The organism is Paracoccus sp. (in: a-proteobacteria) (assembly GCF_030538655.1).
Taxonomy (GTDB): domain Bacteria; phylum Pseudomonadota; class Alphaproteobacteria; order Rhodobacterales; family Rhodobacteraceae; genus Paracoccus.
In genome coordinates this window covers 1-115,343 of record NZ_JAUNTO010000008.1, presented here as the reverse complement: position 1 = coordinate 115,343, position 115,343 = coordinate 1, and the positions used below count along the sequence as shown (strand labels likewise).

At 63.0% G+C, this 115,343-nt stretch carries 99 protein-coding genes, 1 tRNA gene and 1 pseudogene; 48 read left to right on the top strand and 53 right to left on the bottom strand.

Annotated elements, in window-relative coordinates:
- Window positions 1-53: 53 nt before the first annotated feature.
- The 8 genes and pseudogenes from Q4G22_RS07600 to Q4G22_RS07565 all read left to right on the top strand — a co-directional run bounded on the left by Q4G22_RS07600 (window position 54) and on the right by Q4G22_RS07565 (window position 9,667).
- Window positions 54-830, top strand: coding sequence for an enoyl-CoA hydratase (locus tag Q4G22_RS07600; RefSeq protein ID WP_303385299.1), 777 nt, complete (start codon window positions 54-56; stop codon window positions 828-830).
- Window positions 831-982: 152 nt separating this feature from the next.
- Window positions 983-1,252, top strand: a complete 270-nt coding sequence (gene rpsT, locus Q4G22_RS07595; RefSeq protein ID WP_303385298.1) for a 30S ribosomal protein S20 — start codon at window positions 983-985, stop codon at window positions 1,250-1,252.
- A gap of 531 nt (window positions 1,253-1,783) precedes the next feature.
- On the top strand, window positions 1,784-3,136 hold the full coding sequence (gene dnaA, locus Q4G22_RS07590) for a chromosomal replication initiator protein DnaA (RefSeq protein WP_303385297.1): 1,353 nt from the start codon (window positions 1,784-1,786) through the stop codon (window positions 3,134-3,136).
- 82 nt (window positions 3,137-3,218) lie between these two features.
- On the top strand, window positions 3,219-4,337 hold the full coding sequence (gene dnaN, locus Q4G22_RS07585) for a DNA polymerase III subunit beta (protein ID WP_303385296.1): 1,119 nt from the start codon (window positions 3,219-3,221) through the stop codon (window positions 4,335-4,337).
- Window positions 4,334-5,401: a DNA replication/repair protein RecF gene (gene recF / locus Q4G22_RS07580; RefSeq protein WP_303385295.1), complete on the top strand. Its 1,068-nt coding sequence runs from the start codon at window positions 4,334-4,336 to the stop codon at window positions 5,399-5,401. The genes dnaN and recF overlap by 4 nt, the downstream gene beginning before the upstream one ends.
- Window positions 5,398-6,195, top strand: a pseudogene (locus Q4G22_RS07575) (nucleotidyltransferase domain-containing protein). Before recF ends, Q4G22_RS07575 begins: the two are co-directional and overlap by 4 nt.
- Window positions 6,196-6,336: 141 nt before the next feature.
- Window positions 6,337-8,775, top strand: a complete 2,439-nt coding sequence (gyrB, locus tag Q4G22_RS07570; protein ID WP_303385294.1) for a DNA topoisomerase (ATP-hydrolyzing) subunit B — start codon at window positions 6,337-6,339, stop codon at window positions 8,773-8,775.
- Window positions 8,776-8,908: 133 nt separating this feature from the next.
- A complete protein-coding gene (locus Q4G22_RS07565) occupies window positions 8,909-9,667 on the top strand; it encodes an outer membrane protein (RefSeq protein ID WP_303385293.1) in 759 nt (252 codons plus the stop codon).
- On the opposite strand, the gene Q4G22_RS07560 is transcribed toward Q4G22_RS07565, so the two are convergent.
- Window positions 9,658-10,407 carry a YafY family protein gene (locus Q4G22_RS07560; RefSeq protein WP_303385292.1) on the bottom strand — a complete coding sequence of 250 codons (750 nt, stop codon included), beginning with the start codon at window positions 10,405-10,407 and terminating at the stop codon, window positions 9,658-9,660. The two genes, Q4G22_RS07565 and Q4G22_RS07560, sit on opposite strands and share 10 nt — an antisense overlap.
- Window positions 10,408-10,470: 63 nt before the next feature.
- Here Q4G22_RS07560 and Q4G22_RS07555 point away from each other — a divergent pair, with 63 nt between their 5' ends.
- The 6 genes from Q4G22_RS07555 to Q4G22_RS07530 all read left to right on the top strand — a co-directional run bounded on the left by Q4G22_RS07555 (window position 10,471) and on the right by Q4G22_RS07530 (window position 19,347).
- Complete coding sequence (locus Q4G22_RS07555; RefSeq protein WP_303385291.1) at window positions 10,471-11,064, top strand: glutathione S-transferase family protein; 594 nt, start codon at window positions 10,471-10,473, stop codon at window positions 11,062-11,064.
- A gap of 900 nt (window positions 11,065-11,964) precedes the next feature.
- A complete protein-coding gene (locus tag Q4G22_RS07550) occupies window positions 11,965-15,495 on the top strand; it encodes an SdrD B-like domain-containing protein (RefSeq protein ID WP_303385290.1) in 3,531 nt (1,176 codons plus the stop codon).
- Between the two features lie 150 nt (window positions 15,496-15,645).
- Window positions 15,646-15,849: a hypothetical protein gene (locus tag Q4G22_RS07545; protein ID WP_303361008.1), complete on the top strand. Its 204-nt coding sequence runs from the start codon at window positions 15,646-15,648 to the stop codon at window positions 15,847-15,849.
- A 74-nt stretch (window positions 15,850-15,923) separates the two neighbouring features.
- Complete coding sequence (gene xrtE, locus Q4G22_RS07540; RefSeq protein ID WP_303385289.1) at window positions 15,924-17,561, top strand: exosortase E/protease, VPEID-CTERM system; 1,638 nt, start codon at window positions 15,924-15,926, stop codon at window positions 17,559-17,561.
- A gap of 53 nt (window positions 17,562-17,614) precedes the next feature.
- On the top strand, window positions 17,615-18,544 hold the full coding sequence (locus tag Q4G22_RS07535) for a diacylglycerol kinase family protein (protein ID WP_303385288.1): 930 nt from the start codon (window positions 17,615-17,617) through the stop codon (window positions 18,542-18,544).
- Window positions 18,541-19,347 (top strand): metallophosphoesterase, encoded by an 807-nt coding sequence (locus tag Q4G22_RS07530; RefSeq protein ID WP_303385287.1) that lies wholly within the window; start codon window positions 18,541-18,543, stop codon window positions 19,345-19,347. The genes Q4G22_RS07535 and Q4G22_RS07530 overlap by 4 nt, the downstream gene beginning before the upstream one ends.
- Here the strand turns inward: Q4G22_RS07530 and Q4G22_RS07525 are convergent.
- Window positions 19,320-20,939: an alpha-glucosidase gene (locus tag Q4G22_RS07525; RefSeq protein WP_303385286.1), complete on the bottom strand. Its 1,620-nt coding sequence runs from the start codon at window positions 20,937-20,939 to the stop codon at window positions 19,320-19,322. The genes Q4G22_RS07530 and Q4G22_RS07525 overlap by 28 nt on opposite strands.
- Window positions 20,940-21,049: 110 nt before the next feature.
- Here Q4G22_RS07525 and glgB point away from each other — a divergent pair, with 110 nt between their 5' ends.
- The 6 genes from glgB to Q4G22_RS07495 are packed head-to-tail and all read left to right on the top strand — an operon-like array spanning window position 21,050 to window position 32,372.
- Complete coding sequence (gene glgB, locus Q4G22_RS07520; protein ID WP_303385285.1) at window positions 21,050-23,257, top strand: 1,4-alpha-glucan branching protein GlgB; 2,208 nt, start codon at window positions 21,050-21,052, stop codon at window positions 23,255-23,257.
- 25 nt (window positions 23,258-23,282) lie between these two features.
- A complete protein-coding gene (gene glgC, locus Q4G22_RS07515; RefSeq protein ID WP_303385317.1) occupies window positions 23,283-24,509 on the top strand; it encodes a glucose-1-phosphate adenylyltransferase in 1,227 nt (408 codons plus the stop codon).
- The gene (gene glgA, locus Q4G22_RS07510; protein ID WP_303385316.1) at window positions 24,506-25,948 is read left to right on the top strand and encodes a glycogen synthase GlgA; all 1,443 of its coding nucleotides are present in this window, start codon (window positions 24,506-24,508) and stop codon (window positions 25,946-25,948) included. The genes glgC and glgA overlap by 4 nt, the downstream gene beginning before the upstream one ends.
- Complete coding sequence (gene glgX / locus Q4G22_RS07505; protein ID WP_303385284.1) at window positions 25,945-28,038, top strand: glycogen debranching protein GlgX; 2,094 nt, start codon at window positions 25,945-25,947, stop codon at window positions 28,036-28,038. The genes glgA and glgX overlap by 4 nt, the downstream gene beginning before the upstream one ends.
- Window positions 28,035-29,948, top strand: a complete 1,914-nt coding sequence (locus Q4G22_RS07500; protein WP_303385283.1) for an alpha-amylase family glycosyl hydrolase — start codon at window positions 28,035-28,037, stop codon at window positions 29,946-29,948. The genes glgX and Q4G22_RS07500 overlap by 4 nt, the downstream gene beginning before the upstream one ends.
- A 21-nt stretch (window positions 29,949-29,969) precedes the next feature.
- Window positions 29,970-32,372, top strand: a complete 2,403-nt coding sequence (locus tag Q4G22_RS07495; RefSeq protein ID WP_303385282.1) for a glycogen/starch/alpha-glucan phosphorylase — start codon at window positions 29,970-29,972, stop codon at window positions 32,370-32,372.
- A gap of 24 nt (window positions 32,373-32,396) precedes the next feature.
- Here Q4G22_RS07495 and Q4G22_RS07490 read toward each other — a convergent pair whose 3' ends face one another.
- The 3 genes from Q4G22_RS07490 to Q4G22_RS07480 are packed head-to-tail and all read right to left on the bottom strand — an operon-like array spanning window position 32,397 to window position 41,512.
- Entirely contained in the window at window positions 32,397-34,238 is a 1,842-nt protein-coding gene (locus tag Q4G22_RS07490; RefSeq protein ID WP_303385281.1) for a serine/threonine-protein kinase, read from the bottom strand.
- Window positions 34,235-35,008, bottom strand: coding sequence for a PP2C family serine/threonine-protein phosphatase (locus tag Q4G22_RS07485; protein ID WP_303385280.1), 774 nt, complete (start codon window positions 35,006-35,008; stop codon window positions 34,235-34,237). The genes Q4G22_RS07490 and Q4G22_RS07485 overlap by 4 nt, the downstream gene beginning before the upstream one ends.
- A gap of 60 nt (window positions 35,009-35,068) precedes the next feature.
- Complete coding sequence (locus Q4G22_RS07480) at window positions 35,069-41,512, bottom strand: hypothetical protein (protein ID WP_303385279.1); 6,444 nt, start codon at window positions 41,510-41,512, stop codon at window positions 35,069-35,071.
- 297 nt (window positions 41,513-41,809) lie between these two features.
- Here Q4G22_RS07480 and Q4G22_RS07475 point away from each other — a divergent pair, with 297 nt between their 5' ends.
- Both Q4G22_RS07475 and tagH read left to right on the top strand, forming a co-directional pair.
- Window positions 41,810-42,388 carry a hypothetical protein gene (locus Q4G22_RS07475; RefSeq protein ID WP_303385278.1) on the top strand — a complete coding sequence of 193 codons (579 nt, stop codon included), beginning with the start codon at window positions 41,810-41,812 and terminating at the stop codon, window positions 42,386-42,388.
- 15 nt (window positions 42,389-42,403) lie between these two features.
- On the top strand, window positions 42,404-43,471 hold the full coding sequence (tagH, locus tag Q4G22_RS07470) for a type VI secretion system-associated FHA domain protein TagH (protein ID WP_303385277.1): 1,068 nt from the start codon (window positions 42,404-42,406) through the stop codon (window positions 43,469-43,471).
- 148 nt (window positions 43,472-43,619) lie between these two features.
- On the opposite strand, the gene Q4G22_RS07465 is transcribed toward tagH, so the two are convergent.
- From Q4G22_RS07465 to Q4G22_RS07435, 7 genes are all read right to left on the bottom strand, one after another.
- Window positions 43,620-44,654: a hypothetical protein gene (locus Q4G22_RS07465; RefSeq protein ID WP_303385276.1), complete on the bottom strand. Its 1,035-nt coding sequence runs from the start codon at window positions 44,652-44,654 to the stop codon at window positions 43,620-43,622.
- A complete protein-coding gene (locus Q4G22_RS07460) occupies window positions 44,651-45,061 on the bottom strand; it encodes a biopolymer transporter ExbD (protein WP_303385275.1) in 411 nt (136 codons plus the stop codon). The genes Q4G22_RS07465 and Q4G22_RS07460 overlap by 4 nt, the downstream gene beginning before the upstream one ends.
- Window positions 45,058-45,525, bottom strand: a complete 468-nt coding sequence (locus Q4G22_RS07455; RefSeq protein WP_303385274.1) for a biopolymer transporter ExbD — start codon at window positions 45,523-45,525, stop codon at window positions 45,058-45,060. Before Q4G22_RS07455 ends, Q4G22_RS07460 begins: the two co-directional genes overlap by 4 nt.
- A gap of 6 nt (window positions 45,526-45,531) precedes the next feature.
- Complete coding sequence (locus tag Q4G22_RS07450) at window positions 45,532-46,170, bottom strand: MotA/TolQ/ExbB proton channel family protein (protein WP_303385273.1); 639 nt, start codon at window positions 46,168-46,170, stop codon at window positions 45,532-45,534.
- A 10-nt stretch (window positions 46,171-46,180) separates the two neighbouring features.
- Window positions 46,181-46,633, bottom strand: a complete 453-nt coding sequence (locus tag Q4G22_RS07445; RefSeq protein ID WP_303385272.1) for a hypothetical protein — start codon at window positions 46,631-46,633, stop codon at window positions 46,181-46,183.
- A gap of 112 nt (window positions 46,634-46,745) precedes the next feature.
- Entirely contained in the window at window positions 46,746-47,831 is a 1,086-nt protein-coding gene (locus Q4G22_RS07440) for an ABC transporter ATP-binding protein (RefSeq protein WP_303385315.1), read from the bottom strand.
- Between the two features lie 94 nt (window positions 47,832-47,925).
- Window positions 47,926-48,705 (bottom strand): SDR family oxidoreductase, encoded by a 780-nt coding sequence (locus Q4G22_RS07435; RefSeq protein WP_303385314.1) that lies wholly within the window; start codon window positions 48,703-48,705, stop codon window positions 47,926-47,928.
- A gap of 507 nt (window positions 48,706-49,212) precedes the next feature.
- Between Q4G22_RS07435 and Q4G22_RS07430 the strand changes: the two genes are divergently transcribed.
- The 4 genes from Q4G22_RS07430 to cysW are packed head-to-tail and all read left to right on the top strand — an operon-like array spanning window position 49,213 to window position 52,985.
- A complete protein-coding gene (locus tag Q4G22_RS07430; RefSeq protein WP_303385271.1) occupies window positions 49,213-50,313 on the top strand; it encodes a sulfate/molybdate ABC transporter ATP-binding protein in 1,101 nt (366 codons plus the stop codon).
- Entirely contained in the window at window positions 50,310-51,314 is a 1,005-nt protein-coding gene (locus Q4G22_RS07425; RefSeq protein ID WP_303385270.1) for a sulfate ABC transporter substrate-binding protein, read from the top strand. The genes Q4G22_RS07430 and Q4G22_RS07425 overlap by 4 nt, the downstream gene beginning before the upstream one ends.
- Window positions 51,311-52,159, top strand: coding sequence for a sulfate ABC transporter permease subunit CysT (cysT, locus tag Q4G22_RS07420; protein ID WP_303385269.1), 849 nt, complete (start codon window positions 51,311-51,313; stop codon window positions 52,157-52,159). Before Q4G22_RS07425 ends, cysT begins: the two co-directional genes overlap by 4 nt.
- Before the next feature lies 1 nt (window position 52,160).
- Window positions 52,161-52,985 carry a sulfate ABC transporter permease subunit CysW gene (gene cysW / locus Q4G22_RS07415; protein WP_303385268.1) on the top strand — a complete coding sequence of 275 codons (825 nt, stop codon included), beginning with the start codon at window positions 52,161-52,163 and terminating at the stop codon, window positions 52,983-52,985.
- A gap of 19 nt (window positions 52,986-53,004) precedes the next feature.
- Here the strand turns inward: cysW and Q4G22_RS15720 are convergent, their stop codons facing one another.
- The 9 genes from Q4G22_RS15720 to dapF all read right to left on the bottom strand — a co-directional run bounded on the left by Q4G22_RS15720 (window position 53,005) and on the right by dapF (window position 60,804).
- Window positions 53,005-53,313: a DUF2335 domain-containing protein gene (locus tag Q4G22_RS15720; protein WP_368661467.1), complete on the bottom strand. Its 309-nt coding sequence runs from the start codon at window positions 53,311-53,313 to the stop codon at window positions 53,005-53,007.
- Between the two features lie 94 nt (window positions 53,314-53,407).
- The gene (locus tag Q4G22_RS07410) at window positions 53,408-53,635 is read right to left on the bottom strand and encodes a hypothetical protein (RefSeq protein WP_303385267.1); all 228 of its coding nucleotides are present in this window, start codon (window positions 53,633-53,635) and stop codon (window positions 53,408-53,410) included.
- A gap of 83 nt (window positions 53,636-53,718) precedes the next feature.
- Window positions 53,719-55,644: a 1-deoxy-D-xylulose-5-phosphate synthase gene (dxs, locus tag Q4G22_RS07405; protein ID WP_303385266.1), complete on the bottom strand. Its 1,926-nt coding sequence runs from the start codon at window positions 55,642-55,644 to the stop codon at window positions 53,719-53,721.
- 24 nt (window positions 55,645-55,668) lie between these two features.
- Window positions 55,669-56,532 (bottom strand): polyprenyl synthetase family protein, encoded by an 864-nt coding sequence (locus Q4G22_RS07400; RefSeq protein WP_303385265.1) that lies wholly within the window; start codon window positions 56,530-56,532, stop codon window positions 55,669-55,671.
- On the bottom strand, window positions 56,532-56,768 hold the full coding sequence (locus Q4G22_RS07395) for an exodeoxyribonuclease VII small subunit (RefSeq protein ID WP_303385264.1): 237 nt from the start codon (window positions 56,766-56,768) through the stop codon (window positions 56,532-56,534). Before Q4G22_RS07395 ends, Q4G22_RS07400 begins: the two co-directional genes overlap by 1 nt.
- Complete coding sequence (locus Q4G22_RS07390; RefSeq protein WP_303385263.1) at window positions 56,765-57,685, bottom strand: histone deacetylase family protein; 921 nt, start codon at window positions 57,683-57,685, stop codon at window positions 56,765-56,767. The genes Q4G22_RS07395 and Q4G22_RS07390 overlap by 4 nt, the downstream gene beginning before the upstream one ends.
- A complete protein-coding gene (locus tag Q4G22_RS07385; RefSeq protein ID WP_303385262.1) occupies window positions 57,682-58,617 on the bottom strand; it encodes a carbon-nitrogen hydrolase family protein in 936 nt (311 codons plus the stop codon). Before Q4G22_RS07385 ends, Q4G22_RS07390 begins: the two co-directional genes overlap by 4 nt.
- A gap of 101 nt (window positions 58,618-58,718) precedes the next feature.
- Window positions 58,719-59,972 carry a tRNA (N(6)-L-threonylcarbamoyladenosine(37)-C(2))-methylthiotransferase MtaB gene (gene mtaB / locus Q4G22_RS07380; RefSeq protein ID WP_303385261.1) on the bottom strand — a complete coding sequence of 418 codons (1,254 nt, stop codon included), beginning with the start codon at window positions 59,970-59,972 and terminating at the stop codon, window positions 58,719-58,721.
- Window positions 59,965-60,804 (bottom strand): diaminopimelate epimerase, encoded by an 840-nt coding sequence (gene dapF / locus Q4G22_RS07375; RefSeq protein WP_303385260.1) that lies wholly within the window; start codon window positions 60,802-60,804, stop codon window positions 59,965-59,967. The genes mtaB and dapF overlap by 8 nt, the downstream gene beginning before the upstream one ends.
- A gap of 95 nt (window positions 60,805-60,899) precedes the next feature.
- Here dapF and Q4G22_RS07370 point away from each other — a divergent pair.
- Window positions 60,900-60,975 (top strand) — tRNA-Lys (locus Q4G22_RS07370).
- Between the two features lie 96 nt (window positions 60,976-61,071).
- Here Q4G22_RS07370 and Q4G22_RS07365 read toward each other — a convergent pair.
- The 10 genes from Q4G22_RS07365 to Q4G22_RS07320 form a co-directional block, all read right to left on the bottom strand.
- Window positions 61,072-61,833, bottom strand: a complete 762-nt coding sequence (locus Q4G22_RS07365) for a hypothetical protein (protein ID WP_303385259.1) — start codon at window positions 61,831-61,833, stop codon at window positions 61,072-61,074.
- A 10-nt stretch (window positions 61,834-61,843) separates the two neighbouring features.
- The gene (locus Q4G22_RS07360; protein ID WP_303385258.1) at window positions 61,844-62,041 is read right to left on the bottom strand and encodes a hypothetical protein; all 198 of its coding nucleotides are present in this window, start codon (window positions 62,039-62,041) and stop codon (window positions 61,844-61,846) included.
- A gap of 893 nt (window positions 62,042-62,934) precedes the next feature.
- A complete protein-coding gene (locus Q4G22_RS07355; RefSeq protein WP_303385257.1) occupies window positions 62,935-65,835 on the bottom strand; it encodes a TOPRIM and DUF927 domain-containing protein in 2,901 nt (966 codons plus the stop codon).
- A 238-nt stretch (window positions 65,836-66,073) separates the two neighbouring features.
- The gene (locus tag Q4G22_RS07350; RefSeq protein WP_303385256.1) at window positions 66,074-66,640 is read right to left on the bottom strand and encodes a hypothetical protein; all 567 of its coding nucleotides are present in this window, start codon (window positions 66,638-66,640) and stop codon (window positions 66,074-66,076) included.
- Between the two features lie 378 nt (window positions 66,641-67,018).
- A complete protein-coding gene (locus tag Q4G22_RS07345; RefSeq protein WP_303385255.1) occupies window positions 67,019-67,318 on the bottom strand; it encodes a hypothetical protein in 300 nt (99 codons plus the stop codon).
- Window positions 67,311-67,526, bottom strand: a complete 216-nt coding sequence (locus tag Q4G22_RS07340; protein WP_303385254.1) for a helix-turn-helix domain-containing protein — start codon at window positions 67,524-67,526, stop codon at window positions 67,311-67,313. The genes Q4G22_RS07345 and Q4G22_RS07340 overlap by 8 nt, the downstream gene beginning before the upstream one ends.
- Before the next feature lie 395 nt (window positions 67,527-67,921).
- A complete protein-coding gene (locus Q4G22_RS07335; protein WP_303385253.1) occupies window positions 67,922-68,332 on the bottom strand; it encodes a hypothetical protein in 411 nt (136 codons plus the stop codon).
- A complete protein-coding gene (locus tag Q4G22_RS07330) occupies window positions 68,332-69,594 on the bottom strand; it encodes a site-specific integrase (protein ID WP_303385252.1) in 1,263 nt (420 codons plus the stop codon). Before Q4G22_RS07330 ends, Q4G22_RS07335 begins: the two co-directional genes overlap by 1 nt.
- Before the next feature lie 210 nt (window positions 69,595-69,804).
- Entirely contained in the window at window positions 69,805-70,887 is a 1,083-nt protein-coding gene (locus Q4G22_RS07325; protein ID WP_303385251.1) for a tyrosine-type recombinase/integrase, read from the bottom strand.
- Window positions 70,888-71,071: 184 nt separating this feature from the next.
- Window positions 71,072-71,203, bottom strand: a complete 132-nt coding sequence (locus Q4G22_RS07320) for a hypothetical protein (RefSeq protein ID WP_303385250.1) — start codon at window positions 71,201-71,203, stop codon at window positions 71,072-71,074.
- Window positions 71,204-72,044: 841 nt separating this feature from the next.
- Between Q4G22_RS07320 and Q4G22_RS07315 the strand changes: the two genes are divergently transcribed.
- The gene (locus tag Q4G22_RS07315; RefSeq protein WP_303385249.1) at window positions 72,045-72,347 is read left to right on the top strand and encodes a helix-turn-helix transcriptional regulator; all 303 of its coding nucleotides are present in this window, start codon (window positions 72,045-72,047) and stop codon (window positions 72,345-72,347) included.
- Window positions 72,334-73,233 (top strand): reverse transcriptase family protein, encoded by a 900-nt coding sequence (locus Q4G22_RS07310; RefSeq protein ID WP_303385248.1) that lies wholly within the window; start codon window positions 72,334-72,336, stop codon window positions 73,231-73,233. Before Q4G22_RS07315 ends, Q4G22_RS07310 begins: the two co-directional genes overlap by 14 nt.
- 40 nt (window positions 73,234-73,273) lie before the next feature.
- On the opposite strand, the gene Q4G22_RS07305 is transcribed toward Q4G22_RS07310, so the two are convergent.
- Window positions 73,274-75,268: a plasmid recombination protein gene (locus Q4G22_RS07305; protein WP_303385247.1), complete on the bottom strand. Its 1,995-nt coding sequence runs from the start codon at window positions 75,266-75,268 to the stop codon at window positions 73,274-73,276.
- Window positions 75,269-75,747: 479 nt separating this feature from the next.
- Between Q4G22_RS07305 and Q4G22_RS07300 the strand changes: the two genes are divergently transcribed.
- The 3 genes from Q4G22_RS07300 to Q4G22_RS07290 are packed head-to-tail and all read left to right on the top strand — an operon-like array spanning window position 75,748 to window position 76,546.
- Window positions 75,748-75,999 carry a CopG family ribbon-helix-helix protein gene (locus tag Q4G22_RS07300; RefSeq protein ID WP_303385246.1) on the top strand — a complete coding sequence of 84 codons (252 nt, stop codon included), beginning with the start codon at window positions 75,748-75,750 and terminating at the stop codon, window positions 75,997-75,999.
- A complete protein-coding gene (locus Q4G22_RS07295) occupies window positions 75,996-76,322 on the top strand; it encodes a type II toxin-antitoxin system RelE/ParE family toxin (RefSeq protein WP_303385245.1) in 327 nt (108 codons plus the stop codon). Before Q4G22_RS07300 ends, Q4G22_RS07295 begins: the two co-directional genes overlap by 4 nt.
- Before the next feature lie 11 nt (window positions 76,323-76,333).
- Complete coding sequence (locus Q4G22_RS07290) at window positions 76,334-76,546, top strand: hypothetical protein (RefSeq protein WP_303385244.1); 213 nt, start codon at window positions 76,334-76,336, stop codon at window positions 76,544-76,546.
- Here the strand turns inward: Q4G22_RS07290 and Q4G22_RS07285 are convergent.
- The 10 genes from Q4G22_RS07285 to Q4G22_RS07240 form a co-directional block, all read right to left on the bottom strand.
- A complete protein-coding gene (locus tag Q4G22_RS07285; protein ID WP_303385243.1) occupies window positions 76,525-76,890 on the bottom strand; it encodes a hypothetical protein in 366 nt (121 codons plus the stop codon). The two genes, Q4G22_RS07290 and Q4G22_RS07285, sit on opposite strands and share 22 nt — an antisense overlap.
- Window positions 76,890-77,243, bottom strand: a complete 354-nt coding sequence (locus Q4G22_RS07280) for a hypothetical protein (protein ID WP_303385242.1) — start codon at window positions 77,241-77,243, stop codon at window positions 76,890-76,892. The genes Q4G22_RS07285 and Q4G22_RS07280 overlap by 1 nt, the downstream gene beginning before the upstream one ends.
- Window positions 77,240-78,697, bottom strand: coding sequence for a M23 family metallopeptidase (locus Q4G22_RS07275; RefSeq protein ID WP_303385241.1), 1,458 nt, complete (start codon window positions 78,695-78,697; stop codon window positions 77,240-77,242). Before Q4G22_RS07275 ends, Q4G22_RS07280 begins: the two co-directional genes overlap by 4 nt.
- A gap of 38 nt (window positions 78,698-78,735) precedes the next feature.
- Window positions 78,736-79,164, bottom strand: coding sequence for a hypothetical protein (locus Q4G22_RS07270; protein ID WP_303385240.1), 429 nt, complete (start codon window positions 79,162-79,164; stop codon window positions 78,736-78,738).
- A 4-nt stretch (window positions 79,165-79,168) separates the two neighbouring features.
- Complete coding sequence (locus tag Q4G22_RS07265) at window positions 79,169-79,693, bottom strand: hypothetical protein (RefSeq protein WP_303385239.1); 525 nt, start codon at window positions 79,691-79,693, stop codon at window positions 79,169-79,171.
- Window positions 79,694-79,705: 12 nt separating this feature from the next.
- Window positions 79,706-82,015 carry a DotA/TraY family protein gene (locus Q4G22_RS07260; protein ID WP_303385238.1) on the bottom strand — a complete coding sequence of 770 codons (2,310 nt, stop codon included), beginning with the start codon at window positions 82,013-82,015 and terminating at the stop codon, window positions 79,706-79,708.
- Entirely contained in the window at window positions 82,002-82,325 is a 324-nt protein-coding gene (locus Q4G22_RS07255) for a hypothetical protein (RefSeq protein ID WP_303385237.1), read from the bottom strand. Before Q4G22_RS07255 ends, Q4G22_RS07260 begins: the two co-directional genes overlap by 14 nt.
- A complete protein-coding gene (locus Q4G22_RS07250) occupies window positions 82,325-82,618 on the bottom strand; it encodes a hypothetical protein (RefSeq protein ID WP_303385236.1) in 294 nt (97 codons plus the stop codon). The genes Q4G22_RS07255 and Q4G22_RS07250 overlap by 1 nt, the downstream gene beginning before the upstream one ends.
- A gap of 3 nt (window positions 82,619-82,621) precedes the next feature.
- Entirely contained in the window at window positions 82,622-83,710 is a 1,089-nt protein-coding gene (locus tag Q4G22_RS07245) for a helix-turn-helix domain-containing protein (RefSeq protein ID WP_303385235.1), read from the bottom strand.
- A gap of 841 nt (window positions 83,711-84,551) precedes the next feature.
- Entirely contained in the window at window positions 84,552-85,421 is an 870-nt protein-coding gene (locus Q4G22_RS07240; protein ID WP_303385234.1) for a LysR family transcriptional regulator, read from the bottom strand.
- Between the two features lie 108 nt (window positions 85,422-85,529).
- Between Q4G22_RS07240 and Q4G22_RS07235 the strand changes: the two genes are divergently transcribed.
- From Q4G22_RS07235 to Q4G22_RS07205, 7 genes are all read left to right on the top strand, one after another.
- Window positions 85,530-86,525 (top strand): hydroxyacid dehydrogenase, encoded by a 996-nt coding sequence (locus Q4G22_RS07235; protein ID WP_303385233.1) that lies wholly within the window; start codon window positions 85,530-85,532, stop codon window positions 86,523-86,525.
- Window positions 86,526-86,545: 20 nt separating this feature from the next.
- Window positions 86,546-87,229: an RraA family protein gene (locus Q4G22_RS07230; RefSeq protein WP_303385232.1), complete on the top strand. Its 684-nt coding sequence runs from the start codon at window positions 86,546-86,548 to the stop codon at window positions 87,227-87,229.
- 43 nt (window positions 87,230-87,272) lie between these two features.
- On the top strand, window positions 87,273-88,244 hold the full coding sequence (locus Q4G22_RS07225; RefSeq protein ID WP_303385231.1) for a tripartite tricarboxylate transporter substrate binding protein: 972 nt from the start codon (window positions 87,273-87,275) through the stop codon (window positions 88,242-88,244).
- Window positions 88,245-88,312: 68 nt separating this feature from the next.
- Complete coding sequence (locus tag Q4G22_RS07220; RefSeq protein WP_303385230.1) at window positions 88,313-88,771, top strand: tripartite tricarboxylate transporter TctB family protein; 459 nt, start codon at window positions 88,313-88,315, stop codon at window positions 88,769-88,771.
- Window positions 88,771-90,291, top strand: a complete 1,521-nt coding sequence (locus Q4G22_RS07215; RefSeq protein WP_303385229.1) for a tripartite tricarboxylate transporter permease — start codon at window positions 88,771-88,773, stop codon at window positions 90,289-90,291. Before Q4G22_RS07220 ends, Q4G22_RS07215 begins: the two co-directional genes overlap by 1 nt.
- A 209-nt stretch (window positions 90,292-90,500) precedes the next feature.
- Window positions 90,501-91,283: an amidohydrolase gene (locus tag Q4G22_RS07210; RefSeq protein ID WP_303385228.1), complete on the top strand. Its 783-nt coding sequence runs from the start codon at window positions 90,501-90,503 to the stop codon at window positions 91,281-91,283.
- A gap of 14 nt (window positions 91,284-91,297) precedes the next feature.
- A complete protein-coding gene (locus Q4G22_RS07205) occupies window positions 91,298-92,257 on the top strand; it encodes an amidohydrolase (RefSeq protein ID WP_303385227.1) in 960 nt (319 codons plus the stop codon).
- A gap of 183 nt (window positions 92,258-92,440) precedes the next feature.
- Here the strand turns inward: Q4G22_RS07205 and Q4G22_RS07200 are convergent, their stop codons facing one another.
- The 5 genes from Q4G22_RS07200 to Q4G22_RS07180 are packed head-to-tail and all read right to left on the bottom strand — an operon-like array spanning window position 92,441 to window position 97,873.
- A complete protein-coding gene (locus tag Q4G22_RS07200; protein ID WP_303385226.1) occupies window positions 92,441-94,381 on the bottom strand; it encodes an aconitase family protein in 1,941 nt (646 codons plus the stop codon).
- A complete protein-coding gene (locus Q4G22_RS07195; protein ID WP_303385225.1) occupies window positions 94,378-95,091 on the bottom strand; it encodes an RraA family protein in 714 nt (237 codons plus the stop codon). Before Q4G22_RS07195 ends, Q4G22_RS07200 begins: the two co-directional genes overlap by 4 nt.
- On the bottom strand, window positions 95,091-96,395 hold the full coding sequence (locus Q4G22_RS07190; RefSeq protein WP_303385224.1) for a TRAP transporter large permease: 1,305 nt from the start codon (window positions 96,393-96,395) through the stop codon (window positions 95,091-95,093). Before Q4G22_RS07190 ends, Q4G22_RS07195 begins: the two co-directional genes overlap by 1 nt.
- Window positions 96,396-96,398: 3 nt before the next feature.
- A complete protein-coding gene (locus Q4G22_RS07185) occupies window positions 96,399-96,869 on the bottom strand; it encodes a TRAP transporter small permease (protein ID WP_303385223.1) in 471 nt (156 codons plus the stop codon).
- Window positions 96,870-96,907: 38 nt separating this feature from the next.
- Entirely contained in the window at window positions 96,908-97,873 is a 966-nt protein-coding gene (locus Q4G22_RS07180) for a TRAP transporter substrate-binding protein (protein WP_303385222.1), read from the bottom strand.
- 114 nt (window positions 97,874-97,987) lie between these two features.
- Between Q4G22_RS07180 and Q4G22_RS07175 the strand changes: the two genes are divergently transcribed.
- Window positions 97,988-98,695 (top strand): FCD domain-containing protein, encoded by a 708-nt coding sequence (locus Q4G22_RS07175; RefSeq protein ID WP_303385221.1) that lies wholly within the window; start codon window positions 97,988-97,990, stop codon window positions 98,693-98,695.
- Window positions 98,696-98,961: 266 nt separating this feature from the next.
- Here Q4G22_RS07175 and Q4G22_RS07170 read toward each other — a convergent pair whose 3' ends face one another.
- Complete coding sequence (locus Q4G22_RS07170) at window positions 98,962-99,906, bottom strand: GlxA family transcriptional regulator (protein ID WP_303385220.1); 945 nt, start codon at window positions 99,904-99,906, stop codon at window positions 98,962-98,964.
- A gap of 75 nt (window positions 99,907-99,981) precedes the next feature.
- On the opposite strand from Q4G22_RS07170, the gene Q4G22_RS07165 reads away from it, so the two are divergent.
- The 7 genes from Q4G22_RS07165 to Q4G22_RS07135 are packed head-to-tail and all read left to right on the top strand — an operon-like array spanning window position 99,982 to window position 108,146.
- Complete coding sequence (locus tag Q4G22_RS07165; RefSeq protein ID WP_303385219.1) at window positions 99,982-100,869, top strand: 3-keto-5-aminohexanoate cleavage protein; 888 nt, start codon at window positions 99,982-99,984, stop codon at window positions 100,867-100,869.
- A 21-nt stretch (window positions 100,870-100,890) separates the two neighbouring features.
- Window positions 100,891-102,438, top strand: coding sequence for an ABC transporter substrate-binding protein (locus tag Q4G22_RS07160; RefSeq protein WP_303385218.1), 1,548 nt, complete (start codon window positions 100,891-100,893; stop codon window positions 102,436-102,438).
- On the top strand, window positions 102,435-103,886 hold the full coding sequence (locus Q4G22_RS07155) for a carnitine 3-dehydrogenase (RefSeq protein ID WP_303385217.1): 1,452 nt from the start codon (window positions 102,435-102,437) through the stop codon (window positions 103,884-103,886). Before Q4G22_RS07160 ends, Q4G22_RS07155 begins: the two co-directional genes overlap by 4 nt.
- Complete coding sequence (locus Q4G22_RS07150) at window positions 103,883-104,848, top strand: ABC transporter permease (RefSeq protein ID WP_303385216.1); 966 nt, start codon at window positions 103,883-103,885, stop codon at window positions 104,846-104,848. The genes Q4G22_RS07155 and Q4G22_RS07150 overlap by 4 nt, the downstream gene beginning before the upstream one ends.
- Before the next feature lie 4 nt (window positions 104,849-104,852).
- The gene (locus Q4G22_RS07145; RefSeq protein ID WP_303385215.1) at window positions 104,853-105,677 is read left to right on the top strand and encodes an ABC transporter permease; all 825 of its coding nucleotides are present in this window, start codon (window positions 104,853-104,855) and stop codon (window positions 105,675-105,677) included.
- A gap of 4 nt (window positions 105,678-105,681) precedes the next feature.
- Complete coding sequence (locus Q4G22_RS07140) at window positions 105,682-107,280, top strand: ABC transporter ATP-binding protein (RefSeq protein WP_303385214.1); 1,599 nt, start codon at window positions 105,682-105,684, stop codon at window positions 107,278-107,280.
- Window positions 107,277-108,146, top strand: a complete 870-nt coding sequence (locus Q4G22_RS07135) for an alpha/beta hydrolase (RefSeq protein ID WP_303385213.1) — start codon at window positions 107,277-107,279, stop codon at window positions 108,144-108,146. The genes Q4G22_RS07140 and Q4G22_RS07135 overlap by 4 nt, the downstream gene beginning before the upstream one ends.
- On the opposite strand, the gene Q4G22_RS07130 is transcribed toward Q4G22_RS07135, so the two are convergent.
- The 5 genes from Q4G22_RS07130 to Q4G22_RS07110 all read right to left on the bottom strand — a co-directional run bounded on the left by Q4G22_RS07130 (window position 108,104) and on the right by Q4G22_RS07110 (window position 113,089).
- Complete coding sequence (locus Q4G22_RS07130; protein WP_303385212.1) at window positions 108,104-108,412, bottom strand: hypothetical protein; 309 nt, start codon at window positions 108,410-108,412, stop codon at window positions 108,104-108,106. The genes Q4G22_RS07135 and Q4G22_RS07130 overlap by 43 nt on opposite strands.
- Before the next feature lie 921 nt (window positions 108,413-109,333).
- Window positions 109,334-110,125, bottom strand: coding sequence for a heme ABC transporter ATP-binding protein (locus tag Q4G22_RS07125; RefSeq protein ID WP_303385211.1), 792 nt, complete (start codon window positions 110,123-110,125; stop codon window positions 109,334-109,336).
- The gene (locus Q4G22_RS07120; RefSeq protein WP_303385210.1) at window positions 110,122-111,186 is read right to left on the bottom strand and encodes an iron ABC transporter permease; all 1,065 of its coding nucleotides are present in this window, start codon (window positions 111,184-111,186) and stop codon (window positions 110,122-110,124) included. The genes Q4G22_RS07125 and Q4G22_RS07120 overlap by 4 nt, the downstream gene beginning before the upstream one ends.
- Window positions 111,186-112,064 (bottom strand): hemin ABC transporter substrate-binding protein, encoded by an 879-nt coding sequence (locus Q4G22_RS07115; protein ID WP_368661466.1) that lies wholly within the window; start codon window positions 112,062-112,064, stop codon window positions 111,186-111,188. Before Q4G22_RS07115 ends, Q4G22_RS07120 begins: the two co-directional genes overlap by 1 nt.
- Window positions 112,061-113,089 (bottom strand): hemin-degrading factor, encoded by a 1,029-nt coding sequence (locus Q4G22_RS07110; RefSeq protein WP_303385209.1) that lies wholly within the window; start codon window positions 113,087-113,089, stop codon window positions 112,061-112,063. The genes Q4G22_RS07115 and Q4G22_RS07110 overlap by 4 nt, the downstream gene beginning before the upstream one ends.
- 141 nt (window positions 113,090-113,230) lie before the next feature.
- Between Q4G22_RS07110 and Q4G22_RS07105 the strand changes: the two genes are divergently transcribed.
- Complete coding sequence (locus tag Q4G22_RS07105; RefSeq protein WP_303385208.1) at window positions 113,231-115,243, top strand: TonB-dependent receptor; 2,013 nt, start codon at window positions 113,231-113,233, stop codon at window positions 115,241-115,243.
- Window positions 115,244-115,343: the final 100 nt, after the last annotated feature.

The following is a 115,343-nucleotide window of genomic DNA, read 5'->3' as shown; positions in this document are numbered from 1 at the left end:
GGGCATGGCGGCTGCTAGGACGGGACAAAGGTTAACCGAAAGGAAGATGACCGATGGCCTATGAGACGATCATCGTGGAAATCGAGGATGACGTGGCGCTGATCCGCCTGAACCGTCCCGAAGCTTTGAATGCGCTGAACGGCAAGTTGCTGGGCGAATTGGCGCAGGCGCTGACCGAGGCCGACCACAACGACAAGGTGCGCTGCATCGTGCTGACCGGCAGCGAAAAGGCCTTTGCCGCCGGTGCCGACATCAAGGAAATGTCGGAAAAATCCTTTGTGGATGTATTCACCGCCGATCTGTTCAGCGGCCCGACCGATGCCATTCAGCGTGTGCGCAAGCCGATCATCGCGGCTGTCAGCGGCTATGCCCTTGGTGGCGGCTGTGAACTGGCCATGGCCTGCGATTTCATCATCGCCGCCGATACCGCCAAATTTGGCCAGCCTGAAATTAATCTGGGCGTCGTCGCCGGTATCGGCGGCACACAGCGGCTGACCCGTTTCGTAGGCAAGTCCAAGTCGATGGATATGAACCTGACCGGCCGTTTCATGGATGCCGCCGAGGCCGAGCGTTCGGGCCTTGTCAGCCGCGTGGTGCCCGCCGCCAAGCTGATCCCCGAAGCAATGGCCGCCGCCGCCAAGATCGCCGCGAAATCGCAGATCGCGGTGAAGGTGGTCAAAGAGGCGGTCAACCGCAGCTATGAAACCACCCTGCGCGAAGGGCTGCTGTTCGAACGCCGCATTTTCCACGCGCTGTTCGCCACCGAAGACCAGAAAGAGGGCATGGCGGCCTTTCTTGAAAAGCGCGAGGCGCAATTCCGCGACCGCTGACAGGGGTTTTCTTTCCGGCGCAACTGCTGTAAAGGCCCAGACTTACATGCGTGTGGGCCCGCTTTGGCAAGAATCATGGCTGTTCCTGACAGGGACGCTGCCTTGGGTCTTTTGCGCAATCGAAATGCAACAGACCCGATAGGACAAGACCCATGGCCAACACGCCCCAGTCGAAAAAACGCGCCCGCCAGACCGAACGCCGCACCGAAGTGAACAAAGCCCGCCGTTCGCGCATCCGCACCTTCCTGCGCAAAGTCGAAGAAGCACTTGCCAGCGGCAATGCCGACGCCGCCCGCGCGGCGCTGCAAGCAGCGCAGCCCGAACTGATGCGCGGCGTCAGCAAAGGCGTTTACCACAAAAACACCGCCTCGCGGAAAATCTCGCGACTGGCATCGCGGGTCAAGGCGCTGGCCACCGCCTGAACTTGTTCCACAGCGGGCGAAAACTCGCCCGTTGTCAGCCGGATGGCTGATCTGGCGCGCCCGACCCGGCGCGCCTTTTGCATTTGGGGCGATTCGCCGCTCACGCCTTTTTCTTTGCATTTGCAGCCGTTTGGATGAAATTATCTTACCGATCAGAGGGATCGCAGATTCGTCTGGCTATCCAGGCTGTCAAGCGCAGAGTTCAGTTGCAGCGGCCCTTGCGGGGTTGCTAGTTTGACCGGGCGATTCACCTCGCACCTGGGGGACAGGCTGGCGAATCTGGTTGCGAAACCGGATCACCAAGCCGGGCAAATGGCGGAGCTTCCGTCCTGCCTTTGGGTCTGCAACCGTCGGCTGCCACCGGCCAGAGCAGGCTCGTGTCTGAAAGAGACGAGACGGCTGTGCGGCCATATCTGCGGCAATTTCGCCGCAGGGTTGCGTGTTGCCTGACTGTCCTGAACCAAGGCGTGGTGCAATCGGCCCGGCGGGATCAACCTGCGGGCGATCTGGGGACAACGGACGGGCAAGACGATGGAAGATCTTTGGGGGCGGGCCTGCGCAGGGCTGGAAAAAAGCGTTGGGGCGAACAACTTCAACCACTGGATCAAACCGCTGCGCTTGACGGGCATTGACGCCGGTGTGGCGGAATTTGCCGCGCCGACCCGCTTTCTGTCGGATTGGGTGAACCGCCATTATGCCCGGCAGATTTTGGATGAGCTGATGCGCAGCGGCGCAGCGGCAGACCGTCTGCGCATCTCGGTCACGGCGACGGCTGCCCCTGCCCGCCCCGCACAACCGCGCGCCGCCGCCCCAACCACGCCGCCCGCAGCTGCCGCGCCGGTCGATCTGGGTGCCCCGCTGGACGCGCGCTTTGTCTTTGACAATTTCGTCGTGGGCAAACCGAACGAACTGGCCCATGCCGCCGCCCGCCGCGTGGCCGAAGGCGGGCCGGTCAGCTTTAACCCGCTGTTTCTTTATGGCGGCGTCGGTCTGGGCAAGACCCACCTGATGCACGCCATCGCTCATGAATATCAGCGCAACAAACCCGCCGCGCGTGTGCTGTATCTGTCGGCGGAACAGTTCATGTATCGCTTTGTTCAGGCGCTGCGCGAACGTAACATCATGGATTTCAAGGAAATGTTCCGCGCCGTGGATATGCTGATGGTCGATGACGTTCAGTTCATCGCCGGCAAGGACTCGACGCAGGAAGAATTCTTTCACACGTTCAACGCGCTGGTGGATCAGGGCAAGCAGATCGTGATTTCCGCCGACCGCGCGCCGGGCGAAATCAAGGGGCTGGAAGAACGGATCAAATCGCGCCTGTCCTGCGGGCTGATCGTGGACCTGCACCCCACCACCTATGAACTGCGCCTTGGCATCCTGCAATCCAAGACCGAAGCGTTTCGCGCGCAATATCCCGGCCTGCAAATCGCCCCCGGCGTGCTGGAGTTTCTGGCCCACCGCATCACCTCGAACGTGCGCGTTCTGGAAGGCGCGATGCAGCGGCTGTTCGCCTTTGCCAGCCTCGTGGGTCGCGAAATCACGCTGGATCTGACGCAGGACTGCCTGGCTGACATCCTGCGCGCCAGCGACCGCAAGATCTCGATCGAGGAAATTCAGCGCAAGGTGGCGGAACATTACAACATCCGCCTGGCCGACATGATCGGCCCCAAACGGGTACGCACCGTGGCCCGCCCGCGTCAGGTGGCGATGTATCTGGCCAAGCAGATGACCAGCCGCAGCCTGCCCGAAATCGGCCGCCGATTCGGTGGGCGCGATCACACCACGATCATGCATGGCGTCCGCAAGATCGAGGAACTGACCCATCAGGATCAGGGTCTGGCCGAAGATATCGACATGCTGAAACGCCTGCTTGAGGTATAAGCGACGCCAGTGCGATGAAATCCTTGTGACCGGCCCGCCGGGCAGCTAAAACGCAGTCCACACATAGGGACGGGGAAAGGCGATGAAGTTTTCCATCGAACGCGCAGTGCTGGTCAAGGCGGTCAATCAGGCGCAATCCGTTGTCGAACGGCGCAACACCATCCCGATTCTGGCCAATATCCTGATCGAAGCGACATCTGATGGCGTCAGCCTGCGCGCCACCGATCTGGACACCGAAGTGGTGGACCGCGCCCCGGCCATGGTTGAACGCCCCGGCGGCACCACGGTCAGCGCGGCGCTGCTGAACGAAATCGCGCGCAAGCTGCCCGATGGCGCACTGGTCAACATCAGCGCCGATGAGACTGCGGGGCGGCTGAACGTGCAGGCCGGGCGTTCGAACTTCAGCCTTGCCACATTGCCGCGCGAAGATTTCCCGGTGATGGCCAGTTCCGAATACAGCGCGAATTTCAGCGCCCCGGCCCCGGTGCTGCGGCGGCTGTTCGACAAGTCGAAATTCGCCATCTCGACCGAGGAAACGCGCTATTATCTGAACGGCGTTTACCTGCATGTGACGCAGGCCGATGGCGCGACGGTTCTGCGCTGTGTGGCGACCGACGGGCACCGCCTGGCGCGCGTTGATGCACCTCTGCCGCCGGGGGCCGAGGATATGCCGGGCGTCATCGTGCCACGCAAGACCGTGAACGAATTACGCAAACTGCTGGAAGATGACGAAGCGGCCATCGCCGTTTCTGTCAGCGAAACCAAGGTGCGCTTTGCCACACCGACCCAGACCCTGACGTCCAAGGTCATCGACGGCACCTTCCCCGATTATTCGCGCGTCATCCCTACTGGCAACACCCGCAAGCTCGAGGTAGACGCCAATGATTTCGCCCGCGCAGTGGACCGGGTGGCCACCGTATCGTCGGAACGGTCGCGCGCGGTGAAACTGGCGCTGGATCAGGATCGGCTGGTGCTGTCGGTCAACGCCCCCGATTCGGGTGCCGCAGACGAGGAACTGATCGTCGCCTATGCCGACGAGCCGCTGGAAATCGGCTTTAACGCCAAATACCTGCAAGAAATCGCCGCGCAGGTGGATCGCGAAAACGCCGTGTTTCTGTTCAACGGCGCAGGCGATGCCGCCCTGATCCGCGAGGGCGGCGACACCAGCGCGGTGTATGTCGTCATGCCGATGCGGGTGTGATCCTTTCGACGATCAACCTTGCCCAGTTCCGCTCATGGCCACGCCTGACACTGGATTTCAGCGGCGCGCCGCTGGCGCTGCACGGGCCGAACGGATCAGGCAAGACCAATATTCTTGAGGCGCTGTCGATGCTGGCCCCCGGTCGCGGCTTGCGCGGCGTGGCAGCGCCTGAACAGGCGCGTCAGGGCGCGGCGGCGGGCTGGCGCATCCGGGCGCGCATCGGCGATCATGCCGTGGAAACCGGCGCGCCGCCGGATCAGAGCCGCTACGTCATCATCGACGACAAGCCCGCACCGCAGGTGGCGCTTGGGCGGCTGATCCGTGTCATCTGGCTGACCCCGGCGATGGACCGGCTGTGGACCGACACACCGGAAACCCGGCGCCGTTTTCTGGATCGCGTCACGCTGTCCTTTGCGCCCGCCCATGCCGAAGCGGCGCTGACCTATGACAAGGCGATGCGGGAACGCAACCGGCTGCTGCGCGATCAGATCAGCGATCCGCACTGGTATCGCGCGCTGGAAGCCCAGATGGCCGAGGCGGGGGCGCAGATCACCGCCAACCGCATCACGGCGCTGAAGCTGATCGCCGCGGCTCAGGCGCAGGGTGGCGATGCCTTTCCCGCCGCCCGCCTGACCCTGCTGCCCGGCGAGGGTTTCGCCGATGACCCCGACCCGTCCAGCATCGCCGCGCGACTGGCCGCCACCCGCCCCCGCGATCTGGCTGCCGGGCGTAGTCTGACCGGCCCACATCGCGCCGATCTGGGCGCGCATTGGGGGCCGCAGGATATGCCCGCCGCCCTGTCCTCGACCGGCGAGCAAAAGGCGCTGCTGCTGTCACTGATCCTCGCCAATGCCCGCGCCCTGGCCGATCAGCCGGTGCTGTTGCTGCTGGACGAAGTGGCCGCCCATCTGGACGCCAGCCGCCGCGCGCTGCTCTATGCCGAAATCGCTGCCCTGCCCGCGCAATCGGTGCTAACCGGCACAGGACCGGAGCTGTTCGACACGCTGCATGGCGAAGATCTGGCCGTGGGAAAAACCGACTGCACCTCAAGGATCGCCCCATGACCGCTGTTTCCCCCGACATGCACGCCGAACTCTGCGCCCGCTTGCATCAGATCGCCACAGAGGAAAGCGTTACCATCCTGCTGGCGGTCGAATCCGGGTCGCGCGCCTGGGGCTTTCATTCGCCCGACAGCGATTATGACGTGCGTTTCGTCTAAGCCCGCCCGCCAGAATGGCACCTGCGGCTGGAACCCAAGCGCGATGTGATCGAGCGGCCCATTTCCGGTGATCTCGACATCGCGGGCTGGGAACTGGCCAAGGCGCTGCGGCTGGCCATGAAATCGAACGCGGTGCTGGCCGAATGGCTGCAATCGCCGATTACCTATGCCGACAATCCGCAGGCACGCGCCGATCTGGCGGCATTCTGCGCGCAAACGCTGAACCGGCGTGCGGTTAGCTGGCATTATCTGTCGCTGGCACAACAGCAATTTGCCCGGCTGCGCGACCCGGCAGGGCAAGTGCGGCTAAAACGTTATTTCTATTGCCTGCGTCCGGCGTTGGCGCTGCGGCATATGCGGTTGCATGGCGCGGCGATGGTGCCGATGAACATGCAGATGCTGATGGCCGAAACCAACCTGCCTGCCGCCGTCACACTGTGGCTGAACGATCTGATCGCGGTCAAACAGGCCACCGGCGAAATGGGCGTGGCTAACAGCACCAACCCCGATTGCGATGCGCTGATGACCGCCGAAATGCAGGCCGCGCGTGACTGGCTGGCGGCCGCCCCCATGTCCCCGCCCCCGCTGGACTGGAGCGCCGCCAACGCTCTGCATCGCCGCTGGTCACAGCCGGACTGACCGCTTCTTGCTTGTGCAAGCGTATTCGCCGTCCGGCCAAGGGGGAAATACCCCCGCCAACCGCAAAATCTTGTGGCTTTGCCGTGACATTCCCCCGCCTTGCCCCTATAAGATGCGGGTCTAAGGCAGGATAAGAAACGCATGACCGAAGCCGCCCCGCAGTCCACCGAATATGGCGCCGATTCCATCAAAGTCCTCAAGGGGTTAGAGGCCGTCCGCAAACGGCCTGGCATGTATATCGGCGATACCGATGACGGGTCTGGCCTGCATCATATGGTTTACGAGGTCGTGGACAACGGCATCGACGAGGCGCTGGCCGGTCATGCCGACTATGTTCACGTCAAAATCCACGCCGACAGTTCGGTCAGCGTCCGCGACAACGGGCGCGGCATCCCGGTGGATATGCATCCCACCGAGGGCGTTTCCGCCGCCGAAGTCATCATGACCCAGTTGCACGCCGGCGGGAAATTCGATTCCAACAGCTACAAGGTCTCGGGCGGGTTGCACGGGGTTGGCGTGTCGGTGGTGAACGCGTTGTCCGACTGGCTGGAACTACGCGTCTGGCGCAATGGCAAAGAACATTACGCCAAATTCGCCCATGGCGAGACCGTCGAACATCTGCGCGTGGTCGGCGATGCCGCCCCCGGCGAAAAGGGCACCGAGGTGCGCTTTCTGGCCTCATCCAAGGCGGATGGCGGCGATGGCACCTTTTCCAACCTCGATTACAGCTTCAAGACGCTGGAAAACCGCCTGCGCGAACTGGCCTTTCTGAACAGCGGCGTGCGCATCATTCTGGAAGACGAACGCCACGCCGAAATGCTGCGCAGCGAATTGTTCTACGAAGGCGGCGTGCGCGAATTCGTGAAATTCCTTGACCGCAGCAAGACCCCGGTTCTGGACCAGCCGATCTTCATTTCTGGCGAGCGCGGCGGCATCGGGGTCGAGGTGGCGATGTGGTGGAACGACAGCTATCATGAAACCGTGCTGCCGTTCACCAACAACATCCCGCAGCGCGACGGCGGCACCCATTTGGCCGGTTTCCGCGCCGCGCTGACCCGCGTCATCAACAACTATGCCCAGTCCAGCGGTATCGCCAAAAAGGAAAAGGTCGATTTCACCGGCGATGACGCGCGCGAGGGGCTGACCTGCGTGCTGTCGGTCAAGGTTCCCGACCCTAAATTTTCCAGCCAGACCAAGGACAAGCTGGTCTCGTCCGAGGTGCGTCCGGCGGTGGAAAACCTGACCGGCGAAAAGCTGGCCGAATGGTTCGAGGAAAACCCCGGCCCGGCCAAGGCCATCGTCGGCAAGATCGTTGAAGCTGCGCTGGCGCGCGAGGCGGCACGCAAGGCCCGTGAATTGACCCGGCGCAAGACGGCGATGGATGTCGCCAGCCTGCCGGGCAAGCTGGCCGATTGTCAGGAAAAAGACCCCGCGCTGGCGGAACTGTTCATCGTCGAGGGTGACTCGGCAGGCGGGTCGGCCAAACAGGGACGCGACCGGAAAAATCAGGCCGTTCTGCCTCTGCGCGGGAAAATCCTGAATGTGGAGCGGGCGCGGTTCGACCGGATGCTGTCCTCGGATCAGATCGGCACGCTGATCACCGCGCTTGGCACCGGCATTGGCCGCGACGAATTCAATCTGGACAAGCTGCGTTACCACAAGATCGTCATCATGACCGATGCCGACGTGGACGGCGCGCATATCCGCACCCTGCTGCTGACCTTCTTCTTCCGCCAGATGCCGGAACTGATCGAGGCAGGCCATCTCTATATCGCGCAGCCGCCGCTGTATAAGGTGGGCCGTGGCCGGTCCGAGGTTTATCTGAAGAACGAGGCCGCGCTGGATGATTACCTGATTCAGCAGGGGATCGACGGTGCGATCCTGCGGCTTGGCTCGGGCGAGGAAATCTCCGGTGCCGATCTGGCCCGCGTGGTGGACGAAGCGCGTCTGGCCCGCCGCCTGCTGCGCGCCTATCCGACGCATTACCCGCCCCATATCACAGAACAGGCGGCGATTGCGGGTGCCTTGGTGCCGGGCCGGATCGACGCCGATGCGCAAGGCGTGGCCGACGCCATCGCCGCGCGGCTGGACCTTGTGGCCGAAGAATACGAACGCGGCTGGACCGGGCGGCCGACGCAAGACGCGGGTATTCGCCTGTCGCGGTTCTTGCGCGGGGTCGAGGAAACCCGCAATCTGGATGGCCAGATGCTGCGCAGCGCCGAAAGCCGCCGTCTGGCCGATCTGACCGCTACCTTACAAGAAATTTACGGCCAGCCCGCCCGGCTGATCCGCAAGGATCGCGAGGTTCCCATCTTTGGCCCGTTGGGGCTGTTGCAGGCCATCTTCCTCGAGGGTGAAAAGGGTCTGTCGCTGCAACGCTACAAGGGGTTGGGCGAAATGAACCCCGATCAGCTTTGGGAAACCACGTTGGACCCTGCGGCGCGCACCATGCTGCAAGTCAAGATCGAGGACGTGGCCGAGGCCGAGGATCTGTTCAGCAAACTGATGGGCGATGTCGTCGAACCCCGGCGCGAATTCATTCAGCAAAACGCACTGTCCGTTGAAAATCTGGATATCTGAACCAGACATTATGTGGTTTTCCTGCCGCGCGCCGGTTCTTTTCGACGGATGCGGTAACGGGATGTTTGCGCGATAGGCAGCCTGACGTTAAGGCAGGGGCAAATCCGTGTTATCTCTTGGATGGAGCCTTGTAATGATCCGCAATCTGCGCCTTGCCGCCTTTGCCACCGCTGCCCTGCCCGCCGCCGCGCTGGCTGGCGGCTATACCCCGCCCGTGGTCCAGGCGCCGATCGTCATCGCCCCGTCTGAACAGGTGGCCGCGCCGCTGTGGGCCGGCGCCTATGTCGGCGGTGCCTTGGGCTATGCCTTCAACGGCGATGACCGCGTGGGCATGGAAAACGTCACGGGCGGTGTTGCGGCTGGTTCGGTGACGCCTTCGGGGCACAGTCTGGATGTCAAAGGTCCGGCGGCATCCTTGGCGCTTGGCTATCGCTGGCAGCGTAACAATTGGGTTTACGGCCCAGAGCTGAGCGTTGATTTCGGCAAGGTCGAAGACGATTACGAAGCCGTCGCAGGCGGCAGCACCTTTACCGATGGCGGCAAGTCCGAGGTGAACCACATCATCTCGCTAAAGTTCAAAGGCGGCTCGCTGGTGAACGAACAAACGCTGGTCTATGGTCTGGCCGGTATCGCCTATGGCGACTTTACCTATACCCAGGGCACGGGCGAAGGCGCGCTGTCGGTTGATTACGATGCCACCCGCTATGTCATCGGTGCCGGTGTCGAGCGTAAGATCAATGACCGTCTGTCCCTGTTTGGCGAGTGGAACTATTATAACTTTGGCAAGACCGACGTGTTCTTCCCGGCCAGCGAAGGCAGTGACTCGGGCGTTCAGACCGTTGCCACGCCGGAACATCACCTGATCAAAATCGGTCTGAACTATCAGTTCTGACCTGGTTGATTGCATGAAACCGGGCCGGGGCCGCCATCTGCGCGCCCCGGCTTTTTCATGTCGCGCCGGGTGATGATGTAATCGCGCAGCAAGGCCACCCGCCGGGGGCGGAAACTGTCACCGGTCATGTGGGTATCGGCGATGCGGTTGACATGAAAGGTGCGGAAATCATCCCGCAATCGGCAATGCGCCAACAACATCAGCGCCCGCTCGGAATAGGACAGCGCCAGCGGCCAGATCACCCGCTGCGTTCGCGCGCCCTGCACATCGCAATAGTCAATCATCAGCGCCTGCTCATCCCAGCACGCCTGACGGATCAGCGCCAGCGGCACCTGCGGCGGATCGCGCGCGGGCAGCGGGACAAAGGTTTTCATGATTGCGTGCATCGCCTGTTGCGCCTGCCGTTCGGGCAGCGTTGCGATCATGCGCGACAGGGCGGTATGGGCCGCTTCGATCAGGTCGGGATCGCCGATGGCGGGCAGTGCCTCGACCGCCAGACGCAGCGCCTCGATTTCCAGCCGGGAAAAGGATTGCGGCGGCAGCGCCGGGTCTTCGGTCAGGGTGTAGCCGACACCGGCTTCGCCGTCGATCAGCGCCCCACCCGCGCGCAACGTGGCGATGTCGCGATACAATTGCCGCGGCGAAACCCCGGTTTCGCTGGCCAGCCGCGCCGCCGTGACCGGGGCAGGCAAGCGCCGCAGACGATCCATCAGCCGCATCAGCCGGTCAGATCGGGCCATGCTGTCACCTTCTGTCAGGGGCCATAGCGTAGATCATGCTCATCACACCGGAAGGAGCAAGACATGCTGACCCTCTATCACGCCCCCGCCAGCCGCTCGACCTCGGTCGTGCAATTGCTGCATGAAATGGCCGTCACCGATCAGGTGCGGATCGAACAGGTGACGATCCCGCGGCAGGATGGCTCGGGCCAGCGCGACGCTGCCAACCCGCACCCGGAAGGCAAGGTGCCCTATCTGACCGACGGCACCGACCATGTGCGCGAACGCGCGGCGATCATCCTGTATCTGACCGAACGCTTTGACAGCCCGCTGGGGCGTCCGGTCGGGCACCCGCAGCGCGGGGCCTATCTGTCGTGGCTGGTCTGGTATCAGGGGGTGTTCGAACCCGTCACAATCCTGATGTGGGCAAAGGTGAATCATCCCGCCATCACGAACAGCCTGCGCGATTACGACACCGCCCTTGCCCGACTGAACGAAGTTCTGACGCACCAGCCCTATCTGCTGGGCGATGATTACAGCGCCGCCGATCTGTTATGCGCGGAACTGTTCGCGTGGTTTGGCGATCAACTGCCCGCAACGCCAGCGGTGCGGGCCTGGGCCGCACGCTGTCAGGATCGCGACGCCGTGCGGTTGATGCGCACAATCGAGGGGCATTGAGCGCCAAAACCTACCTTTTGATAGGTCATGCCATTCCCACCAGCATAGCTATTGTCAGGGTCGGCTTTGGGCCGACCCACACCCCATTTCATGCGGCTGATGCGCACCCTATCCTGCGGCGCAGCTTTCAGCCCCGCCGTCGGTTCACGATCGTTGCGCCAGTCATCCCGACACATTGATGGCATCTCAGCAGCAGTCGGCGGGGTTATGTCCCGCTGCCAGAATTCATCGCAGGGCAGATTGTATGGCCGCACAGGCGATCACGGCATGAATGAAAAACTAAACTAAGTTTCAAAAATAAGGATAGCGGTAATAAAACACCCTAAGACGAGCAAAAGCCCGCCGATGCACATCTCCGACGAATCGCTCATTTAAAACCCAAAGCGGTGCAGAGCTACCGTAACATCGCCTCGATGCCGATACCGCACCGCAACGGCATATCCCGTCATATTGCTGATTTTAAATCATATTAATTTAAATCTGAACCAAAAATACAAATTTTTAACCCACACAGCGCCTGTCGGAAGACGCGCGAATCACCCCATGCAGATACTTTCGGCGGATTGGCGCCGGTCTACAGAAAATATTAAGCGGCTATACCATCTCAAGTTGTGGAAATGTGCGGACTTTATGCACCCTCGGCAGAGCACCCCCCTGACAAGAGGGAAAACTGAACCAAAATTATTAAATTTTCACATGAACTTTAACTGCCGTTAGGTTAGGTTGAATCCCGGTGGAACAGGGATCTGACAAAGGCTCTGCCGCACCCCGTTGCCGGGTGCGGCGGTCCGGGGATGGCCCGCTTCTTCTGTAGTTCAACATTGCTCGCCGGTCATTCCGGTGGGGTGGTTTACTTTTGCCTTACGGCAACAGGCAGTCCGATACTCAGGAGGGACAACAGTGACATATTACTATAGCACGACAAAAACCTATACATGGACAGCTTTCACCGAAGCCGACCTGTTGGCCAACGGCAAGAACGGCTCTGACTTTGGCCTGGGCGACACCTTCGTCATGCCGAAATCGGCAACCGTCACCATGTCCACCAAGGACAATGACGGCGCGCTGAGCGGCGGTTCCAAGAACTGGTGGACCGGGAAAACACAATCGACCGACCGCACGGGTCAGGACGCCACGATCAACGGCACCGGGACCGGCGGCAAGATGTATGCCGACAAATACCACGTGCTGAAGGGTTCGGACGGCAAGACCTATTACCTGATCGACATCATCGTCGAGGGCCACGATTCCCCCGGCGCGGGCAACGGCTATTTCACCTTCTACGGTGCTACCCCTCCGGCTGGTGTCAGTCTGTCGGTTGTGCAGACCTGTGCGGTTTCCGGTTCATGGGTCAACTATAATTGCCTGGGCGCCGGTTCGTCGGCCCCGCCGAACACCCCGCCGACCTTTACCAACGTCCCCAAGGACGGCGTGTTCTGCATTGATGAAAACAACACGCTGGTCATCAAGCTGAACGCCACCGACGCCGATGGCGACAAGCTGACCTTCAAGATCATCGGCGGCACCGATGCCGGTTCGTTCGTGATCGACGCCAAAACCGGCGAACTGAGCTTTGTGAAAGCGCCGGATTATGAAACCCCCGGTTCCAAGGCTGGCACCAACACCTATAAGGTGATCGTGGCCGTGGACGACGGCAAGGGCGGCGTCCAGAACAAAGAACTGACCGTTTGCGTCAAGGACGTGGACGAAGGCACCCCCGCCTGTCAGGTGATCGAAGCGGAATCCATGACGCTGTGTAACATGCGCGTCGGCTCGGTTTCGGGCGCGTCGGAAGGCAAGGTCATCGGCCTGACCGGCTATAGCGGCTATGCCTATACGACCTACAAGGGTCCGGCAGGCGAATTCGACATGACCATGCGCTATACCGACACGGCGGGCAGCGGTTCGATCCGGGTCTATGTCAACAACAAACTGGTTCAGACGGTCAGCCTTAACAAAGACAACAACCGCTGGAACGAGGTGACGATCGAGAATCTTAACCTGAAACCCGGCGATGTCATCAAGCTGAGCGCCGAAGGCAAGTATTGTGAATACGCCAAGATCGACAAGCTGACCCTGTGCCCCAGTGGCCCAAGCGTCGGCGCGCTGGAAGGTCGTGTGTTCATCGACCAGAACAAGGATGGTCTGGACAACAGCGAACCTGGTGTTCAGGGCGTGACCGTGCAGCTGCTGGATGCAAACGGTAATCTGGTCGCCACCACCACCACCGGGGCCGATGGTTCCTACCTGTTCGGCAACCTTCAGCCGGGGAACTATACCGTCGTGTTCCCGACCTCGGTCAATGGCCGCGTGCTGACCCACCAGAACGTCGGCGATGACGACACCATCGACAGCGACGCCAACGTTGTGACCGGCCGCACCGACGCTTATGCCGTCGTCGCGGGCGAAACCACCAGCAATGTCGATGCCGGTCTGAAAGACCCCGGCACCGCCTCGCTGGAAGGCCGCGCCTTCCTGGACAGCAACAAGGACGGGCTGGACAATAACGAGCCGGGCATTCCGGGCCAGACCGTGCAACTGCTGGATGCAAACGGCAATGTCGTTGCCGTGACCACCACTGGTGCCGATGGTTCCTACAAATTCGACGGGCTGGACGCGGGCACCTATACCGTGGTCTTCCCGACCGATGCCGATGGCCGTGTGCTGACCGCGCAGGACGTGGGTAACAACGACACCATCGACAGCGACGCCAACCCCTCGACCGGGCGGACCGGCAGCTATACCGTAAATATCGGCCAGAACGTCAAAGACGTGGACGCCGGTTACAAGGATCCGGGCACCGCATCGCTGGAAGGCCGCGCCTTTGTTGACGCCAACCGTGACGGCATCGACAACAACGAACCGGGAATTGCCGGTCAGACCGTGCAGCTGCTGAACGCCGCTGGCGTTGTGATCGCCACCACCACTACTGCGGCGGATGGATCGTATCGCTTCACCAATCTGGATGCGGGCAACTATTCGGTTCAGTTCCCGACCACGGCGAACGGTCGTGTGCTGACCCAGCAGGACGTCGGCAACGACGACACCGTTGACAGCGATGCCAGCCAGACCACCGGCCGCACCGGCAGCTACACCGTCAATGTCGGCGATAACGTGACCGATGTGGACGCCGGCTACAAAGATCCGGGCACCGCATCGCTGGGTGATTACGTCTGGGTGGACAGCAACCGCAACGGCATTCAGGACAATGGCGACACCGGCCGCGCCGGTGTGACCGTGACTCTGTATGACGCCGCGACCGGCGCCGTTGTGGCGACCACCACCACCGACGCGAACGGCAAATACCTGTTCACCGGCCTGCTGGCGGGCGATTATCAGGTCGGTTTTGCCCGCCCCGATGGTTACAGCTTCACCACCGCGAACGCTGGCAGCAACGACGCCATCGACAGTGACGCCGCTCAGGCCACTGGCCGCACCGGCACCATCTCGCTGGCGATTGGTGAAACCAACCTGACCGTCGATGCCGGTCTGGTGCGTGACAACCGTGCCCCGGTTGCCAACAACGACAGCGCCCACACCTGCGCCGACAAGGCCGTGACCGTGGACGTGCTGGCCAATGACACCGACGCGGACGGCGATGCGCTGAGCATCACCCATGTGGCGGGCCGGGCAATTGCCGATGGCCAGACGCTGACCCTGTCGGATGGCGTTCGCGTCACCCTGACCAGCGGCCAGCTTGTGTTCGACGCCTCGGGCACCGCCTACGAGGACCAGATCGTCGGCACCAGCACCACCGTCAGCTATGGCTATTCCATCAGCGACGGCATGGGCGGCACCGCCAGCGCGGCGGTTGACATGAAATGGTGCGGCGTCACCAACACGCTGGAAAGCATCAAGGCCAGCCTGCCCGACAGTGGCGTGCTGCGCGTGACGCTGGACAGGTCGTTTGACGGTGCCTTCTACACCGCCACCGTCACCGGCACCGGCGATGCCCGTCTGGACGGCAAGTCCTTCGACATCGCCTATTGTGTGTCGGCCTATGACAACCTGCCGCTGAACACCAACCTGCCGGTCAATATCTATCTGGCCGATGAGGACTCGTTGCCCAGCAACACACAAATCCCGCTGCCGCAGAATCTGGACAAGGTGAACTGGATCCTGAACCAGGACTTCGGCTCGCGCGATAATGGCGATGGCACCAACACCACTTATACCGAGGCCGAAATTCAGGGCGCCATCTGGGGTCTGACAGACGGCATCGTGTTCGTGCAGCCGGATTATAACTACGGCACCACGGCCAATGCGCAGGAAATCTATGACCTGGCCATGGCGCAGGGCAACGGGTTCGAACCGGGCGAAGGCGACATCATCGGCCTGATCCTGGAACCGACCGGAGCCAACGGCAACCACGAACAACCGTTCATCATCGGTGTGAATTGGAATGATCTCGCGCTGGATTGCCTGTGCTGAGTAAAGCGAAATCGCGGGACCGGGCCTGACTGGCCCCGCGTTGACATCCCGGTTGTCCATGGATCGGGATCAAGATCACTGTCCGGTGATCTTGTGTCGTGTGTGAACGAGACTCCTGGACGCTCGTTCGTTGTTACGGAGCTATGTAGCATGAAGAAGTTCGCATTTGGTGGCGTTGCCGCCGCTCTCTCCTCGATGATCGCCTCGACCGCTCAGGCGGCCGGTGGCTGCACTGGTCCGGGCTGCGACCCGACGCTGGTGCCGGAAATCAGCGCGCTGGAAGGCACTGCGGCAATCGCCGCTCTGGCCGCCGTCGTGCTGCTGACCTGGGAACGCCGCCGCCGCGCGGCCTGATCTCATTGAGGTCTGAAACATTGGCAGGTCCGCCCGCAAGGCGGGCCTGCCGCCATAAAGAGGAAGGGTTTACCATGTTTGCGACCGCACAGACCAATCCGCGCCCCCGCATCCGGCCGCTGATCTTTGCCGCCGCGCTGCTGGCCATGCAACTGCTGGCCATCGGGCTGGTGTTCAAACATGGCATCAATTTTTACTGTCTCGATTACTGGCCCGCCGCGGCCTGTGGCGGGGCCAGCCGGGCGTTAGCCGGGATTTACTGCGCCGCCGCCGCACTTGGCCTGTTCGCGCTGCTGCGCCGTGACCTGTTTACCGATTTGCTGTCCGATCCGGGTCGAGACCTGCGCCCGCTGGCGCTGAACGCGGTTGGCTTTGCGCTGACCTTTGTGCCCGTGCTGTTCCTGCGCGAAACCGCCGAGGCGCGGTCGATGGTGCTGCCCTCTTTCGCCTTTTGGATCGGCGGCATGGCGTTGATGCTGGCCGGGCTGGCGCTGTATCTGGCGCCCGCCGTCCGCTGGGGCCGCTTTCTGCGGCAGGCCGGGCCTGCGCTGCCTGTGGCGCTGATCGCGGGGATGCTGACACCGCCCCTTGCGATGAAACTGCAACCGATCTGGCAGTTGGATACGGTGGCCGACATCACCTTCCGCGCGGTGGTGGCCATCGTTGGCGGGTTCGGCTATCCGATCACGCCAGAGCCGGAAACCAAGATTCTGTGGGGCGAAAACTTTGCCATTTCCATCGCGCCCGTCTGCTCGGGGGTCGAAGGCATCGCGCTGGTCACGCTGTTCGTCACGCTTTACCTGTGGCTGTTCCGCGCCGAAATCCGCTTTCCCCATGCACTGATCCTGTATCCGCTGGGCATTCTGGCCAGCGCGATTCTGAACGTGGTGCGGATCGCCGTGCTGATGATGATCGGGTTAGAGGGTCAGCCCGAACTGGCCGCCGGTGGCTTTCACAGCCACGCCGGCTGGATCATGTTCACGCTGATCGCCTTGGGGATCATCGCCGTTGCCCGCAATATCCCGTGGCTGCGCAAGGATTACGGCACGGTCGCGGCCAATGCGGTCCCCCGGCAATTCGTCGCCCCGCCGCCGCTGCGTCAGGACCCGCAGGCCGCGCGCATCCTGCCCTTTGCCGTGTTCATGCTGACCGCCGTGGTCGTGCCCGCCATCACGCAGTCGCCCGCCATGTTTTATCCGGTTCGCGTCCTGTTGCTGGCGGCTGCCGTGGCGCTGTTCTGGCCCTTTATCCGCAGCATCAACTGGCGCGTATCGCCGCTGGCGCTGACGGTGGGGGCGGCGGTCGGCATCGGCTGGGCGCTGATCCCGGTCGAACCGTCCGACGTGGCGCCCTATGGCGCGTTGACTGGCGGGGCGCTGGTGCTGTGGTATCTGTTCCGGGGCATTGGCACGGTGGTTCTGGTGCCACTGGTCGAAGAACTGTTCTTCCGCGATTATCTGGAAAGCCGCATCCGTGGCGCCGCGCCCGATCAGCCTGCGCCGCTGTGGCGGGTGCTGGTGGCAGCGCTGATAACCGCCGGTCTGTTCGCCGCCCTGCATGATCGCTGGGTCGAGGCGCTGATCGCCGGTCTGGCCTTTTCCTGGATCACGCGCCGCAGCGGGCGGATTGCGGATGCTATTCTGGCCCATGCGGTGGCGAATCTGATCGTCTTTGCCGTCGCAGCCGCAACCGGGAACCTTGCGATCATCTGAGGTGTTGGCAGGGGGTGATTGATATGCCCCCGCCCCTTTGTCTCTGGTGATCCATGTCCGACCCGACGGCCCCGTTCGACCTGTCCCGCGCGCGGGCCTGCGTGATCCTGAACGCCGGGTCCGGCAAGCAATCCGGCGATGAAATCTCGACCTTGCTGGAACGCGAACTGGCCCCGCGCGTGGCCGAATTTGCGCTGATCCGCACCGCGCGCGGGGATGATCTGCCCCGGCTGGCACGGCAGGCGGTCAGCGACGGGTTTACGCTGATTGTGGCTGCGGGCGGTGACGGCACGCAGGCGGCCATCGCGGGCGAACTGTCAGGCCGCGATGTGGTGATGGGGGTGATCCCCGGCGGCACCTTCAACTATTTCGCCCGCGATCTGGGCGTGGGCGAGACACCCGAGCAGGCGCTGGAAACGCTGCTTAGCGGGCGCGCCAGCCGCATCCATGTCGGCGAGATCAACGGGCAGATATTTCTGAACAATGTCAGTTTCGGGGCCTATCCCGACATTCTGAAACGGCGCGAGGACATCTATCGTCGCTGGGGCCGCAGCCGCATCGCGGCTTATTGGTCGGTGATCGTATCGCTGCGCAACCTGCGCCGCCCGATGCGTCTGACCGTTGGCGGGCGTGTCTTTACCACCGCACTGGCCTTTGTCGCCAACAACCGCCTGCAAATGGAGCAGTTTGATCTGGACGGCGGCGACCAGATTCAGGCGGGCAAATTCGCGCTGATGATCGCCCGCGCCAGTCGCCCCTGGCCACTGATCGGCGCGGCGCTGCGGCTGGCATTCGGGCAATCGGCGCGCGGCAGCGATTTTGACCTGATCGTGACCGACCAGATGACCATCGAAACGCGCCCCGCCCGGCAGTTGGTGGCGCATGACGGCGAAAAGAGCCGTATGACCGGCCCCTTCCGCCTGAGCGTTCACCGCGACGCGCTGACCGTTTTGCTGCCCACAACGTCACAGGATCAGGCATGACACGTCTGGTTCTGCTGTCTGATCTGCATTTCGGAATGCACCGCGTCGATCTGGTGCCCGCGCTGCTGGCACAGGTGAATGAGGCGCAACCTGATCTGATCGTAGTGGCGGGCGATGTGACCCATCGCGGCCGCAGCGCGCAGTTTGAACAGGCACGGCGGTTTCTGGATCGACTGGCCGCGCCGCTGATCGTGGTGCCGGGCAACCATGATGTGCCGCTGTATCGGCTGATCTCGCGGCTGGCGCGGCCCTATCGCAACTGGCGGCGCTATATGGGCGGCGATCTGTCGCCGCTGTGCGATGCAGGTCGGGTGCGGGCAATCGGCGTGAACTCGGTCGATCCGCTGGCATGGCAGCGCGGGCAGGTTACAGTGGCGGCGTGTGAACGGGCCATCGCGGCGCTGTCGCCTGATCTGACGAATATCGTCGTGCTGCATCATCCGCTGGAACAACTGCCGCAAGTGGACAAGCAACTGGCCCACGGCGCGGCCCAGATGCTTGCCGCGCTTGAACGGGCGGGTGCGCAGATCGCGATCAGCGGGCATCTGCATATCTGGCAGGCAGCAGCCTTTGCCGGGCGGCCCCTGCTGCAAGTTCAGGCTGGCACGGCGCTGTGCGACCGCCCCGGCGACCGGCAGAACGAATTCGCCATCCTTGATCTAAAGGGCGAGCGCCTGACCATCACGCGCCGCATCAGCCCGATGACCGGCCCGGCCCGGTTTACCGAAACCGTCATCGAGTGCTTTGATCGCCGTGGCGGGCTGTGGCGCCGGGATCAGGCCATCGCCACCTTTGGCGGCTGACCCTGCGATTGCAGGAACAGAAATCCGCTGCCCGGCAGGCTGATCTGCCCGTCCACGACATCGCCCAGGCCGGGACCAATCGCCGTCACAGCCCCCGCCACCGTCAGGGAAACCGGCGCAGGTGACAGGTTGAACAGGCAGGTCACGATCTGGCCGTTCAGGCTGCGATGGAACGCCAGCACAGGTTCGGGCAGGTCGATAAAGGCAATGTCGCCCTGCCGCAGACAGGGCTGGCTGCGACGAAAGGCGATGGTGTCGCGATAAGCCGCCAGCACCCCATCCGCCCCCTGCTGCGCCACCGCCTGTTCGGCCTGCGGCGGTTTCACCGGCAGCCATGGCTTGCCCGTGGAAAAGCCCGCATTCGGCTGGCCTGCATCCCAGACCATCGGCGTGCGGCAGCCATCGCGCCCCTTGACCTCGGGCCAAAAGCGGATCGCCTGTGCGTCGGTCAGCTCGTCATAGGTCATCACGGTCTCAAGCTGGCCCAGTTCCTCGCCCTGATAGATGCCGATGGTGCCCGGAAAAGCCATCAGCATGGCCACGGTCTGCCGCGCCAGCGCCTCGCGTCCGGTGCCGTGCTGCGCCCAACGGGTAACATGGCGCGGCACGTCGTGGTTGGAAAAGCTCCAGCAGGAATGACCGTCGGGGGCACCGGCACGGACGCCTTCGATCACCCGGCGGAAATGGGCGGCGGTAAAGTCAGGCCCCAGCATCTCGAACGAATAGCACATGTGCAGCATGTGATCGCCCGCCGTGTATTCGGCCATCAGCCGGATGCCGGTATCGCCCGCGTCGCCGACCTCGCCCACCATCATACGGTCGTCGTATTCGTCGGTCAGCGCGCGCAGCCGGGCCAGAAAGGCAATGTTTTCCGGCTGGTTCTTGGAATGAACATGATCCTGAAAATCAAACGGCTGGTTGATCGGGCTGTTGTCCTTGCGCTGCCGCGGCGGGTTGTCGCGCAGGCTGCGGTCGTGGAAGTAATAGTTCACCGTATCCAGCCGAAAGCCGTCCACCCCGCGTTCCAGCCAGAACCGCATCGCATCCGTGACCGCATCCTGCACTTCGGGGTTGTGCATGTTCAGATCCGGCTGCGAGATCAGAAAGTTGTGCATGTAATATTGCTGGCGGCGCGGTTCCCATTCCCAGCCCGGCCCGCCAAATACCGACAGCCAGTTGTTGGGCGGCGTGCCATCGGGGTTGGGGTCGGCCCAGACATACCAGTCAGCCTTGGGATTGTCGCGGCTGGTGCGGCTTTCATCGAACCACGGGTGCTGGTCGCTGGAATGGCTGATAACCTGGTCGATGATGACCTTCAGCCCCAGATCATGCGCCCGTGCGATCAGCGCATCGAAATCGGCCAGCGTCCCGAACAGAGGGTCAATGTCGGTATAGTTCGACACGTCATAGCCCATATCCTCCATCGGCGAGGTAAAGATCGGTGACAGCCAGATCGCATCCGCCCCCAGCCTGGCGATATGATCCAGCCGCGACGTAATGCCGCGCAGATCGCCGATGCCATCGCCGTCACTGTCTTGATAACTGCGCGGATAGACCTGATAGATCACCGCATCGCGCCACCATTCCCGCATGTTTGCCCCCTTTATCGGCCGATTTTCAACGATTATCGCTGGCAGGGCGCACGGGCAAGCGTTAGCGTTAACCTGTTGGGCAGGATTCGACCGGGGGGTGAGACAACATCATGGCAGACCTGAAAATGCCGTCTTTTCTGACACAGGATGACATCGCCCTTTTGAATACGGGGCTGCATCCTGACCCGTTTTCCCGGCTTGGCCTGCATGACGATGGCGGCACCACCTGGCTGATCGCCCTGTCGCCTGACACCGCCGAACTGACCGCACTGACCAGCAGGGGCGATGTGGCCTTGGCCCGTGTCGCGGGTGATCTGTTCGCCGCGCCGCTGGCATCAGGCGATTATCGCCTGCGCGCCACCTATGGCAATGGCCGGTCGCAGGATTATGACGACCCCTATCGCTTTGGCCCGGTCTTGGGCGAAACCGACCTGTATCTTTTGGGCGAGGGCACGCACCGGCAATTGTGGCGGGCCTTGGGCGCGCATGTGATGGACCATCAGGGCGCACAGGGCACGCATTTCGCGGTCTGGGCACCGAATGCGCGGCGGGTGTCGCTGGTGGGCGACTTTAACCGCTGGGACGGGCGGCGGCATCCGATGCGGCGGCTTGGTGCCTCGGGCGTGTGGGAAATCTTTGTTCCCGGCCTGCATGACGGCACGCTGTATAAATACGAGATCATCGACATTGATGGCCACCCGCTGCAAAAGGCCGATCCGGTCGGTTTCGGCGCGCAGCATCCGCCGGAAAAGGCCAGCGTGGTGCGGGATATTTCCGGCTATGGCTGGCATGATGGCGACTGGATGGCCGCGCGCGCCGATCACAACGCGCGCAATGCGCCGGTATCAATCTACGAGGTGCATCTGGGGTCATGGCGGCGCAAATGGGATCAGGGCGGGCGTCCGCTGTCCTACAAGGAACTGGCGCATGATCTGGTGAACTATGTCCGCGACATGGGCTTTACCCATATCGAATTGCTGCCGGTCAGCGAATTTCCCTTTGACGGGTCATGGGGCTATCAGCCGGTGGGGCTGTATGCGCCGACGGTGCGGTTCGGCCCGCCGCATGAATTCCGCGATCTGGTCGATGCCGCGCATCGCGCCGGTCTGGGTGTTCTGCTGGACTGGGTGCCGGGGCATTTCCCGACCGATGCGCATGGGCTGGCGCGGTTCGACGGCACCGCGCTGTATGAACATGCCGACCCGAAAGAGGGGTTTCATCAGGATTGGAACACCCTGATCTATAACTATGGCCGGACCGAGGTGCAGAATTTCCTGATCGCCAATGCGCTGTATTGGCTTGAGGAATATCACATCGACGGGCTGCGGGTGGATGCGGTGGCCTCGATGCTGTATCGCGATTATTCCCGCAGCGAGGGTCAGTGGGTGCCCAACCGCGACGGCGGGCGCGAGAATTACGAGGCGATCGCCTTTCTGCAAAACATGAACATCGCCGCCTATGCCGAAACCCCCGGCATCATGACCGTGGCCGAGGAAAGCACGTCCTTTCCCAAGGTGTCGGCCCCGGTCGATGCGGGCGGGCTGGGGTTCGGTTACAAGTGGAACATGGGCTGGATGAACGACACGCTGCGCTATATGCAGCGCGATCCGGTGTATCGAAAGCATCACCACAACCAGATGACCTTTGGCCTGATCTACGCCTTTTCGGAAAACTTCATCCTGCCGATCAGCCATGATGAAGTCGTGCATGGCAAAGGCTCGATGCTGCGCAAGATGCCGGGCAGCGAATGGGATCAGTTCGCCAATCTGCGCGCCTATTACGGCTTTATGTGGGCGCATCCGGGCAAAAAGCTGTTGTTCATGGGCTGCGAATTTGCCCAGCCCGAGGAATGGAACCACAATGGCGAGTTGAACTGGCACGCCGCCGACCAGCCCTTGCACAAGGGGATGCAGCGGCTGGTGCGCGATCTGAACACGCTCTATCGCGGCGAACCGGCGCTGCATCTGCATGATTGCGACGGCGCCGGGTTCCAGTGGATCGCCACCAATGCCGATGAATCGACGTTTTCCTTTATCCGACGCGGCGGGCCTGATGATCCGCCGGTGGTCGCCGTGTGCAACTTTACCCCGGTGGAACGTCCGGCGTTTCGCGTCGGCGTGCCACAGGCCGGGTTCTGGCGCGAGGCGCTGAACACCGACGCGGCAATCTATGGCGGGGCCGGGCGCGGCAATCTGGGTGGGGTCACGGCAACCGGGGACGGCCACGACGGCCAGCCCGCGCGGCTGGAAATCACCTTGCCGCCGCTGTCGGTGGTCATCTTTGTCGCCGATGCAACGCAGGGAGAAAGCCATGGCTGACAGCCGCCAATTGACACGCCGCGCCATGGCCTTTGTGCTGGCCGGGGGCCGGGGCAGCCGGTTGCACGAACTGACCGACCGGCGCGTCAAACCCGCCGTCTATTTCGGCGGCAAGACCCGGATCATCGACTTTGCCCTGTCGAACGCGATGAATTCCGGCATCCGCAAGATTGCCGTGGCGACGCAATACAAGGCCCACAGCCTGATCCGCCACCTGCAACGCGGCTGGAACTTTTTCCGCGCCGAGCGCAACGAATTTCTGGACATCTTGCCCGCATCGCAACGGATGAGCGAAGATCACTGGTATCGCGGCACCGCCGATGCCGTCGCGCAGAACATCGACATCGTGGACAGTTACGATGTGGATTATGTCGTCATTCTGGCGGGCGATCACATCTATAAGATGGATTACAGCCAGATGCTGCGCGAGCATGTGGACAACGGTGCCGATGTGACCATCGGTTGCCTGACCGTCCCGCGCGCCGAGGCATCGGCCTTTGGGGTGATGGCCGTGGATGATACGGGGCGCATCACCTCGTTCCAGGAAAAGCCCGCCGATCCGCCCGCCATGCCGGACAACCCGGATATGTCGCTGGCTTCGATGGGGATCTATGTGTTCAACTGGGCGTTCCTGCGCGATCTGCTGATCCGCGATGCCGATGACTCGCAATCCAGCCATGATTTCGGCAACGATCTGATCCCGCAGATCGTGCGGCACGGCAAGGCGATGGCGCATCGGTTCGACACGTCTTGCGTGCGCAGCCCCGACGCGCCGACCTATTGGAAGGACGTGGGCACCGTCGATGCCTTTTGGCAGGCGAATATCGACCTGACCGATTTCGTCCCGGAACTGAACCTGTGGGATCGGGACTGGCCGATCTGGACCTATTCCGAAAGCGTGCCGCCCGCCAAATTCATCCATGACGAGGCCGACCGGCGTGGCAGTGCGGTGTCGTCGATGGTATCGGGCGGCTGCATCGTCTCGGGCACGGAAATCCGCAACTCGCTGCTGTTTACGCAGGTGCAGACCAACAGCTATGCGGTGCTGGACCACGCCGTCGTGCTGCCCTATGTGACGGTCCACCGCCGCGCCCGGCTGAAACGGGTGGTCATCGACCGGGGTGTCATCATTCCCGAAGGTCTGATCGTCGGCGAGGATGCGCAGGAGGATGCGAAATGGTTCCGAGTCAGCGAAGGGGGCGTCACCCTGATAACGCAGGACATGCTGGACCGGCGGGCGAACAGCCTCTGATCCGGGTTCTGTCGGTCGCATCCGAATGCGCGCCGCTGGTGAAAACCGGCGGACTAGCCGATGTGGTGGGTGCCCTGCCCCATGCGCTGCGGGCGCAAGGGGTGCAGATGCGTACGCTGATCCCCGGCTATCCCGATGTGATGAACGCGCTTGATGATACGACCGTGGCAGCATCCTTTGACCACCTGTTCGGCGGCCATGGCCGGGTGCTGGCGGGCACGGCGGCGGGGCTGGATCTGCTGGTGCTGGACGCGCCGCATCTGTTTGCGCGGGGCGGCAACCCCTATCTTGACCCGGACGGGCGCGACTGGTGGGACAATCCCGAACGCTTTGCCGCGCTGTCCTGGGTGGCGGCGCAGATCGCGCGGCAGGGGCTGGCCGATGGCTGGCGCCCCCATGTCTTGCACGGCCATGACTGGCAGGCCGGGCTGATCCCCGAATATCTGCACAATCTGGGCCGGGGCAACACGCGCGTGGTGATGACGGTCCACAACATCGCCTTTACCGGCCCGGCGGACGCCAGCCGCATCCCGGCGCTGTGGCTGGACCCGGCGCGCTATCATTCCGGCGCGTATGAGTTTTACGGCCATGTCTCGGCGCTCAAGGCCGGGCTGATGGGGGCGGACCGGATCACCACCGTATCACCCGCCTATGCGCGCGAACTGATGACGCCGGAATTCGGCATGGGGCTGGACGGCGTGATCCGCCACCGCCAGGCCGATCTGATCGGTATTTTGAACGGCATCGACACGGATGTGTGGAACCCCGCCACCGACCCGCTGATTCAGCCCTATGCCGACGCCCATGGCAAAGCCGCGAACAAGACGCTGCTGCAACGCGAATTCGGCCTGCCCCAGGATGCGCCGGGGCCGCTGTGCATCGTCGTATCCCGGATGTCACATCAAAAGGGGCTGGACCTGCTGATTCAGGCGCTGCCCGCGCTGCTGGAACAGGGCGGGCAGCTGGCGCTGCTGGGGTCGGGCGAGGCATCGCTGCAAGACGCTTTTCGCGCTGCTGCCGCCGATCACCCGAATGTCGCCATCCGCATCGGCTATGACGAGGCGCTGTCGCATCGGATGATGGCGGGGGGGGATGCCATCGTGATCCCCTCGCGCTTTGAACCCTGTGGGCTGACGCAGATGTATGGGCTGCGCTATGGCACCTTGCCGGTGGTGGCGCTGACCGGCGGGCTGGCCGATACGGTCATCAACGCCTCGCCCGCCGCGATGGCGCGGGGCGTGGCAACCGGCATCCAGTTCAGCCCGGTGGGCGCGCAACCGCTGCGCAATGCGCTGACCGATCTGTGCGCGCTGTATCGCCAGCCCGACCTGTGGGCACAGATGCAGGCGAATGCCATGGCGCAGCCGGTGGGCTGGGATCAGTCGGCCCACGCCTATGCGGCGATCTATCGCGACCTGCTGACCGGCACCCCGGCATGAGCGCGGCGCTGCCTCTGACCGCAGGCCATCCGGCCCCGCTTGGCGCCAGCTTTGATGGCGGCGGGGTCAACTTTGCGGTGTTTTCCGAACATGCCAGCCGGATCGAACTGTGCCTGTTCGACGCGCAGGGCCACGAAACCCGCATCGACCTGCCCGAACGCGAAGGCCATATCTGGCACGGCCATATCGCCGGGCTGCATCCCGGCCAGCATTACGGCTATCGCGTCCATGGCCCCTATCGCCCCGAAGACGGCCACCGCTTTAACCCCAACAAACTGCTGCTTGATCCCTATGCCCGCCGTCTGACCGGGCATCCGCGCTGGAATGACGCGCTGTATGGTTATCGCCCCGGCGACCCTTTGGGCGATGTCAGCTTTGATGCGCGCGACAGTGCGCCCTTTATGCCGCGCTGTGTCGTCACCGATCCGGCCTTTTCCTGGGGGGACGACCGCGCGCCCGCACGCCCGCTGTCGGAAACCGTCATCTACGAGGCGCATGTCAAAGGCATGACCGCACAGCGCAGCGACATTGCCCATCCGGGCACGTTTCTGGCCATGGCCTCTGAACCGGTGCTGGATCACCTGACACGGCTGGGCATCACCGCCGTCGAACTGCTGCCGGTGCAGGCCTTTATCAACGACCGCTTTCTGACCGAACGCGGTCTGCGCAATTACTGGGGCTATATGACCATGGGCTTTTTTGCGCCCGACCCCCGGTATCTGTGCGGCGACAGCATCGCCGAATTCCAGCAGATGGTCGCCCGTTTTCACGCCGCCGGGATCGAGGTGATTCTGGATGTCGTCTATAACCACACCGCCGAGGGCGACCAGCTTGGCCCGACGCTGAACTTTCGCGGGCTGGACAATGCCAGCTATTACCGCCTGACCGAAGATCGACGGTTCTATGTCAACGATGCCGGCACCGGCAATGTGCTGAATTTCGACAACCCCTTTGTGCTGCGCATGGTTATGGATTCGCTGCGCTATTGGGTGCAGGTGATGCGGGTGGACGGGTTCCGCTTTGATCTGGCGCCGGTGCTGGCGCGCACGGGCGGCGCGTTCAGTGCACAGGCGCCGTTCTTTCAGGCGATCCGCCAGGACCCGGTGCTGGCGCAAGTGAAACTGATCGCCGAGCCGTGGGACATCGGCGAGGGCGGTTATCAGCTGGGCAACTTTCCCGCGCCCTTTGCCGAATGGAACGACCGTTTCCGCGATCAGATCCGCGGGTTCTGGCGCGGTGATGCGGGGCAGATCGGCAAGCTGGCCAAGCGGATCGCCGGGTCGGCCGCCCGGTTCGATCATGGCGGGCGTTTGGCGACATCCTCGGTGAACTTCATCACCGCCCATGACGGCTTTACGCTGATGGATACGGTCAGCTACGCCCATAAACACAATCAGGCGAATGGCGAGGATAACCGCGACGGCCACGACCACAACCTGTCGGACAACATGGGCACCGAAGGGCCATCGCACGACCCCGCCCTGACCGCCCGGCGCGAACGGCGGCGGCGTAACCTGCTGGCCACGCTGATGCTGTCACAGGGCACACCGATGATGCTGGCGGGGGATGAACTGGGCAATTCGCAGCAGGGCAATAACAACGCCTATTGCCAGGACAACCCTATCGGCTGGCTGGACTGGGGCCGGGCCGACCGGGGCTTTTTGACCTTTTGCCGCAGGCTGATCGCCTTTCGCCGCGCCCATCCGATCCTGCGGCAGCGCCGGTTTCTGCATTCGCAGCCCCGCCCGCAGGACGGTCTGCCCGATCTGTTCTGGCGTCGCACCGACGGTGCGCCCATGCAGACCGCCGACTGGTCTGACCCCGACCTGCACCTGCTGGCGGTCGAAAAGCGCATGGCCTCGGGCACGCCCGACCATGCCGCCCGCGAAGGCGCGTTGTTTCTGGTGTTCAACGCAGGCGAGACCGCGCAGGTGCGCCTGCCCGACCCGCCGCCCGGCCTGTGCTGGCAACGCGCGCTGGACACCGCCCGCCCCGATGCCTTTGCCACCGCCACCGCAGGCACCACCGAATCCATCGCCGCCGACAGTGTGGCGGTCTTTCATCTGCATCCCGAGGTTCGTAATCAATGACTGTTCAATCCGACGCCCCCGTTCCACCATCATCAGTCCCGGCCAAATCGCAAGGCACCGACATCTTTGATCTGCGCATGGCCCGCAGCGCGCCCGATCTGTGGCCGATGCTGGAACGGCTCTATGGCCAGCGCGCTGATTTCGCCGAATTTTGTGCCCAGCTGGACCAGATGCTGCGCGACAACTGGCGCACCCGGCCGCCTGCGCTGAAACGGCTTGATCTGGTGCGTGATCTGGAACCCGACTGGTTTCAGCGCCCGCGCATGGTTGGCTATGTGTTCTATATCGACCGCTTTGCGGGCAAGATCGCCGATATTCACGCCCGGCTGGATTACCTGCAATCGCTGGGTGTGACCTATGTGCACCTGATGCCCTGTCTGATGCCGCGCCCCGGCGACAGCGACGGCGGCTATTCGGTGATGGATTACACCCGCACCAACCCCGATCTGGGCAGTATGGCCGACCTGACCAAGCTGGCCACCGCACTGCGCGAACGCGGCATGTCGCTGTGCATTGATCTGGTGCTGAACCACACCGCCAAGGAACACGAATGGGCGCGCCGCGCGGCAGCGGGCGAACGTGACTATCAGGACATGTATCTGATGTTCGACGACGACACTCTGCCGCGCCGCTACGAAGAAACGCTGATCGAGATTTTCCCCGACACCGCTCCGGGCAGCTTTACCCACTACCCCGATTTCGGCAAATGGGTCTGGACCACCTTCAACGAACATCAGTGGGATCTGAACTGGGCCAATCCGCGCGTCTTTCTGGAAATCGTGCAGATCATGCTGAATCTGGCGAACAAGGGTGTCGATGTGCTGCGCCTGGACGCCGTGGCCTTCATGTGGAAACGCATGGGCACCACCTGCCAGAGCCAGCCCGAGGTTCACGTCATCCTGCGCGCCCTGCGCGCCTGCACCCGCATCGCCGCCGGTGCCACCATCCATCTTGAGGAAGCCATCGTCGGCCCGGCTGAGATGCTGACCTATTTCGGCCGCGGCGAACATGACGGGCACGAAGGCAACCTTGCCTATCACAACAGTCTGATGGTGCAGTATTGGGCCGCGCTGGCCACCCGCGACACCCGGCTGATGACCTATGTTATGGGCACGCATTTCCCCGCGCAGCTGACCAACGCCACCTATGCCAACTATATCCGCTGCCACGACGACATCGGCTGGGCGATCACCGACGAGGATGCGGGCGCGTTGGGAATTTCCGGTCCCGGCCATCGCGGCTTCCTGTCGAATTTCTATGACGGCAGCTTTCCCGGCACCTTTGCCAGCGGCGCGCTGTTTCAGGTGAACCCCGAAACCGGCGACAAGCGGATTTCAGGCAGCTTTGCCTCGCTGGCGGGGCTGGAAACGGCGGCGAACGATCACGACCGGCAACTGGCGGTGAACCGGATTCTGATGGGCACCGCGCTGATCGCGGCATGGGGCGGAATTCCGCTGATCTATATGGGCGACGAAATCGGGCTGCTGAACGATCACAGCTATCAGGACAGGCCCGCCCACGCCCATGACAGCCGCTGGATTCACCGTCCCATGATGGATTGGGACCGTGTGGCCCATGCCGAAGCGCACCCCGATTCGCCCGAGGGCCAGATCCTGCATGGCACCCGCGCCATCATGGCCCGCCGCGCCGCGACGCCCGGCCTGCACGGCGGCATCGCCACCGATGTGCTGGATGCCGGAAACCCGGCGATCTTTGCCTTTGCGCGGCGTTCCCCCACCGGCACTATTCTGTGTCTTTTCAATTTCACCGAAAACTGGCAACAGGTGCCCGGCCACTGGTTGCGCTATCATGGCGTGCAGGACATGCGGGATCTGCTGTCCGATGCCGTGGTCACGCTGCACGGCGGCAACCTTGCCCTGCCGCCTTATGGCCGCGTTTGGATGACCTGAAGCATTGTTGGAGTCATTGAAATGACTGATCCCCTGACCGCGCCGACCACTGATGATCTGGTCCGTCAGATTCAGCACCACCTGACCTTTACCATCGGCAAGGATGCCGAACACGCCAGCACCTATGACTGGCGGATGGCTGTCAGCCACACCATTCGCGATCTGATGGTCGGCCCATGGTTTGCCGCCACCCGCGCCACCTATGACCAGCAGGCCAAGCGGGTTTACTATCTGTCGATGGAGTTTCTGATCGGCCGTATCCTGGGCGATGCGATCATCAACCTTGGTCTGGATCAGGAAATGGACGCCGCCTTTGCCCGCCTTGGGCTGGATCGCGATGCGGTGCTGTCGGATGAACCCGACGCCGCGCTTGGCAATGGTGGGCTGGGGCGGCTGGCGGCCTGTTTCATGGAATCGCTGGCGTCCTTGCAATGCCCCGCCTATGGTTATGGCATCCGCTATGAACACGGGCTGTTCCGGCAGCGGTTCGAGGGCGGGCGTCAGGTCGAATCGCCCGAGGATTGGCTGGACCAGTCGCACCCGTGGGAATTCACCCGCCCGGAATCGTCTTATGTCATTGGCTTCAAGGGCCATGTTGAACATGTTGATGGCCGCGCTGTCTGGCACCCCACCGAAAGCGTCGAGGCGCGGGCCTATGATACCCCCGTCATCGGCTGGGGCGGGCATTGGGCCAATACGCTGCGGCTGTGGGGGGCGCATCCGACGACTCTGTTCGATCTGCACCGCTTTAACGCGGGTGATTACACCGCCGCCGCCGCGCCCGAGGCGCTGGCCCGCACCCTGTCGCGCGTCCTTTACCCGGACGACACGACCGAACAGGGCAAGGAACTGCGGCTGAAGCAGGAATATTTCCTGACCGCCGCCGCGCTGCATGACATCCTGCGCCGGTTCATGGGCGAATATGGCGACCTGCGCCGCCTGCCGGAAAAGGTGGCGATCCAGCTGAATGACACCCACCCCGCCATTGCCGGGCCGGAACTGATCCGGCTGCTGATGGACGACCACGGCTTTGACTTTGCCGAGGCCCGCGACATCGCGCGCGGAACGCTGAACTATACCAACCACACCCTGCTGCCCGAAGCGTTGGAGACATGGCCAACCTGGCTGTTTGGCCGTGTCCTGCCGCGCCATATGCAGATCGTGGAAATGATCGACGCCGATCACCGCGCGGCGACCGGCGGCGGCGACAGCACCGCCATCGTGCGCGACGATCATGTGCATATGGGCGAACTCGCCTTTATCATGGTCGGCAAGGTCAACGGCGTGTCGGCGCTGCATTCCGATCTGGTGCGCTCGACCGTGTTTGCCGATCTGCACCGGCTGCACCCCGACCGCATTCTGAATGAAACCAACGGCGTAACGCCGCGCCGCTGGCTGCGCATGGCCAACCCGCCGCTGGCGCATCTGCTGGACGACACCATCGGAACCGGCTGGACCACCGACCTGAACGAATTGTCGCGGCTGGAAACCCATGCCGGTGATGCCGGTTTTCAGGATCGCCTGCGCGCGGCGAAACGCGAAAACAAGGTGGCACTGGCCGATGGTCTGCTGGCCGGGCTGGGGGTCAAGGCCGATCCCGACGCCATCTTTGACGTGCAGGTCAAGCGCATCCATGAATACAAGCGGCAATTGCTGAACATTCTGGAAACCATCGCACTGTGGCAACGAATGCACGACGCGCCGAACGCCGACTGGACGCCGCGCGTCAAGATTTTCGGCGGCAAGGCCGCGCCGGGTTACTGGCTGGCCAAGGATGTGATCTATCTCATCAACTCGGTCGCGCGGGTGGTGAACAACGATCCGGTCACGAAACACCTGCTGCAAGTGGCCTATCCGCCGAACTATAATGTCTCGATGGCGGAACGGCTGATCCCGGCGGCGGACCTGTCGGAACAGATCTCCACCGCCGGGAAAGAGGCATCCGGCACCGGCAACATGAAATTCACCATGAACGGCGCGCTGACCATCGGCACGCTGGACGGGGCGAATGTGGAAATCCGCGAACTGGTCGGGGCCGAGAATTTCTTTCTGTTCGGCATGGATGCGGAACAGGCACAGGCGCGGGTCACGCAGCCGGGCCATGCCCGCGCCGCGATCGAAGCCAGCCCGCACCTGAAAGACGCGCTGGTGGCGATCGCGACGGGGCGGTTCTCGGACGGGGCGACGGATCGCTTTAACACGCTGCTGGACCGGACATGGAACGACGATCCGTTCCTGGTGGCGTCGGATTTCGACAGCTATTTCGCCAGCCAGCGGCAGGTCGATGCCGCCTATGCCGACCATGCCCGCTGGGACCGGATGGCAGCGCTGAACATCGCGCGGTCAGGGTTCTTTTCGTCGGACCGCACAATCCGCGGCTATATGGACGACATCTGGCAGGCCAAGCCGGTCAAGCTGGCCTGAACAGCCCGCTGATGGCCCGCGCCGTCAGGGCGCGGGCGGCAGCAATTGGAAAAAGGCCACATCGGCGGCGGCAGTGCCGCCTGTGGCTCTGATCTCATCCAGCACGCGCGGCAGCAGATCGGCGGCGGCCTGGCCCGCAGCCGTCGCGGCCACCGGCGCGACCAGCGGATCACGGCTGGCCAGCGCAACGATCAGTTGCGGTTCAGGCGCATCGCCCGCTGACGCCGCCATCGCAAAGGCAAAGGCCATCCGGCCATCGGGATTCGCGCTCAACCGCGCCGACAGGTCATGCACCTCGCCGTTTGCGGACACCAGAAACAACCACAGAAACCGCCCGCGCAGGTCACGCAGACTGCCCGCGACAGTGCCGGTGCCGGCGGTAACGGCGGCGCTGTCCAGCGTCAGCACCGGGGTCAGCTCGGCCCGGCCCTGAAGCTCGCGCACGAAATCCAGCGCCGGGCATTGCGCCTGCGTCACACGGTTTTCCAGCAGGGCGGGGCGGGCGCCAAAGGCGGCGTCATAGCCAGCCAGCAACGGCGCAAAGTCAACCGGCCCCGCCGACAGCGCCGACAGTCGCCCGGCATCCAGTCCCGACGACAGCCGGTGAACCTGCACGCAAGGGCCAAGATCGAACCCGGCCAGAAAGCCGTCGCGCGTGGCCATGTCACGCGGCGGCAGCGCCAGGTCCGGCACAGCGGCAAGCGGCGGCGCAGACGGAACCGGCAGCGGCTGATCCCCGCCACGCAGCGTCAGCCAGCCAGCGGCCAGCACCGCCACAGCCAGCACACCCGCCCCCGCCACAATCGGCGCACGGCGGCGCGGTGGCTGTGGCGACACAGCCACCGCCGCGACCGGGACCAGATCATCCACCGCCACCGCCCCCCACAGCGGATGGCGATAGCGTTGCGGAATCCGCGTCGGATCGACCGCCATCGCCGCCACATCCGACATGCTGGCCGGGCGCGCCTCAGGATCGGGTTCCAGCATGTATTGCAGCAGCGGATAGACCTCATGCGGGATGCCGCTCAGATCGGGGATCTGCCGCCGCGCTGCGGTTGCTTCTTCGGCGGATGCGCCCATGTCCAGCGGCGTGCCGCGCAGCACCGCCGCGATCATCAGCGCCATGCCATAGATGTCGGCGCGCGCCCCCACCTCGCCGCCGTAATGGCCAAGCTGTTCCGGCGCGATATATTTGAACTTGCCCGCAAACCGGCCCGCCAGCACCCCTTCGCCCATATCGGCGGCGCGCGCGATGCCAAAGTCGATCAGCACCGACTGGTTCAGGTCATCGCCGCGCAGCATCACGTTATCGGGCGACAGATCGCGGTGGGTCACGCCACGCGCATGGGCCTTGGCCAGACCTTCGGCCAGCCGCACGATCAGGTTCAGCGCATCACGGGCGCGGATCGGGCCGTGAACATCGACATGATCCCACAGCGTCGTGCCGTCGATGAACTCCATAATCAGGCAATAGCGGCCAAGCCCCTGATCCAGAACAAAATTGTGATAGCGCACGATGGCGTCATCGGTCAGCTGCCCGAGAATCCGCGCCTCGCGCATGAACATCTGGATGATGCCGTCATCGCTGGCCAGACTGGACAGCACGATTTTCAGCGCGACGGGATCGCCGGTAAAGACGTTCTCGGCCCGGTAAACCTCGCCCATCCCGCCCTGAGACAGCATCTGCTGAACACGGTAGTTGTTGTTAATCAGCACACCGGGCGCGACCGGACGGGCGGGCAACAGCGGCGGAATGGTCACGCCCGGAGGCACGACGATAACCGTGCGTTCCTTGTCCCCGGCCGGGGCGATCAGCGTGACATGGGTGGCATCCCGCCGGTTTTCGGTGCTGCCCGGTCGGGTCATGGCAGATCCCCGGCATCATCATCGGCCTCACCTATGGGCAGGCAGTGCAGCACGATGGTTGTCACATTGTCACGCGCCCCGCGCCGCAGGGTTTCCGCGATCAGCGTATCCGCCGCCGCCTGCGCCGCCCCCTGCCCGGCCAGCAAGGCGGCCAACTCGGCATCCGGCAGATGCTCGGTCAGCCCGTCCGTGCACAGCAGAAATACATCGCCCGGCATCACCATGCCGGTGACGGTTTCGATATGTGGCCCGTCATGGATGCCGATGGCGCGGGTGATGACATTGCGGCGCGGCCAGTGCCGGGCCTGTTCCGCCGTCAGGCGTCCGGCGTCGATCAGCTCTTGCACCTCGGAATGGTCGGTGGTCAGCCGCGACAGCCGCCCGGCGCGCAGCAGATAGATGCGACTGTCCCCCGCCCACAGGCAGGCAAAGCCGGTTTCAAAGATCAGCAGCACGGCCACGGTGGCACCCACGGTGGCAAGGCCCATCTCGCGCGAATGGGCGGTGATGCGATGATGGGCGCGGCCCAGCCGTTCCGAGACGCGGGCGCGCTGATCCTGCGTGGAAACCGCGATGCCCACGGATTCGATTTCCTCGGCGATGATGGCGGCGGCGACATCGCCCGCATCATGGCCGCCCATGCCATCGGCCACCATCCAGACCCCGGCAGCAGGCAGCGACAGCAGGCTGTCTTCGTTATGGCCGCGCACCAGTCCGGTATCACTGGCCGAGCCGGTGTCGTAACGGAAATGCGACAGAGGCTGGATCATACCGGCCTCTGCCCCCAGGGTGCCGATGGCGCAATTTGCCCTGTCATCGCCGCCCCCTTTCTAGAATTGCAGCCGCATCTGCGCCGTTACACCGACGCTGTCCAGCGATTCCCCGGTCCGCCCGTCCAGACGCACCGAGGCACTGAACTGTTTGGGCCGGCCATCGCCGCCGGGTTGCAGCACCCGCGTATAGGCGGCACCGATCCCCAGCTCGCCATACACGCCCAGGTTGTCGGATGCCAGATCCTCGCGCAGTTCAAGGCTGCCATCGGCGCGATATTTGCTGAACTCGGATTGGACACGATTGGCAAAATCCTTGTAAACCGTGCCGGTGGCGTAATAATTCACCGCCTCGACCCCGGATGCCAACACCTGCCCCCGCGACAGGGTGGCCCCGGCAAAGCCCACGCGGCTGCTGCTGCCGCGGATTTCCAGTCGCGATCCGTCGTCGAAATGCACCGCGCTGGTGCGGGTGTCGGAAAAGGCAAAGCCCGCCGTCGGCACCACCTGCCAGCCATCGGCCAGCGGCACCGCATAAGACACCGACCCGCTCAGCGTCCAGGCATGGCTGCTGAAATCCGAATCCGTCAGACCCAACCCGTCGCTGCCCTGAATCAGCGGCGTGTTGTTCAGGGTGAATCGGGTCCGTTCGCGGCGCAATTGCAGATCGGCGCTGATATTGTCGCGCGCGGCGGTCACATAGATGCCGCCATAGACCTGCCGGAAATCGGCCCGGTTGATCGACCCGCGCTGCCCGGTCTGGTTCCAGGTGCTGCCATCCCATTCCAGCAGATAGACGGGCTGCGTCGTGCTGCCGTCATTCATGCCGCCGATGGCGCCAAAGGCCATGTTCCAGCCATCGAAATAGCCGTCAAAACAGGCCAGATCGCCGCCGAACTGCATCCCGCGATAGCTGGCCGAAATACGGCTTTCGACGCTGTAGGTCCGGGCCGAACTGGCCCCGCTCGCATCGGCGCGACCGCCGGTGACACGGCTCCATGCGCCGGGGGAACAGCGGCTTTCGCCCTCGGCCACGGCATAGCCGGTGACAAAGGGGCTGGTCGGGCGGTTCACCACCGACCCGATCAGGCTTTGCGTCAGCACCACATTGGCACTGATCCCGCCAATGGTGGCATTGGTGCCGTAACTCAGCAGCAGATCCCCGACCGAGGTCTTTTCCAGCCCATACACCAGCTTTTCCGTGCCCACCGGCAAATTCGCCGCCGAATAGGTATAGCTGTTGCGCGCCGCCAGACTGTCATCGGCATCAATCAGCAGAACCCCGCCATCCAGCGGCGATTCCAGCGGCGTGTTGACGATGTTCAGATCCAGATTCAGATGGCCCGTCACCGCCCCGCCACGAACGACGATCTGGTCCGCGCGCGGCCCGCTGCCGCTTGGGTCAAGGTTCACGTCCAGCGCATAGGTGCCATTGCCCGACAGCCCGCCCACATGCAGCACGCCGTCAGCCGTGCCATCACGCAGATCAACCGTGCCCGCATTGGCCAGAACCCCGTCGATCCGGCCGCCGCTTGTCGCGGTCAGCATCGCACCGGCGTCATTGCTGACGGCCCCCTGCACCACCCCGGTCGCGTCAAGGCTGGTCTGCCCGGCGTTGGTCAGATTGCCCGCGATGGTGCCCGACAGGCTCAGCGCCTGCTCGGCCCGGTTGATGACATGCGCGGCGCTCAGACGGGTCGTGCTGCCAATGCTGGTGCTGCTTTGCAGATCAACAGTGCCGCTGACCTCAAGCGTATCGGCAAGACGCAGGCTGCCCCCGGCATAGGTCAGATCGCCGCGGATCGTGCCGCCCAGATCGGCGCTGCCCTGCGTGTGCAGCGATCCGTCCAGCGTGCCGGTCATGGTGATCGCACCGTCATTGACCACGTCCGCCGCCAGCGTGCCGCCAAGCGTGATCTGGCCGCCGGTGTTATTGTTAACCCCGCCCGCAGCCGTCAGGCGGTGCCCCTCGCGCACATTCAAGCCCGACACCGCCGCCGCATCCGTGCTGTCCGCCACCGTTGTCATCGCCAGCACGTCGGCTGGGGCCGAGGTCGCGGCGTTGGTCAGCGTGCCGCTTATCACCGCATCGCCTGCCGACACAATCGTGCCGCGGTTATTCCGCAGATTGCCATCAATCGTTCCGGCCAGAGCGATGCGACCGCTGTTGGCGATGTCGCCCTGCGCGGTGCCGTTCAGGCGGATCAGGCCGTTGTTGGACAGATCGCCCGTCAGCTCGCCGCCCGCAGCCACGGTCAGATCGGCGCTGTTGCTGATCCCGGCGGCGCTCAGGCTGCCGCCGATCACGGCATCGCCCCCCGTCACCGACAACAGGCCCGACAGATTGGCGCTTTGCCCGCTGGCGATGGTCATGCTGCCGGTGCTGCTGACCTGCCCCGCCGTCAGATCGCCCGACAGCGACAGCGTGCCCCGGTTCAGCAGATCGCCACCCAGATGACCGCCGATGCCAAGACGGCCATCATTGGTGACAGCGCCCGAGGCCCCGGCCTTCAGCACCAGATCGCCCCCCGCCGCATTGCTGGCCGCGCCCTCCAGCCGCTGGTCCAGGCTGGCGCTGCCGCTGTTCTGAAGATCGCCGACCAGACGCCCCTGCGCCGTCAGCGTGCCGGTGTTGCGGGTCAGGCCGCTGATGATCGCCGTCGTGCCCGAGGCCAGCGACATATCCGCCCGGTTCAGCACATCGCCGGCCCGCAGCGTGCCAGCCGTCAGGTTCAGATCGCCGTCATTCACCAGATTGGCGCCGCGCGCGTCCAGAGATCCGGTGACCGTCACCTGGCCGCCGCTCTGATTGGTCAGATCACCCATCAGACGCCCCCGGATATTGACCGTGCCCGCATTGCCGACATCACCCCGCAGCAGGCCGGTAGAGACCAGCGACGATCCGGCACGCAGGGTCATATTGGCATCCAGCGTGCCCGTATTGCTGATGCTGCTGCCCGACCCGGCGTTCAGCGTCGCCGCTTCGACCCTGCCGTCACCGGCAATGGTCAGCGTGCCGCGATTGGTCAGGCTGTTCAGCCCGACCAATGCCCCGCCATCGGCAACCACCGTCTGCCCTTCATTCTCGACCGAGACGATATTCTGCCCCGACACGACCGCACCGACCGTCATCTTGCCGCCCGAGGCCACATGCAGATCGTCATACAAGGTCAGGTCATCTGCAAAGGTCACATCACCCGTGACATCCAGCGCGCCCAGAATATCAACGCCCGCCCCGATGCTGGACTGGCCACCCAGTTGCACCGACCCGGCCGAGATGGTCAGCCGACCCTGCCCGCCGCTGGTGATGCTGCCGTTCTGGATCAGCTTGCCTGCCACGGCCAACAGCGCATTACCGCCGGTCTTGGTCAGCGTGCCGGTATTGCTCAGATCGCCACCAACCGACAGATCGCCGCGCAGCGTTACCACCCCGGCATTGGTCAGATCGCCGCCGATCCGCCCCGCCGCCTCGACCGTGCCGCCGCTGGCATTGCTCAGATCGCCCGACAGCTGCGAGGCCGCATCCATCTGCACCTGCCCGCCCGCGCCGTTCTCGATCCCGGCGGTCAGCGCGCCGTTCACCCGCAGCGTGCCGGTGTTGGTGACGCCATTGTCGATCCGCCCGGACAGGTCAGCCGTGCCGCTGTTGGTCAGCCCCGACAGCAGATACGTATCGGCCTGCGTGGTGACGATGCCGCTGGCCAGATTGCTGATCGCACCGCTTATGTTGCCCGACAGGCCCAGATCGCCCCGGTTCACCACACCGCCCGTGTCCGAGGCATCCAACGTCATCTGGCCACCCGCGGCATTGGTCACGGTGCCCGCCACGCTCGTCCCGCTGAACGCGGCGGTGCCCGCATTGGTCAGCTTGCCCGCCACTGAACCGCCCGTCACCGTCAGATCCGCCCCGGCAGCATTCTTGACCGCCCCCGTCACCGCCACGCCGTTCAGTGCGGCGCCCCCTGCATTCGTCAGCGCCCCCACCGTGCCGCCGGTGACGGTCAGATCGCCGCCCGCCTCATTGCCCAGCGCGCCCGTGACCGCCGTCTGATCCAGCTTTGCGGTGCCCGTGTTGGTCAGCCCGCCCGCCAGCGAACCGCCGGTCACGGTCAGATCGCCACTGTTCGCCACCGGCCCGTCGATCTGCGCCATTGCCAGATCCGCCGTGCCGCTGTTGTTTAGCGCCGCGATTCGGCTGGCGCGGCCCGTGCTGCTGCCGGTGGTGATCGTCCCGGCATTGGTCAGAGAACCATCCAGCACCGCGCCATCCAGCGTCAGCGTGGCCGGGGCACTGACCCGCACTCCCCCCTGAACCCGTCCCGAAATCAGCCCCGATCCGTCGATCAGCCGCAACCGCCCGCTGACCAGTTCGGCTCCGTCGGCGATCTGCAACAGGCCACGGCTGACCGTATCCCCTTCCGAGGTCAGGGTGCCACTGGCGACGTTCAGCGCCCCCCCCTCCGCCACCCGCAACGAGATCGGGGCCGGTCCGGCAACCGCAACCGCGCCATGCGTCACCGTCTGGCCACCCGCCACGGTCAGCCCTCCGGTCAGGCTGACCCCCGAATGGCCAGGCTGCGCCAGCACACGGGTCTGACCCAGACTGGTGACATGCCCGGCAACGTCGCGCGCAATGGTCAGATCGCCGCCTGCGGCATTGGTCAGGCTTTGCGTCATGTCGCGGTCGATATGCAGCACCGCGCGGTTTTCGATGGCAACGGCGGTCAGCGCGCCAAAGCTGGTCAGCGTCTGCGCTGCGCTCATCTGATTAATCAGCGTGCCGGTGTTGTTCAGCAAGGTAAAGGTCGCGCCGCCTGTCAGCCGCAGATCACCGTCGATCAGGCCGGGACCGGCGATATGGCCGCTGCTGGTCACATTCCCCCTCAGCACCGCGCCTGCCCCCAGATACAACTGGCTGTCATTGGCCACATGGGTCGCCGTCAGTTGCGCGCCACCGCCCAGCCGCAATTCGCCGCCCGATACCGTGACATCATCGGCCCCCGTATCAGGGGCGGTATCAGGCGTGGTGACGGTCAAACTGCTCGAAACGCTGGTGACGCCGCCCGCCACCTCGACCTGCCCATTCACCTGCCCCGACAGGCTGGCGAGGGAGGCCAGTCGCAGCTGCCCCGCGTCGATGCGGCCCTGACTGTTCAGCATACCGCCATCATGCAGCACCTGCTGCGCCGCCAGCCGCCCGCCTGCGGCGATGGTCAGGTTATGGGTGTTGGTGAACATGCCGATAGCCGACAAATCGCCGGTATTCGCAATGATAAAGCTGGCATTGTTGGTCACGTCATGGCCGTTACCCTGCACCCCGGAACCGACCGTGATCGCACCGGGGCTGGCGTTGGTCAGACTGCCGTGCAGACCGTCCAGCGCGGCCAGATTCAGCGACGACTGGTTCACGACCGCACCCTCCAGCCGCACCTGACCGCTGATCTGCGACCCTGATCTAAGCGTCAGCGTCTCGGCCGAAATCACCAGCGGATCATCGGCCGAGCCGCCGATGACCCCGTTCCAGCTATTCTGAAAATTCCCTGTCACCGACAGGCGACCGCCACCCTTGCCCGCCATGATCTGCCCGCTGTTGCTCAGCGCGATCACGCCCGAGGTCTGGCCGATCTGCGTGGTTCCGGCCACTTTGGTCAGGCCGGTATTGTTCACAATGCCGGTGATGACACCGCCGTTCAGCCGCGCCAGCCCGGCATTGTTCAGGTTGCCCGTAATGACACCGCTGGCGTTCAGATCAATCGTTGCACCCGCTTGATTGGTGACATTGCCGCCAAGGGCGCCGTCAATCGTCAGCTGCGCCGCCGGGGCATTCACCAGTGTCTGCGCGGTCTGCACAACCGCCCCTGCGGCGATGGTCAGATCACCCTGGTTGCGAAACTGCCCGGCAATCTGAATCGGCTCGCCGCCCGCCGTATTGCCCAGAACCGCCTGCCCGGTCGCGGCAATCTCGACATTGTGCAGGCGCGCGGTTTGTGCGGTCAGGTCAAGCTGCCCGGCGACCGTCAGGCTATACAGCCCCGCCAGCGGTCCCGAATAAGACAGCCGCGCATCCGGGCCAACCTCGATGCCGCGCAGCCAGCCGCCGATTGACGACAGCCCGGCCCCCTCTGCGGCATTCAGGGTGAAATCACCGCTGGCAACCCGGATTGCGCCGGTCATCAGCGCCTCGGTCACGGTCAGACTGACCGCGCCGCCGCCGTCATGCCGGAAAATCACATCATCGCCGGGCTGGAAAACGGCAGGGGCCTGGGTTGCGGCGGACCACCAGTTGGCACTGTGCCCATCCCACGCGCCGCCGGATTGCGGGTTGAACTGCCCGTCGGCATTGCCATCGCCGTAATCATAATGCAACGTCGCGGCCACGGCACAGGGACCGCTGCCCAGCACAACCGCAAGGGTCAGCGGCGAGACCAACCGGGCACGGGAAACCCCCGCTGGCCAAAGCGGCCAGCCGGTCACGCCACGATGACCCTTCGGATTTTGCCCCATGCTACCTTTCCCGGCCGGGAAACAGCCCGGCATATCCAAGGGCTTTTCCGAAAATTCACTTGAAATCAAATGTAAAATGTTGCCAAAGCGGAAAAATTTCCGCAGCTTTGCACGGCACGCAGACTTGGCCAGCCACACGACCTGCAATCCAGCGCGGCCATCCACCGTGGCCCGCCCCTTCAACTGTCACGCAACCCGTTCAACCGCAAGTGGTCTTGACGGAGCAAGCACCTTGCCCGCATCCTGCGTGAACAGAAAATGGCGTAACCAGACATGACCGAGCTTTCCCCGCCCCCCATGCGGACCGATGCAGAAAAGACACGCCCGCCGATGGGGTTTCTGCGCTACGAATCACCGCAGGCGCTGTTCATCAACCTGCCGCAGATCGCCGAACTGACCCAGCAACGCCCGCGCGCCGTCGAAGATTCGCTGGCCTTTCTGACCCGGCTGCGATCTTCGCCCACGCCGGAAGACGCGCTGACCTTCACCGCCTTTGCCGCGCTGCCGCAAACGGCGATCCGCTGGGGATACGAGGCGCTGCGGATGATGGCCGACCATCTCGACCCGATGGACCGCCCGATGATGGAACTGATCGCCGCATGGCTGCGACATCCGGCCACCAATATGCGCCAAAGAATTGCGCGTGATGCACTTTGGGCACCGTCGCGGTCGCCCTCGGTGATGCTGGGGCTGGCGGTGGCGTGGTCGGGCGGGCCGGTGGCCCCCAATGATCCGCTGCCCGCGCCGCTGCACCGCTGTCCGCGCGCGGTCAACGGCGCGGTGCTGACCTGTCTGGCCCGCACCGATCTGCGCCGCCGCCCCGACTATCTGGCTCGCTTCGTTGACATGGCCGAACCCTTGTTCCGCGCCTATTGACCGCACAGGTTGCCCATGACCCTGATCCTGCATATCGACAGCCACACCAGCCTGCCCGGCGCCAATCCGTCGCGGATCGAGGTGCCCGACACCGGGCTGAGCGCGGGCCGTTCCGCCAGCATGGGCTGGGTGCTGCCCGATGACAGCCGCCACGTGTCGGGGCACCATTTCGACGTGTCGCGTCAGGGCGATGGCTGGTGGCTGCGCGACATGTCCACCAACGGCACCTTTCTGCAAGGCCAGCGGTTCCGGCTGGACGGACCACACCGGCTGCGGCATGGCGACCGTTTTCAGGTCGGCCCCTATCTGATTACGGCGCTGATCGAAGGCGAAACCACACCGCCACCACAGCCGCTGACGGCGGAATCGCTGCCTGATCTGTCGCGCCCGCTCCGGTCTAACCCCCCGGCCTATGAGGGGCTGGCCGATCTGCCTCCGCCCCCCCGGCACGAGGTGACAGGGATCAAGACCCCCGCCCCCGCCGCGCCCGCCAGCGATGTCATCACCGCCTTTTGCAATGGCGCAGGGTTGCCGCCCGATCTCTATGCGCAGGTCGATGCCCCGGCACTGGCGCTGGCCTTGGGGCAATCGGTGCGGCGGATCAGCGAACAGATCATGCTGGCCCTGCAAGACCGCGCCGCCGCGAAACAGTTCACCCGCGCGGGCGAAGGCACGATGCAGGCCGAACAGGATAACAACCCGCTGAAATTCCTGCCGACCCCGGATCAGGCGATCGAGGCGATGTTCCTGCGCCCGCGCCCCGGCTTTCTGACCGGGCCGCGGGGGCTGGACGATGCGCTGGCCGATCTGCGGCTGCATCAGTCGGCGCTGTTTGCCGCGCTGCAACCGGCCCTGGCGCGGCTACTGGCCGATCTGGCCCCCGACGGGATCGAGGCCGAGGCCGAAACCAACCGTCAAGGCGGCAACCGCGCCGCAAAAGCGTGGGAGATCTATGCCGCCCGCTGGCGCGCCAAGACCGAACAGCACGACAACGGAATGCTGGACGAATTCCTTGACCTGTTCGCCGATGCCTATCGCAACGCCATCGACGGACTGCCGGTGGCGAACAATCTGCCGCGCTGACCATTTGGCCCCGCGCCATGGACAAGTGCACAACAGCGGAATGCTGGACGCCCCCTCACCTGTTCGCCGATGCCTGTCGCAACGCCATCGACAGGCTGCCGGTGGCGAATAATCTGCCGCGCTGAACCGCCCAGCCCCAAAGGGCCAGTCAGCGCAGGTAGAACCCGGCAACGGCGACCTGCACCCCTGGTCCCGGCTGCGGGCCAAGCGCGGCAAAGAAACGCTCTGCCGACTGGCCCGCATTCTGCGCCACCGCCTGCGCCATGCCCGGCCCGCTCAGCGCCATGATGATCTGGCTGGTGTCGCGCGCGCTGCCATTGCGGCGCACCGGCACGTCAAATTGCGTGGCCCCACCGTCCTGCGCCGTGCTAAAGCGGCTCAGATCCTGCACCACGCCATTGTCATCGACCAGCACCAGCACCGCCTGCCCGCTGCTGACCGACCCGCGCAGACTGTCGCCCGAGGCCACCACCGGCTGCGCCAGCGAAATCGCAACCGGCCCGACCGGATAGCTGGCCGCCGCCCGCGCATAGGCCAGCGCCGGGCACTGTCGCGCGTCCAGCAAGACAGATCGTTCCAGCAAGGCCACCCCCTGCGCCTGTGCGGCGATGCCCTGCCCGAACCCGGCAATATCCTGATCGCCCGCTCCGATCACGGTCAGTTCCACCGCACCGTCCGGGGCGGCGGCGGGAACGGCGATCAGGCAGGATTGTTCCAGCCTGCCGCGAATGGCCGCGATCAGCGCCTGAACCGCCTGCGCCTGCCGGGCGTCCCCGTCGGCACCACCACCGCCGATGTCCTCTGCCAAAGCAGGCGCCGCGCCGGGCTGGGTGACGGGCGGCGCGCTGCCGCCTGTCGGCACATGGGGCGCGATCACCTCGACCGGCGGAGCCGTCGCGGGATCATCCCCGGTCGGCACGCCGGGCATCGCCGGTTGTGCCGGTTCCGCAGGGGCCAGCGACTGCGGCGGCACCGGCATTGCCTCGGTCAGCGTGGTCGGGGGCAGGCTGGCGGTTTCGACGGCAAGGCCCGTCACCTGCACCTGAACCGGCAATGTCTGCTCTGCCGGGCGACGCCAGCCGGGCAGGTCCGCAAACACCGCAACCACCGCCACATGCGTCACCAGCGCCAGCGACAGCGCCTGCGCCCAGTGCCCACCGCTTTCATAGACCGGCGCGCTCATGCCCGGCCGCCCCGGTGGCGCAGCGTCACCAGCCGCACCGCCACGCCCTGCAAGGCCGGGTCGCGCAGCACCGCCACCAGCGCATCGGCGGGTGCGGCGCGGTCGATCAGCACGTTCAGCGTCACCGGCTGCGGCAATTGCGCCAGCGCGACTCCCAGCAGATCGGGCGCGACCGGCTGATCGTCCAGCAGCCAGTCGCCCCCCGGCGTGACGATCAGGATCGGGCGCGGCAATTGATCCAGCGGCAGTTCGGTGGTCTCGGGCAGGTCAGGCAGCCTGGCCCGGTCGCTGGCACCGATCTGCCCACTGACCAGAAAGAAAAAAATCAGCAGCAGCACGATATTCACAATCGCCAGCGAAACGTCGATGCGTAACCGCCGCGCGCGCGAGGGCAAGGACACGCTCATCCTCCGGCCCCGCTGGCCACCTGAATATCGCTGACACCCGCGATCGACAGCGCCTCGATCACGGCGACCAGATTCTGCACCTGCGCGCCGGGCCGCGTCACCAACAACACCCGCGCGGTGCCCGCCTGATCCAGCGCCGCCGCCAGATCCGGCAGCCGGTCAAAGCCGAACCGCTGCCCCGAGGCCACGATTCCATCGCCACTGACCGACCAGATCGCGGTTTCACCGGCAGGCATCGCCGGTGCCGCCTGCTGCCCCGGATCAGGCGCATCACCGCCACCACCGCCCACCGCCAGCGCCCCCCCGCGCAGGTCCAGCAACGAATAGGGCGACAGATTCGATGACAGCATGAAAAAGATCAGCACCTGAAACATCGCATCCGCCAGCGGCGTCAGCGCAAAGCCATAGCGCCGCTGCCCGCGTGGCAGGTCGATCCGGTTCAGCGCCGCCACCGCCATCGCCATCACGCCCTAGCGCCGCCCCAACAGCCCGACCCGGCCAAGGATCGCGGCAGGGATAATCATTTCCATGCGCTGACGTTCCGTCTCGATCCGGGCTTCCAGCCAGTTGGCGGCGAAATAGGTCAGCAGCGCGATGGCCAGACCGATGGCGGTGGTGGTCAGCGCCGTCCAGATCCCATTGGCCAGCAACGCCGGATCAACCGCGCTTTGCGACAGCGACAGCGCGGAAAAGGCGTCGATCATGCCGATGATCGTGCCCAGCAGGCCCAGCATCGGCGCGGCCTGCACCACGGCCTCCAGCAGACGCATCCGCCCGTTCAGCGCCGCCAGTTCCTCAAGCGCGGACTGCCGCCCCAGTTCCTCGGCATAGGTCGTGTCGCCGGGGCGGGCGCGCAGCCCCTCCATCACCGGGGCCAGCACGCGGGTCAGCACGCTGTGCCCCTGCCCTGCGGCGGTGATCGCCTGATCGGGGCGCCCGTTCAGCCAATCGTCCAGCACCGCGTCCGCCTCGGCCCGGCGGCCCACGCCCATACGGCGGAACTGCATCACCTTGAAGATGGTCACGGTCAGCGCCAGCACCGACAGCACCATCAGCGCCGCGAAAATCGCCACAGTGGACAGGTTCAGAATCGGCATGATCTGCGACATTCCGGCCCCCTTACAGATCAAAGGCGATGGCAGTGCGGCTGCGCGGGGTCAGCGCATCCAGACAGACCGGCGACAGCGCATCACCGCCCTGCGCCCGGCAGGCGGCGACATCGTTCACCACCACGCGGGAAATATCGGCGCAGGGCCGCCCCGGCAGATCGAACAGCACGATCCGCGTCCGCCCCTGGGCCAGCGCGCCGAATTCCAGCACCAGGATCGAACGCACGATCCCCTGCCCGTCGAACACACCCACCTGCCAGGACGCGGCCTCGAACCCGGTGCCGCTGTGGTTCGCCGCCACAAAGGTCAGGCGGCAGGCGCCGGTTTCCGTGTCGCTGGCGTTGTTCAGCTCGACCACGATCCGGCCCTCATCGGCAGCGGAATCCTGTGCCAGCACGGCACCCGGCCACAGCGGCACGATCAGCAAGGCAGACAACAGCAGAGCAAGACAGAAACGCAGCAAACTTCACCTCGTGAATCAGGGCAGGGCTAGGGATAACACAGTTTACGGCACGGTTAAGCGGATTCAGACACCAATTGAACAACTTGTGGCAGAACATTGCGCGACGTGCAGGTTATTGCTGCGCTTCGCGCGGAAAAACCAGCACCCGGTCCCGGCGCAGCATCAGCCACATCGGCGTTCCCACAGGCGGCAGAAACACGCCCGGCACCGCCGCCGTCAGCGCGATTCCACCCTGTTCGGTGACGAATTCCACCAGCGATTCCCGCCCCAAAAACCGCGCACGGCGGACAAAGGCATGGGCGGCGGTGCCGTTCTGCGGCGTCGGCGCGGGGCCGTTGCCCGCGCGGTCAAAGTCGATCTTCAGATGCTGCGGACGGATCACGATGTCCACCTCGGACCCGTCGGGCACGCCGGGGGCCAGAAAATCGCCAAAGGGCGTCGCGGTCAGCGCCCCGGTCACACGCCCATGCAACACATTGATGTCGCTGAAAAAACCTGCCGCCGCGCGATCCACCGGCGCGTTATAGATGTTATAGGGTGCGCCCTGCTGCACGATCCGCCCGTCACGCATCAGCAGGATCAGATCGGCCATGCGCATCGCCTCGTGCGGCTCATGCGTGACCAGCAGAACGGCGGTGCCTTCCTCTTTCAACAGCGCCAGCGTGTCGTCGCGGATGCCGTCGCGCAGACGTTCGTCCAGCCCGCTGAAGGGTTCGTCCATCAGCATCACACGCGGACGCGGGGCCAGCGCGCGGGCCAGCGCCACCCGCTGTTGTTCGCCCCCCGACAGCGCATGGGGATAGCTGTCGATATGGCGCGACATATGCACCCGCTCCAGTAACTCGCCCACGCGGTTGCGATGGGCGGCGGGGCCGCCGCGCAGGCCAAAGGCGACGTTTTCAGCCACCGACAGATGCGGGAACAGCGCGAAATCCTGAAACATCAACCCGATGCCGCGCCGTTCCGGCGGGATGCGGAACACGGTGTCGCAGATCAGCTTGCCATCGACCAGAATCTGGCCGGAATCCTGAATATCCACCCCGGCCACGATGCGCAGCGTGGTGGATTTGCCGCAACCCGACGGCCCCAGCAGACAGGCGACCTGACCGGCGGACACGGCAAAGGACACATCGTCCACCACCGCACGGTCGCCAAAACGGCGCGAAAGATGTTTCACCTCAAGTCGGGGCGGGGCAATCGTCGTCACGGCATGTCGTTCATCTTGCAGCACAAGCCCGGCCTAGCAATCCGCCGGGCCAGGCACAAGTCCGGGCACAAGCCGCCGCCCGATCTCAGACCGTGACATTCAGCGCGCCGCCATCCAACAGCAGATTCTGCCCGATGATGAACCGCGCCTGCTGGCTGCACAGGAACGCGCAGGCGGCGCCGAAATCGGCGGCCTCGCCATAGCTGCCGGTCGGGATCGTCGCCTTGCGCCTTGCCGCGGCCTCGGCGGGGGTGATGCCCTGCTGCGCGGCGGCGGCGGTATCCAGACTGACGGCGCGATCCGTGGCGTGCAGGCCGGGCAGAATGTTGTTCACGCAAACGCCGCTGCCCGCCACCTGCCGCGACATGCCGGCGACAAAGCCGGTCAGCCCGGTGCGCGCGGTGTTCGACAGCCCCAGCACCGGCACGGGCGATCGCACGGCGGCCGAGGTGATATTGACCACCCGACCCCAGCCGCGTTCCATCATGCCGGGAACCAGTGCCTGCATCAGCGCGATGGCGGTCAGCATATTGGCGTCAATCGCGCGGATGAAATCGTCGCGATCCCAGTCGGTCCATGTGCCCGGCGGTGGGCCGCCTGCGTTCGTGACCAGAATATCGGCCTGCCCCACGGCCTCCAGCACCTTGGCGCGGCCCTCGGGGGTGGTGATGTCGGCGGCGACCGGCGTCACCTGCACGCCGTATTTCGCGGCAATATCATAGGCGGTCTGGGTGATCGCCTCGGACGTGCGGGCGTTGATGACCAGATCGACGCCCGCCTCGGCCAGCGCCTCGGCACAACCGCGCCCCAATCCTTTCGAGGCGGCACAGACCAGCCCCCGTTTGCCCCTGATGCCCAGATCCATCGTCACCTCCTGCTTTGCCGCCACAGGGAAGCGCGGCGCGGCGGATTTGTCAAACCGCCACATGTCACAGCCCCCGCGCCGCCGAAACCTGACCAAAGTCAGCCCTGCAACGCCCGCAGCCTGTGTACAGGTTGTGCACAGGTTGTGCACGGATGGTGCACAGGCTGTGCAGCCGGATTCCCGGCAATTGCTGGCCCCGACGGCAATCAGGCGTTGCATTTATGCCCGCGCAACGCACGCTGTCGTTGCGCCCCGATCCCATGCCACAGCCGCGCCGGCACCTCGCATTGTGCAGGTCGAAATAAGGACGATCATGCGCCCCGCCGCACGCCCGGCGAACAGCGTTTGCCGGGGCGGCAGGCCACGCGATCAGCATCAGTCGGATCGCCGCGTCGCCGGAACAATATCCCGCCGAAATCCGGCCAACGGACAACAAAACACAACTCAGCCCGTTGATCTGCCCGGTTTCAGGAAATATTTCCCGACCCGAACCCTCAGGAGCCAGGCATGTCCATCTCGATCCGCGGAATGACCAAAAGCTTTGGCACCACATCGGTGCTGCGCGGCGTCGATCTGACCGTCGGCGATGGCGAGCTGGTGGCGCTGCTTGGCCCGTCCGGGTCAGGAAAAACCACACTTCTCAAGATCATAGCCGGTCTGGAATGGCCCGAAGCGGGCGAACTGACCGTCGCCGGAACCGACTGGCTGGCCCTGCCCGCACAGGCCCGCCGCATCGGATTCGTGTTTCAGCATTACGCCCTGTTCCCGCATATGACGGTGCGCGACAATCTGGCCTTTGGCCTGACCGTCGGCCCGCGCAAACAGCGCCCCGACGCGGCGAAAATCGCCGAAACGGTCGATAATTTGCTGAATTTCCTGCAAATCCCGCATCTGGCAGATCGTTTCCCGGCGCAGCTTTCGGGCGGCCAGCGCCAGCGCGTGGCGCTTGGCCGGGCGTTGGCCATCGAACCCTCGGTTCTGCTGCTGGACGAACCCTTCGGCGCGCTGGATGCCAGCATCCGCCGCGATCTGCGCCGCTGGCTTCGCGAGGTGCATGACCAGACCGGCAGCACCACGATTTTCGTGACCCACGATCAGGAAGAAGCCTTTGAATTGGCTGACAGAGTCGTCGTCATGGGCGATGGTCGCATCGAACAGATCGGCAGCGCCGACCAGATCCACGACCACCCCGCCAGCCCCTTTGTGGCCCGCTTTATGGGCGCGGTGATCGAACTGCCCGTGACCCTGCGCGCAGGCCGGGCCGAGGCACCGGGGCTGGACGCATCGGCGCTGGACCGCCGCGCCCTGCCCGATGGCCCGGCCACGCTGTTCCCGCGCCCCGACGCCATCACCGTGCAGCCCGACCCGGCCAGCCCGTGGCGACTGGCCGCGAAAACCAGCACCGGCGCGCTGATCCGGCTTGATCTGCATGGTTCCGGCGACGCCCGCATCAGCATCGACCTGCCACGCTATACCGCACCGCCGGTTGAAATCGGCACGCATCTGCGCCTGCGTCCACTGGCTGGCGCGATCTTTTCCGCAGCCCGCCCCGCCACCGCCGCAGCGGCACCTACCCCCCTTTCCCCGATCAAGGAGAACCGCCTATGAAAACCGGCCTGATCCGCGCGCTGGCGCTGGCCACCACGCTTGGCCTTGCCGCCACTCCGGCGCTGTCGCAAGATCGCATCCTGAACGTCAGCTATGACATTGCCCGCGAATTGTTCGAGGCGTTGAACCCCGCCTTTACCGAACAATGGCAGGCCGACACCGGCCGCACCGTCACCGTTGAGCAAAGCCACGGTGGTTCCTCGCGCCAAGCCCGCGCCATTCTGGAAGGGCTGAACGCCGATGTCGTGACCTTTAACCAGGAAACCGACATCGACGTGCTGGCCGAGGGTGGCCTTGTCCCTGCCGATTGGCGCGACAAGCTGCCGAACGACGCCTCGCCCTATTATTCGCTGCCCGCCTTCCTTGTGCGCGCGGGCAACCCCAAGAATATCCAGGACTGGTCCGACCTTGCCCGCGACGATGTGGCCCCGGTGTTCCCGAACCCGAAAACCAGCGGCAACGCGCGTTATACCTATCTGGCGGCCTATGCCTATGGGCTGGCGCAGAACAACGGCGATCCGGCGGCGACGCAGGAATTCGTGCGCAAACTGCTGTCCAACGTGCCGGTGTTTGACACCGGGGGCCGCGCCGCCACCCAAACCTTTGCCGAGCGTGAGATCGGCGACGTGCTGGTAACGTTCGAGGCCGAAACCGCCCAGATCGCCGCGCAATACGCCGACAAGGGGTTCGAGCGGGTCACGCCGTCGATGTCGCTGTTTGCGGCCTTCCCGGTGGCTGTGGTCGCCGCCAATGCCGAAAAGAACGGCTCGACCGAGGTTTCGACCGCCTATCTGGAATGGCTTTACTCGCCCGCCGCGCAGGAATTGCTGGCGCAAAACCACTACCGCGTGAACGATGCGACCGTGGCCGAGGCGCATGCCACCGACTTCCCCGAGGTCGAACTGGTCACGGTGGATGAGGTGTTCGGCGGCTGGGATGCCGTCCGCGCCGAGCATCTGGCCGATGGCGCGATTCTGGATCAGGTGTTCGTCAACCGATGATCGCTGTCGCCGCACCGCCTGCCGTCCGCGCCAAGCGCGTCTTGCCGGGGTTCACGCTGAGCCTTGGCACGACGCTGCTTTACCTGACGGTGATCGTCGCCATCCCGGTTCTGGCGCTGATCCTGAAGGGCGCGGAAATCGGGCCGGTGCGGTTCTGGGCCATCGTCACCTCACCCCGCGCGCTGGCGGCGTTTCAGGTGACGCTGACGGCGGCGGCGCTGGCCACGCTGTTCAACGCGGCCTACGGGCTGCTGATGGCATGGGTGCTGGTGCGCTATGATTTTCTCGGCAAGCGGCTGCTGGATGCGCTGATGGATATTCCCTTCGCGCTGCCCACCGCCGTCGCCGGGCTATCGCTGACGGCACTGTTTTCGGCGAATGGCTGGTTCGGCGCATGGCTGGCCCCGCATGGAATTAGCGTGGTCTATACGATCTGGGGCGTGGCGGTGGCGATGTCCTTTACCTCGATCCCCTTTGTGGTGCGCACGGTTCAGCCGGTGCTGGAGGATCTGGACACCTCGCTGGAACAGGCTGCCCGCACCTTGGGCGCGACCGAGGGCGAGATTTTCCGCCGCATCGTCTTTCCGCAGATTCTGCCCGCCTATCTGGCCGGCTGCACCATGGCTTTCGCCCGGTCCTTGGGCGAGTTCGGGGCGATTGTGTTCATCGCCGGCAACCTGCCCTTCAAGACGGAAATCGCCGCCCTGCTGGCCTTTATCCGGCTGGAAGAGTTCGATTACAGCGGTGCTGCGGCCATTGCGCTGGTGCTTTTGTTCTTTGCGCTGGTGCTGTTGCTGGTGTCGAACCGGCTGCAAGCCTGGGCGCTGCGCTATAAGGGGGCTTAAGATGTCACATGCCGTTCCGTTGCCCCCCGGCCAAGCCCGTCTGGCCCCGCGCCTGCTGATCGGTCTGGCGGTGGTGCTGACCCTGCTGATCGTGGTCGCACCGCTGACCTATATCTTTGTGCGCGCCTTGGCGCAGGGCTGGCAGGTTTATGCGTCGAACATCTTGAACCCGCTGACGCTGCACGCGATGTGGCTGACCACCATCACCGCGCTGATCGTGGTGCCGCTGAACATCGCCTTTGGCGTGGCGGCGGCATGGGCAGTGGCGCGGTTCCGCTTTCCGGGGCGCGGGCTGTTGGTGACGGCGATCGAGATTCCGTTTTCGATTTCACCGATCATCGCCGGGATCTGTTACCTGCTGCTGTATGGGCGGCAGGGGCTGTTGGGACCATGGCTGGCCGATCAGGGCTGGCAGGTGATGTTCGCCCTGCCCGGTATCGTGCTGGTTACGGCATTCGTCACCGCCCCCTTTGTCGCGCGCGAAGTGTTGCCGCTGATGCAGGCGCAGGGGTCGGAACAGGAACAGGCGGCGCTGACCCTTGGCGCCAGTGGCTGGACCATGTTCCGCCGCGTGACCCTGCCCAATATCAAATGGGCGCTACTGTATGGCGCGGTTCTGTGCACGGCACGGGCGGTGGGCGAATTTGGCGGCGTGTCGGTGGTGTCGGGGAATATCCGTGGGCAGACCAATACGTTGCCCTTGCAGGTCGAGCTGATGTTCAACGATCTGAACACCACCGGAGCCTTTGCCGCCGCATCGACGCTGACGCTGATCGCGCTGGTGACGATGGGGATCAAGACGGCGCTGGAATCGCGGCGGGGATGAGATCCCAACCTAACCGTTCTCAGTCGTCACCACGCCGAATTGCGAGAACCAGCGAACGCGCAACACTTAGGACAGGCACTCCCACCAATGCTATACTGACTTGCCACGGCACACCTACCCATGCCGTAACAGCAGCCAATATCAGCGCAGCTAAGGAAATGCCGGTTCCTAGAAGTTGTCCCCGCCTACCAGCGTGAACTTCGGCGGGAACGAGTATGCGTTCCATCTCTATGCGGTGCCGCTGCTCGTTTTCTGCCATCCGAAGGATGCGCTCTGGCGCATCGGGGACGATCCGCCCATATTCGCCGAAGTCTTGCGGTCTAGGCAAAGCGCCAGATCAGCTTCGCGAAACCGCCAACGTTACAACCTCACGTGTGCCGTCTGAATGAATAATCTCGCCTTGTTCAGTCTGTAGTGACTGGTCAGCTTTCGGCAGGCTTTTGCTCAGCTCTGAATCGTCTGTCGGCACGGATGAAATCTTCTCTGAGGGTTTCAAGATCATAGCTCATACTGTCGCGAAAGTTCCGAAGCCGAACACGCGCCAGATCAGAGTCGAACGCAAAATCCGAAACGGCCATACCACGCCGCACACCAGCACCAAAACCAAGAGCCCTTGGAACTATCGCTAATTTTCGAACGTGCTGTGTCATAACAATCCCCCACGGCAACAACGTATTCGCAAATCAGTCAGTTTCCACCATATGGACACATGATTGATAAAAAGTGAACAGCATTACCGGATAGCGGTCGTCAAGCTGGCAACACCAAGCGTTTCCAGCACCTTTGCCTCGATATGCGCGGCATTCAGGGCCGATGTGTCATACATCGCAAAGGGCGCGTCGTGATCGACGAAGCTGTCGGGCAGCACCATCGAGCGGAATTTCAACCCGTGGTCGAACACGCCTTCATCGGCCAGCAGTTGCGCGACATGGCTGCCGAAACCGCCGACCGCGCCTTCCTCGACGGTTATCAGCGCCTCGTGGGTGGTGGCAAGGCGCAGGATCAGGTCGCGGTCCAGCGGTTTGGCAAAGCGGGCATCCGCCACCGTGGGGGTGATGCCGCGCACCATGAGGGATTCGCGGGCTTTCATGACTTCGGACAGGCGCGTGCCAAAGGACAGGATGGCGACACGGCTGCCTTCGGCGATCATGCGGCCCTTGCCGATTTCAAGGATTTCGCCGCGTTCGGGCATATCGACGCCGGTGCCTTCCCCGCGCGGGAAGCGGAATGCGATGGGGCCGGCGTCATGGGCGGCGGCGGTGGCAACCATATGGGTCAGTTCGGCCTCGTCTGCGGCAGCCATCACCACCATGCCGGGCAGATTGGCTAGAAAGGCGATGTCATAGGCTCCGGCGTGGGTCGGGCCGTCTTGCCCGACCAGCCCGGCGCGGTCGATGGCAAAGCGCACCGGCAGGCCCTGCACCGCGACGTCATGCACAATCTGGTCATAGCCGCGTTGCAGGAACGTCGAATAAAGCGCGCAGAACGGCCGCAGCCCGCCCGCTGCAAGGCCCGCCGCAAAGGTGACGGCGTGCTGTTCGGCGATACCCACGTCAAAGCAGCGGCGGGGAAAGCGTTCGGCGAATTGTTTCAACCCGGTGCCGTCCGGCATGGCGGCGGTGATAGCGGTAATCTTGTCGTCACGTTCCGCCGCCGCGATCAGCGCCTTTGAGAAAACCGAAGTATAGCTGGGCGCGTTCGAGGCCGCCTTGGCCTGCTGGCCCGTCAGAACGTCGAACTTGGCCGTCGCATGGCCCCGGTCGGCGGCAGCCTCGGCCGGGGCATAGCCTTTGCCCTTTTTCGTCACCACATGGATCAGCACCGGGCCGGTGGCGCGCGCCTTGACCGTGCGCAGCAGCGGCAAAAGCTGGTCCAGATCATGGCCATCGACCGGGCCGATGTAGCTGAACCCCAGTTCCTCGAACAAGGTGCCGCCGACCGCCATGCCTTTCAGCATTTCCTTGGCGCGTTTCGCGCCCTCGGCGAGCGGCGGGGGCAACAGGCTGGCGACGCCCTTGGCCGCCGCCTTGAGTTCCTGAAACGGGCCGCCCGCGTAAAGCCGGGTCAGATAGGATGACATCGCGCCAACCGGCGGGGCGATAGACATCTCGTTATCGTTCAGGATCACGAACATGCGGGTGCCAAGGTGGCCGGCGTTGTTCAGCGCCTCATAGGCCATGCCCGCGCTCATCGCGCCATCGCCGATGACGGCAATCGCATCGCCCGGATCACCGCCCAGATCGCGCGCGACAGCAAAGCCAAGCCCGGCCGAAATCGAGGTGCTGGAATGGCCCGCCCCGAACGGATCGAACGGGCTTTCGGCGCGCTTGGTGAACCCTGACAACCCGCCGCCCATGCGCAGGGTGCGGATGCGGTCCCGCCGCCCGGTCAGGATTTTATGCGGATAGCACTGGTGGCCGACGTCCCAAATGATCTTGTCGCGCGGCGTGTCGAATACCGCATGCAGCGCCACGGTCAGCTCCACCACGCCAAGACCCGCGCCCAGATGCCCGCCCGTGACCGATACCGCGCTGATGGTTTCAGCCCGCAATTCGTCGGCCAGCAGATGCAATTCGCGATCCGTCAGCGATTTCAGGTCCGAGGGCAAAGTCACCCGGTCAAGGGTCGGGGTCGCCGGGCGGTGGTCTGTGGCGGTCATGGGCTGGCCCTCCGGGCGCGTCGGTCAGGTGTCGCGTTCGATAACGAAACGCGCAAGTTCGCGCAAGTTTCCTGCGTTTTCGCCATAAGGTTCCAGCGCGGCCACCGCCTGACCGGCCAGGGTCGCCGCGCGGTCGCGCGCCCCGTCCAGCCCCAGCAGCGACACGAAGGTGGCCTTGCCTGCGGCGTCGTCCTTGCCCACGCGCTTGCCGGTGGCGGCCTCGTTGCCGGTGACATCCAGAATGTCGTCGGCAATCTGAAACGCCAGCCCAAGCGCACGGGCATAGGCCACCAGCGGCGCCGGGTCGGCGCCCTCGATCAGCGGCCCGGCGGTGGCAGCGAATTCGATCAGCGCGCCGGTCTTGCCACTTTGCAGCAGGATGATCGCATCCAGATCCAGCGGCTGTGGCGCGGTTTCGGCGGCAATATCCAGCGCCTGTCCCCAGACCATGCCCTGCGCCCCCGCCGCGCGGGCCAATGCGCCGACCAGCACCAGCCGGGCCGCGTCCGGGCCGATGGCCGGGGCAGTCAACAGATCGAAGGCCAGCGTTTGCAGCGCGTCACCGGCCAGAATCGCCGTCGCCTGCGACCATTTCACATGCACGGTCGGCTGCCCCCGGCGCAGATCGTCGTCATCCATCGCGGGCAGATCGTCATGGATCAGCGAATAGGCGTGCAGCGCCTCGACCGCAGCGGCCACCGGCAGCGCCGCCGGATCAGGCACCCCATGCAGCCGCGCCGATTCCATCACCAGAAACGCCCGCAGCCGCTTGCCCCCCTGCGTGGCATAGGCCATGGCATCGCGCAATTCGCCCTGCGGCAGCGCCATGATCGCCACGTCAAGCGCCGTCTGAACCTGCGCGGCAACATCGGCCAGCCGGTCACGCATCACAACCCCTCGGCCGGGGTGGTGCCGGTCGGTTCGCCGGATTGCGACAGGGTGATCTTGTCCACCCGTTCCTGCGCCGCCTTCAGCCGCGCCTCGCAATGGGCGCGCAGGGCCGCACCGCGTTCATAGAGCGCGATGGATTCGTCCAGGCTGGCCTCGCCCTGTTCCAGCCGGGCGACGACGGATTCAAGTTCTCTCATCGCGTCTTCAAACGACAGCGCGGCAAGATCGGTCATCGGGAAAACTCCTGCAAGATCTGGACATGAGCGCGGGCTGAACGGCCAAGCGCGGACAGATCATAGCCGCCCTCAAGACAGGATACCACCGGCGCACCTGCCGCAGCCGCCGCAGTGCAGATGGCGCGGGTGATGGCGGCGAAATCGCCCTCGTGCCAGTTCAGTTCCGCGAGGGGATCGTCGGCATGGGCATCGAATCCGGCCGAAATCAGCACCAGTTCGGGGTGATGGGCATCCATCCGGTGCAGGATCGCATCCCACGCCTGCCGCGCCGTCGCACCATCCGATCCGGGTGGCAGCGGCACATTTACGATCTGGCCATGCGCCCCGCGCGTCGTCGCCGCCCCGGTCCCCGGATACAGCGGCATCTGATGGGTCGAGGCAAAAAATGCCCGCCCCTCATCCCACAGCAAATCCTGCGTGCCATTGCCGTGATGCACGTCGAAATCCAGCACGGCAACACGCGACAGCCCGTGATGATCCAGCGCCCGTTTGGCCGCGATGGCGACGGTGCCGAACAGGCAAAACCCCATCGCTGTGGCGGTTTCCGCATGATGGCCCGGCGGGCGCATGGCGACAAAGGCATTGCCCACAGCCCCCGACAGCACCGCATCCACCGCCGCATTGGCCCCGCCCACGGCCCGCAGCGCGGCCTCAAGGCTGCCCGGCGACAGATGCGTGTCAGCATCCAGCGTCACGCTGCCCGCCTGGGGCAAAGCGTCCCGCAGCCGCACAAGATAGCGGGCGGGGTGACAGCGCAGCACCTCGGATTCATCGGCCAGCGGGGCCTCGCGCCGGTCAAGGTCCAGATCGGCCAGCGCATCCAGCACGGCGGCCAGACGCGCAACCTGCTCCGGGTGGCCGGGCGGGGTGAGGTGCCCGTCAGCAGACGGATGTGTGAACAGCGCGGTCGTCATTCGGCATTTCCGGCGACCACGGCAGAGCGCGCCCGTGTATCCACGCCCAACTGAAATATGTCCGGGCGGGCATAATGGCCGGTCACGTCGAAATCGAACTTGCCCCGGATGGCATCATCGGTATCAACCTCGGCGCAGATCAGCCCGGTGTTGCTGTAATCCGGCCCGGCCAGCACCTGCCCCAGCGGCCCGATGATGGCGCTGCCCCCTCGGATCAGCACCGTGTCGGGATCATCGCCAAGCGCGCATTCGTGATCGTCGGGATAGGCTGCGCGGGTGATGCGCGGGCAGGCGGTCAGCACAAAGCAGCGCCCCTCCATCGCGATATGCTGCATCGTCGGCAGCCAGCTGTCGCGGTCATCGACGGTTGGCGCACAGTAAAACAGCACACCCTGCGCATACATATGCATCCGCAAGGCCGGCATATAGTTTTCCCAGCAGATCACCGCACCAACCGTGCCAAAATCCGCCTTGACCGCCGCCATGGTGGACCCGTCGCCATAGCCCCAGATCAACCGTTCCGCCGCCGTTGGCATCAGCTTGCGATGCTTGCCCACCAGACCGCGCGCGCCGTCGATATACAACGCGGTGCAATACAGCGTGCCGCCATCGCGTTCGATCACGCCGATGACCGTGAACACTCCGGTATCAGCGCAAGCCTCCTGTAGATGCGCCACCTCTGGCCCGTCCAGATCAACCGCCGCGCGGTAATAGCGCAAGAACGCCTCGCGCCCCTCGGGCTTGCGCAAACCGACCGGCGCACCAAAGCTGGCCCCTTTGGGATAGCCACCCAGAAACGCCTCGGGGAAGACGACCAGCCGCACGCCCTTGGCCCCGGCCTCGCGCACGGCATCCGCCGCCTGATGCGCCGCCGCCATCGCATCGTCCGGCGCACCCGGCAGTTGCGCCACCGCCACCTTGATCTTGCCCATCTTCTCCCCCTTCGTCTTTCGTTTCCCAATATCCCACGGGATCACCGGGTCCCCGCCACTGGTTCGAGGCGACCCGGAGGTGGGGTGTGAAACCCCCGGTCCTACGCGATCAGCCGGGCACCATCATGTCCCGTTATCCGCACGTCCATCAATGCCCCTTCGGGCATGTCGCGATCAAAAGTCACCTCGGCGAACTGCTCGGTCCGGCCAAGCCGGGGGCCTTCGGTCAGAATGCACCGGGACTGCCCGACCTGCGCCGCCAGATGCGCCGCCAGCGCGGCATCGCCCACAGCCCGCAGCCGCGCCGCGCGGTCCTTGATCGCGCCCCCCGGCACGCGCGGCATCCGCGCCGCCGGGGTGCCTTTGCGCGCCGAATAGGGGAACACATGCAGGAACGTCAGCCCGCAATCCCCCACCAGCCGAACCGAGTTTTCGAACATCGCCTCGGTCTCGGTCGGGAAACCGGCGATGATGTCGGCACCGAACACGATGTCCGGGCGCAGCCGCCGCGCTTCCTCGCAAAAGGCAATCGCGTCATCGCGCAGATGGCGGCGCTTCATCCGTTTCAGGATCATATCGTCGCCCGCCTGCAAGGACAGGTGCAGATGCGGCATCAGGCGCGGTTCAGTCGCAATCGCCAACATCAGGTTCTCGTCCGCCTCGATGCTGTCGATCGACGAAATCCGCAGGCGCGGCAGATCCGGCACCAGCCGCAGGATGCGCATCACCAGATCACCCAGACGCGGTTCACCGGGCAGATCCGCGCCCCAGCTTGTCAGATCAACCCCGGTCAACACGACTTCGTTAAAACCGCGTCCGACCAGCCGTTTGATCTGTTCAACCACCACGCCCGCCGGAACGCTGCGGCTGTTACCGCGCCCAAAGGGAATGATGCAAAAGGTGCAGCGGTGATCGCAACCGTTCTGCACCTGAACATAGGCCCGGTGCCGCCCGAATCCGTCGATCAGATGTCCCGCCGTTTCGCGCACGGACATGATGTCATCGACCTGCACCTTTTCGGTGTCGCCGATGAAATCCGGTCCCATCGCCTGCCACGTTTCCGGCTGCATCTTTTCGTGATTGCCGATCACCCGCGTCACCTCGGGCATGGCGGCAAAGGTTTCGGGTTCGGTCTGCGCCGCACAGCCGGTCACGATCACCGGCACGCCGGGATTTTCGCGCGACAACCGGCGGATTTCCTGCCGCGCCTTGCGCACCGCCTCGGCGGTCACGGCGCAGGTGTTCACGATCACCGCGCCTGACAGCCCGGCGGCCTCGGCCATCTCGCGCATCGCCTCGGTCTCATAGGCGTTCAGGCGGCAGCCAAGCGTCGCGAAAACCGGCGGCTTATCCATCGGCCAGCCATGCGGGTGTCAATGTGCCGCGAAATACCTCGGCCGTCGGGCCTTCCATCCAGACGCCATCCTCGCGCCAGTCGATCAACAGCCGCCCGCCCGGCACGTTCACCGTCACGCGCCGCCCGGTCAGCCCCCGCCGCGCCGCCGCCACCACCGCCGCGCAGGAACACGACCCCGAAGCCAGCGTGACCCCGGTGCCGCGTTCCCAGATGCGCAAGATGATCTGATCGGGCGACAGAACCTGCACCACCTCGACATTGGTGCGTTCGGGATACAGCGGATGATGTTCATGCAGCGGCCCGAACCGCTCCAGATCGACAAGCCCTGCGTCCGGCACGAAAAAGGTCATATGTGGATTGCCCATGCCGGTGGCGACCGGATCGCCGGTGATCGGCAGATGGTCGATGTCCACATCCCGCGCCAAGGGAATCGCTCGCCAGTCCAGCACTGGCGCGCCCATGTTCACCCGCGTCAGCCCAGCCCCCACATCTTCGGCCTGCAAGACGGTATGATCGGTGCGCAGCGCCAGTCGGTCTGCTCCCAATTCGTCCATCAGCAGCCGCGCAATGCAGCGCGTCGCATTGCCACAAGCCCCGCTGCGCGAGCCATCGGCGTTCCAGAACACCAGTCGCGCGTCGGCCGCGCCATCGGCATCGCCCTGAATCGTCGCCATCTGGTCAAAGCCCACCCCCCGGTGGCGGTCAGCAATCCGCGCAACCAGTTCCGGCGCAGGCGCATCAAGTCCCCCGCGCAGGTCGATCACCACGAAGTCATTGCCCAGCCCGTGCATCTTGATGAAGGGCAGGCCAGCTTTGTTCTGTTCACTCATGTCGCCGATATATGCCCGTCGCAATGATTCCGCCAGAAGGGTGATTTTTCCTCTTGACCCTACCCGCGCCCCCCCCTATTCAGCGCCCCTGTCGTGGGCCCGTAGCTCAGTTGGTAGAGCAACTGACTTTTAATCAGTGGGTCACAGGTTCGAATCCTGTCGGGCTCACCACTGAATTCAATAGGTTAAGGCCGCGTGCAAGACGCGGCTTGTTGCTTTGGGGCACACCGGGGGCACACCGTGATGAAAAACGGTCCCGGCGGCGATTCAGATCGTGCCCATCGTGTGCCAATGAAAGCCGGAACCAAGCGCATCTTTGGGTGGCAGGTGTTCCGGCATCTTGACACGGGGTTCCGGTTCCCGGTCGCCCCATATCGCCGCCTCAAGCCGCGCGTTCTGGTCGGCAATCTCATCTGCGGTCATGGGGCGGAAAAAACTGCCAAGGAAGCCAAAGAAGCGTCCCATCCCGTCGCCCGGCACAAACGCCGCGCCGCCTTCGCGCGGCAGGTCATAGTAATGGGCCAGATACATCTGCATTGCGGCAGCCAAATCGAACACCTCATCACCGGCCAGCACGTCCGGCAACGACAGCAGCGATGAACGCGGCGTATCGTGGCGCGGCGACCCGGCGCGCAGTCGCCGAACCACCTGCATTCTGGCGCGGTCAAACGCCTGCCTGAACGGCACCATTTCCGCCTCTGCCGCTGCGATAGACGCCCCAAAGTCTGGGATGGTCTGTTCGGCAGCATAGATGCGCCCGCCGATCAGCGACATTGCCGCGCGGCGATCCTGCGGCTTTTTCGGGTCAGCATCCGTGCCCTGCACATCAGCATCAAATGCCGAAACATAGGCCGTGCGCGCGGCCTCAAGTTCGGCCTTGTCTTGCGCGATACCCTGCTTAACCTCTGCCAGCGCGGCTTTCAGACGATCCACCTTGGCCCGCTGAGCGGCAAGGGTGTCAAACGCTTGATACATGGCGGCGCGCAGTTCCTGCGGCACATCGGCGGGCACAAAGCTAACATTCGTCATTGCCTGCCCCTCACATGATGCTGTCAGACGGCACCCATCCGCGCCCGTGCCGGTCGATATAGCCGCCGGATTTCTGGACCTGCGCGGCGGTCATCGCCTCTGCAACCGCCCCAACCACGCGGGCGATTTCCTCACGCATGATCTGCCGGACAGTTTCCGGGGTAATTTCGGTGCCATCGGCTGGCATGTTCTTTATGATGGTGCGCATTTTCTTTCCTTTCCGTTCTTTTGCGTGAGGCGACGCGGGTTCAGATGCGCTTTGACAGGCTCAATATCCAAAGCGCTTTCATACGACCTGAACCGAAAGTCACAGCCGGGACAGGCCCGCCAACGGCGAACAAACGTCCCCTCATTCACCGAGGCATAGACACCGGACCTTTCGCCGCATTTCGGGCAGGCAATCATAGCTTCCAATCCCATGCTGTTGTCGCCGCCTTTTGTATCGCGTCAGGCCAGTTTTCAAAATCTAGGCAGCAGAATGATTTTCCACATGGTGGATAATTTCCGGGTTCCGCGATGGGAAAACGACTGCGCCACGCAGGAAGCAATTTACACAACCATAGGGCGATCAATCGGGTTGAGAGAACCGCGATTTTTTTCCGAACACCCCCCCCATTGAACCCCCCATATGAGCGGGCATGGGCGCTGTTGCTGATCCGCATCATGTGTTGCTGCGACAACGCAGTCCTGCCGGGTCGGGCGTGTTTTCGTATCGCTGTATAAGGCTATGCCTGCAAAAAAGCGTAACAGCGTAACGCGGCCTGCTATTTATTTGACACAAAATAGAAAAAGGCGTTACGGTTTGCGATTTTCGGCGCGTAACAGAGCGTAACAAGCGTAACAAAAGGTCAGCATAGATGGCTCATCTGTTACGCTTGTTACGCTTGTGTTACGTTTTTTTCGGCAGAATCGTAACACATTTTTCAATTTAATATCATGTATTTACTGGAAAATTCATCCCTCTGTTACGCTGTTACGTTTTTTACAGGCATTCTCACACGCGCGATCCTGATCTGATCATCGTGCTGAACCTACTGTGACACAAAAAAACGCGGGCGACGGCCTGCACTGCGCCCGCGCATGGCAACCCTTCCTTGTGGGTCAATCCTGATCGAACAGCTTATCGCTTACAGGATACAGGCGGAACGTGCCGCGTTCTGACGGCACCCGGATGACTGCCGCCGCCGACCCATCGACCCCGACTAAAAGCCCATCTGCCGCCATGCCCTTAATACTAGCCCTGAAGTTCAGCCCTTCCAGAACGCTGCGCAGCGATGACGATAGGAAAAAGTATTCATACCTGCGCCCGGATTGACTTCCACCGGGCTGTTCGCGCCGGAACCCGCTGCGGCTCTGGACAGGATGCGGGGGTGTATTGTCAAAGTCCTGAAACCGACTGCCGCCGTATTGATCTATGAATGATCGCACCCGGCGCGCAGCCTGATAGGTCTCTGCCGACCCCGCGCCGCCGCGCGCCCTGATCCATGCTTCAAAACAGGTCAGTGCAGCCCGGTCGATTTCGCCTCTTGTGAAAGGCAGAATGCCATAACTCCACGCAAGCGCCCCCGCCGTTGCCGCAAGGGCAAAGCGATGTGCGACACGATCAACGGCGGGCGACGCACCTTTCTTCGCCAGCAGACCGCGCATCCTGCGGATATTCTCTTGCGCAAGACCTTCCACGCGCACTCGGTCTGGAACCAACTTTTCAAGATAGGCCCGCGCAGGTGCGCCGTAGCACCGCATGGCGGCGGCTTTGAAATGTTCAGACAATGCCGCTGGTGAAGCAAAGCCGTTCAGCACCTCGCAAATCCCCATCTCAGCGTCAGCATCCGCCGGAATTTCCACGAAACGCGCCTCTTGCCCGTCTTTCAGCACAAACGCGCCCCGGCCCTCTGCCAGCTTTTCCAGCATACCGATTTCGCCGGTGGACAGCGCGCTAATGCGCCATTGCGACAGCGCCCGCGCCGCGCCGCCCTTATCCATCCGCGACTTTCCCGCACCCTGTGCCAGCATGTAAACGGCCCGCTGCGCCGCGCCCGCTTCGGACTGCCCCAGTTCATCCAGACAGATCAGGGTATCGGAATGTTCCTGCGCCTTGCTTTCCAGCGCGTTATCGGTCGCCCGCCATGTATCACGGAACCCGTGCAGCCCGCCGCCGCCCCAGAACGAACCGGCCACGGTCAGCATTGTGCTTTTCCCGATAGATGACGGCCCGCTGAAATGGAAAACCCCACCTTCGCCGCCAATCAGGCGCATCAGAGGCCCGACGCAGGCGACGGACAGCGCGAACACAAGGCGGCTATTCCACCGGCACGGTTTGGCAATCTGTTCCTTCCATTCTGCCAGCGTTCCCTTGACCTGATAGGGGCTGCGCGCGCCCGATGACGCAGGGTTGTGATAGACCACGGACGGCCCGGCCAGATCATCTTGAAAGCTGGCGTCGGGCAAGACAAACGCCCCGGTTTCGTCGTGCCAGCCGGTGCGATCTGCGGCGATAAGTTGGCGATCTGGCTGCGCTTCCATCAGGTAATCCAGCAGCCGGTCGCGCAGCCGCGCGCCCGCTGGCAGGGTTGCCCCAAGGGATGAAAGCACCCGGAACACCCCGGCCCGCGCGCCCTCTGCAATATCCGCAGCCGTCAAGATCGTTCGGTTCCGCTGGCCGGTCGGGCTGACCACGCAGACCATGCGCCCCCATCCCGTGCCATCGCCAGCCTGCGTTATCGCCTCGACATGGATGGGCGTTGACAGTCTCACAACGTCCTGCACCGCGTCCCCGTCCTTGTTGGTGCGTTCAGCGGTATAGAACACGCCCTTTTCATTCACATAGAACGGCCAGCCTTCGCTGTTCAGCAGTCGGGCCGGGGGTTCCGTGCCAAAAGGTTGCGCCCCGGTTAGCACCCGGCGCACGGCCTCAATCCCCGCCGCGCGGTGCAGATCGTTAAAATCCTGCCCCGGATCAGGCGGAACCACGACCGAGACCGCATAGCCCGCGCGCACCAACGCCGCCGCCCGCGTTTCTGCTGCATCCCGGCCAGCCTTGTCATGGTCAGCGGCGATGATGACGCGCGGCGCATGGTCAAGGGCTGGCGCTGCGGGGGACTTGCCATCTTGGCGGGGATTTCCCGCGCCCGCGCCCATCGCGCCCATTTCCTGCGCGGGGGATTGGTCATCTTGGCTGTGATTATCCGCGCCCACAGCTATCGCGCGCCCATCCGCCGCGCACGGACTGTCAGCACCCCGCGCCGGGGGCGGTAACACCACGGCCTTTATGCCGCCTGCGCTTAGCGCCGCCCAGACCGGCCCGACGCCCGCAGCGGCCAGCGATAGCCCGGTTTCTATCCCTTCGCACAGGATCAGCGGCCCGCCCGTATCGCCCGCGCCAGACAGGCGCACCGCGCCACCAGACACCGGGCCAAGCATCATCTTTGCGTCGTGCCCCTCTGCCGTCAGCTTGCCGCCATCCGCCGCCAGAAAGGTGCGATGCACGGCCCGGACTTCATCACCCGGCCAGACGGTCACGCCGCCAATCATGGCCGGGATTTTCTGTTTCAGCCCACCGTGCCAGCAATCCGGCGCGCAGCGGATGAATGCTTGCCCGGCGGCAGACAGGTCACGGCCCGCCAGATAGGTTTCGGCCAGCGTCCCCGCAGCGGGGCGCACGCCGCGCCAGATTTCCGCCGCCTTGTCCGCCGCCCATTTATCCCTGTCGCGGCGCTCTTTCGCCTGTTTTTTCCGGCGCGCATCTTGTTCCGCGCGGGTGATTTCCGGCACATCCGCGCCCGGACATTCCCGGCGCAACCAGTCCACCACCGCCGCGCCGGTCAGCCCGGTTTCGCGGCGGATCAGGTCATAAGCTCCACCCGTATCGCCGGTTTCGTGATCTGTGAACACGCCCTTTTCCACGTTGACCGACAGAGACCCTTTCTTTCCCCATCGCCAATTCTTGCCGCCGCCGTGCTTTTCATCCGGTTCCCCGAACAAGGCGCGCGCCACGGCTGGCATTGAGGCTTCCCAATCTATCCGGGTGCTGTTTTCGTATCCCATTGCTTTACCTCACATTCCCGGCCTGCCAGCGGCGGCGGGAATTGTTCCGTTCGGCCATGACAGCACACCCCGGCGGCGTTGCGCCCGGTGGAACCGTCCGGCCATTTGACCCAGTGAAACACTGACCCAAGGGGCGCGCGGGCAAGCCCGCGCTTCTCAAGCCGCGCAAGCGCGGCAAGTCCCTTTTTGGGTCAGATCATGCTTCCCGATAGTTCGCCCCAAGCCCGGCAAGGCGGTAAATGTCGCGCTTTGTGCTTTCAACAATCGGTCGATTGCCCATTTCCATGTCGCCCGCCATCATAATCTTGACCGCCAGCCCGCGCGGGGTGTTGGCCGGGACTGTGGCGGCTTCATCCGCCATGCCATCGACCAATTCACCAATAAGATCAGATGTTTCTTCGCTTACGTCGTTGCTTATGACGACATTACGCGCTGCGTTCCAATGGCGGAACAGCACGATCAATTGCGCATCACCTTGATTGCTGGCGACGACCCGGCGCGCATCGTTTACGGCGCTGCGCATCAGGTTGGTTTCGGGGGTGATCTGGCTCATGTCCATCACCAGCTTGATCGACAGGTCAAGGTGATTTCTGGCCGGGATTTTTGCCGCAGCGGCGCACAGGTCGCGTTCACGCTGCCACAGCAATTTCGCTTCCCATTCCGGCGTTGCCGGATCATCCAGACGGCGGATGATCGCGTCCCATTGGTCGAAAATGCCGGTCAGGGTGGTGGGTGTTTGGGTGGTTTCGTTCAGGTCAGACATGGTTAGCCCCTTGTGTTTCAATGTGAAACCGGCCCGCCATAGTGGTAAACTGGTGGGCCGGACGAGCGGGGATACCACTGCCGCACACAAGGAAACGGCCCGCTTTCGCGGCCCCGGACGCCCGACCCATAGGCGCAGGACATGCCTGCGGATATGGCAAAGCCGCGCGGAAACGGCGCGGCTTACAGCGCCTTGTGTTCTGGCGGGGTGGTATTCCCGGCACGGCCCTTTTCGCCGTGCTACCCACGGGAACCCCCGTGGATGGGCTGATTCTGGTGGCGGACGCGGCCCCGGTCAAGGGGCTTTCGCCTGACCCAAGCCGGAAATTACCGCTTTTCGTCACCGCATCGGGGGTATTCATGTGATACTGTAACATTCTTAACGTCCCCGGCTCATCAGCGCCGCGCGCGGCGGCAGGTCGTCCAGCGCCTGAACTGGCCCGCAGCCCGGTTCTGCGCCGCGCCACAGCCGCACAAGCGCCGCGCGGGTGGTGCAGTAGTGCAACGACCGCCAGCGCGCGTGACCAGCCTTGCAGCGCCGCTGCTGCACGATCCATTGCAGGCCGCGCGGGCAGGTGATGACCCGATGCGCCCCACGGCGGAAAATCTCACCCGCGTAATCGTCGCTTTCTTCCCGCCAGTTGCCGCGCGGTGCGCTTGCCTGATCGCCGTCAGACATGAGCTCGCCCCGTGGTGTAAGGCATGGTCGAGGTATGGCCGTTGCCATCCACGAACGCGGCCAGCGCCGCAGGGGTGTAACGCACCACCCGACCCATCTTGACAAAGGCCGGGCCTTCGCCAGTGACCCGCCAGCGGTTCAACGTGGTGACAGAAAGTTTCAGCCGTTCGGCAGCTTGCCCAACGGTCAGCAGTTCGGTGGCTTCCATGTGCCCCGGTTCCTTTCGATCTGGACGGCGGGGCGAAATCCTGCCCGTGAAAATCCCTTGCAACGCCGGGGATTTTCGGGGCAGCTAGACCGCAAGGCCGGGTGCAACCGGCCCAGCGGCCCCGCGCCGCCGTCAGCTTTGACGATGGGGCGGGTGGCTTTGTTTTCCAGACTGCGCCACCCGTCCCGACATTAGCGAACAGTCAGACTATCCGCAGACACACAATGGCAACGCAGGTGGTGCCGGTCAATCACGCAATTCACTGATTTCATTCCAGAATAATGTGGTCCGCAAATCCGCCGCACGCCAAATCAAAGACTTAACGGACCCCCCCGGCATATTTTTCGCGACCCATTAGCGCGCAGCGCGGTAACGATCAGGTGATGACCAGCGGATCACCCCTGACCGCCCCGCAGCCAAGGCGGCGTTCTTTTCTCTGGCCGGTCAGGCAACAGCGGCCACCACCACCAATGCGAATGCGGGATGTGCGGGGTGCGCCCCTGTTCATCCTCGACCCATCCGCGCAACTCGGTTTTCTTGTCGGTCCAATGGTGAAAGGTCCAAAAATCATCATCGAACGCGACAGGATGGGCGCGCCAAAAGTCATCAATCATCTGCAATTCATTGCGCTGCATGGGCGACAGGTCATCATATATGAAATGATAGGCCGAACGCTCATGAAGAATGTGATCCCGCTCAAAGGTAAAGGACGGGTCGCCTATGGTGTCGTAACATCGCAATAAGCCAAACAACAGCAGGCTTTCGTCTGGGTCAGGACGATGGGCAAGAAGCAGTCGGTATCCCATCATTCGCGCCCCCTGAAAGGCACCACCTTGCCGCCCCCGGCCAGATCGCGCGCAATCGCCCGCTCCACCTCATCGACAAGCTGGCGGGCCGGATCATCCCTGACATGGGCGTAACGCTGCGTTGTCGCCGCTTGCGTGTGCCCAAGCTGTCCCCCGACCAACCGCAACGATGCACCAGTTTCAACCGCGACAGACGCCCACCCATGCCGCAGATCGTGAAGGCGCAGATCAGGCAGGCCCGCGTGAGTGCGGATCGCGTCCCATGCCCCCTTTATGTCCACCAGATGCGACCCCGGCTTTTCGCCCACAATCACGAACGGATTGCCCGCCACGCGCGGGGCGGCATCCAGCAGCCGCCGCGCCATCGGCCCAATGGGGATGACCTTTGCCCCGGTTTTGCTATCGGGCAGCACCAGCCGCCCCCGCGCCAGATCGACATAATCCCATCGCAGCGACAGGATTTCCCCACGCCGCGCCCCGGTCAGCAGGATCAGCCGCACAGCCAGCACCGCCGCAGGCGCGATCTGCCGCGACCGCCCGCTTGGCATGTGCAGGCTTCCAGCGGTTTCGGCCAGATCAAGGGTTGCCCCAAAGCTGGCGACCTCATCCGGCGACAGCGCGCGTTCCCGCTTGCGTTCGGGAAAGCGCGTCACGTCACGGCAGGGGTTCGTTCCCCGATCCCGAACGCGCCATTTTTCGGCCAGTGAAAACGCCTTGGACAACAGCGCAAGAACCCGGTTCGCAAGATATGGCGTGGCCCGGCCAGACAGATGAAGCCGCTCAATATCAGCCGGGGCAATATCGCTGACCTTCATAGATCCAATGGCGGGATTGATCCTGTTGGCAATATGCAGGCGATCACCGGCGGCAGATCGCGCCTTTTTGTGCGGTTCCGCATGGTCTGTCAGATAGCGCAGCATCAGTTCGGCAACGGTCGGGTTAGCGCGCCACTTGGCCTTGTCGCCAGACGGATCGCCGCCTTGCGTCACCTCTGCGGCCAGCGCCTGCGCCCGCTTGCGCGCCGCATCCAGCGTGATCGCGCCGACCTTGCCAATCGTTTCCTTTCGCATTCTCGCGCCGCGACCGCCCCCAACGCGATACCGGAACGCAAAAGACGCCCCGCCGTCACTGACCCGTAAGATAAACCCCGGCGTCACCGTATCAGTCCAATCTACACGCTTGCCCTGATGTTCTCTGATGAGCCGGTCAACACTGGCTTTTGTCAGCTTGCAGGTGCGGGCTGTCTTTTCGGTCTCGGTCATCGCTTTCATTTCTGGGGCACACCGGGGGCACACCATAAAAGCAATCTATGATATGACGCGGCAACGCAAGGTGAAAAAATATCACGCAAACACGGATAGTTAGAAATATTTCGACAAGCCGCGATAAGCCCAGAAAACGAACGGAAATTGACTTTTAATCAGTGGGTCACAGGTTCGAATCCTGTCGGGCTCACCACTGTTTGCATTTTATCATTTCCTTTCAGCATATTGCTGGTTGGTTTTGTCCAACGATCCGATCCGTTGGACATTTTCTAGATGGGCCAGCCCATCGGCTGCCATCTTCACGCGACTGGCAGCTTGGACGTATCGCCGCGCCTCTCGCGTATCCTTGTGGGCTAAAAATGCCGCGATCTGCCATTCGGTCGCCCCACGTTCCGCTAGGCGGGTCGCGCCGTATTTCCGTAGACCATGCGCCCGGCACCGAGAAGGAAGCTCAGCGTCATCGCACTGATCAGCGAACCAGTTGCCGAAGCTTTCGACGGTGTAGGGCTTGCCACCGTGGACTATGAACAGCATCTGTGTCGCAGGTATCTGCCGAAGTTCCGCCCGCAACTCTGGTAAGTATTGCAGCGGCAGTGTGACATCCTGCCCCGTCTTGATTCGGCGATACCAGATTGAACCGCCCTTAATGTTATGGCGACCCATGGCGCAGGCATCCTGTCGCGCAGCACCAGTCCCGATAATGAGTTCCAGGGCGAGCCGGGCAAGGGTGCCGCTCGGGTGGTGCTCGCGAAATTGTGCGACCTCGCCATCGGTCCAAGTATGAAACCCGGTGCCCTTGATCTTACGGCGGTCAACCCGCTCGGTCGGGGGCAGGCCGCTGAAACCGAATTTTCGCCTCGCATACTTATAGATCTCACCGAGTTCCTTGTGCAGCCGATTAGCAGCGGTGTTTCCACCTTTTAGGTCCATCAGATGCTCGACATGGCGCGGCTCAAGGTCTGCAATGCGAGCGGCACCAAGCTTTGACCTGATCCAGTCCAGCCGCAGGCGCTTATGATACCGGCTCGATTCGCGAAGTTCCTGAAACTGCTTTGAAGCCAGATAGTGGGTAATGAGGTGATCAAAGGTGCCACGCGGGCTGTTGGATTTTGGGAGTTCCGGCGTTCCCGTGATCGTAGCCTTGTATGCTTCGATCATCGCCTTGCTTCCCCAAGGGCCGGGCAGATAGCAATCGATCTTGCGGCCTTTGATAGTCTTGCGAAGACGGATACGCTTACCGCCTCGGGGATCGTTAACGATGGCCGCACCGGGGAACGGGTTCTTGCGCATCAGTCTAGTCCCAGCATTCTATCGACTTCGTTTCGACTAGTGGACTGTTCACCAGCCGTAATAGTCAAGCGGGTTCCGTCAGGCTTTTCTGCCGTCACCGTCCACCTCACAATTCCGGCTTCCTGCATAGCTTTCGCATACCCTGTCAGTTCGGTTGGAGTGATAGCGACAGAACGATTAGCCATCAGATAACAACCCTCTCCTTCCGCGCCGCCACATCGGTTCCTCGCAGATCGCTGGCCGTCAGGCCCACGATACCGGCAGTTTTAACAATCGGGATCAGCACCACGATCATCCAGTTCAGCGCCCTTGCCATCCTCAAACACAAACGAGGCCATCATAGCGGATATTTTGGTCACAACCAACTGTTTTGATTTACTTTTTTGCTCAATCTTTGCGAGCTCAATATGAGCTTACATATAGCAAGAATTAGTCGATATATCGAATGTTACGGCGAAATTCCGTATATTCTTGAACCACAGGTGACTGCGTCACTGCACGAGGCACAACGAAGCGCTTGCCACTTTTGACCCGAACGCCGACCAAAGCTGATCCACTGCTCCTGAAGGTAGACGTCGGCAATGCGAACCGTTGTCGATCGCTGTACAAACAAAAAAAATCGCCATAAGCGAACTTTGTTCTTGAAAATGGCTGATCAGACAGCTATGTATGCTTTCAGTTGGTCACTGCGGAAGGAAAAGTCATCACATCTTGAGCCTTCGGGCTCGCGGGGGGCTCGCTCCCTATCGCTAAACCGGCCCCACGGCCACGGCTCCCCGAGGACTCCCGTGGGCGAGGGACGGCGAAGCAGAGACCCACCGATGACCAGTGGGTCTCTTGGTACTTTGGTTTGGTTGTCGTTGTCCGCGCTTCTTGTTCGCGATGACCCCCTGCCCATGGTGGGCCGGGGTGAACAAGAAGGAGACCAGAAATGGACTTAGAGACTAACGAACGACAACAGCGGCTGAAAAGAACGAGCAAGTGGCCTAAGTCGCTGCGCGCACCGTTCCTGCTAAAGTGGGCGATCCTGATTGGAAAGCTCGCGTACCGCCTCTGGCGGTTGTGGAATGCCCTCGCGGGCGATCCTGACAGCTAAGTCGCTTCCACTGTATCCTATAAAGAGCTTCCACTGTATCCTATAAAGAAAGGAGAAACCTATGCTCGCGGAAGCCTTGCGCCTGATCCGCGTATTTCATGACATGAAGCAACAGGAGTTGGCTGAACGCCTAGGCCTGTCGAAGTCTTACGTCTCCGAGTTGGAAAGCGGGAAAAAAATGCCGTCGATGGAGGTAATACAGAAGTATTCTGAGACGTTCGGCATTCCGGCGTCATCAATTCTCTTCTTCTCCGAGAACCTTGAGGACCCATCGAAATCCAAGCGAGCTAAGTCTGCAATTGCTGGTAAGGTCTTGCAGTTCCTTCAATTAATCGAAGGCAAGACCGCCAATGGCAAAACGTAAGTACACTTTACGTGATAGTCCATTTTTTCGGCTGCGCTCCAAGTCAAAGCTGGCCCGCCTACTTCTGGTGTCTCCGAAGAAGTTAAAGCGACTTTCCAATCTTGAAGACGGGTACATAAAATTTCAAAAGCCTAAGAAAAACGGGGAAATGCGCGACATCAGTGCGCCTATAGCCCCGCTGAAATCGACCCAAGCACGCATAGCGGAATTGCTGAGCCGCATTGCTCCACCAGACTACTTGTTCGCCCCGGTCGAGGGGCGTTCTTATGTAGACAATGCGGCGCGTCACATTGGTGCACGGTCAGTGCGCTTGCTGGACATTGAGGATTTTTTTCCGAACTGTACGATCTACAAGGTTATCTGGTTCTTTCACTCGCGGATGGAATGTTCGACAGACGTGGCTGTCATGCTGGCACGCATTGTCACGAGCTATGGGGTGCTGCCGCAGGGCAGCCCGTGCAGCCCCATCCTCGCCTATTTCACCTATATCGACATGTGGGAAGAAATCGACGCCCAAGTCGCTGCCGCCGGGTGTACCTTGAGCGTGTATGCAGACGACCTAACGGTTTCGGGGGACACCGTGCCAGAGGCGTTGATCTGGCTACTGAAACAGAGTCTGCATAGGCATGGGCACCGTTACGCGCCTCACAAAGAACGTGCCCGTAGGGACCGGCCGTCCGAAGTGACCGGGGTCATCCTGACGCGCGACGGGATCACGGCACCGAACAGGCAGCGACAAAAGATCCATGCGGTGAGAGACGTGCTACGGAATACGAAATCCGCTGAGCAAACAAAGCGTCTGGAAGCGCAGTTGAGCGGGAGGTTGGCTCAACTGAATCAAATTCAAGCAGGCAATGTTGGTTCGCCGAAAAGGAAGTCGGACTAAGGCACCAAGACGCCATATAGCCTTGACCATTCATTGGTGTTCAGGAAGGGCCGTCCGGTTCCCTTGACCGGTCGATCCGGCGGACAGCCTCGCGGGTCCGTTCGTCCAAGGGGAGAGCCGGGGCGGCGTCTGCCGGGGGCGGTTCCGGCTTCCACCCCCGCTGCATCACGGCATCAACGAGCAGCTTTGTCACCCGTCCCACCACCTGCCGGGAATCGTCATTAACGGCGCGGAGCATATCAGCCCATGAGGCGCCGCGATCAAGCTGGAAGCGCGCATGATCAAGGGCACTCTGCGCATGCCAATAAGTCCAATCCGACTTATCCACGCTGGCAATCGTCTGCCAGTGCCTGTCGTATCCTTCGCGCACCTTCTCAAAAATGGTCAACAGCGTATCGTTCGCGGATAGCCCGAGTGCTTTGCGGAGGTGGCTGCTTTCCTCTGGATGGAGGGCACACCATACCGCAAGGACCGGACTTTGGGTGTCGCGCGGCGTGGGCATTCCACCGTCTGGCCATGCGGTCAACCTACGGAACATTTCTTCGCCCTTCTCACGAAGAAGCCGCCGGCGCAATTCGTCGTGTCGCTCAACCTCTCTGGCCTCGTGGTCATCCAAAGCCGCCACGGCGGCCTGTAGAGGCGCAAGGCGGCTTTCGAGCACCTCGGCCTGCTTCCGGGCTGCTGCTGCTCGTTTTTCGGCTGCGACCTCAACCCCCATCAGCTTTTCGGCCCACGTGGCGAGACGGTCGAATGCAGAGGTGATGGCACCCCGGATTGGCGGCAACAATGGTTTAGGAGTCCCATCGGTAAAATTCAGCGACCAGAAACGTGCCCGCCAGCCCCATGTCGCGCGTCCGTCCGGTGCGGCGTCCCGCAGCACGGCAAGCTCTTCTTCAGCCCGTGGCGCTCGCTCTCTCATATCCGCTGCGGTGATTTCAGCATCATATCGACCTTCCACGGCGTGCGTAACCGCTGCTTCAAGGTGGGCCGCAGCCTTTTCCAGCGAACGCGCCTGATATTCAAGCTCACGTTCGCGCGCTGCCTGCTGTTCCTGTTGTTCCGCCAGTTCCGCAGCCAGCACGGCTGCTTTTGCTCTGCTTTGCGCCAAATCGGATTCCGCCTTGACCTTCGCCGCCTCGATCCGGTCGAGACTATCGCGCGCGGCAGCAATCTCATCTGCGAGCCGGTCCACCTCGGCCTGCGCCTTGATGGCGCGGGCTTCATAGGTCTCGGCTCTCTTCCGGGCTTTCTCAGCCTTCTGGCCTTCGCCCTCCGCTGCCACGCGCGCCTTGGCGAGGCGGTCGAGATTCGTCGCCAGCTTCTCCTGCACCTCGGCCAACGCCGTTTCCTTGGCCTCAACCTTGGCTTCAAGCTCGGGGATCGCTTCATCGCGAAGTTGCGCAACCGACCGATTGACCACCTCGGCGGGCGCGGCCCCCGCCTTGAGCCGGTCATACTTCGATCGTCCTCGCTCGATGCCGGGGGCATGACGACCCATCACCTCTGCGGTGATGGTTTGGAGATCGCGCAACACGCCGCGCTTGGCGACATCGCTGATCGGATTTCCGTTCAGATCATATGCAGGAAGCTGAAAATGCGCATGGGGGGCAGTTTCATCGACATGCACGACGAGGCCGGTCAGGGTCGTGTTGAGCCGCGCAGCAATGGCCTCGGCGGTTTCCCAATAGGCTGCGTCCTGCTGCTTGGGCGTCAGCCGCTCGAAGATCCTTTGCGCTTTGTGGCCGAACGTGATGATTCCTGCCACCCCGACAGAAGCGTTAGACTTCATGGCGCGGACTGTCTGGCGAACTGCGCGACGTTCTTGGCAGATCGCGCGCAGCTTCGTACCCGTCAGCGATTCAAGCAACACGCGGTTGAGATGTGAGCGGGACGCCTCGACATAAGAAGGTTGCGGGCCAATCCGCAGATCGTGCGCACGTTGCCCGCCTATAGCGGCGGCGCTCAATGACTTGATGCGTGTCTGCGCGGCCTTCGGATTGCCGCCCTTCTCCGGCTTTAGAATATCCTCGGCCATGCTCATTTCCGCGAAAGGATATCTCTTATCCTCTAACCTACTAGGGATAAGCAAGCTTATCCTGTAGGCAAAGGGAGGATGCCACAGCATCCCCCCTTTTGAAACCCCCCTCCCTCCGGGCCCGCTGTCGCTGTCCCTGCGCGGCCTTCAGCCTTGCCCTTCGGCCCGTCGAGGGCTGCCGCCCTGAATGAGCCTGCGCGGGTTTGCGACCTTCGGCCAGCACCCTTGCGAAGCCGCCTGCGGCGGCTCGATCCCCTGCCCGCCCCAGCCTTGTGGGGGGCGGTCGGTCAGGGGATCGGGGAGCGCGGCGGCTACGTGAACATCCTACCACAGAGACCCCGACATACCGTGTCGGCATGGTGCGATACGGTAGCCGCAGAGGGAGCGAGACCATAGGTATCGAGCGACCGGCGCGGCGGGCAGCTTGGAAATGACGGCGCGGCGTGATATGACTACAGATGATTACAATGGAGCACACCATGCCGCAGCCCGCCGCATCAGAACCGATCACCATTCGCACGAACAAGGTTTCGGAGATCGACGCCTTGGCGAACGCGATGGACCGCTCCCGCAACTATATCGTCAATCAGGCAATTGAGCAGTATCTGCAAGCCAACGCATGGCAGATGGAACGGATCACGGCGGGGATCGAGGCCGCGCGCGACGGCAGGGTTATGCCTGCCGATGAGGTCTTTGCCGGGATCGCAGCCAAGCACGGCTGGTCGCGTTGAAAAAACTGGTCATTGCCGAACCAGCCGCCCGCGACCTTGAGGAGATCGTGGACTACATCGCACTGGACAATCCTGTTGCCGCCGAGGGCGTCTATCGGGGAATTGTAGCGGTGGCGAGCAAGCTGCCCCAGTTCCCGGCCCTCGGGCGTCCCGGTCGCCATCCCGATACGCGGGAATTGAGTGTTTCGGGGCTGCCCTATCTGATCGTCTACGAGGTCAGCGCCGAGATGGTGACAATAGTGGCCGTGTTCCACACCGCCCGCGATCTGGTGCGGGCGCTGCGCGAAAGAATGCAGGGCGATCAGGCAGCAACGCATGGATGAGAGGGCGAACTATGAGCAAACCACCGGAGAAGGCACCGCTCGGGTTCGGTGACGAGCTTCGCGCCGTCTGGCAGGGCAACTATGGTGATGAGCTTCAAAACCTGATCGACAGGCTTCGGGAAGAAGCGCAGACAGCAGATTCAAAGCGCGAAAAGAACCTGCTGGACGTGCTGGCCGAATTCGAACCGCTCGGACCAGACGATCAGTTTCCCGATACTGATTGATCACACCGCATGCGCTCCGTTGTCTGGGCATGACCATCGGCAGCCGTGATCGTTTCCCGCATCTGGGCGCCATCACCAGAAACCGTCAGGTTGAAGGTGACGGGGTTGCGGTCGGCCTCATATAAACAGACAGCGGCAATGTTCCATTTGTTCACACCCACCTCGAAGATCGTTTCGATTTCGCAATAAGTCCATTCAGTCTCGTAAACCTCGGTTGTGTATTCGGCCACCTCGTGAGGCGCGCAGGCCGCGTTGCTGGACCATTGCCCAATGAACGCAGGTGTGTCGGCCAAGGCCGGTGCAGTGGTACAGGTCACGGCAATCAGCGCGAGGATCTTCTGCATCAATCGGTCTCCTTTTCTGCCATCAGGTCTACAAAGTCTCGATAAGTCATCAGGACATAGGCGGGTCGCCGTTGTTCGGTCAGGATCACCGGCCCTTCTTTTGCCCGTTCCTTTACCTGCCCCGGATGGTAACTGAACTTTCTGGTACTGAACGCAGGGTACCTATCCGGCGACGAAACGTCAGCAGGAGTGTTCGTCGCGAGCCGCCCGCAGCGTTCCAGCAGATCCTCCAAGGCTTGCCAGTAGCTCGTATGCCCGCACTGCTCACGGAACTCGATGAACGCGCCCATGACCTCTTCCGGGCCATTGATGTAAAGGGCGACGCGCGGCTGAATACTTCTAGAACTGGTCATTGCACCCCCAGAACCATTCCGGCCCACATCGCGGCTGTTGCCCTTTGGGACTGCCCGTGATTGGCCGCGCGCGTAGTCTCGCCTATCGCGGAAATACTGTATTGGATCATGGCATCCCGGCCTTGCGAGGTCGCCATGTTCACGACCGTCTGCGGGTTGGTAGCCAACGCCGCCCCGCTTTCGGCCATCCCGCCATTGGAGGTCGAGCCGTAGTTCATGGACCGAAAGCCGCCGCGAGCATAGAACTCCGGCGCAGGCGCGCAGGTCGGCTCAAGCGTGAGGCCGTCCGGCCTCACAAGGCCCTGCTGACGATAATGTTCCGAGTCCAGCAAAGCCTTCTGAAACGGAATGCGGTGATGCAGGTAAGTTTCGGGATTAACCATGTAATAGGGGGCAGGTGCTGCCGCGACCAGATCGCCCCCGGATAGCCCGCCTCTGTTCTTGTTGCCCCAGAAATCGCCCTCGCCAAGCGGCCAGACGACGCCTGCGGCTTCCCCGAGGTTTGCGACAATATCGCCGCGAAGCGAGGTATAGAGATGCAGGTGAACTGCACCCGGCGATCCCTTATCGCCCATCGTGACCACCTGCGTATCAGGCTGCACCTCATCCCCAACACGAACATTGATGGCACCGCCATGCAGGTATCCGACGCGCATTGCCCCATCCGGCGTTTCGACGAATACCGAGTTCGTGTCGTCGTTTCGGGCCATCACGACACGGCCCGGCACACCCGACAAGATCGGATCGTCGCGACCGACACCGTTGATCAGATCAAGGCCCAGATGATAGCCGTTGGATGCACCCGAGCGCCCCGTGCGGTCCACACCGAAAGGTGACGTCACCAATTCGCCCTGCTGTGACATAACGGGCACCTGCAAGCACATGCCCGCCACGACACTGGCCACGCTGACAACACCGTCTTCTTCCGCACCCGTAACCGCAGCGACATTAAGACCCACTCCGTCAATCATGTAGCGGCAGACAGAAACACCGTTGCCATCCCGACCCTGATCACAATCCCCTGTCTGGTAATAGTTCCACAGCGCACCGTTCAGTGAGCAGCCGAACTGGCAGGCTTTGAGGATGGAAGATGCTGTGATTATGGTGCAGGTGCCGCCGTAACAGACTTGCTGGCCGATCAGGCTGTCATAACCGTGTCGGGTCGCCAGTGACCATTGTCGATCCATGTAGCGCCGATAAGCATCCACCTGCGCGCGCGGATCGGCAAGGAACTGATCCCGCGTGCCCGAGTAGTATTCGGCCAGCGTTGGTGGGCAGAACTGGAAAGCGCCCGCGCAGCCATACTGGTTCACGGAAGTCCATGTCCCTTCGGACGCCGACACTCTGGCAGCGAAATCGGCCAGATCGGGCGGCATACCGTGTCGGATCAGGTCCGCCGCACTGACATTGGCAAGTGCCTCTGCCGGGAAAAACGACGATGCGGCCACCGCCACGGCGCTGATGATCGAGTGAAAGCGCATAGTGGCCCCCGTTAATGCTGCGCAAAGAGAGCTGCGAGGTCGATTTCAACATCGCAGGCCCGAAGGGTCATTGTGCTAGGTCGAATTTCGGCATGATCCGCGAAGGCGGGACATACCGGCTGTATATCGGCAGGTTCGATGTGCTGGCCGTCTGGCGCTTCGAGCGCCACCTTGAGATAGCAGGCTTCCAAGCCGCAGAAGCCCGGCAGCGCGCCCATAACCAGCCGCCCCTGCGGCGTTTCCACTTCGGCGCTGTAGAGGCGAACGGCGTCAAGGCCCCCTCCAGCCTCTTCAAGCTCCTGCCGGGAATACAGGGTGGTCGCATCCCCTTTGCTGACCTCTACTAGCGAGAACGACACCGCTTCCCATTCATTCTGCGCCGCGACGGGTGCAGCGCCCATGATGCTGGCGATGGCTGAAAAAAGAAGTTTTCGCAGCATTTTGTTACCTCACTCTGACAAATTCCGCACACCTACCCGGCCCGCCGATGGCTTCGTATTCGCCGTGGCTTATGATCCGCCCGGTCCGGCATTCGAGATATTCCTGCTCCGACCAAGGGATTTCGGCACAATCAGCACCAAGGTCGGGAGCCGGTTCTAGGGGAGGTTTGCGCGGAGGCAGGAACTTCTGGCCGATCCAGCGAACGCCCTTGATATCGAGGTCGCTGATGCGCTGCTTCACGATCTGGTCGATGCCGATCCAATGTTCATATTTCGGCAACTTCGGACCAAGGTCGCGCTCGATCTGATTGCAGAGGGCGGCGGCCTTGTCCCGTTCGAGCGTCAACCGCGACAGGAGAGTTTCCATACCCCCTGCCGCAGCAGCATCGACTTCGGCTTGCGTCAGCGCCGGAAAATACTGTGCCTGCCGCGCGTATTCATCCCGAAAGCGTGCGATGCGCTTCCGGCGTTCGGCCAGCCGGTCGCTGACCGATTGGCACCAGTAGCAAAATCTAGCGACCTTGTTCATGGAAGCCTCTCCTTATTTGGGCGGTTGACCACCACCGCCGCGATTCCCGATTTGCCGCAAGCGGTTGCTTGCGCCCTTGACTATGGAGTTCTGGGTTCCGGTGGTGCCCAAACCGAGACCAGCCCGCCGGGGAATCGATCCAGTAGGGCCGAGATCGGCGGCATTAGCGACCTGTTTGCCAACGTCCATACGCTGGCTGATGCCGCCGAACGAGATACCAAGCCAACCCATCGCGGAGTCGCCCAGTTCAGTGATAAGCTGCGCGCCGATCAGCACGGTGACGCAGGTCACGACCACATAGATGAACAGGAAGCCCACCATCGCAACCAAGCTGATGATCTCTGGCCCCGGCGTGATGAAGTCCATGAGCATGTGGAATAGATCGTAGAGATATTGGAGCGAGAAGGCGATCACCATCATAGAGAAGATAAGCCCAACGACCGTGAAGAATGGTCGGAAAATGATGCCGAAGATGCTCAGAAGTATCTTGTTCCACGAGCCGATCAGGGTTCCTTCGCGGGCCGGGGCGAAGAGCGTCAGCACAGCGAGCGACACCGCGAACATACTTTCAACTACCAGCATCACCCACGAGATCACTGCCGAATAGTAATAGATGAACGGTATCATCGGGACGACGACGAAGATGATTGCCCCGAACAGCATCAGGAACATTCCCGCCGTGATCAGCGGCCCGCTGGCGGCTTCCAGCACGGCGCTTGCAGCCCCGGTGAACGGTATCCAGCTTGGCAGGAACCCACCTGCCGCCGCGCTGCCGAAGCCCGCGCCGGTGACAAGGCCACCTGTCACCAGCATGACCTTGCCCTGTTGTGAGACCTGCACCATCGGGTCTGTCAGGCCCGCGTTGCCGCCCGGCTGCGCGACCGGGTTAAACAGGTCGAGCATACTGGTATAGATGCCGTTCAACAGCCCACTGAAGGCCGATCCCCGCCGCATCGAGGCGTAGTTCTCATCATCGGCGTCCGCGCTCGGCTCGCCCAGATTGGTGACATAGGCCGACATCATATCCCATGTCTCGAAATCGCTATCTGCCTTCGCTAACATTGAGCGCACAATCGAGTCAGCCCGCCAGCCCGTCCTGACGCCTTGCCCCGAGAGATATTCCGTCAGGTTAGATTCCCGGTAGGCATTCAAACGCAGATCGCCATCGGGCGACCCGAAAGACGCCGCAGCCATCGAAATGCCCCGCTGCCAGCCCGGCGCGAAGAGCCAGCCGCGCTCCGTCGCCTCGGCAAGAAGGAAGTCGTATAGCTCGGCAATTTCCGTGTCATCGAACTCGAAGGCGGGACCGGCCCCGCCGATATAGCTGTTCGTCGCCTCGCGAATATGGGTTCGCGCCAGTTCCTCAAGTGTCGGGGTATTGCGCAATCCCGTGTGAATTTGCACAGCAACGCTCTGCGCACGCTCCGACAACTGGTTGATGGTCTGCACATAGCTCTGAAAGAGCGCTCGCGTCTGGACTGAAGTAACCTGATCCGCGAATGAATAGTCAGTAGCATCGGACACCCGAAGACTGGCGCTGTTCGTCACACCGCCGCAGAAGTTCGACCTGCCACTGTAAGCGGTGGAGCCTACGGCCTCTTGAAAGCGGATAACGTGGTTGAGCGTGCCCACCTCGACCGAGCCGATTGAAATCCAGCTTGGCGACGACGCGACTTCCGTGGCAGCGGAGCTATGGGCGGACAACGGGCCGCTTGTGACCTGCTCGATATAGGCGTCCTGTTCGTCAGCGCGCAGGCTATTCAACGTGAAGTAAATACTGTTCGCATTGATCGCGCAGAGATGCCCCAGAACAAGGGCGTCATAGGCTTGCGCAAATTGCCCCTGCACGATGATGTCGGTGATGGACGAGTTCTGCGGCTGCGAAAGCAGCGGCTGCCCGGTGAGGGCCGATTCAGCCGTTCGGCTCCATACAACGTCTCCCAGCGCCGATCCCTGCAACACCAGCCAGAGCATTGCGACCTGCGCCAGAGAATAGCCGCCCGCGACCGGCACGAAAGACATCATGCCCAGCAAAATCCGCGTGATCGTGTATTTCGTGTCCGTCCGCTGCCCGAAGGTCTTTCCGTCCGATGCGGAATCAAACATCACGGTATAGACCGTGTAGGATGTCACCACGAGTACGCAAAGCAACCCTGCCGTGTTGAAGATGCTGAAAATGGACGAGAGCCAGTTTCCCGTGCCCAAGTCGTCCGCCGCGCCCGTCAGGAACGGAACGATCCCACCGAACAGGCGTTCGAGGATGCCGCCCGCATAGTCGCCCGACGAGCGTTCGAACAAGCTACTGAAATCATACTCTTCCATCGCCCCACCCTCTTTGTCGTTTGGCAACCGAGTTGAGGGCAGCGCCGATCTCCAACGCTGCGTCGATGCCGGGGATTTTGTTCGCACCGCCGCGCCCGCGCAGGGGGAGGTTGAAGCGATCTGGTGCAAGCTGCTGAACGTCAGCGACCGCGATCCAGCCGTCTTGCCAAGCCGCAATCATCGCCTGCCTCTCGGCCTGCGATTGACCGAACATCGCCATAGCCAGATTTTTGTCCTCATCCGGGCTGCGGTCGAGACCGCGCGTGCAGGCAAGGATGCCCAAAATGTAGGCCAGAAGATCACCGCGCATTACACACCGCCTTTCCGGCTTCTGCCGCTCGCAGACTTCTGGGATGCCGCCCTTCGGGCGTTGCCGATCTTCTGGGCGGTCTCAAGCGCGGCCAGCGACTCGGGGTAAAGTTCAAGCTTCAGCTCGCGCCGCATTTCATCAGCCGCAATCCACCCAGCTTCCCACTGGCGAACCATCTGAACCTGATCATCATTCGACAGCCCGATCAGCGCCGCGCACAGATCGCGATCATGTCCGGGGCTGCGGTCGAGGCCTCTCACAAAAGCCAAAAAACCTTGAAAAGTCATATTCATGGCTTACCCCACTACCAACGCGGCACTGGACGATTGTCGCACGAGCCTCTTGATCGGTGCCTGCCAGTTGAAGCGCTGGCTACATGCGCGGCCCGTCATGGATACGATCCACCTGTCAGGGTTCCTGATCGACGGATCGGAAGCAGCAAGAAGGACCAGCACGCTCGCCACCTGTGGCCCGGCCATTCGCACGATCCTGTCCCATGTCCCGCCAGACCCGCCAATGCAGGGCAACATCATCTGCGCGGTCAGGATGAACCCGTCCCAGCCGGTTTTGCCGCTGTATGCGAAGTTTTCGATCCACTCGCGCCAGTCTTTCGGTGCAATCCGCGCAAGCATCTCGGGCGTCAGCTTCCCCAGCACGTCTTCGTGGCTGTTTTCCCCAGCCTCTACCGCCGTATTACTATTGTTATTTTTTTTATTGGTATCAGTATAGTGACGGCCGATTTCGCGTGGCGCGGCGCGCATAATTGCGCGGTCAGGACTGATGGGTTGGCGACGTTCCGTCGATGTGATCTGGGCTTGTTCACCGTGCTCGGCCACAGCTTGCAGCGCCTCGACCCGTGCGCTGCATTCGTGGGTCAACCGCCGTAGCTCGCTTGCGGGCAACCGGCTGGGACGGTCCAAGCCGAGCACCCATTCAAGCGTGCGATGATCGTCCACCTGTTCGCATATCCGGCGCAGGTGAGCCTTCGTGCGGCTGAACAAGAGCCGGGCTTTCTGAAACGCCGTATTCGCGTGGCACTGCCGCCGATACGCTTCGCAAAGCTCGTCATGGCGTTCGAGCGCCGGTGCGAAATTGATTCCGAACACCACCGCGCCGCCGAAAAACGACCCTCGCAGGCCATTCCCCGCTGTCTGGCGCTCGACCAGTCCGGCATCCTCCAGCGCCGCGATGTGCCGCCGGATCGTGCTAACGTGCTTCCGACGCTCCTTGGCTAGCCGCAACACCTCGACGGCGCAGACCGGACGCTGGAAATCGTCCAGTACGAACGAAGCCATGACCTTCGCCGTCTGGTAGACCCCATCGCTGATCAGTCCTAGCGCCTGCGCCCAATTAATGGACTTCTGAATTTGCGCGCGCCGTTTCATACCGCTGCCCCCTTCACAGGGACGTGGGGCAAAGCTCTTGCGTGCGAATCGAGGTTCAAGCTATAGTCGTCAAGCAGAGACAGCCAGTCTTGGTATTTTGCCCCGGTTGCGCCCGCCAGCGCGCCGGGGTTTTCATTTTTGACGTTGGACAATGCGGAAAGTTCGGCAATGTTTTCAATAGCTCTGAATTGTGACGATGGACAATTTAAAGCATTGATTCCACTTGATAACTTGGAGCCTGTCGGGCTCACCATATTTATCTGAAATTTCTGGCATTTTTCCTGAACAGTTTGGTTTATCGCCCGAGCGCTCGAACTTGGACGGTGCATGAATGGATACGAAAAAGGGGCAGCTACGAGTAGCGCGGCGGGCCTAACGGGACGATTACAACCGTCTCTGGGCGTAATGGCCGCCAGCCTGCGTAAGCGACATGCACCCCACACAATCATAGCCGATCAAAGCTGCCCTTAAATGTGTTCGGCACGATCAAGATGGCACCCTGCCCCTTGAAGCCCTCGCAAAGATCGTCGCGCAGGCCGGGGGAACAGCTTTGACATTTCGGTAAGGGGGGGCGAGCCACTGCCCGGATCATTCACCCCGCCCCAAAATGAACAATGTGCCAGGCCATATCCCGTGCACACGCATCAGGCCACATCGGCAAGACCAGCGCACAAACTGCGGCACTGGTGGCGCGTCCGGGCCTCTCGATAACGCTTGGCGCAAGGGCGGATATTATGGCTGGCTGCGTCTCGGCATAGCTTGTGCGGATGATCCAAAATTTGCGAATTCATGGAAAAGCCTGTTGACGCGCAAAGTCCCTTGATGGCCGGTTGGCGCCGACCTATCCCCCTCCCGCAATCTTGGTCAGCAGATCATGCAGCTTATCGACCAGTGCCTGCCTTGGGTGGTTCCGTCTCTCGATCAGGCCGATTTCGCGGTGGACCTGTGGGGTGCCGAAGGGGGCGCTGACCAAGGGGTGCGCGCAATCGTCGATGGCGACCTTTGGCACCACCGACACGCCAAGCCCGTTCGCCACGCAGGCAACGATCGAGGAGATCGTGTCGATTTCCGCGATCTCGACCGGGCGCACATTCATACGGCCCAGTTCCCGGTCGATGATATGCGCCAGCGGCACATTCGCGGCAAAGCGGATATAGGGATGCCGCGCCAGCAAGGTTTCGGCATCCTGCGGCGGGGTGCCGGGCGGGGCGATCACGAACAGCGGCTCGCGCAGGAAGGGGCGCCAGCGCAGGGCGGCGGGGAAATTGCCATGTTCGGCGATCATTGCCGCGTCCAGCCGCCCTGCGGCGACATCCTGCAACAGCGGCTCGGACAGGGCAACGCGCAGCTTGATGCGCAATTCGGGATGCGCGGCGTTCAGCGGCACAATGGCGCGCGGCAGCAACGACAGGGCGCTGGTCCTGACCGACCCAAGCGCCAGCGTGCCGGTGACGCGCCGCCCGGAAATCGCGTCGATGGCATTTTCCGTGACCTTCACCAACTCGCGCGCGGCCTCGACCATCTGCAAACCTGCCGCCGTCAACCGGGGCGGCCTGCTGCGGCGGTCGAACAGTTCCGCTCCGACCTCGTATTCAAGCGCCTGAATCTGTTGGCTGATCGCCGAAGCTGTCAGGTGGACGGCATCCGCCGCCCGCGAAAAGCTGCCTGTCTCGGCGATAGCCAGCAGGGTTTTAAGTTGCCTTGTATCCACTATTTCAGAATCCCTAAATATATACTTCAGATATATCCGCTTTGTTTCAGCATATCTACTGGTAATGTCCCCCTGCGCCGACATCCCCGATGCCGGCAGGGAGGGACTATGTCAGACACAATCTTGATTACCGGCCAAAGTCTGGCCGCCGAAGCCGTTGACCTTATCCAGACCGCAGGGCTGACACCGGCCTATGTGCCGCCCTACAGCACGGGCGAGGCGCTGATCGCCGCTGTCCGCGACAGCAACCCGGTCGGGATCATTTCCCGCATGGGTCGCGTTGATACGCAGGTTCTGGAGGCCGCGCCGCGACTGCGGGTTATTTCCAAACACGGCGTCGGCGTCGATAATATCGACCTCAAGGCGGCAGGTGCGCGCGGCATTCCGGTGCTGGTCGCCACGGGCGCGAATGCGGTGGCGGTGGCGGAACATACGATGGCGCTGCTCTTTGCGGTGGTCAAAAAGATCCCCACGCTGGATGCCGGACTGCGGGCCGGACGCTGGGAAAAGCCCGGTTTTGACGGGCGCGAACTGGCCGGGTCCAGCATCGGGCTGGTTGGCTTTGGCGCGATTGCGCGGCAGACGGCGCGCTTTGCCAAGGCTTTTGCGCTGGATGTGTTCGCCTATGATCCGTTTTGCCCCGATCAGTTTTTCGCGGAAGAAGGCGTGACGCGGGTTGCCGATGTGGATGATCTGATCGCAAGCTGTGACATCATCAGCCTGCACACACCGCTGACCGACCAGACCCGCAACCTGATAAACGCCGACCGCTTGGCCCGGATGAAGCCCGGTGCCATCATTATCAACACCGCCCGCGGCGGGTTGATCGACGAGGCAGCCCTGTCCGCCGCATTGGCCGAGGGTCGGATCGCCGGCGCGGGGCTGGACAGTTTCGCGCAGGAACCCCCTGCGCACGATCACCCCTTCTGGGCCGAGCCGCGTCTGGTCCTGACCCCGCATATCGGTGGCGTCACGGCGGCATCGAATGCCCGCGTCGGCGTTCAGGCCGCACAGGGGATTCTGGACCTGCTGGCGGGGCGGGACATCCCGGCCTCGCGCATTGTCAACCGTGATCTGCTGGTGCCTCCGGCGATCAGCGCCTGAAATACTGAAAGGTTTATCCGATGAACATCGGTTTTCGTATCCTGAACCGTAACCGCGCGATGTCCGCCGATGTGGTGGCGCGTTTCGCCGCCCTTCCCGTCGCCAATGTCAGCGACAGCATGAGCCGTATGACCGCCGCCGGGCCGCACCTGCGCAAAATGCACCGCGACGGCGTGCTGGCTGGCCCTGCGCTGACGGTCAAATCGCGGCCCGGCGACAATCTGATGCTGCACAAGGCCATCGACATGGCACAGCCGGGCGATGTGATCGTGGTGGATGCGGGCGGCGACACCACCAACGCGCTGATGGGCGAGCTGATGCTGGCCCATGCCCTCAACCGGGGTGTTGCCGGTTTCGTCCTGAACGGCGCGATCCGTGATGTGGACGCGTTTTGGGACACCAACCTGCCCGTCTATGCGGCGGGCGTCACCCATCGCGGCCCCTATAAGGACGGTCCGGGTGAAATCAACGTGCCCGTGGCCATCGACGGCATGGTGATCCATCCGGGCGATCTGATCCTTGGCGACAGCGACGGCGTTCTGGCCATCCCCTTTGACGAAGCCGAGGCGATCTATGCCCGCACCATCGCCAAGCAAGAGGCCGAGACCAAACAGATGGCCGCGATCAGGGCCGGAACCAATAACCGCGCCTGGGTGGATGAGACCCTGCGCCGTCTGGGCTGCGACATACCCGCAGGCATCTGACAACGATCCGCCGGTCCCGCACCGGCATAATGGGAGGAAACTGATGTTCACCTATCTGCTGCGCGGCACCGCTGCGTTCACCTTTGCCGCGCTGGCCAATATGGCCGTGGCGCAGGACTTTCCCGGCGGCTCGATCGAGATGATCGTGCCTTACCCGCCCGGCGGCGGCACCGACATTCCGGCGCGCCTGCTGACCGAGCGTATCACCGCGCAAAAGGGCTGGAACTTTGTCGTGCAGAATCAACCCGGCGCGGGCGGTAATATCGGGCTGGCGCAGGTGGCGCGAACCACGCCCGATGGCCGTCATCTGGGCATGGGGCAAACCTCGAACATGGCGGTGAACCCGGCGCTCTATCCCGACATTCCCTATGATCCGCTGACCGCTTTCACCCCGATTGCGCTGCTGACGACACAGCCCATGGCCATCGTCACCTTCCCCGATTCCCCCTATGCCGATTTCGGCGAGGTGATCGCGGCCGCGCGGGCAAATCCGGGCGAGATTTTGTTCGGCACACCGGGCAATGGCACCGTGGCGCATCTGTCCATCGAGCTGCTGGCGACCGAGGGCGATCTGGATCTGACCCATGTGCCCTATCCCGGCATCGCGCAGGCGATCACGGATGTGATGGGTGGCGCGGTGGACATCTATATCGGCAGCGTGCCCAGTGTGCTGCCCCATATCCGCGCGGGCAGCATCCGTCCGCTGGCCGTCACCTCGTCTGAACCGAACTTTATCCTGCCTGATGTGCCGACCGTGGCCTCGTTCGGCTTTGACGGTTTCGACACCGCCGACTGGAAGGCCGTTGTCGGCCCCGCCGGAATCCCTGCCGAAACCGTAGCCACGCTGAACGCCGCCATCAATGACGCCCTGGCCGACGACACGCTGCGCAGCGCGCTGGAGGCCGAGGGCAGCACCATTCTGGGCGGCTCGCCCGAGGAATTCGCCGCCTATCTGGCCGAACAGGTCAAGACATGGGCCGAAGTGGTCGAGACCTCGGGGGCATCCATCGACTGAACCAGGGGGCAGCGCGTGATCGCGCTGCCCTTTTCGCCTTAACCGCTGATCTTTCTGGGGAGGAGAGGATGGCAAACCGTAACCTGGCCGACACCACCGGGGGCATCGTCATCGCCCTGTTCGGCGCAGCCGTCGCCGTTTATGCGGCGCAGAATTACAACCTTGGCACCCTGCGCCGCGTCGGGCCGGGGATGATGCCTATGGCCTTGGGTGTGCTGATCGGCGCATTGGGCGCGGCAATCGCGCTGAACGCATGGATCAAGGGCCGCGCTGACGCGTTGAGCGAAGCGGTTGAATGGCGCACCGCCACCCTTATCATCATCGCCGTCATCGCCTTTGCCCTGATGATCCAGCCGTTCGGCCTGATCCCGTCAGTGATCGCGGTGGTGGGGATTTCCGCCTTTTCGGACAACCGTGCCAATCCGGTGAATGTCGCCATCCTGTGCGCGGCGCTGTGCCTGCTGGCCTGGGCGATCTTTCGCCTTGCGCTTGGCATGAACTTTGCTCTGATCCGGTGGCCGTTCTGATGACATATGTTGATTATGTGACGCTGGGCCTGCAAACCGCGCTGTCGTGGAACAACCTGCTGTGGTGCTTTACCGGGGTGTTTCTGGGCACGCTGCTGGGCGTGATCCCCGGCATCGGCACACTGGCCGCGATTTCGATGCTGTTCCCGCTGACCTTCCAACTGGATGCCACCGCCGCGCTGATCATGCTGGCGGGTATCTGGTATGGCACCACCTATGGCGGCAGCACGGCGGCGATTTTGCTGAACGTGCCCGGCTCGCCCTCGAACGCGATCACCGCGCTGGATGGCTATCCGATGACCAAACAGGGGCGCGGCGGGGTTGCGCTGCTGATGACGACGCTGGCATCGTTCTTTGGCGGCTCGGTCGGGATCATCCTGCTGATGGCGTTTTCGGGCACCATCAGCGCCTATGCACTGCGGTTTTCATCGGCCGAGTATTTCTCGCTGATGCTCTTGGGACTGGTCGCGGCATCGAATATCTCCAGCGGGTCGATGCTGAAGGGCCTGACCATGGTGTTCATGGGCATCCTGTTCGGCATTGTCGGCAGCGACATCTATACAGGCACGCGGCGGTTCGATTTCGGCATCCTTGATCTGGCCGATGGCATCAACCTGATCGCACTGGCCATGGGCCTGTTCGGCGTGGCCGAGGTGATCGCCAGCGTCGGCAAGGTCGATGGCAAGAATGTTGACCCGGAGTCCATCAAACTGTCAGCGATGAAACCCACCCGCGACGATGTGCGGCGGTCATGGTTTCCGATGTTCCGCGGCGCCTCCATCGGGTCGTTCTTCGGCACCCTGCCCGGCACCGGCCCCTCGATCGCCGCCTTCATGGCCTATGCGATCGAGCGCCGCGTCGCCAAACAGCCCGAGCGGTTCGGCAAAGGCGCCATCGAAGGCATCATGGCGCCGGAATCGGCCAATAACGCCGCCGACCAGACCGCCTTTATTCCGACGCTGGCCCTTGGCATCCCCGGCAGCGCCACCATGGCGCTGATGCTGGGCGCGCTGATGATCCACGGCATCGCGCCCGGCCCGCAACTGATGACCGAGCAGCCCTCGCTGTTCTGGGGGCTGGTGATGAGCTTCTGGATCGGCAACCTGATGCTGCTGGTGCTGAACATCCCGCTGATCGGGCTGTGGGTGCGGCTGTTGATGGTGCCCTATCAATGGCTGTTCCCGGCGGTTCTGATGTTCATCTGCATCGGCACCTACAGCGTAAACAACAGCGCCTTCGACGTGCTGCTGGTCGCGATGTTCGGCGCGCTTGGCTATGCCATGCGGATCCTGCACTATCCCGCCGCGCCGATGCTGCTGGGTTTTGTTCTTGGCCCGATGATGGAGGAACATTTCCGTCGTGCCATGCTGCTGTCGCGCGGCGATCTGATGACCTTTGTCGAGCGCCCGATCAGCGCCACCGTCCTGGCCCTCACCGCCGTGATCCTGATCTGGGGCCTGAAACCGCTGTTCATAAAGCGGCGGCGCAAACAGGTGCCCGAACCACAGGACGGCGATTGATCCTTGCCGGCGGGCGTCACAGCCCGCCGCAAATGATCCGACCACAGGAGACCAGAATGCACAGACGCGGTTTCATCGCGGCAAGCGTCGCCGCGCTTGCCATCATCCCGCCTGGGACAGCCGCGAAAGGCGTCGCGGGTGCGGTGCCATTCTCGGCAGGGACCCGGCCGCCACGGACATCCCTGCCCGATATGGCCTGCGATTGTCATATGCACATCTATGATTCCCGCTTTCCGGTCGCTCCGACAGCACGACTGACACCGCCTGATGCCTCGGTCGCGGACTATCGCAAGCTTCAGGCACGTCTGGGGCTGACGCGGGCCGTCGTCGTGACGCCCTCGACCTATGGCACCGACAACCGCGTCACGACCGAGGCGATCCGTGCGCTTGGCCCCGCCAGCCGCGGCGTGGCCGTATTGTCGCCCGACTCGACCGACACAGAGCTAAAGGCGCTGGACGCCGCCGGCATTCGCGGGCTGCGGTTCAATCTGACGACCGGGGCGTTCCTGACGCCCGATATGATCGCACCGATGGCACAGCGCATTGCGGATCTGGGCTGGCATATTCAGATCAACATGGCCCCCGAGCAGATGCTGGCCCATGCCGGGACGCTGGCTCAACTGCCCGCGCCGCTGGTCATCGACCATATCGGCCGCGTCCCGCAGCCGGATGGGGTCAGTCATCCCGTCTTTGCGCTGATCCGCCGGTTGCTTGATGGCGGGCGCACATGGGTCAAACTGTCCGGCCCCTATATCTCATCCACCGATGGCCGCCCGGATTTTGCCGACGTCGGCCATGTTGCCCGCGCATTGGTGGCCGCCGCGCCGGAGCGGTTGGTCTGGGGCAGCGACTGGCCACATCCGACCAGGGATCAGAACGCCAAGCCCGACGATGCCGCCCTGCTGGACCTGATCGCGGACTGGGCAGCCGATCCGACACTGCGCGCCCGCATCTTGGTCGAAAATCCGGCAGAGCTGTATCGTTTCAACTGACAGGAGAAGACCTCATGAAAACCAGCACGATCAGCCGCCGCAGCTTATTGTCCGGTGCCGCCCTATCCTTGGCCGTTGCAGCGGCTGCACGCCCTGCCATGGCGCAGACGGCACCGTTTTCGTCGGGCAGCGGCACCGCACGGTTGCGCGCACCGGCTCTGGCCTGCGATTCCCATCTGCATATTTTCGACACGCGCTTTCCCGCATCTCCTCACTGGACCGGGCAGCCTGTCGAGGATGCAACGCTTGAAGCCTATCGCGCGGTTCAGAAACGCATCGGCACAACCCGCGCCGTGATCGTCAACCCTTCGACCTATGGCGTGGACAACCGCTGCACGCTGGAGGCAAGCGCGCGGCTGGGCCAGGACGGTCGCGCCGTAGTGGTGGTTGAACCCGACATCAGCGAGGCGGAACTGGAGGAAATGGCGGCGCAAGGTGCGACAGGTGTGCGTGTGAACTTTGTCACGCCGCAATCCTGGGGCGAAACGACGGTTGATCGCCTGCGCGAGACCGCCGCCCGCGTCGCGCCGCTGGGGTGGCATGTTCAGATCTATGCGCGGGCCGAACAGATCGTTGCGATGCAGGATGCGCTGTCCGATCTGCCGGTGCCGCTGGTGATCGACCACCTTGGCCGCCTGCCACCCGCAGCCGGTCCCTCGGACCCCGCCTTCGCGGTGATCCGCCGGCTTTTGGATCGTGGCCGCACCTGGGTCAAACTGTCGGGTGCCTATCTGAATACCGAGATCGGCCCGCCCGATTACCCCGACGCGACCGCCATGGCCCGCGCCTATGCAGAGGCCGCGCCGGAACGTGTCGTCTGGGGCAGCGACTGGCCGCATCGGGGACAAAGCCAGTTGCCCGACGATGCGGCTCTGTTCGATCTGCTGGAAACATGGGCACCGGATGAGGCCGTGCAACACCGCATCTTGGTCGAAAATCCGGCAGAGCTCTATCAATTTGGGGGGGGAGGGTGAGGGACGGGATACAACACCCACAAGGCTTGGTGACGGCGACTTGAATCAGCGGTTGCCGCGTTTTCCTTAGGCACGGAATGGGGGACAGCAGCAGCCACCGCACCGGCCGCCAGAGATTCACCAATTTCCGGCGGCAGGTGTGGTCTGACCCGCATCCCCACCAAGTCAAAGGGCCACATCCTGTCAGTCAGACAGTCCTTGCATCGCCTGCAATGCCTCGAACGAACAAATCCTTCCGGCGATTGCGCTGGCGATAACCGTGGGCGGGCTGGCCAGCCATGTTTGGCCGGGACCGCCGCGACCAGGGAAGTTGCGATTGATGGCCGAGATGGTGACCTGATCGGCGGTCTCAGAAACGCCCGGCCCGCATTGCCCGCACGATCCGCAGGCGGGGCCAAGCATCTCGGCACCGATGGCCTCGAAGGTTTCCATATAGCCCTGTTCGCGGCAGTAATCGCGAACCTGAACGGTGCCGCATTGCAGATAGAGCCTGACGCCATCGGCCACCCGCAACCCGCGCTCTTGCGCCCATCTGGCGACGGCGTGATAATTGTCGAAATCGTCACGCTTGCCAGCCGTGCAAGAGCCGCCATAGGCGATGTCCACCCGAACGTCACGATCCAGCGCGACCAGAGGAATACCGTTGCCGGGATCGCCGGGCATGGCCAGCATCGGACCGATGCCCGAACAATCCATTTCGATGGTCGCAGCATAGGCCGCACCGGGATCAGACCGCATCCAGTCCTCGATCTGGAAATCAATCCCACGGCGTTCTTTCAGGAAACGCACGGTTTCGGCATCCGGGGCGCACAGCCCAGTCAGGCCGCCGAGTTCGGCCACCATATTGGTGATCGTCGTGCGTTCGTCGATAGACATAGCATCGATCACCGGCCCCGCGAATTCAAATATCCGGCCAACGCCGCCGCCCTCGCGGATAAAGGGTTGCGCCAGCAGGTTCAGCACGATGTCCTTGGCCGTCACCCCCGGCCTGCGCTGACCTGTCAGCCGGACCAGCAGGCTTTCGGCCATGGTCAGCCGCACGGCCCCGGTGACAAAAGCATTGGCCATGTCGGTTGTGCCGACGCCATAGGCAAAGGCGCCAATGGCCCCGGAATGCGGCGTGTGGCTGTCGGTGCCCACGACAATACGCCCCGGCAGGGCATAGCTTTCGGCCATCATCGCATGGCTGATACCCTCGCTGCCATCCTCGCCGATCAGATAGCCGTGGTCGGTCAGCCCATATTCGCGGGCGAAATCACGATGTGCCTGACTGATGGCGCGCACATCCGGCAGCAGCCCCAGCCTGAGATGCGTGGGAGAGCGGTGGGCATAGGACAGGTGATCCTCGAACAACAGGATGTTGTCCGGCTCGTGCAAAGCCAGAGGACGACCGTAATATTCATGCAGCATATGTGCGGCCATCGCGGTGTAATATTCGTGGATGAACCGGAAATCGGCGCGGACAAAACCACCGGTTCCGGGACGCGCGTCCCAGTCCAGCCCGTCAACCATCAGCGCAGAGCGATCAACGATCTTTTGGGCAAGGGTGCGTGGCCCGGCGGTTTCGATATTGCGCAGCCGGGCATTGCGCAGGTGGGTTGCACCATAGGCCAGCAGGCCACCCGCGCGCAGGATCGCCTGCGCCAAGGGGTCACGTTCGGCGACCAGTTCGTCGATGGAAATCCGCTCGCCCGCCCTGATGCGGTCGATCAGATTGAAATCGGTCGAGGTAAACAGCCCGATATTGTCGCAATTCTGACGATAGATCCGCTCAAAGCTTTCTGCGATGACCAGCCTGATCCCGGCTGAATATTCGGCCAGCGGTGAATGTTCACGCGACGACCCCTTGCCATATCGGCGCCCGCCGACCAGCACGGCAAAGCCGCCCCCGGCAATGGCATTTTCGCCCAAGGGTTTCTCGCCATTAATGGTCAGCCCGGTATGGGCATAGCGCCCCAACCGGCTGTCATAGTTCAGCAGAATGGGCAGCGGTGTGATCTCGTCGGTGGAAATATCGCTGCGCAATTCGCCCGCCTCTGCCAGCGTCAGATCCTCGCCTGCCAACTGACGTTTCATGGCGTCCGGTGCCGTGCCCAGAATCAGGATACGTCCGTCGAATTTCATGGGGCCATCTCCTTTTGTCCGCGCAACCATAGGACGTGGCTCATGCGGTTTGCACGGGCCGCGGCGCGCTCGGGCGCGGAAAGATGCATGGAATCCTTGCGTAACCGGCTTTCGCGTCTTTCCAGTTCCCGGCCCATGGTCAGGATTTGGGATGCCACAGCTTGCGGGACAATGACCGTGCCATCCATATCGCCCAGAATCAGATCGCCCGGATGGATCGTCACGCCTCCGCCCTCGGGTGTCGGCAGGCTGACCGGCATGTTCCAGCCAGTCAGGATGAACCGACGCGCGCCGTTCAACGGGATTGCCCCGGCGGCCCGAACAGCCAGGCCGGTTGCCGCCAGTTCATTCAGATCGCGGACAAGGCCATCCGTCACCACCGCCACACAACCCGCCTGCCTCAGTTCCTCGGCCAACAGGCCGCCCGTTACCGCACCGCCACGAAAACTGTTGGTGGCCAGCACCAGAACCGCAGGACCGCTTACCAGCATGGGCAGTTGGTAAAGCGGCATGGTCGCGGCATCGGCGGGCGGGTTCACCGTATTCACCCGCCGCTGCCCCTGCACACAGATCGCGGCTCCGCAAAAGCTGGCCACCTGCCCCACACCCGCAATCGACGGATCAAGCGTCTGGTTGTGATAACCGGCCTCGTCCAGAATATCGCTGACAAGCGCAGTCCCAAGCCGTGTGAATTCGCCATATTCAGACATCAGCTTAGCCTTGGCCCCATCAGCAGATCAGGCAGGAAGGTGGACAGAACCGGCACAAAGGTCAAAAGCGCCAGCACCAACAGCGCCACGATCAGAAAAGGCGTAATCGCGCGCGTGCCCTGAATGATCGAGATGCCGCCGATTGTGCTGGCAATCGCCAGAACGATACCAATGGGCGGTGTAATCAGCCCGATGCACAGGTTCACGGTAATCACCACGCCGAAATGGATCGGGTCGATGCCCAATTGCTGACTGATCGGGAACAAGACGGGCAGCAGCATGACCTTGGCGGCGTTCACCTCCATCACCATGCCGATCAGCAACAGCAGAATATTGACAAGGATCAGGAAGGTCATCGGCGAGGTGACAAAGCCTTGCAGCCATGCGCCAAAGCCTTCAGGGGCCTGAACCCAGGCCAGCATCCAAGCAAAGAGTGACGCCCCGGCCAGAATAATCATCACCGCCGCCGTCAGCCGCATCGCCGAAGTCAGCGAGTCAATGACCACCTTCCACGTCAATTCTCGATAAACCAGCCCGGAAATCAGCATCGCATAGACGCAAAGCACGACAGAAGCCTCGGTCACCGTGAACAATGCCGACAAAATCCCGCCCAGCAATAAAACCGGAGTAATCAGCGCCGGAAAGGCAATGATAAACTTGTCCCAGATGGTGCTGAACGAAGCGGGCGGTTGTGTGGGATAGTTATGCCGACGCGCAAGAAACCATGCCGCCACCATCAGCGCGACGGCCCACATGAGACCGGGAACCAACCCGGCCAGAAACATGCGCATTACCGACTGGTCGGTAATATAGGCATAGACGATCCATGCGATGGACGGCGGGATCAGCGGCGAAATCGGTGATGAGGCCGCCGTAATCCCGACGGAATAACCCACCGGATAACCTGCCTTTTTCATCTCGGGGATAAAGGTGCCGCCGATGGTTGCGGTATCCGCCACAGCCGAACCAGAGATGCCGCCGAACATCAATGAACTCAGCACATTGGAAATCGCCAATCCGCCGGTAAAGCGTCCGACCAGTGCATTGCCGAAATCAATCAGCCGTGACGATATTCCGCCATTCGACATGATCGCCCCGGCGAACAGAAAGGCCGGAATTGCCATCAGCGAAAAGTTGTCCATCCCGGCAAACAGCCGCTGTGCCGCAATCACCGGATTGGCGCCACCATGGGCAAAGATTGCCGCAAACGATCCTGCGATGATCGACAGCGCCAGCGGAACGCCGATCAGGATGCAAAAGGTGATGGTGCCGGTCAGAATCAACGCAAGAACAGCCAGATCCATGGCTTACCCCTCCTGCCGGTTCAGGCGCGACAGGACAAGAACCGCCGCCATCAGCGCAGCGCCAATCGGAATTGCCAGATAAGGCAGTGACATCTTGATCGGCAGCCCGGTGGATGTTTGCCGCGCCCCGATCCCCACCAGCGTCCAGCCATACCAGGCGATCAGCCCGCAGACAGTCAGGGAAATCGCATCGCGCATCCATGCGATCACCACCCGCAGCCGTTTCGGCAATATCTCGACAAAGGTATCAATCGCGATATGGTCGTTCTTTTCGATCAAAACAGCCGAGCCGATCATCGTGATCGCGACCAGCAGATAGCGGCCAAGCTCTTCGGCCCACATGGTCGGCGCGCCAAGCACGAAACGCGCCACGACCTGCGATCCGATAACCAGCAGCATCATGACCAGCAGCAGATTGGCCACCACCCCAAGAACGCCAGTCAGTCCAGAAACCGTCCTTTGCAGAATACGCATCGTTCCACCCCCCCGCTTCAGCACCCGCGCGCGGCCTGTTATTCAACAGCCTGAATTCGTTCGACCCACGGCTGAAGGCCGGGGAACCGTTCGGCAACTGCGGCGGATTTTTCCCGGAACGGCGCCAGATCAGGCGCGATCACGGTCACACCCAAGGCTTCCAATCTTGCCCGGTCAGCCTGATCCTGCACATGTTCTTGCGCGGCGGCCCATGTCATCGCCTTGCGCCCTTCATCAAGAACGATTTTCTGCTCACCTTCGCTCAGGCGGGCAAAACGCGTCTCGTCAAAGATCAGCGTATAGGCGCCATAGACGTGATCGGTCATGATGATGAAATTGGCGGCCTCGTAATATTTCGACCGCAGATGCGCCGACAGCGGGTTTTCAACCGCGTCGATGATCCCCGATTGCAAGCCGCTGTAGACGTCATTCGTGGACATCGGCGTCGGGCTGGCCCCTAATGCAGCCCATGTGGCGGCATAAATGTCGATATTCGGAACACGGATTTTCAGCCCCGCCAAATCGTCAACCGTATTGACCGCCCGAATTGACGCCATGGCGCGCGGACCGCGCATCCCGGCCCCGACAAGGCGGAACCCGGTGCGTTCGGTGATTTCGGCGAACAGTTCCTCGCCCACAGGGCCGCCGAACACAGCATCGAAGTGCGCGGGATCACGGAACAGATAGGGATAGCTTTCGATCGCCGCGATCTGATCATAGGTGTTCAGCGACGCGATCACCGTCATCACGATGTCATTTGTTCCGATGGTCAGCGCCTCCAGCGTCTCGCGCGGGGTGCCGGTCGATCCCGCCAGCGACAGCCGCACCTCGATTTCGCCGCCGGATGCCTCGGCAACGCCATCGGCAAATCGCTGCGCTGCCTGCCCCCAGACCGTCTGCGGCGTTTCGACAGATGCCAGTTGCAGCACCGTTTTGGCCAATGCTGGTGCGGTGCCTGCCGCTATGGCCAGCAAAATTACACCGCTGATGCGCGCAAGTTTCATGGTTCCCTCCCCTCGGTCACCGATTCCCCTCAGCTGTATACCTATTATACCAAGTGAAAGGTAGAATCAATGATAGGGTCTTGCTATCCTGACGCCGGACATAAGGAGATCCCGATGCTGAATGCCGTGCCGGTTCGCAAAAAGCGCCTCTACGAAGATGTCGTCGCACAGATCGAGGCATCCATCGTGGACGGCAGCCTCAAGCCGGGCGACTTTCTGCCCGCCGAGCGCGAATTATGCGAACGGTTCGAGGTCAGCCGCACCGCCATCCGCGAGGCGCTGTTTGCCCTGCAAACCAGTGGTCTGATCGAGCTTGTGAACGGTCGCCGTGCCCGCATCATCGAACCAACGGCAGAGCGTCTGATCGAGGAACTCAGCGGCCCGGCCCGCTTTGTCCTGACCCGCCCCGAACGCCTGCGCCAGTTGCAAGAGGCCCGGATGATGTTCGAGGGCTTTTTGGCCCGCACCGCCGCCCGCATGGCAACCGCCGATCAGCTTGCGGCAATTCAGGCCGCACTGGATGCCAACGGCCAGACGATCAACGATCCCGAAGCGTTCGTTCGCACCAATATCGACTTCCATCTGGCCATCGCGAATGTCAGCGGAAACGTCTTTATCGACGCGCTGCACAATGCGGTTCAGGCATGGCTGACCGCACACCGCCGCGTCGCCATTCAGGCCCCCGGCGCAGCCAAACGCGCCTTTGCCCGTCATCGCGAGATATTCGACGCAATCAAAGACAGAAACGCAGATGCCGCCGAAGCCGCAATGACCGCGCATTTGCAGGAATCCATTGATGCCTATTGGGCGGTGGTGGCATAGGTTTCTGCTTGAAAAGACGATGATGCCAATCACGCCAGAATCTGAAACCTTACCCAATGCCCAAAACATGAAAGGCGTGGCTGGCTGTCCCCGGACGATGCGCCGGGACCGATGACACATACCTCTTTTGCGGCTCACTCTGCCCCAGAGTCAGCGAGGGCGAGCTTGGGCTTACCCGCAATTTATATCCTGTCGCTTGGGAAACCGCAGTCCAAGACAACCTGGGGCCAATGGCCTTCTGCCAACCCTGGAATGCGACACAGCCATCAGTTTTGCCTTGACTGGCCAAGCGAGTGTCCAAAGTGCGCACGATAGGCCCGCGCCAATGTTGACGCCGAGGCAAAGCCCGTTCGCACGGCGATCTCGGCCAATGTCAACGTCGTCTCGCGCGCAAGGGCGTGAGCATGGGTCAACCGGATCAGCCGGTAATAGCGACCGGCTGCCATGCCAAGATGTGCATGGAACAGGCGGTCCAGCGTTCGTTCGGATACCGCCGCCGCCTCGGCGATGCGGATCAGCGGCACGGGAGCTTCGGTCGTCTGGCGCATCGCCTGCACTGCACGTTGCATGGCGGGAGGCAGGGCGCGGTTGGTCATCTGATCCGGCCTTTGCGTCACAGATGCGACGATGCCGCCGAACATCGTGGCCACATCATAGCGCAGCGCCTCGTCCGTGCGACGCCCGATCAGGTCCAGCGACCATTCCAGAACGTCTCGCGCCCCGCCGCACGTCACGATATTACCGCAGGTGACGAAAGGCGCATCCACGACTTCAATCTCGGGGAACGCTTCGGCCAGTGCTTCGCGTTCCATCCAGTGAACAGCGGCCCGGCGTCCGGTCAGCAGCCCGGTCCCTGCCAGCAACCACGCGCCCGTATCCAGACCCACGATCATCGGTAGACCACGCGCCTTTGTCAGCACGGCCTGCAACACCTCACGCCGCATCTGGTCGCGCACGCCATAACCCGCAACCACGACCAGCGCATCCGTCGCCCCGATCCTGTCCAGCGGCAGATCAACCCCGATCGCCAGACCCGAAGAACTGTGCGCCTGCGTGCCATCCAGCGTTGCCGTCTGCCATGAAAACACCCGTCGCCCGGACAGATCGCGGGCCGCGCGCAATGGCTCGATCACGCTGGCAAGAACCATGTTGGAAAAGCCGTCGAACAGCAGAAATGTCAGATGAAAGGGCGAGATTGGCGACATACGCATATCATGAGGCGAGAAAAGCATATCATGCCAGAAAAATCGTCTTAACCTTGCCCCTGTCCCAATGCCGGAGATCCTATGAACCGCGATGTTTTCATTACCTGCGCCGTCACCGGATCAGGGCAAAGCCATACCAAATCTGACAAGGTGCCGCGCAGCCCCGCCCAGATCGCCGACGCCTGCATTGAGGCCGCCAGGGCCGGGGCGGCCATCGCCCATGTCCATGTCCGTGATCCCGAAACCGGCGCGCCGTCTCGCGATCCGGCCTTATATCGTGAAGTGGTCGAGCGGGTCCGGTCTGCGGATACCGACGTGGTTTTGAACCTGACGGCGGGGATGGGCGGGGATATCGTGCTTGGCTCGGCCGAAGCGCCGCTGCCTTTGTCACCCGCCTCGGATCTGATTGGCGCGACCGAGCGGCTGGTTCACGTCAAGGCGCTTTTGCCGGAAATCTGCACGTTGGACTGCGGCACCATGAACTTTGCCGAAGCAGATTATGTGATGACCAATACACCCGGCACGTTGCGTGCTATGGCGGCCCATATCCAGAAAATGGGTGTGCGCCCCGAAATAGAAGTCTTTGACACGGGGCATCTGTGGCTGGCGCGAACGCTTGTGGACGAAGGGCTGATCGACGATCCGGTGATGATCCAGCTTTGTATGGGTATCCCTTATGGCGCGCCGGACGATCTGAACAGCCTGATGGCGATGGTGAATAATATCCCGAAAGGCTGGATTTTTTCCGCCTTTTCCATCGGGCGGATGCAGATGCCCTATGTTGCGCAGGCGGCATTGGCAGGCGGCAATGTCCGTGTCGGGCTTGAGGATAACATCTGGCTTGATCGCGGCGTTCTGGCGACGAATGGCGCGCTGGTGGAACGCGCGGCAACGATTTTGACAGCGATGGGCTGTCATATCCTTGGCCCTGCCGAGGTGCGCGAAAAACTGAAACTGACCCGGCGCTAGATGCGACTGAAGGGGGGTAACATGACTTATCGACTGACACGACGTGGCCTGCTGGCCGGGGCGGCCACCATAACAGCGGCCGGACTGATCCTGCCGCATGGCGCACTGGCCGCTGAACCGAAACCGGGCGGCACCCTGCGGATCGGCCACTCAAGCGGCGCCACCTCGGATTCGATTGATCCGGCGACCTTTTCCGCTGGCCCGGTCATCACCGCCATGCTGGCGGTGTGCAACAACCTGGTCGAAATCGACGCCAAAGGTCAGGCAGTGCCAGAACTGGCCGAAAGCGTCGAGTCCGATCCCGAGGCACGCGTCTGGACCTTCCGCCTGCGCGGTGATGCACAGTTTTCGGATGGTCGGCGTGTGACGGCCAAGGATGTCATCGCGTCATTCAATCACCATCGCGGCGAAAATACCGTATCAGCCGCCAAGGATTCGCTGGCCCAAGTCGGCGACATCCGCGCTGATGGCGATAGTGTCGTGATCTTTGAACTGAATGGCGGCAATGCCGACTTTGGTTATCTGACCTCGGATTATCACTTCATCATCATGCCCGCGAATGAGGATGGCACCCTGAACTGGCAGTCGGGTCTGGGCACTGGCGGGTATGTGCTGGACAATCACGAACCCGGCGTCCGCATCAGTCTCAGCCGCCGGGATGATTACTGGAAGCCGAACCGCGCATGGTTCGACACGGTTGAGCTGCGCACCATCAACGACCCGACCGCACGCCAGAACGCGCTGATGACGGGCGAAGTTGATGTGATTAACGGCCCGCCCCTTTCTACCGTTCACCTGCTGGAACGACGCCCCGGTATCACGCTGGTCGAAACCACGGGAACCGCGCATTACACCCTTCCGATGTTCTGCGACACCGCGCCTTTTGACGATGTGAATGTGCGTCTGGCGCTGAAACACGCCATCAACCGCGAGGAGATCGTCGATAAAATCCTGCGTGGCTATGGTCGTGTCGCGAATGACAGCCCGATCACGCCCGCCAACCGCTTTTTCGCCGAACCGACAGCGCAGCATAGCTATGATCCCGACAAGGCCCGCGATTATCTGAAAAAGGCCGGGCTTGATCGTCTGTCTGTTGAGCTCGCCACCTCTGAGGCAGCATTCGCCGGGGCCGTTGATACCGCGCAGCTTTTTCAACAATCGGCGGCTGCGGCAGGTATCGACATCACCATTCGGCGCGAGCCAGAAGACGGCTATTGGTCGAACGTCTGGCTGAAACGTCCCTTCTGCATGAGTTATTGGAACGGGCGTCCGACCGAGGATGACATGTTCACGCTGGTCTATTCCAAGGATGCCGAATGGAATGAGGCGCGTTGGTCGAATGATCGGTTCAATGAACTGCTGTTGCAGGCACGGGCTGAACTGGATGACAGCCTACGGGCTGAAATCTATGCCGAAATGCAGACGCTGGTCAGCGAGGAGGGCGGCTCGATCATCCCGGTCTTTGTGAACTACGTCGATGCCCATAACGACAAGGTGGCGCATGGCGAAGTGGCCGGAAACCGCTTTCTGGACGGCTGGAAGGTCGTCGAGCGTTGGTGGGCAGCATGAAAATCGCCTGTGTCGGTGGCGGCGTGATCGGTGGTGGCTGGATTGCCCGCTTTGCGCTGAATGGCCACGCGGTCAGCGTCTTTGATCCCGCGCCGGATGCGGCCCGGATCGTGGGCGAGATCATGGATAACGCGACCCGCGCCTGGGGTAATCTGTTTCAGGCCCCCTTGCCCGAGCCGGGATGCATCACCTTTGCAAGCTCTATCGCCGAGGCGGTCCGCGGGGCGGATTACATTCAGGAAAGCGTCCCCGAGCGGCTGGATCTGAAACACCGCATCATTGCCGAGATCGAGACCGCCGCGCCTGACGGGGCAATCATCGGTTCTTCGACGTCAGGCTTTCGCCCCAGCGAGTTACGGCAGGGCGCACGCCATCCGGGCCGGATCATCGTCGCGCATCCGTTCAACCCGGTCTATCTGCTGCCCTTGGTCGAAATCGTCGGCGGCGGTGCAACGGCAGACCGGGCGGCGGCGCTGCTGACCGATATGGGCATGAAGCCCATCAACATACCGCGCGAAATCGACGCCCATATCGGCGACCGGCTGCTGGAATCGGTCTGGCGCGAGGCATTGTGGCTGGTCCGCGACGGCTATGCCACCACTCAGGAAATCGACGACATCATCCGCTTTGGCTTTGGCCTGAGATGGGCGCAGATGGGCTTGTTCGAAACCTATCGTATTGCCGGGGGCGAGGCCGGGATACGGCATTTTCTGGGGCAATTCGGGCCATCGCTGAAATGGCCATGGTCGCGCCTGACCGATGTCCCTGATCTGGATGAGGCCCTGATCGACCGCATCGCCGCTCAATCGGATGCGCAATCGGGCGCGCATTCCATCCGCGATCTGGAACGCATCCGCGACGACAATCTGATCGGTATTCTGCACGCGCTCAAGGCGAATGACTGGGGTGCTGGTCAGGTGGTGCGCGACACCGAAAACCGCCTCTATGGCCGCGCGGTGCCGTCCCCGGCAGGCTATCCGCTGCGGCTGCATCAGGTGACAGTGGGCGGAGCCTGGCTGGATTACAACGGCCATATGACCGAGTTCCGTTATCTTCAGGTGATGGGCGATGCGACCGATGCGTTCCTGATCCACATCGGCCTTGGGCCGGATTACCGTGCGGGCGGGCATTCCGCCTATACGGTGGAAACCCATATCCGCCATCTGGCCGAGGTTGGCGCGGGCGAGCGACTGACAGTCGAAACCCGGCTTTTGGGACATGACGCCAAACGGTTCCGCCTGCATCACCGCATCCTGCGCGCCGATGGGGGCGAGGCGGCAACGGGCGAACATATGCTGCTGCATGTGGACAGCACCGCCGGGCGCGCCGTGCCGATGCCCGACCATCTGATCACCGCGCTGGACGGGGTGGTGGCGCAGGAAACCGCCCCGCCGCCCGATCACGCGGGCCAGGGCGTTCGCCCGATTGCCCCGCGGGTCACGGCATGAGCAGCAATCACCCCCTGAGGCAGATGATCCTGATACGACTGGGCATCGGGGCGCTCTTGCTATGGGTGATCTCGGTGCTGGTCTTTCTGGCGGTCAGCCTGTTGCCGGGCGACATCGCCCAGCAGGTGCTGGGACAGGGCGCGACAACGGAAACCGTCGCCGCCTTCCGGCGTGAACTTGGTCTCGATCAGCCGCTTGTGCTGCGGTATTTTCACTGGATCGGCGGCATATTGCAGGGGGATTTCGGCAACTCGCTGGCCAATGGTCGGCCGGTCGCTGATCTGCTGGCGACACGTCTGGGCAATACGTTGTTTCTGGCCGCCTATGCCGCTGTCATTGCGGTGCCGCTGGCGGTGCTGCTGGGTCTGTTGGCAGCGCTGTGGCGGGGCAGCCTGTTCGATAAAGGCACAAATCTTGTCACCCTGACGGCGATTTCCTTTCCCGAATTCTTTATCGCCTATATCCTGATGTTCTGGCTGTCGGTGCAGATGGGCTGGCTGCCCTCGATCGCCGATCCGGGCACCGCACCAACGCTGGCGGATCGACTGGTGCGCACCTTTCTGCCCGCGATCACGCTGGTTCTGGTCATCAGCGCACATATGATGCGCATGACGCGGGCGGCGGTGGTCAATGTGCTTGGTGCGCCCTACGTGCAGATGGCGCGCCTGAAAGGGGCCTCGCAATGGCGGATCGTGACCCGCCACGCCCTGCCCAACGCGCTGGCTCCGGTTATCAACGTCATTGCGCTGAACATCGCCTGGCTGATTACCGGCGTGGTTATCGTCGAGGTGGTATTCGTCTATCCGGGCCTTGGCCAGTTGATGGTTGACAGCGTGACCAAGCGCGATCTGCCGGTTGTGCAGGCCTGCGCGCTGATTTTCGCCGCCGTCTATATCCTGTTGAACCTGATTGCGGATGTGTTGGCCATCGCCACCAACCCACGCCTGCTTTACCCGAGGTAGGCGGATGACAGTCCTCCGCCTGATCCGCACCATGCCGTTGACCGCCATTGCCGGGGTCATCATCATCGTCATGTATGGGCTGACGGCCATTCTGGCGCCGTTTCTAGCACCCTATGGCCAGGGTGCCATCATCGGCCAGCAGTTCGAGCCATGGAGCACCTCCTTTCCGCTGGGAACCGATGCGCTTGGCCGGGATATGTTGTCGCGCCTTATCTGGGGCGCGCGCAATACCGTCGGGATCGCGCTGCTGACAACGGTATTGGCCTTTACCATCGGCTCGGTCGCGGGCCTTCTGACGGCGGCGCTTGGCGGCTGGGTCGATCTGGTGTTGTCACGGCTGGTTGATGTGCTGATGTCCATGCCGACCCTGATCTTTACCCTGCTGGCGCTGTCGGCGCTTGGGCCGGGGATTGCCAATCTGGTCATGGTGATCGCCATTCTGGATGCCACGCGCGTGTTCCGTCTGGCGCGGGCCACCGCCATGAATGTCATGGTGATGGATTACGTCGAGGCCGCCCGCCTGCGCGGCGAAAGAACATGGTGGATCATCCGGCACGAGGTCTTGCCCAATATCGCCGCCCCGCTGGTGGCTGAATTCGGACTGCGGTTCTGCTTCGTGTTCCTGACCATTTCGGCGCTGTCCTTTCTGGGACTGGGCCTGCCCCCGCCTTTGGCCGACTGGGGCGGAATGGTGCGCGACAATGCGGCATTGATTTCATTCGGAGACATCACGCCCCTGTTGCCCGCCGCCTGTATCGCGGTGCTGACCGTGGCGGTAAACTTTGTCGTAGACTGGATGCTGCACCGCAGTTCCGGCCTGAAGGATTAAGCCAATGCTCCTGAATATCCGCGACCTGAAGATCGAGGGCAAATCGGACGAGGGCTGGTCGCCCATCCTGAACAGCGTTGACCTGACACTGGATCGCGGTCAGGTTATTGGCCTTATTGGCGAATCCGGGGCCGGTAAATCAACGCTGGGCTTGGCGGCAATGGGCTATATCGCGCCGGGGCTGCGGGTGACAGGCGGGCAGGTCGTGTTCGACGGCACCGATCTGCTGGCCCTGCCCATGCGCCGCCGCCGTGCCATGCGCCGCCGCATCGCCTATGTGGCACAATCGGCGGCGGCCAGCTTTAACCCCGCATGGCGTCTGATCGACCAGTTCTGTGAAGGCCCCCATATCCACCGCACCGCAAGCCGCGCCGAATCCGAAGCCTTTGCCCGCGACCTTTACCGTCAGATGCATCTGCCTGACCCGGATCATTTCGGCCTGCGCTTTCCGCATCAGGTCTCGGGCGGGCAGTTGCAGCGGGCGATGGTTGCCATGGCGATGGCGACCCGCCCCGATCTGATTATCTTTGACGAGCCGACAACGGCGCTGGACGTAACAACCCAGATCGGCGTGCTGGCTGCAATCCGGCAGGCGGCGCGTCAGACCGGGACGGCGGCGATTTATATCACCCATGATCTGGCCGTGGTTGCGCAAATGGCCGACCGCATCAAGGTCATGCGCCATGGGCGCGAGGTCGAAGAAGCGGACGTGCGCCAGATGATAACCGCCCCGACCCAAGACTATACCCGCAGCCTTTGGGCTGTGCGCGAGTTTCGTCGTCCCCCGCGTGCGCTGCCCAAGGCGGACGCGCCGGTCATCCGTCTGACCGACATCAGCGCCGCCTATGGCAATCGTATCGTTCTGTCGGATGTCAGTATCTCGGTGCCGCGTGGTGCAACGGTTGCTGTGGTCGGCGAAAGCGGTTCGGGCAAATCGACGGCGGCACGGGTTATCACCGGACTGTTGCCACAACGCACGGGTCAGGTGCTGCTGAACGGCACGCCGCTGGCACCGCGCCTGGCGGATCGCAGCCGCGATCAGTTGCGCGCGGTGCAGATGATTTATCAGATGGCCGACACGGCCCTGAACCCGCGCCAAAGCATCCGCAAGATTCTGTCGCGCCCCTTGCAATTCTATCTCGGCCTGTCGGGCAAGGCGCTGACCGCCCGTCTGCACGAGTTGATGGAACAGATCGAACTGGACCCGGCCCGCTTTCTTCACCGATTGCCGGGCGAATTATCGGGCGGGCAAAAACAACGTATCGGCATCGCCCGCGCCCTTGCCGCAGCACCCGAATTCATCATCTGCGACGAGGTGACGTCGGCGCTGGATCAGCTTGTGGCACAAGGTATCCTGCGCCTGTTGTCACGGATACAGGATGAAACCGGCGTGGGTTATCTGTTCATCACCCATGACATCGCGACTGTCCGGGCGATTGCCGATGAAGTGGTGGTCATGCAGCATGGGCAGGTGATGGACAGCGGTCTCTTGGCCGATGTGCTGGACCCGCCGCGTCATCCCTATACGCAACAGCTGCTGAATTCCGTGCCGCAGCCAGATCCCGACTGGCTGACACGCCGCATCAAGGCGGGCGCAGCATGATCCGCGACCCGCAAGTTCTGGCCTTCATCGCCGCGACCGAGGCCGCCTATCCACCCGAGGCCAACGGAGTCAGCGCCGCCGATAATCGCCGTTTTTATGATGCCATGTGTGCCGCCTTCCGCGCTCCGCGACCCGAGGGGCTGGCAGTGACGGACCGGCAGATCGGCGGTATTCCGTGCCGGGTCTATGGTGATCCAACACCTTGCTTTGTGCTGTATCTGCACGGAGGCGGGCTGGTGGTCGGCGGCCTTGACAGCCATGATGACATTTGCGCCGAAATCGCTGATGCAGCACATATGCAGGTGGTCGCGGTGGGCTATCGGCTCGCCCCTGAACACCGCTGGCGTGATGCCTTTGACGATGTGGCCACTGTCTGGCGGGCGCTGGATCGACCGGGAATCGTCGTCGGTGACAGCGCGGGGGGCGGGCTGGCGGCATCGCTGTGCCTGTCCCGGCCGCCACGCGCGCCGCTGGCACAGGTGCTGATCTATCCCGGACTGGGCGGAGACGGGACTGCACCGTCCTATCAGGACAATGCTCAGGCACCGATGTTGCGCACGGCCGATCTGGCCACCTATCAGCGGGCGGCGCATGGTGACGGCCCTGTCGATCCGCTGGCCCGGCCCTTGATGGCATATGATCTGCGCAGCCTGCCGCCTGCACTGATCGTAACCGCCGACGTTGACCCGTTGCGCGACGATGGCCGTGATTACGCCGCACGCCTGCGCGACGCAGGGGTGGTTGCGGATTGGCGTAATGAACTGCAACTGCCCCACGGCTACCTGCGCGCCCGCCGCACCAGCGACCGTGCAAGGCGCAGCTTTCAGGCAATTATTGCGGGGATTGCGGAGTTTGGGGCAAGATGAATGCGCAGATGCAGGCTTCTTTTGCAGGGCAGGATCTGTCCGCCAAATGTTTGTAGCGCCGCCTGAATATTCTTGAATAAGGGTTTTCCATCAAAAGTGATGAGCATGTTCCCATGCATGACAGGCGCAGAAACCCGATAACGCAGCCAAGGAATGATGATTACCCCCGCCGCCGGGAAGTTGGCCGTTGGCTCATGGCTGTATGGCTGTATGGCTGTGATGGCAAGCCTATCGAATACATTGATTGCGGCCACGGCCCAAATCACGCATGGATATGAGTGCCGCCATCACGTCCACCAACCTGTTCGGCCCGCGACAGGAAAGAGCTATGGGGTGACACAAGGCCATGATTCCCTAAAGAATCAGAGATAACACAATCAAATACGGAAGAAATTTTCCGATGCAGAATATATGCCACAAATCAGCCCTGCGCGCACCTACTGACGCAGCTAATTCCAGCGGGGATGCCCGACATCTTTACGCCCCAAAATATTCATCCCAGAAAGCGGCACTTATAACGGTAATGACGCGATATGTTGTATAAAGTTTTCATCAAAAATTTCCATGCGCAGAAACTCAAAATGTCGATTGCTCCATTAAGGAAAATTAACCCTAAATTCCGCCATTTCGTTGCATCACAAACATTCCAGCCGACACAAATCGGGACCGGCAGAATACCCGTCCGTTTCCACCTTATCGTCAATCCGGCTGCTACGCCCTGACTCACGCAGGCCCCGCATGCGGGGTATCACGCGCAAGAGGCCGTCACGACCACAGACGACAGCCTGCATAACTGATGACTGGATTACCCGCCCCGACCTCGCCCTTGGCCCGACCGTCGATACGCTTGGCTGCTAGGAAACCCGCTCCATCGGTCACAAGGTGCTTTGCCCGGTCAAGTGCAGGACTGAATACGCAAAAGAGTCTGGCCTGATGGCCAAGACGCGCACTGCCGCACATCCTCGTCGATATGATCGGCACCTCTCCATTGCCCTGCAGCTGTTCACCTCGCAGGGCCACCGACCGGTTATCTTGCCTCGGCCCCCCAAGCTCGGCCCGTTTTTATAAAGCAAACGGGCACCGGCCAACATCTGTCACGGTCGCCCCGCCGTCTGCCGTTTTTCACCACATTTCCGGGGTTTTCCACCAGCACCCGCCCCCGCCCCGGCATGGGGACGACCAACGCGCTACTCTGCCATCGCCCCCTGCGGCAACAGCCACGCGCCCGTTGACGGCGCGCAGCGGGTGCGCAGCGGGCAGTTATAGGCGCAGGTCAGCAAGGCGTCGGTCAGCACCTCGTCGGGCGGGCCTTCGGCCAAAGCGCAGCCGTTTTGCATCAGCAGGACGTGATCGGCGAACATGGCGGTCAGGTTCAGGTCGTGCATCACCGCGATCACGCCGCCACCACGCCGGGCGTAACCGGCGGCCAGCCGCATGACTGCCAGTTGATGGGCAATGTCCAGACTGCTGACGGGTTCGTCCAACAACAACCAGCGCGGGCCGTCCTCGCCCACGGGGTGCCAGACCTGCACCAAGGCGCGGGCCAGTTGCACGCGCTGCTGCTCGCCTCCTGACATTTCCTGATACAGCCGTCCGCCGTAATCGGGCAGGCCGACCTGCGCCAGCGCGGCACCGATCAGCGCATCTGCCGCACCCTGTGCCTGTGGCTGCGCGGTCAGGCCGATGCGGATGATCTCGGCTGCGGTGAAGGGAAAGGACAGCGCGCTGTGCTGTGGCAGAACGGCGCGGCGCAGGGCCAGCACATCGGGCGGCAGGCCGGTCATATCCGCGCCGTTCAGCGTGATCCGCCCGGATACCGGGCGCAGCTCGGCGGTCAGCGCGCGCAAAAGTGTCGTCTTGCCCGAACCGTTCGGCCCGATGATCGCGGTCAGGCGACTCGGCTGCGCGGTCAGGCTGACCCCGCGCAGCACCGGGCGCGGCCCAAGTTTCACGGTGATGTCGGCGGCGGTCAGGCTCATGCGTCCAGAATCCTTCGGTTCGACAACAACACCCAGGTAAAGAACGGCCCGCCCATCATGGCGGTGATGATGCCGATGGGCAGTTCGGCGGGGGCGATGATGGTGCGGCTGACCATATCGGCCAGCACCAGCACGCAAGCCCCCAGCAGCGCCGAATTGACCAGCAGCCAGCGGTGATCCGGGCCGCAGATCAACCGCAGCAGATGCGGCACGACGATGCCGACAAAGCCGATGCCGCCCGAGATGGCGACCGCCGCGCCGACTGCCCCCGCCGAGGTCAGCATGGCGGCGGTCTTGGCGCGCTGCACACGGATGCCGACATGGGCGGCGGCAGCCTCGCCCAAGGCCAGACCGTTCAGGGCGCGGGCCAGGAAGGGCGCGGCGATCAGCGCCAGCGCCATGACCGGCCCGGCGGCGGCCAGCTTGACCCAGCTTGACCCGGCCAGCGATCCCATGCCCCAAAAGGTCAGGTCGCGCAGTTGTGCGTCATTGGCGTAATAGACGATCAGCCCGGACACCGCGCCGACCATGGCGGAAATCGCAATCCCGGCCAGCAGCATGGTCGCGATCGAGGTGCGCCCCTGCCGCGTGGCGATGGCGTAAAGCACCAGCATCGTGATCCAGCCGCCGCCAAAGGCCGCCAGCGGCACCAGATACCAGCCGGTCCACGCTGTCACGGCAGCGGGCAGCAAACCGCCCAGCACGATGGCGGCAATCGCGCCCAGCCCCGCGCCTGCGCTGACACCCAGCAGGCCCGGATCGGCCAGCGGGTTGCGGAACAGCCCCTGCATCACTGCCCCCGCCACCGCCAGAGATGCGCCGACCAGCAGCCCGGTCAGCAGGCGCGGCAGGCGGATGTCCAGCACGATGATACGGTCGGCCTGCGCGATGTCCCGCCCCGCCAGCCAGTCGCCCAGCACGCCGATGGCCGACACGCCCGAGGCGCCATGCCCCATCGACAGCACCGCAACGATCAGCGTCAGCACCGCCAGAGCCGCGGCCACCACCTGCCCGCGTCTGCGGCGGTCGCCTGTCAGCGGGACAGCCGTCATCGCCACCATCACGCGCCCCCATAGATCGCGCGGTGCAGGTCCAGCCCGGCCTTGCCCGCACGCGGGCCAAAGCCCAGCAGATATTGCGCGTTCATCCGCAAAATCGCGTGGTTCTGCCCCGCCGGAGTCGCGGCGATGGCGGGCATGGACCAGATTTGCGCATCGCCCGGCTCTTGCAGGATCGGGTCACTGTCACTGATCGGATCACGGTGCATCATCAGGATCAGATCGGGGGCGGCGGCCATGATCGCCTCGTCCGTCAGGGGTTTGTAACCGGAAAACCCCGTCACCGCGTTTTCCGCCCCCGCCAGCCGGATCATCGCATCCGCCGCCGTATCGGTGCCGGATGCCAGCACCCGCCCGCCTTGCAGCGACAGGATGAACAAAACCCGGCGGGGCGTCACATTGGCATTCAGCGCCTCAAGCTGGCCCAGATCGGCGCGCAACTCGTCCAGATAGGGTTCGACCGCGCTTTCTTCACCCAAAGCCTGCGCCACGGCGGTGATCCGCGCCTCGATCCCTGCGGCGTCTGCCGCGTCGGGGATGGTTTCGAACGCGATGCCAGATGATTGCAGCAGGGCCACCGCCTCGGGCGGGCCTGCGCCCTCTTCGGCCAGGATCAGGTCGGGGCGCAGCGACAGCACGTTTTCGGCCGACAGGCGGCGCATATAGCCGACATCGGGCAAATCCAGCGCCTTGGCCGGATAGACCGAGGAACTGTCCCGCGCGATCAGCCGGTCCTGTTCACCGATGGCATAGATGATTTCCGTCACCGTGCCGCCGACCGCCAGAATACGCCGCGCATCCGGGTGCGCCTGCGGGCCATCGGCCAGTGCAGGCATGGCAAACAGCGCAGCACATGCGCCAAGCGCAAGGCGTCGCATCATGCCGCCCCCGGCAGACCGTTCACCAGATCGGCCCAAGCCTGCGGATCGCCGCCCTTTTCCGCACGCATCCCGAAACACTGATAGATCAGCGCGCCATGTTCGTCGAAAGCCTCGACCGAGATCGCAGGCCCGCGTTTCGTCGGCTTTTCCACCTGCCAGATCTCGGCCACATGATCGGCGCGCAGATGCAGGTTGAAGCGGTCATCCATGACGTTCAGCCACGGCCCCATCGGTTTCAGGTTTTCGAACCGGCCCGAGTGGATCTCGATACAGCCCATATTGCCGACGAACAGCATTGCCGTCAGGCCCTGCGCTTGCAGCGCGGTGAACAGCGCATCATTCGCCGCCACATCCAGCCGCCGCACAAAGGGCGCACCGACCAGATGATAGGCGCCCAGCCGATTCATCTTCAGCCGCCGCACCAGCGTATTGAACTGATGCGTGTCGGTCATCCCGGCCCATTCGCTGCGCAGCGTATCGGCGCGGGCCGGGTCGATGCGCGGCCCCTCGACCGGGGGGCGCGGGGCGAAATCCGACAGCCCGGCCTGATCCGGCAGGGCCAGATCGCGGCGCAGCGCATCCCATGCCGCAAGGTTAGACCCCGCACGCAGATGCACCTTGTGAACCGCATCGCCGGCGGCATCAAACACCTGCACGGAACGGCGCGGGCCGTTCTTGCCCTCGGCCTCGATGGCATAGGCATGGACCCAGTGGCGCGGAAAGATGCGCAGGTCGATTTCAGGGTCAAGCACCATCGCCGCATGATCGCCGTCGTGGAAATTATTGTAGGTGCCCAGCTTCTCGATCACGCAGGATCGGTTGCGGGTCAGCGCCATCACTTCGCCCAAGGCCTGCACGGCGGGGATCAGCCGCCCCGGCGTCACGTCGATGCGGATGGCGTCATGGCCCAGTTCCGCCTCGATCAGCGCGGCCTCGGACAGACCAAGCTGCGCGGCCAGATCAAAAGGGCGCAGGGTGGATTCACGTTTCAGATCGCGCAGCCGCGCGGGGGTCAGGTCATTCATGATCAGCCTTTTGCAAGTGCGGGCATCTGGCAAAGCGGCTGGACGCAGTTCTTGACTTGTTTAGTAAGGAAAGCTAGCCAACGCAAGCCGCCAGCCCAAGCCAGCCGGATCATTCCAATAAACAACAGGGAACAGCGGCACATGCGCAAAAGACTGACACTTATTCCGTTTATTCTGGGGGCGATCCCTGCGGGCACACTGGCGCAGGAACGACCAACGGTTCTGGACCCGATCATCCTGCGGGCAGGAACGGAAAAGGTCGCGTCCGACGTGCCGCAATCGGTCAGCGTAGTGGGACAGCAGGAACTGGACGATACCGCGCCGGGCACCATCGGTCAGGCGCTGACACAGGTGCCAGGTGTGGCGGGGGTCGGCTCAAGCAGCTTTTTCGGGCAGGGTTTCAACATCCGCGGCTTTGGCTCATCCGGCACGGCGGCATCCGAGGCAGGCATCGTGCAACTGATCGACGGCGAGAGGAAATACTACGAATCCTACCGGCAGGGATCGCTGTTCGTCGAACCCGATTTCCTGACGCGGATCGAGGTGCTGCGCGGGCCGGGGTCGTCTACGCTCTATGGCGCGGGGGCGCTTGGCGGGGTGATCGCGATGGAAACCGTCAGCGCGGGCGACCTGATCGCCGAGGGCGCGACGCAGGGCGGGCGGCTGCGGTTGCGCTATGGTTCGAACCCCGACACCGCATTCGCCAGCGCGCTGTGGGGCTGGCGCCCGACCGCCGATTTCGAGGCGGTGGCCGGGCTGGCCTATCGCCATCTGGGCGACACCAAAGATCCCGATGGCGATGTGATGATCCGGTCCAATTCAGACGCGCCCAATCTGTTGCTGAAGGCACGGCAGCGGTTCGGCGATCATTACATCGAAGGGTCTTATCTGCATCTTGAGGCGCGTGGTGACGATCAGGATTTCAACCAGCTAGAGGGCGCGCAGGTCGGTCTTTTTCCCGGCTTTACCGGCTGGGGTGTGGGCGACATCCTGACCCGTGACCAGACGGCGCGGCTGGTCTGGGGCTATAACCCCGAAAACCCGCTGATCGACAGCACGGTCACGCTGTCCTACACCAACACGATCAAGGACATACGCCAAGGGTCGAACCCGGATGAGCCGATCATGGACAGCCTGCTGGGGCGGCGCGATTACGGGCTGTGGAAGTTGCGGGCACAGAACGTCGCGGATGTTTCGGCTGGCGGCTGGTCGCATTTCGTCACGATCGGGGCCGAGACCTCATATCAGGATCGCACCAGCACCGCCTTTTCCGCATCCCACCCCGAGGCAGTGACACGGCATACGGCGGTCTTTGCCTGGTCGGAACTCAGCCGCGACCGGCTGACGATCAACACCGGGCTGCGGTGGACCCGACAAAACACCTCGCCCCGCGACAGCGTGACGGTAACAGACGAAGACGTCCGCAACACCGCCGCCGAGCCGCAGATTTCGGTCATGTATGACCTGACCGACAATTGGTCGGTCTTTGGTTCGGCCGCCAAGGTCAGCCGCCTGCCCAATGTCGATGAGCTGTATGACAGTTTTCGCGGCGGCGCGGCATCGCCCGATCTAAAGGCCGAACGGGGCAAGAACCTTGAACTGGGCGTCAGCTATCGCAAGGACGGGCTGTTCAGCGCCGATGATCAGGCGCGGGTCAAGCTGACCCTGTTTCGCAACCATATCGACGACATGATCGTGCGCACCAACGCGCCCCCGCCGACGCCCTCTTATACCAATATCGACCGCGCCTATCTGCGCGGCGGCGAGGTTGAGGCGGTCTGGTCGAACACCGCATGGCAATTGGGTGCGGCGGTCTCGGTGGTCAATGGCCACGATCAGGACGGCAACACGCTGGACACGCTGCCCAACAACCGGCTGGCCCTGTCGGCGACATGGCGGCCCTCGGACGAGTGGCGGCTTGGGCTGCGCAGCACGCTGGCGGCAGGTCGCGACAAGCCGGATGGCACGCGCCGCGCAGGCTATGGCGTGCATGACGTTTTTGCCGTCTGGTCGCCGCAATCCGGCGTCGCGCAGGGCACCGAATTCGGCCTTGCCATCGACAACATCCTGAACCGCGAATACGTCCCCGCGACGTATCAGACCGGCCCCGCGCCGGGGCGCAATGTGTCGCTGACACTGACCCGCAACTTCTGACGCGATGACCTCGCCCGGCAACGGGCGGGGATATGGGTCCTGACTCTAGACGGCGTCTTCATTTAAGGATTCCCTTGTCATTCGAGTTCTGATTCAAGAT

Coding starts and splice junctions, on each gene's coding strand:
- Q4G22_RS07600 (WP_303385299.1), top strand. CDS start 54: ATGGCCTATGAGACGATCATCGTGGAAATCGAGGATGACGTGGCGCTG.
- rpsT (WP_303385298.1), top strand. CDS start 983: ATGGCCAACACGCCCCAGTCGAAAAAACGCGCCCGCCAGACCGAACGC.
- dnaA (WP_303385297.1), top strand. CDS start 1,784: ATGGAAGATCTTTGGGGGCGGGCCTGCGCAGGGCTGGAAAAAAGCGTT.
- dnaN (WP_303385296.1), top strand. CDS start 3,219: ATGAAGTTTTCCATCGAACGCGCAGTGCTGGTCAAGGCGGTCAATCAG.
- gyrB (WP_303385294.1), top strand. CDS start 6,337: ATGACCGAAGCCGCCCCGCAGTCCACCGAATATGGCGCCGATTCCATC.
- Q4G22_RS07565 (WP_303385293.1), top strand. CDS start 8,909: ATGATCCGCAATCTGCGCCTTGCCGCCTTTGCCACCGCTGCCCTGCCC.
- Q4G22_RS07560 (WP_303385292.1), bottom strand. CDS start 10,407: ATGGCCCGATCTGACCGGCTGATGCGGCTGATGGATCGTCTGCGGCGC.
- Q4G22_RS07555 (WP_303385291.1), top strand. CDS start 10,471: ATGCTGACCCTCTATCACGCCCCCGCCAGCCGCTCGACCTCGGTCGTG.
- Q4G22_RS07545 (WP_303361008.1), top strand. CDS start 15,646: ATGAAGAAGTTCGCATTTGGTGGCGTTGCCGCCGCTCTCTCCTCGATG.
- xrtE (WP_303385289.1), top strand. CDS start 15,924: ATGTTTGCGACCGCACAGACCAATCCGCGCCCCCGCATCCGGCCGCTG.
- Q4G22_RS07535 (WP_303385288.1), top strand. CDS start 17,615: ATGTCCGACCCGACGGCCCCGTTCGACCTGTCCCGCGCGCGGGCCTGC.
- Q4G22_RS07530 (WP_303385287.1), top strand. CDS start 18,541: ATGACACGTCTGGTTCTGCTGTCTGATCTGCATTTCGGAATGCACCGC.
- Q4G22_RS07525 (WP_303385286.1), bottom strand. CDS start 20,939: ATGCGGGAATGGTGGCGCGATGCGGTGATCTATCAGGTCTATCCGCGC.
- glgB (WP_303385285.1), top strand. CDS start 21,050: ATGGCAGACCTGAAAATGCCGTCTTTTCTGACACAGGATGACATCGCC.
- glgC (WP_303385317.1), top strand. CDS start 23,283: ATGGCCTTTGTGCTGGCCGGGGGCCGGGGCAGCCGGTTGCACGAACTG.
- glgX (WP_303385284.1), top strand. CDS start 25,945: ATGAGCGCGGCGCTGCCTCTGACCGCAGGCCATCCGGCCCCGCTTGGC.
- Q4G22_RS07500 (WP_303385283.1), top strand. CDS start 28,035: ATGACTGTTCAATCCGACGCCCCCGTTCCACCATCATCAGTCCCGGCC.
- Q4G22_RS07495 (WP_303385282.1), top strand. CDS start 29,970: ATGACTGATCCCCTGACCGCGCCGACCACTGATGATCTGGTCCGTCAG.
- Q4G22_RS07490 (WP_303385281.1), bottom strand. CDS start 34,238: ATGACCCGACCGGGCAGCACCGAAAACCGGCGGGATGCCACCCATGTC.
- Q4G22_RS07485 (WP_303385280.1), bottom strand. CDS start 35,008: ATGATCCAGCCTCTGTCGCATTTCCGTTACGACACCGGCTCGGCCAGT.
- Q4G22_RS07480 (WP_303385279.1), bottom strand. CDS start 41,512: ATGGGGCAAAATCCGAAGGGTCATCGTGGCGTGACCGGCTGGCCGCTT.
- Q4G22_RS07475 (WP_303385278.1), top strand. CDS start 41,810: ATGCGGACCGATGCAGAAAAGACACGCCCGCCGATGGGGTTTCTGCGC.
- tagH (WP_303385277.1), top strand. CDS start 42,404: ATGACCCTGATCCTGCATATCGACAGCCACACCAGCCTGCCCGGCGCC.
- Q4G22_RS07465 (WP_303385276.1), bottom strand. CDS start 44,654: ATGAGCGCGCCGGTCTATGAAAGCGGTGGGCACTGGGCGCAGGCGCTG.
- Q4G22_RS07460 (WP_303385275.1), bottom strand. CDS start 45,061: ATGAGCGTGTCCTTGCCCTCGCGCGCGCGGCGGTTACGCATCGACGTT.
- Q4G22_RS07455 (WP_303385274.1), bottom strand. CDS start 45,525: ATGGCGATGGCGGTGGCGGCGCTGAACCGGATCGACCTGCCACGCGGG.
- Q4G22_RS07450 (WP_303385273.1), bottom strand. CDS start 46,170: ATGTCGCAGATCATGCCGATTCTGAACCTGTCCACTGTGGCGATTTTC.
- Q4G22_RS07435 (WP_303385314.1), bottom strand. CDS start 48,705: ATGGATCTGGGCATCAGGGGCAAACGGGGGCTGGTCTGTGCCGCCTCG.
- Q4G22_RS07430 (WP_303385271.1), top strand. CDS start 49,213: ATGTCCATCTCGATCCGCGGAATGACCAAAAGCTTTGGCACCACATCG.
- Q4G22_RS07425 (WP_303385270.1), top strand. CDS start 50,310: ATGAAAACCGGCCTGATCCGCGCGCTGGCGCTGGCCACCACGCTTGGC.
- cysT (WP_303385269.1), top strand. CDS start 51,311: ATGATCGCTGTCGCCGCACCGCCTGCCGTCCGCGCCAAGCGCGTCTTG.
- cysW (WP_303385268.1), top strand. CDS start 52,161: ATGTCACATGCCGTTCCGTTGCCCCCCGGCCAAGCCCGTCTGGCCCCG.
- Q4G22_RS07410 (WP_303385267.1), bottom strand. CDS start 53,635: ATGACACAGCACGTTCGAAAATTAGCGATAGTTCCAAGGGCTCTTGGT.
- dxs (WP_303385266.1), bottom strand. CDS start 55,644: ATGACCGCCACAGACCACCGCCCGGCGACCCCGACCCTTGACCGGGTG.
- Q4G22_RS07400 (WP_303385265.1), bottom strand. CDS start 56,532: ATGCGTGACCGGCTGGCCGATGTTGCCGCGCAGGTTCAGACGGCGCTT.
- Q4G22_RS07395 (WP_303385264.1), bottom strand. CDS start 56,768: ATGACCGATCTTGCCGCGCTGTCGTTTGAAGACGCGATGAGAGAACTT.
- Q4G22_RS07390 (WP_303385263.1), bottom strand. CDS start 57,685: ATGACGACCGCGCTGTTCACACATCCGTCTGCTGACGGGCACCTCACC.
- Q4G22_RS07385 (WP_303385262.1), bottom strand. CDS start 58,617: ATGGGCAAGATCAAGGTGGCGGTGGCGCAACTGCCGGGTGCGCCGGAC.
- mtaB (WP_303385261.1), bottom strand. CDS start 59,972: ATGGATAAGCCGCCGGTTTTCGCGACGCTTGGCTGCCGCCTGAACGCC.
- dapF (WP_303385260.1), bottom strand. CDS start 60,804: ATGAGTGAACAGAACAAAGCTGGCCTGCCCTTCATCAAGATGCACGGG.
- Q4G22_RS07365 (WP_303385259.1), bottom strand. CDS start 61,833: ATGACGAATGTTAGCTTTGTGCCCGCCGATGTGCCGCAGGAACTGCGC.
- Q4G22_RS07360 (WP_303385258.1), bottom strand. CDS start 62,041: ATGCGCACCATCATAAAGAACATGCCAGCCGATGGCACCGAAATTACC.
- Q4G22_RS07355 (WP_303385257.1), bottom strand. CDS start 65,835: ATGCCAGCCGTGGCGCGCGCCTTGTTCGGGGAACCGGATGAAAAGCAC.
- Q4G22_RS07350 (WP_303385256.1), bottom strand. CDS start 66,640: ATGTCTGACCTGAACGAAACCACCCAAACACCCACCACCCTGACCGGC.
- Q4G22_RS07345 (WP_303385255.1), bottom strand. CDS start 67,318: ATGTCTGACGGCGATCAGGCAAGCGCACCGCGCGGCAACTGGCGGGAA.
- Q4G22_RS07340 (WP_303385254.1), bottom strand. CDS start 67,526: ATGGAAGCCACCGAACTGCTGACCGTTGGGCAAGCTGCCGAACGGCTG.
- Q4G22_RS07335 (WP_303385253.1), bottom strand. CDS start 68,332: ATGGGATACCGACTGCTTCTTGCCCATCGTCCTGACCCAGACGAAAGC.
- Q4G22_RS07330 (WP_303385252.1), bottom strand. CDS start 69,594: ATGACCGAGACCGAAAAGACAGCCCGCACCTGCAAGCTGACAAAAGCC.
- Q4G22_RS07325 (WP_303385251.1), bottom strand. CDS start 70,887: ATGCGCAAGAACCCGTTCCCCGGTGCGGCCATCGTTAACGATCCCCGA.
- Q4G22_RS07320 (WP_303385250.1), bottom strand. CDS start 71,203: ATGGCAAGGGCGCTGAACTGGATGATCGTGGTGCTGATCCCGATTGTT.
- Q4G22_RS07315 (WP_303385249.1), top strand. CDS start 72,045: ATGCTCGCGGAAGCCTTGCGCCTGATCCGCGTATTTCATGACATGAAG.
- Q4G22_RS07310 (WP_303385248.1), top strand. CDS start 72,334: ATGGCAAAACGTAAGTACACTTTACGTGATAGTCCATTTTTTCGGCTG.
- Q4G22_RS07305 (WP_303385247.1), bottom strand. CDS start 75,268: ATGGCCGAGGATATTCTAAAGCCGGAGAAGGGCGGCAATCCGAAGGCC.
- Q4G22_RS07300 (WP_303385246.1), top strand. CDS start 75,748: ATGCCGCAGCCCGCCGCATCAGAACCGATCACCATTCGCACGAACAAG.
- Q4G22_RS07290 (WP_303385244.1), top strand. CDS start 76,334: ATGAGCAAACCACCGGAGAAGGCACCGCTCGGGTTCGGTGACGAGCTT.
- Q4G22_RS07285 (WP_303385243.1), bottom strand. CDS start 76,890: ATGCAGAAGATCCTCGCGCTGATTGCCGTGACCTGTACCACTGCACCG.
- Q4G22_RS07280 (WP_303385242.1), bottom strand. CDS start 77,243: ATGACCAGTTCTAGAAGTATTCAGCCGCGCGTCGCCCTTTACATCAAT.
- Q4G22_RS07270 (WP_303385240.1), bottom strand. CDS start 79,164: ATGCTGCGAAAACTTCTTTTTTCAGCCATCGCCAGCATCATGGGCGCT.
- Q4G22_RS07265 (WP_303385239.1), bottom strand. CDS start 79,693: ATGAACAAGGTCGCTAGATTTTGCTACTGGTGCCAATCGGTCAGCGAC.
- Q4G22_RS07260 (WP_303385238.1), bottom strand. CDS start 82,015: ATGGAAGAGTATGATTTCAGTAGCTTGTTCGAACGCTCGTCGGGCGAC.
- Q4G22_RS07255 (WP_303385237.1), bottom strand. CDS start 82,325: ATGCGCGGTGATCTTCTGGCCTACATTTTGGGCATCCTTGCCTGCACG.
- Q4G22_RS07250 (WP_303385236.1), bottom strand. CDS start 82,618: ATGAATATGACTTTTCAAGGTTTTTTGGCTTTTGTGAGAGGCCTCGAC.
- Q4G22_RS07245 (WP_303385235.1), bottom strand. CDS start 83,710: ATGAAACGGCGCGCGCAAATTCAGAAGTCCATTAATTGGGCGCAGGCG.
- Q4G22_RS07235 (WP_303385233.1), top strand. CDS start 85,530: ATGTCAGACACAATCTTGATTACCGGCCAAAGTCTGGCCGCCGAAGCC.
- Q4G22_RS07230 (WP_303385232.1), top strand. CDS start 86,546: ATGAACATCGGTTTTCGTATCCTGAACCGTAACCGCGCGATGTCCGCC.
- Q4G22_RS07225 (WP_303385231.1), top strand. CDS start 87,273: ATGTTCACCTATCTGCTGCGCGGCACCGCTGCGTTCACCTTTGCCGCG.
- Q4G22_RS07220 (WP_303385230.1), top strand. CDS start 88,313: ATGGCAAACCGTAACCTGGCCGACACCACCGGGGGCATCGTCATCGCC.
- Q4G22_RS07215 (WP_303385229.1), top strand. CDS start 88,771: ATGACATATGTTGATTATGTGACGCTGGGCCTGCAAACCGCGCTGTCG.
- Q4G22_RS07210 (WP_303385228.1), top strand. CDS start 90,501: ATGCACATCTATGATTCCCGCTTTCCGGTCGCTCCGACAGCACGACTG.
- Q4G22_RS07205 (WP_303385227.1), top strand. CDS start 91,298: ATGAAAACCAGCACGATCAGCCGCCGCAGCTTATTGTCCGGTGCCGCC.
- Q4G22_RS07200 (WP_303385226.1), bottom strand. CDS start 94,381: ATGAAATTCGACGGACGTATCCTGATTCTGGGCACGGCACCGGACGCC.
- Q4G22_RS07195 (WP_303385225.1), bottom strand. CDS start 95,091: ATGTCTGAATATGGCGAATTCACACGGCTTGGGACTGCGCTTGTCAGC.
- Q4G22_RS07190 (WP_303385224.1), bottom strand. CDS start 96,395: ATGGATCTGGCTGTTCTTGCGTTGATTCTGACCGGCACCATCACCTTT.
- Q4G22_RS07185 (WP_303385223.1), bottom strand. CDS start 96,869: ATGCGTATTCTGCAAAGGACGGTTTCTGGACTGACTGGCGTTCTTGGG.
- Q4G22_RS07180 (WP_303385222.1), bottom strand. CDS start 97,873: ATGAAACTTGCGCGCATCAGCGGTGTAATTTTGCTGGCCATAGCGGCA.
- Q4G22_RS07175 (WP_303385221.1), top strand. CDS start 97,988: ATGCTGAATGCCGTGCCGGTTCGCAAAAAGCGCCTCTACGAAGATGTC.
- Q4G22_RS07170 (WP_303385220.1), bottom strand. CDS start 99,906: ATGCGTATGTCGCCAATCTCGCCCTTTCATCTGACATTTCTGCTGTTC.
- Q4G22_RS07165 (WP_303385219.1), top strand. CDS start 99,982: ATGAACCGCGATGTTTTCATTACCTGCGCCGTCACCGGATCAGGGCAA.
- Q4G22_RS07160 (WP_303385218.1), top strand. CDS start 100,891: ATGACTTATCGACTGACACGACGTGGCCTGCTGGCCGGGGCGGCCACC.
- Q4G22_RS07155 (WP_303385217.1), top strand. CDS start 102,435: ATGAAAATCGCCTGTGTCGGTGGCGGCGTGATCGGTGGTGGCTGGATT.
- Q4G22_RS07150 (WP_303385216.1), top strand. CDS start 103,883: ATGAGCAGCAATCACCCCCTGAGGCAGATGATCCTGATACGACTGGGC.
- Q4G22_RS07145 (WP_303385215.1), top strand. CDS start 104,853: ATGACAGTCCTCCGCCTGATCCGCACCATGCCGTTGACCGCCATTGCC.
- Q4G22_RS07140 (WP_303385214.1), top strand. CDS start 105,682: ATGCTCCTGAATATCCGCGACCTGAAGATCGAGGGCAAATCGGACGAG.
- Q4G22_RS07135 (WP_303385213.1), top strand. CDS start 107,277: ATGATCCGCGACCCGCAAGTTCTGGCCTTCATCGCCGCGACCGAGGCC.
- Q4G22_RS07125 (WP_303385211.1), bottom strand. CDS start 110,125: ATGAGCCTGACCGCCGCCGACATCACCGTGAAACTTGGGCCGCGCCCG.
- Q4G22_RS07120 (WP_303385210.1), bottom strand. CDS start 111,186: ATGGTGGCGATGACGGCTGTCCCGCTGACAGGCGACCGCCGCAGACGC.
- Q4G22_RS07115 (WP_368661466.1), bottom strand. CDS start 112,064: ATGATGCGACGCCTTGCGCTTGGCGCATGTGCTGCGCTGTTTGCCATG.
- Q4G22_RS07110 (WP_303385209.1), bottom strand. CDS start 113,089: ATGAATGACCTGACCCCCGCGCGGCTGCGCGATCTGAAACGTGAATCC.
- Q4G22_RS07105 (WP_303385208.1), top strand. CDS start 113,231: ATGCGCAAAAGACTGACACTTATTCCGTTTATTCTGGGGGCGATCCCT.